The sequence below is a fragment of the Ruegeria sp. HKCCD7559 genome (assembly GCF_013110575.1).
In the GTDB taxonomy this organism is placed as follows: Bacteria; Pseudomonadota; Alphaproteobacteria; order Rhodobacterales; family Rhodobacteraceae; genus Ruegeria.
In genome coordinates this window covers 225,941-314,329 of record NZ_WVQU01000004.1, presented here as the reverse complement: position 1 = coordinate 314,329, position 88,389 = coordinate 225,941, and the positions used below count along the sequence as shown (strand labels likewise).

Annotated in this window: 92 protein-coding genes and 1 tRNA gene (1 of these 93 running past the window's edge); 55 read left to right on the top strand and 38 right to left on the bottom strand. The window is 58.2% G+C overall.

Annotation, left to right across the window (positions count from 1 at the left end; translation table 11 throughout):
- Positions 1-387 precede the first annotated feature (387 nt).
- Positions 388-891, bottom strand: coding sequence for a hypothetical protein (locus tag GS605_RS13890; protein ID WP_171724345.1), 504 nt, complete (start codon positions 889-891; stop codon positions 388-390).
- A 405-nt stretch (positions 892-1,296) separates the two neighbouring features.
- Between GS605_RS13890 and GS605_RS13885 the strand changes: the two genes are divergently transcribed.
- The 5 genes from GS605_RS13885 to GS605_RS13865 all read left to right on the top strand — a co-directional run bounded on the left by GS605_RS13885 (position 1,297) and on the right by GS605_RS13865 (position 4,912).
- A tRNA-Ser gene (locus GS605_RS13885) sits at positions 1,297-1,386 on the top strand.
- Between the two features lie 149 nt (positions 1,387-1,535).
- Complete coding sequence (locus GS605_RS13880; RefSeq protein ID WP_171724344.1) at positions 1,536-2,726, top strand: tyrosine-type recombinase/integrase; 1,191 nt, start codon at positions 1,536-1,538, stop codon at positions 2,724-2,726.
- 16 nt (positions 2,727-2,742) lie between these two features.
- Positions 2,743-3,651 carry a hypothetical protein gene (locus tag GS605_RS13875; protein WP_171724343.1) on the top strand — a complete coding sequence of 303 codons (909 nt, stop codon included), beginning with the start codon at positions 2,743-2,745 and terminating at the stop codon, positions 3,649-3,651.
- A gap of 137 nt (positions 3,652-3,788) precedes the next feature.
- Positions 3,789-3,998: a MerR family transcriptional regulator gene (locus GS605_RS13870; RefSeq protein WP_171724342.1), complete on the top strand. Its 210-nt coding sequence runs from the start codon at positions 3,789-3,791 to the stop codon at positions 3,996-3,998.
- 632 nt (positions 3,999-4,630) lie between these two features.
- The gene (locus tag GS605_RS13865) at positions 4,631-4,912 is read left to right on the top strand and encodes a hypothetical protein (RefSeq protein WP_171724341.1); all 282 of its coding nucleotides are present in this window, start codon (positions 4,631-4,633) and stop codon (positions 4,910-4,912) included.
- Here GS605_RS13865 and GS605_RS13860 read toward each other — a convergent pair.
- Positions 4,909-6,579, bottom strand: a complete 1,671-nt coding sequence (locus GS605_RS13860) for a hypothetical protein (protein WP_171724174.1) — start codon at positions 6,577-6,579, stop codon at positions 4,909-4,911. The genes GS605_RS13865 and GS605_RS13860 overlap by 4 nt on opposite strands.
- A 214-nt stretch (positions 6,580-6,793) precedes the next feature.
- Between GS605_RS13860 and GS605_RS13855 the strand changes: the two genes are divergently transcribed.
- Complete coding sequence (locus GS605_RS13855) at positions 6,794-7,363, top strand: hypothetical protein (RefSeq protein ID WP_253283310.1); 570 nt, start codon at positions 6,794-6,796, stop codon at positions 7,361-7,363.
- Positions 7,364-7,369: 6 nt separating this feature from the next.
- On the opposite strand, the gene GS605_RS13850 is transcribed toward GS605_RS13855, so the two are convergent.
- The 3 genes from GS605_RS13850 to GS605_RS20950 form a co-directional block, all read right to left on the bottom strand.
- Entirely contained in the window at positions 7,370-8,758 is a 1,389-nt protein-coding gene (locus GS605_RS13850; protein WP_216600184.1) for an FRG domain-containing protein, read from the bottom strand.
- 586 nt (positions 8,759-9,344) lie between these two features.
- Positions 9,345-9,878 (bottom strand): magnesium transporter, encoded by a 534-nt coding sequence (locus GS605_RS20955; RefSeq protein ID WP_216600183.1) that lies wholly within the window; start codon positions 9,876-9,878, stop codon positions 9,345-9,347.
- Between the two features lie 48 nt (positions 9,879-9,926).
- Positions 9,927-10,709, bottom strand: coding sequence for a magnesium transporter MgtE N-terminal domain-containing protein (locus GS605_RS20950; protein WP_216600182.1), 783 nt, complete (start codon positions 10,707-10,709; stop codon positions 9,927-9,929).
- Positions 10,710-10,804: 95 nt separating this feature from the next.
- Here GS605_RS20950 and GS605_RS13840 point away from each other — a divergent pair, with 95 nt between their 5' ends.
- From GS605_RS13840 to GS605_RS13825, 4 genes are read left to right on the top strand one after another with little or no spacing between them, the layout of a single operon-like run.
- On the top strand, positions 10,805-11,083 hold the full coding sequence (locus GS605_RS13840; protein WP_171724339.1) for a hypothetical protein: 279 nt from the start codon (positions 10,805-10,807) through the stop codon (positions 11,081-11,083).
- Positions 11,084-11,088: 5 nt separating this feature from the next.
- Positions 11,089-11,589: a RimK/LysX family protein gene (locus GS605_RS13835; protein ID WP_171724338.1), complete on the top strand. Its 501-nt coding sequence runs from the start codon at positions 11,089-11,091 to the stop codon at positions 11,587-11,589.
- Positions 11,586-12,491 (top strand): 30S ribosomal protein S6--L-glutamate ligase, encoded by a 906-nt coding sequence (gene rimK / locus GS605_RS13830; RefSeq protein ID WP_171638640.1) that lies wholly within the window; start codon positions 11,586-11,588, stop codon positions 12,489-12,491. Before GS605_RS13835 ends, rimK begins: the two co-directional genes overlap by 4 nt.
- 5 nt (positions 12,492-12,496) lie before the next feature.
- Positions 12,497-13,531 (top strand): succinylglutamate desuccinylase/aspartoacylase family protein, encoded by a 1,035-nt coding sequence (locus GS605_RS13825; RefSeq protein WP_171724337.1) that lies wholly within the window; start codon positions 12,497-12,499, stop codon positions 13,529-13,531.
- A 47-nt stretch (positions 13,532-13,578) separates the two neighbouring features.
- On the opposite strand, the gene GS605_RS13820 is transcribed toward GS605_RS13825, so the two are convergent.
- Together GS605_RS13820 and GS605_RS13815 are read right to left on the bottom strand one after the other, a co-directional pair.
- Entirely contained in the window at positions 13,579-13,944 is a 366-nt protein-coding gene (locus GS605_RS13820; protein ID WP_171724336.1) for a hypothetical protein, read from the bottom strand.
- Positions 13,945-13,962: 18 nt separating this feature from the next.
- Positions 13,963-14,211 (bottom strand): hypothetical protein, encoded by a 249-nt coding sequence (locus GS605_RS13815; RefSeq protein WP_171169366.1) that lies wholly within the window; start codon positions 14,209-14,211, stop codon positions 13,963-13,965.
- 255 nt (positions 14,212-14,466) lie between these two features.
- Between GS605_RS13815 and GS605_RS13810 the strand changes: the two genes are divergently transcribed.
- From GS605_RS13810 to GS605_RS13795, 4 genes are all read left to right on the top strand, one after another.
- Positions 14,467-15,318, top strand: coding sequence for a LysR family transcriptional regulator (locus GS605_RS13810; RefSeq protein ID WP_171638643.1), 852 nt, complete (start codon positions 14,467-14,469; stop codon positions 15,316-15,318).
- A 139-nt stretch (positions 15,319-15,457) separates the two neighbouring features.
- Positions 15,458-16,072 carry a methyltransferase domain-containing protein gene (locus GS605_RS13805; protein ID WP_171724335.1) on the top strand — a complete coding sequence of 205 codons (615 nt, stop codon included), beginning with the start codon at positions 15,458-15,460 and terminating at the stop codon, positions 16,070-16,072.
- Positions 16,073-16,619: 547 nt separating this feature from the next.
- Entirely contained in the window at positions 16,620-18,599 is a 1,980-nt protein-coding gene (locus GS605_RS13800) for a hypothetical protein (RefSeq protein WP_171724334.1), read from the top strand.
- A 148-nt stretch (positions 18,600-18,747) separates the two neighbouring features.
- Positions 18,748-19,995 carry a hypothetical protein gene (locus GS605_RS13795; RefSeq protein ID WP_171724333.1) on the top strand — a complete coding sequence of 416 codons (1,248 nt, stop codon included), beginning with the start codon at positions 18,748-18,750 and terminating at the stop codon, positions 19,993-19,995.
- Between the two features lie 7 nt (positions 19,996-20,002).
- Here the strand turns inward: GS605_RS13795 and GS605_RS13790 are convergent, their stop codons facing one another.
- Positions 20,003-20,944 (bottom strand): YcaO-like family protein, encoded by a 942-nt coding sequence (locus GS605_RS13790; RefSeq protein ID WP_171724332.1) that lies wholly within the window; start codon positions 20,942-20,944, stop codon positions 20,003-20,005.
- Positions 20,945-21,012: 68 nt separating this feature from the next.
- On the opposite strand from GS605_RS13790, the gene GS605_RS13785 reads away from it, so the two are divergent.
- Positions 21,013-21,324 (top strand): hypothetical protein, encoded by a 312-nt coding sequence (locus GS605_RS13785; protein WP_152456717.1) that lies wholly within the window; start codon positions 21,013-21,015, stop codon positions 21,322-21,324.
- 33 nt (positions 21,325-21,357) lie between these two features.
- On the top strand, positions 21,358-22,977 hold the full coding sequence (locus GS605_RS13780) for a hypothetical protein (RefSeq protein WP_171724331.1): 1,620 nt from the start codon (positions 21,358-21,360) through the stop codon (positions 22,975-22,977).
- A gap of 7 nt (positions 22,978-22,984) precedes the next feature.
- Here the strand turns inward: GS605_RS13780 and GS605_RS13775 are convergent, their stop codons facing one another.
- From GS605_RS13775 to GS605_RS13755, 5 genes are read right to left on the bottom strand one after another with little or no spacing between them, the layout of a single operon-like run.
- Positions 22,985-23,368 (bottom strand): carboxymuconolactone decarboxylase family protein, encoded by a 384-nt coding sequence (locus tag GS605_RS13775; protein WP_152456719.1) that lies wholly within the window; start codon positions 23,366-23,368, stop codon positions 22,985-22,987.
- Positions 23,369-23,385: 17 nt separating this feature from the next.
- Complete coding sequence (locus GS605_RS13770) at positions 23,386-24,132, bottom strand: sulfotransferase family protein (protein WP_253283308.1); 747 nt, start codon at positions 24,130-24,132, stop codon at positions 23,386-23,388.
- Complete coding sequence (locus tag GS605_RS13765; protein ID WP_171724330.1) at positions 24,129-24,965, bottom strand: hypothetical protein; 837 nt, start codon at positions 24,963-24,965, stop codon at positions 24,129-24,131. Before GS605_RS13765 ends, GS605_RS13770 begins: the two co-directional genes overlap by 4 nt.
- Positions 24,966-24,984: 19 nt before the next feature.
- Positions 24,985-26,073 carry an aromatic ring-hydroxylating dioxygenase subunit alpha gene (locus GS605_RS13760; protein ID WP_171724329.1) on the bottom strand — a complete coding sequence of 363 codons (1,089 nt, stop codon included), beginning with the start codon at positions 26,071-26,073 and terminating at the stop codon, positions 24,985-24,987.
- Positions 26,070-26,957 carry a MurR/RpiR family transcriptional regulator gene (locus GS605_RS13755; protein ID WP_171724328.1) on the bottom strand — a complete coding sequence of 296 codons (888 nt, stop codon included), beginning with the start codon at positions 26,955-26,957 and terminating at the stop codon, positions 26,070-26,072. The genes GS605_RS13760 and GS605_RS13755 overlap by 4 nt, the downstream gene beginning before the upstream one ends.
- Positions 26,958-27,025: 68 nt before the next feature.
- On the opposite strand from GS605_RS13755, the gene GS605_RS13750 reads away from it, so the two are divergent.
- The 7 genes from GS605_RS13750 to GS605_RS13720 are packed head-to-tail and all read left to right on the top strand — an operon-like array spanning position 27,026 to position 34,911.
- Positions 27,026-29,479 carry an FAD-dependent oxidoreductase gene (locus tag GS605_RS13750; RefSeq protein ID WP_171724327.1) on the top strand — a complete coding sequence of 818 codons (2,454 nt, stop codon included), beginning with the start codon at positions 27,026-27,028 and terminating at the stop codon, positions 29,477-29,479.
- Positions 29,479-30,561, top strand: a complete 1,083-nt coding sequence (locus tag GS605_RS13745) for an alcohol dehydrogenase family protein (RefSeq protein WP_253283307.1) — start codon at positions 29,479-29,481, stop codon at positions 30,559-30,561. The genes GS605_RS13750 and GS605_RS13745 overlap by 1 nt, the downstream gene beginning before the upstream one ends.
- Positions 30,558-31,136 (top strand): dimethylsulfonioproprionate lyase family protein, encoded by a 579-nt coding sequence (locus GS605_RS13740; RefSeq protein ID WP_171724326.1) that lies wholly within the window; start codon positions 30,558-30,560, stop codon positions 31,134-31,136. Before GS605_RS13745 ends, GS605_RS13740 begins: the two co-directional genes overlap by 4 nt.
- Positions 31,133-31,435 carry a hypothetical protein gene (locus tag GS605_RS13735; RefSeq protein ID WP_216600181.1) on the top strand — a complete coding sequence of 101 codons (303 nt, stop codon included), beginning with the start codon at positions 31,133-31,135 and terminating at the stop codon, positions 31,433-31,435. The genes GS605_RS13740 and GS605_RS13735 overlap by 4 nt, the downstream gene beginning before the upstream one ends.
- Positions 31,432-32,538, top strand: a complete 1,107-nt coding sequence (locus GS605_RS13730; protein ID WP_171724325.1) for a mandelate racemase/muconate lactonizing enzyme family protein — start codon at positions 31,432-31,434, stop codon at positions 32,536-32,538. Before GS605_RS13735 ends, GS605_RS13730 begins: the two co-directional genes overlap by 4 nt.
- Positions 32,535-33,638, top strand: coding sequence for a mandelate racemase/muconate lactonizing enzyme family protein (locus GS605_RS13725; RefSeq protein ID WP_171724324.1), 1,104 nt, complete (start codon positions 32,535-32,537; stop codon positions 33,636-33,638). The genes GS605_RS13730 and GS605_RS13725 overlap by 4 nt, the downstream gene beginning before the upstream one ends.
- A gap of 1 nt (position 33,639) precedes the next feature.
- The gene (locus GS605_RS13720; RefSeq protein WP_171724323.1) at positions 33,640-34,911 is read left to right on the top strand and encodes an aspartate aminotransferase family protein; all 1,272 of its coding nucleotides are present in this window, start codon (positions 33,640-33,642) and stop codon (positions 34,909-34,911) included.
- Between the two features lie 238 nt (positions 34,912-35,149).
- On the opposite strand, the gene hemC is transcribed toward GS605_RS13720, so the two are convergent.
- Entirely contained in the window at positions 35,150-36,115 is a 966-nt protein-coding gene (gene hemC / locus GS605_RS13715; protein ID WP_171724322.1) for a hydroxymethylbilane synthase, read from the bottom strand.
- A gap of 106 nt (positions 36,116-36,221) precedes the next feature.
- Here hemC and hemE point away from each other — a divergent pair, with 106 nt between their 5' ends.
- Entirely contained in the window at positions 36,222-37,256 is a 1,035-nt protein-coding gene (gene hemE, locus GS605_RS13710; protein ID WP_171635110.1) for a uroporphyrinogen decarboxylase, read from the top strand.
- An 80-nt stretch (positions 37,257-37,336) separates the two neighbouring features.
- On the opposite strand, the gene GS605_RS13705 is transcribed toward hemE, so the two are convergent.
- The gene (locus GS605_RS13705) at positions 37,337-38,431 is read right to left on the bottom strand and encodes a CaiB/BaiF CoA-transferase family protein (RefSeq protein ID WP_171724321.1); all 1,095 of its coding nucleotides are present in this window, start codon (positions 38,429-38,431) and stop codon (positions 37,337-37,339) included.
- Between the two features lie 165 nt (positions 38,432-38,596).
- Between GS605_RS13705 and GS605_RS13700 the strand changes: the two genes are divergently transcribed.
- From GS605_RS13700 to uvrC, 6 genes are all read left to right on the top strand, one after another.
- Positions 38,597-39,526, top strand: coding sequence for an ABC transporter ATP-binding protein (locus GS605_RS13700; protein WP_171724320.1), 930 nt, complete (start codon positions 38,597-38,599; stop codon positions 39,524-39,526).
- Positions 39,523-40,284 carry an ABC transporter permease gene (locus GS605_RS13695; protein WP_171635104.1) on the top strand — a complete coding sequence of 254 codons (762 nt, stop codon included), beginning with the start codon at positions 39,523-39,525 and terminating at the stop codon, positions 40,282-40,284. The genes GS605_RS13700 and GS605_RS13695 overlap by 4 nt, the downstream gene beginning before the upstream one ends.
- Before the next feature lie 114 nt (positions 40,285-40,398).
- On the top strand, positions 40,399-41,196 hold the full coding sequence (locus GS605_RS13690) for a S49 family peptidase (RefSeq protein ID WP_171724319.1): 798 nt from the start codon (positions 40,399-40,401) through the stop codon (positions 41,194-41,196).
- 171 nt (positions 41,197-41,367) lie between these two features.
- Positions 41,368-42,330: a calcium/sodium antiporter gene (locus tag GS605_RS13685; RefSeq protein ID WP_171635180.1), complete on the top strand. Its 963-nt coding sequence runs from the start codon at positions 41,368-41,370 to the stop codon at positions 42,328-42,330.
- A gap of 21 nt (positions 42,331-42,351) precedes the next feature.
- Complete coding sequence (locus GS605_RS13680; protein WP_171724318.1) at positions 42,352-43,131, top strand: SDR family oxidoreductase; 780 nt, start codon at positions 42,352-42,354, stop codon at positions 43,129-43,131.
- A 290-nt stretch (positions 43,132-43,421) separates the two neighbouring features.
- Positions 43,422-45,284: an excinuclease ABC subunit UvrC gene (gene uvrC / locus GS605_RS13675; RefSeq protein WP_171635096.1), complete on the top strand. Its 1,863-nt coding sequence runs from the start codon at positions 43,422-43,424 to the stop codon at positions 45,282-45,284.
- Here uvrC and GS605_RS13670 read toward each other — a convergent pair.
- A complete protein-coding gene (locus tag GS605_RS13670; RefSeq protein ID WP_171724317.1) occupies positions 45,281-46,165 on the bottom strand; it encodes a DMT family transporter in 885 nt (294 codons plus the stop codon). The two genes, uvrC and GS605_RS13670, sit on opposite strands and share 4 nt — an antisense overlap.
- Positions 46,166-46,338: 173 nt before the next feature.
- Between GS605_RS13670 and pgsA the strand changes: the two genes are divergently transcribed.
- From pgsA to GS605_RS13655, 3 genes are read left to right on the top strand one after another with little or no spacing between them, the layout of a single operon-like run.
- Positions 46,339-47,007 (top strand): CDP-diacylglycerol--glycerol-3-phosphate 3-phosphatidyltransferase, encoded by a 669-nt coding sequence (gene pgsA / locus GS605_RS13665; protein ID WP_117872882.1) that lies wholly within the window; start codon positions 46,339-46,341, stop codon positions 47,005-47,007.
- Positions 47,008-47,010: 3 nt separating this feature from the next.
- Positions 47,011-47,256, top strand: a complete 246-nt coding sequence (gene moaD, locus GS605_RS13660) for a molybdopterin converting factor subunit 1 (protein ID WP_171724316.1) — start codon at positions 47,011-47,013, stop codon at positions 47,254-47,256.
- A gap of 3 nt (positions 47,257-47,259) precedes the next feature.
- Positions 47,260-47,703 carry a molybdenum cofactor biosynthesis protein MoaE gene (locus GS605_RS13655; protein WP_171635087.1) on the top strand — a complete coding sequence of 148 codons (444 nt, stop codon included), beginning with the start codon at positions 47,260-47,262 and terminating at the stop codon, positions 47,701-47,703.
- 35 nt (positions 47,704-47,738) lie between these two features.
- Here the strand turns inward: GS605_RS13655 and GS605_RS13650 are convergent, their stop codons facing one another.
- The gene (locus GS605_RS13650; RefSeq protein ID WP_171724315.1) at positions 47,739-48,458 is read right to left on the bottom strand and encodes a YafY family protein; all 720 of its coding nucleotides are present in this window, start codon (positions 48,456-48,458) and stop codon (positions 47,739-47,741) included.
- Between the two features lie 84 nt (positions 48,459-48,542).
- Here GS605_RS13650 and GS605_RS13645 point away from each other — a divergent pair, with 84 nt between their 5' ends.
- Complete coding sequence (locus tag GS605_RS13645; RefSeq protein WP_171724314.1) at positions 48,543-48,974, top strand: RidA family protein; 432 nt, start codon at positions 48,543-48,545, stop codon at positions 48,972-48,974.
- A gap of 11 nt (positions 48,975-48,985) precedes the next feature.
- Here the strand turns inward: GS605_RS13645 and GS605_RS13640 are convergent, their stop codons facing one another.
- The 3 genes from GS605_RS13640 to ubiA form a co-directional block, all read right to left on the bottom strand.
- Positions 48,986-49,306, bottom strand: a complete 321-nt coding sequence (locus tag GS605_RS13640; RefSeq protein ID WP_117870533.1) for a hypothetical protein — start codon at positions 49,304-49,306, stop codon at positions 48,986-48,988.
- A gap of 1 nt (position 49,307) precedes the next feature.
- Positions 49,308-51,245: an OmpA family protein gene (locus GS605_RS13635; protein WP_171724313.1), complete on the bottom strand. Its 1,938-nt coding sequence runs from the start codon at positions 51,243-51,245 to the stop codon at positions 49,308-49,310.
- 64 nt (positions 51,246-51,309) lie between these two features.
- Complete coding sequence (ubiA, locus tag GS605_RS13630; protein WP_171724312.1) at positions 51,310-52,272, bottom strand: 4-hydroxybenzoate octaprenyltransferase; 963 nt, start codon at positions 52,270-52,272, stop codon at positions 51,310-51,312.
- Positions 52,273-52,284: 12 nt separating this feature from the next.
- Here ubiA and GS605_RS13625 point away from each other — a divergent pair, with 12 nt between their 5' ends.
- The 8 genes from GS605_RS13625 (at position 52,285) to GS605_RS13590 (ending at position 61,177) form a co-directional block, all read left to right on the top strand.
- Positions 52,285-53,010, top strand: coding sequence for a 16S rRNA (uracil(1498)-N(3))-methyltransferase (locus GS605_RS13625; protein ID WP_171724311.1), 726 nt, complete (start codon positions 52,285-52,287; stop codon positions 53,008-53,010).
- Between the two features lie 9 nt (positions 53,011-53,019).
- Positions 53,020-53,745 (top strand): endonuclease NucS domain-containing protein, encoded by a 726-nt coding sequence (locus tag GS605_RS13620; RefSeq protein WP_171724310.1) that lies wholly within the window; start codon positions 53,020-53,022, stop codon positions 53,743-53,745.
- Positions 53,742-54,269 carry a hypothetical protein gene (locus GS605_RS13615; RefSeq protein ID WP_171724309.1) on the top strand — a complete coding sequence of 176 codons (528 nt, stop codon included), beginning with the start codon at positions 53,742-53,744 and terminating at the stop codon, positions 54,267-54,269. Before GS605_RS13620 ends, GS605_RS13615 begins: the two co-directional genes overlap by 4 nt.
- Before the next feature lie 66 nt (positions 54,270-54,335).
- Positions 54,336-55,706, top strand: a complete 1,371-nt coding sequence (locus GS605_RS13610) for a glutamate--cysteine ligase (protein WP_152456747.1) — start codon at positions 54,336-54,338, stop codon at positions 55,704-55,706.
- Positions 55,707-55,776: 70 nt separating this feature from the next.
- Positions 55,777-56,850, top strand: a complete 1,074-nt coding sequence (gene pheS / locus GS605_RS13605) for a phenylalanine--tRNA ligase subunit alpha (RefSeq protein ID WP_171635078.1) — start codon at positions 55,777-55,779, stop codon at positions 56,848-56,850.
- A gap of 529 nt (positions 56,851-57,379) precedes the next feature.
- Entirely contained in the window at positions 57,380-58,174 is a 795-nt protein-coding gene (locus GS605_RS13600; protein ID WP_171724308.1) for a PHB depolymerase family esterase, read from the top strand.
- A 78-nt stretch (positions 58,175-58,252) separates the two neighbouring features.
- Complete coding sequence (gene pheT, locus GS605_RS13595) at positions 58,253-60,649, top strand: phenylalanine--tRNA ligase subunit beta (RefSeq protein WP_171724307.1); 2,397 nt, start codon at positions 58,253-58,255, stop codon at positions 60,647-60,649.
- 81 nt (positions 60,650-60,730) lie between these two features.
- Entirely contained in the window at positions 60,731-61,177 is a 447-nt protein-coding gene (locus GS605_RS13590; RefSeq protein WP_171119768.1) for a YtoQ family protein, read from the top strand.
- 50 nt (positions 61,178-61,227) lie between these two features.
- Here GS605_RS13590 and GS605_RS13585 read toward each other — a convergent pair whose 3' ends face one another.
- Complete coding sequence (locus GS605_RS13585) at positions 61,228-61,926, bottom strand: glutathione S-transferase family protein (RefSeq protein ID WP_171635067.1); 699 nt, start codon at positions 61,924-61,926, stop codon at positions 61,228-61,230.
- Between the two features lie 261 nt (positions 61,927-62,187).
- Between GS605_RS13585 and GS605_RS13580 the strand changes: the two genes are divergently transcribed.
- Positions 62,188-62,949, top strand: coding sequence for a mechanosensitive ion channel family protein (locus GS605_RS13580; protein ID WP_245218130.1), 762 nt, complete (start codon positions 62,188-62,190; stop codon positions 62,947-62,949).
- Positions 62,950-63,138: 189 nt separating this feature from the next.
- Here the strand turns inward: GS605_RS13580 and ald are convergent, their stop codons facing one another.
- Positions 63,139-64,257, bottom strand: a complete 1,119-nt coding sequence (ald, locus tag GS605_RS13575) for an alanine dehydrogenase (RefSeq protein WP_152456755.1) — start codon at positions 64,255-64,257, stop codon at positions 63,139-63,141.
- A 135-nt stretch (positions 64,258-64,392) separates the two neighbouring features.
- Between ald and GS605_RS13570 the strand changes: the two genes are divergently transcribed.
- Positions 64,393-64,851 (top strand): Lrp/AsnC family transcriptional regulator, encoded by a 459-nt coding sequence (locus tag GS605_RS13570; RefSeq protein ID WP_152456756.1) that lies wholly within the window; start codon positions 64,393-64,395, stop codon positions 64,849-64,851.
- Positions 64,852-64,854: 3 nt separating this feature from the next.
- Here GS605_RS13570 and GS605_RS21270 read toward each other — a convergent pair whose 3' ends face one another.
- A complete protein-coding gene (locus GS605_RS21270; protein WP_171724306.1) occupies positions 64,855-65,694 on the bottom strand; it encodes a CPBP family intramembrane glutamic endopeptidase in 840 nt (279 codons plus the stop codon).
- Positions 65,695-65,974: 280 nt separating this feature from the next.
- Here GS605_RS21270 and ppk2 point away from each other — a divergent pair, with 280 nt between their 5' ends.
- Positions 65,975-66,892 (top strand): polyphosphate kinase 2, encoded by a 918-nt coding sequence (gene ppk2 / locus GS605_RS13560; RefSeq protein WP_371419726.1) that lies wholly within the window; start codon positions 65,975-65,977, stop codon positions 66,890-66,892.
- A gap of 67 nt (positions 66,893-66,959) precedes the next feature.
- Here the strand turns inward: ppk2 and GS605_RS13555 are convergent, their stop codons facing one another.
- Both GS605_RS13555 and rpsU read right to left on the bottom strand, forming a co-directional pair.
- Positions 66,960-68,117 (bottom strand): CAP domain-containing protein, encoded by a 1,158-nt coding sequence (locus tag GS605_RS13555; RefSeq protein ID WP_253283306.1) that lies wholly within the window; start codon positions 68,115-68,117, stop codon positions 66,960-66,962.
- A gap of 297 nt (positions 68,118-68,414) precedes the next feature.
- Positions 68,415-68,621 (bottom strand): 30S ribosomal protein S21, encoded by a 207-nt coding sequence (rpsU, locus tag GS605_RS13550; protein ID WP_005614280.1) that lies wholly within the window; start codon positions 68,619-68,621, stop codon positions 68,415-68,417.
- A 111-nt stretch (positions 68,622-68,732) separates the two neighbouring features.
- On the opposite strand from rpsU, the gene GS605_RS13545 reads away from it, so the two are divergent.
- Together GS605_RS13545 and GS605_RS13540 are read left to right on the top strand one after the other, a co-directional pair.
- Complete coding sequence (locus GS605_RS13545) at positions 68,733-69,425, top strand: COQ9 family protein (protein ID WP_171635060.1); 693 nt, start codon at positions 68,733-68,735, stop codon at positions 69,423-69,425.
- Positions 69,426-69,486: 61 nt separating this feature from the next.
- Positions 69,487-70,473, top strand: a complete 987-nt coding sequence (locus GS605_RS13540; RefSeq protein ID WP_171724305.1) for an NAD(P)H-quinone oxidoreductase — start codon at positions 69,487-69,489, stop codon at positions 70,471-70,473.
- Positions 70,474-70,503: 30 nt separating this feature from the next.
- Here GS605_RS13540 and GS605_RS13535 read toward each other — a convergent pair whose 3' ends face one another.
- A complete protein-coding gene (locus GS605_RS13535; protein ID WP_171724304.1) occupies positions 70,504-71,361 on the bottom strand; it encodes a DUF2189 domain-containing protein in 858 nt (285 codons plus the stop codon).
- 192 nt (positions 71,362-71,553) lie between these two features.
- On the opposite strand from GS605_RS13535, the gene GS605_RS13530 reads away from it, so the two are divergent.
- A complete protein-coding gene (locus GS605_RS13530; protein WP_171635052.1) occupies positions 71,554-72,537 on the top strand; it encodes a quinone oxidoreductase in 984 nt (327 codons plus the stop codon).
- 39 nt (positions 72,538-72,576) lie between these two features.
- On the opposite strand, the gene GS605_RS13525 is transcribed toward GS605_RS13530, so the two are convergent.
- The 9 genes from GS605_RS13525 to GS605_RS13485 all read right to left on the bottom strand — a co-directional run bounded on the left by GS605_RS13525 (position 72,577) and on the right by GS605_RS13485 (position 78,674).
- On the bottom strand, positions 72,577-73,110 hold the full coding sequence (locus GS605_RS13525) for an outer membrane protein (RefSeq protein WP_171635050.1): 534 nt from the start codon (positions 73,108-73,110) through the stop codon (positions 72,577-72,579).
- Positions 73,111-73,370: 260 nt separating this feature from the next.
- Complete coding sequence (locus GS605_RS13520; protein ID WP_171724303.1) at positions 73,371-73,847, bottom strand: YHS domain-containing (seleno)protein; 477 nt, start codon at positions 73,845-73,847, stop codon at positions 73,371-73,373.
- 183 nt (positions 73,848-74,030) lie between these two features.
- Positions 74,031-74,300: a hypothetical protein gene (locus GS605_RS13515; protein ID WP_171635045.1), complete on the bottom strand. Its 270-nt coding sequence runs from the start codon at positions 74,298-74,300 to the stop codon at positions 74,031-74,033.
- A complete protein-coding gene (plsY, locus tag GS605_RS13510; RefSeq protein WP_171635042.1) occupies positions 74,297-74,902 on the bottom strand; it encodes a glycerol-3-phosphate 1-O-acyltransferase PlsY in 606 nt (201 codons plus the stop codon). Before plsY ends, GS605_RS13515 begins: the two co-directional genes overlap by 4 nt.
- Complete coding sequence (pyrC, locus tag GS605_RS13505) at positions 74,902-76,182, bottom strand: dihydroorotase (RefSeq protein WP_171724302.1); 1,281 nt, start codon at positions 76,180-76,182, stop codon at positions 74,902-74,904. The genes plsY and pyrC overlap by 1 nt, the downstream gene beginning before the upstream one ends.
- A complete protein-coding gene (locus tag GS605_RS13500; protein ID WP_171635036.1) occupies positions 76,179-76,565 on the bottom strand; it encodes a hypothetical protein in 387 nt (128 codons plus the stop codon). The genes pyrC and GS605_RS13500 overlap by 4 nt, the downstream gene beginning before the upstream one ends.
- Positions 76,550-77,068, bottom strand: coding sequence for a hypothetical protein (locus GS605_RS13495; RefSeq protein WP_171724301.1), 519 nt, complete (start codon positions 77,066-77,068; stop codon positions 76,550-76,552). Before GS605_RS13495 ends, GS605_RS13500 begins: the two co-directional genes overlap by 16 nt.
- Positions 77,065-78,000, bottom strand: coding sequence for an aspartate carbamoyltransferase catalytic subunit (locus GS605_RS13490; RefSeq protein WP_171724300.1), 936 nt, complete (start codon positions 77,998-78,000; stop codon positions 77,065-77,067). The genes GS605_RS13495 and GS605_RS13490 overlap by 4 nt, the downstream gene beginning before the upstream one ends.
- A gap of 59 nt (positions 78,001-78,059) precedes the next feature.
- Complete coding sequence (locus GS605_RS13485; RefSeq protein ID WP_171724299.1) at positions 78,060-78,674, bottom strand: scavenger receptor class F, member 2; 615 nt, start codon at positions 78,672-78,674, stop codon at positions 78,060-78,062.
- A gap of 83 nt (positions 78,675-78,757) precedes the next feature.
- Here GS605_RS13485 and GS605_RS13480 point away from each other — a divergent pair, with 83 nt between their 5' ends.
- From GS605_RS13480 to GS605_RS13455, 6 genes are all read left to right on the top strand, one after another.
- On the top strand, positions 78,758-79,525 hold the full coding sequence (locus GS605_RS13480; RefSeq protein WP_171724298.1) for a uracil-DNA glycosylase family protein: 768 nt from the start codon (positions 78,758-78,760) through the stop codon (positions 79,523-79,525).
- On the top strand, positions 79,522-80,121 hold the full coding sequence (locus tag GS605_RS13475; protein ID WP_171635026.1) for a metallophosphoesterase: 600 nt from the start codon (positions 79,522-79,524) through the stop codon (positions 80,119-80,121). The genes GS605_RS13480 and GS605_RS13475 overlap by 4 nt, the downstream gene beginning before the upstream one ends.
- Complete coding sequence (locus GS605_RS13470) at positions 80,118-80,738, top strand: LysE family translocator (RefSeq protein WP_171724297.1); 621 nt, start codon at positions 80,118-80,120, stop codon at positions 80,736-80,738. The genes GS605_RS13475 and GS605_RS13470 overlap by 4 nt, the downstream gene beginning before the upstream one ends.
- A gap of 6 nt (positions 80,739-80,744) precedes the next feature.
- Positions 80,745-81,287 carry a molybdenum cofactor biosynthesis protein B gene (gene moaB, locus GS605_RS13465; protein WP_171724296.1) on the top strand — a complete coding sequence of 181 codons (543 nt, stop codon included), beginning with the start codon at positions 80,745-80,747 and terminating at the stop codon, positions 81,285-81,287.
- Positions 81,288-81,393: 106 nt separating this feature from the next.
- Entirely contained in the window at positions 81,394-82,842 is a 1,449-nt protein-coding gene (locus tag GS605_RS13460) for an efflux RND transporter periplasmic adaptor subunit (protein ID WP_171724295.1), read from the top strand.
- A 5-nt stretch (positions 82,843-82,847) separates the two neighbouring features.
- Positions 82,848-86,249, top strand: coding sequence for an efflux RND transporter permease subunit (locus GS605_RS13455; protein WP_171724294.1), 3,402 nt, complete (start codon positions 82,848-82,850; stop codon positions 86,247-86,249).
- Here the strand turns inward: GS605_RS13455 and GS605_RS13450 are convergent.
- Positions 86,216-86,665, bottom strand: coding sequence for an NUDIX hydrolase (locus GS605_RS13450; RefSeq protein WP_171724293.1), 450 nt, complete (start codon positions 86,663-86,665; stop codon positions 86,216-86,218). The genes GS605_RS13455 and GS605_RS13450 overlap by 34 nt on opposite strands.
- Positions 86,666-86,669: 4 nt before the next feature.
- Positions 86,670-87,482: a protein-disulfide reductase DsbD domain-containing protein gene (locus tag GS605_RS13445; protein ID WP_371732240.1), complete on the bottom strand. Its 813-nt coding sequence runs from the start codon at positions 87,480-87,482 to the stop codon at positions 86,670-86,672.
- 145 nt (positions 87,483-87,627) lie between these two features.
- On the opposite strand from GS605_RS13445, the gene GS605_RS13440 reads away from it, so the two are divergent.
- Positions 87,628-88,182 (top strand): YqgE/AlgH family protein, encoded by a 555-nt coding sequence (locus GS605_RS13440; protein WP_171724292.1) that lies wholly within the window; start codon positions 87,628-87,630, stop codon positions 88,180-88,182.
- Here the strand turns inward: GS605_RS13440 and GS605_RS13435 are convergent, their stop codons facing one another.
- Positions 88,183-88,389, bottom strand: partial view of an L-threonylcarbamoyladenylate synthase gene (locus GS605_RS13435; RefSeq protein WP_171724291.1) — the 3' end only. Its footprint extends 744 nt past the window's final position; only the last 207 of its 951 coding nucleotides appear in the window; the start codon falls outside the window, past its right edge — the gene reads right to left on this strand; the stop codon is at positions 88,183-88,185.

Here is an 88,389-nt window from a genome sequence, read left to right as displayed (position 1 = left end):
GAAGGTCGTAGGTTCAAATCCTACTCCCGCAACCAAAATAAATCACTTGATTACAGCTTTTTACCCGCCGCCCCAAGGCGGTGTTTCTATTTGTGCCGATACCGCTGGAAGCACTGTGGAAGAAAGCGGGCGTACTTAAGGTTGTGCTTTCGGGGTGCGCTGTAACCGTCGCGTCATAGGGACCATCGGAGCTGTGCCAGAGCTCTTTCACCAGACGGTCACGTTCTTATTGATGGATTGCGCCAAACATAATCGAGACCCCGATCACATAACGAGGCGTTCTGAGGAGCCCGCTCCGACCGGTTTTGAGATCAAAAAGCAGTTCATAGCAGAGGCGGAAGAGGTCAGGTCAGCCGGTCTAGTATGCCAGCTGACTTTGAGAACAAATCAATCAACTTCCGGCAGCCAGAACCCACCACGTTCCCAACGGTAGACGCGGTCAACCAATTTCGACGGGCAACAATTTGGATCACCGTCAGCGAAGTCTTTTCCGACGATATGCATTCGGTTAGACGCGAGCGCTTCTATTGATATCAATCCGCGCGCAGGCATACCTACAAATTCAATTTCCGCCGTTGCCCACATGTCGACATGGGCCGCCGAAGGCCGGTATTCCGGAACACGTACTACGACCGGCGTGAATGCGCTTGTTCCAGCCCCACCTGCGCATCCGACATCTACAACCGGAAACGCAATATATGTAGTGACGTCAAAGTCGTCAGTGCCAAGTTCCGCAAGCAAAGATTGTGCGGCTTCTGGATCCGCGCAGCCTACAGCGTCAACAAAACTACCTACTTTCTCGTTAATAATAGCCTCTCTGTCAGCATCCATTGCCATCGCATTCGACATGACCAATGCCATCGCTCCAGCGGATGCGAGAAATTTCTTCATTCTGTGCCCTTCTTGGATTTATTAACCACACCGCTCTTAATAAAGGCGAGGGTAGTCGTAAAGTGAGCCATTATTCGTTTGCGTTGCCCTGCGCTGCCGCCGCTGCCCCGGAGGAAATGTAATCTAATCGAAACAAGAGAGCTTCTTCGCTTTCAGAATGCGATCTCTCAATCGACGCAGCAATGCAGAATGGGGATTCGATGTGCCCTGTCGTTTCGAACCAGGCGGTTCGGTGGTTTCATGTTGGAGAACGCCCCGGAAAAATTCTCCAATTCTGGCCGATGATTCATTTAAGTTGGCGCCTTTTACCGTGATTTCAACGGGTTCAGCAATTTTGTCAGAGAGAGGCACAAATCATATTTTTCGCCTTGTATTCCCGTCGCTTGCAAGGATATACCCATCGGCGGAGACGTGGCCGAGTGGTCGAAGGCGCTCCCCTGCTAAGGGAGTAGGCGGGAAACCGTCTCGAGGGTTCGAATCCCTTCGTCTCCGCCACCCACACATTTGAGTGGATTGCTTTGGACGGCCCAAACTGTCCCAATCCTCAGAAAACCCAAAACAATCTGTTTAGTCTAGATTTCACTAGGTTTCGTTCGGTTGCCACTGTACGCTTTCATTGTGTGGTACATAAGGTGGTATGTCGAGTGGCGGCGCTAGGCGGGAAGCTAACCAAAAAGCTAGTCGAGAATCTTGGGCCAGGGCGTCATGGCGACGGGGCGGGGCTTTATCTGGTCGTTGACCCATCCGGTGCACGGCGCTGGATTGTGCGCGTCACAGTCAAAGGTCAAAAGAACGCCAAGGGCGCACCGCTGCGGACTGACTTTGGTTTGGGTGGGGCTGATGTGGTTACGCTCAACCAAGCCCGTGAGCGGGCTTTGGAATATCGACGCATGGCGAAATCGGGGCTTAACCCGCGATACAACACCAAACGCGAAGTGCCAACTTTCGAAGAACTCAGCCGCCAAGTACATATTGACCGCCTACCTACTTGGAAGAATGCGAAACACGGGCAACAGTGGCTGAACACTTTACGCGATTACGCCTTCCCCAAGATTGGGCGGATGCCTGTTGATGCTATTGGCCAGCCAGAAGTATTGATGTGCCTTTCCCCAATCTGGACGATAAAGCACGAAACAGCCAAACGGCTCGCCCAGCGCATCAAGGCGGTTTTGGATGTCGCAAAGGCTTCAGGCTTTCGTGAGGGGGAGAACCCCATAACAGCGGTGAAAGAAGCAGGCGTTTTGCCCAAGGTGAAAGCCAAGGTGCATCATCATGACGCGATGCCCTGGCAGGATGCGCCAGCCTTCTACGCAGAGTTGGACAAGCGTACGGCCACTGCTGCCAAAGCTCTGCAGTTCACAATTTTAACCGCCTGTCGCACCTCCGAAGTGCTGGATATGACATGGGATGAAATTGATTGGGACTCGCGGCTTTGGGTCATTCCCGAAGAACGAATGAAAGGTGGCAATCCACACCGCGTACCGCTGACCGAAGAAATGATGCGGATATTGGAGCCAATGAGAGACTTCGCATCAACTTATGTTTTTGAAGGGCAGAAACGGCAGCACCCACTGTCCAACATGTCAATGCTGATGCTTTTGCGTCGCATGGGACGCGGAGAGTTTACCGTGCATGGGTTTCGCAGCACTTTCCGAGTTTGGGCCGCAGAAGCAGTGGATTTCCCTCGTGAGGTGGCGGAGGCGGCTCTAGCGCATCAAACAGGTTCAGAAGTGGAGCGGGCCTATGCGAGGTCAGACTTTTTGGAGAAGAGGGGCGAACTAATGAGTGTATGGGCCACTTTTCTTTTGAAACAGACATTTTCGGCAAATTCTTAAGTTTGGAGGTTTCGTAATGTCAGGCAATGAATTCCAGAACTGGAATTCTGGTGAGAACCCAGAAAACCTTGAGTTAGTCCATTGGATGGACTTGGATGAATGGGAGGCTCGAAAAAAACAGCCGATAGAGAACATGTATCAGACTTTTGCCGATGCTGCAGATGCTATCGACGAATTCGGGCCTATCGAGATTCATACATCTCGCGCGAATGCCTATTTTTGGCGAACTTCGGGTCAGTTTGAAGATGATATTATTGCTGTTCGGCAATCTGGCCTGAACGTTAGAAGAATTTTGATCCGCGCGGACAGTTTCGAAGATACTTACGGGAATTTTGCTAATTGCATCGACCATGTCCTAAGTGACAACGCAATTGGTCCTGAAGTTGAATATGCGCACTTAATGGGGTGGGCTAAAGGGCTGTCGCTTGATGTCGAAGAGTTCGACCCAGAGCGAGACTATTCCCGCACTGAAATAGAGGCTGTGGCTGCGCTTCAGTTACTAAAGATTCGGGATCAAATGCTGGAAGCAGAGCCCGAAGAAGAAGGCTACATCAATTTTATTTTTGACTTGGGATTCACAGCAGGCAGGGCGTTTTCAGCTCTGCAGAGTACTGTTTATTTGGAACCAAATGCTCGGGCCGCAATCGAAACAAAGCAAAAGTACATCGAAAAGGGACTAAAAAGCGGCTCGGCCGAACGTCGAAGAAAGAGGCTGGAACAATTTATACAAGAAGTTGAGCACGTCTTCTCCGCGAATGAAGCCGTGAGAGACTATGAAGACATAGTGTTGAGGTTGGCTTTTGACCGCGTAGTGCCTCCAGGCGCTTATGGGCACGGACAATTCGACAACTACTGTTCCGCCCTTCGTTCCGAAAGCCCTTACAAAGAACGTTTTGACGACCTTTTTCGTAAGTCACTTAAGTAAAGTACGACATTTACGTGATTTTGACAGGTGACTACGTCATTTTGCTTGAGTTACTCAAGAGGGAGAAATTTCGAATTAAAACAATGAGTTGATCGTGCTAGGTGTCATTGAGGACAATCCAAAAGAGGGTATCATCAATGGCCGACATCTTTGACCAAGACCGAATTTTCTTTCCAGAGGACCCAGAGCTTCGCGTTTTTGGCACCGTAGAGAAGCTTGCCCAATGGCGGCACCGCAATCGCGGGCCTGCCTTTATCCGCATCGGGCGGCGGATTGGGTATCATGGCACTGACCTAAACGCCTATCTCGCGGCTCAGCGCATCGCTCCCGATGGGGAAGCCGCGTAATGAAAAACCCCAACTCCGCATGCGGAATCAGGGCCTTTCCAGTGACATCAACTGCCACCCTAGCAAGTCCAGTTGATGCCATGGCGGGCCGCGACCCTGCAACAAAAATCGAACGGCGGTTTCGCTGGTGTGACCAAAGCAACTCCGTTCAATCTCTCAAAATCCGAAAAGGAAAAATTGAGCATGGCTAATCACTGGTACAGCAATCGGACACAAATCTACTGGACCTGTGAGGCTCTAGTTCTAGGGCGCACAATTAACCACATGGATGAAATCGGTGAGGTGCGGGGATGGCGACTTGGCGCAATCATACACAATCTGCGGCGCAATTATCATTGGCCAATTCAGACGGAATATAAGGGACCGGAACGCATCGCTCACTATCGCTTGTCTGGACGGTGTGATTGGCGTGCGCTTGACTTTCCGAGGTCCGCAAAAGCACTGCGTCAGGAACTCAAGTGTTCGGAGAGTGTTGCTGCAGATATCGGAGAACCACACGCAGACACTCCGGATGCCGGCTGAACATGGGGCGGAGTAAGCGAAAGTCGGAGGGGCAGTATGTGCATCTCCCCTACGCTCAGTTGCGCAGCGATGCTTGGCGCAGTCTATCGGGCGCGGCAGTACGACTGTGATTGGAGCTTCACACACGCTATAACGGCGGCAACAATGGCACTTTGACGCTATCTTATGCCGAGGCCGGAGAGCTGCTGGGGATGGGCAAGGCAACCGTTCAGCGGGCCTACAAAGAGCTGGTGCAGCACGGCTTCTTGGTACTGGAAAAGGAAGGCAACTGGTATCACCGCAAAGCGCACGAATGGCGGCTCACTACGAAGCCAATGCAGCGGACAAAAGGGCGTGAAATCGCATCGAATGACTGGCGGCATTTCCGAGGTAAGAAACGTCGAGCGGCTTAAACTATCAGTTCCGTTATTCCGGCGATGAGGCCCGCCTGCATACTTCGCTTCACAGCAGTTTTGCGGGCCTCTTCGCTGAGAACACTACCGTCCAAAAGCAGCCGCACGTTTCGGGCCAAAGACACGATTCCGGCAAATGCGATTGTGTCCAGAATTTCCGGCTCTGCGTCCGAGGCGAGTTTCTCCGTTGTGCTGTCGAAGTCGCGAGAAAGTTGCTCGTTAGAAATGCCAGTGGATGTAAAACCATATTCCTCGGCAACTTCAGACGTGGTCATTGCTGGGGTGTCTTCGTATTTTTCAAAATGAGCTTCAACATAGGCCCCATATGAGGTTGCCTTAAGTTGGAATTCTCGGATTTCTCCTGTTTCCACGTTAATGATTTGAACATCGGCACCTGGGTGATTGGTGGCCTCAAACAACTCGACACGAAACTCGTCCCCATCGCTGTTTTCCGCTCGAGCAAATTGCAACTCGTGCGCGATGCCTTTCACGTTGTTTTTGAAGCCCTGCAATTCAGCAGGTGAAAATGCCTGTACGTGTTCTGCAATCTCTTCATTCGCCATGTCAGACAAATCATTGGATGACCGTCTAATGGCATCCAGCATGTCTTGCTCAGCAAGCGTGAATTCGTGTGGGCCGTCTGAAAGAAGGTTGAAGATAAGCGCTGAACCAACGCCAACGACAAGCGGTTCAGTGAGCGTAGATTTGTGTTTGGCGAACCCGCGAACAAAACTCAATTCAGTGAATGCGTTCCTGTACCAACGCCGCTGCATGATTGGCCACTCTTGGGAAGTTAGAAGTACCTCAGAGGCTTTATCGACAAGGGGGGCGAACGCGTCTTCATTCAGCGCTGACGCCTCTTTATGCGTGAGCGTTAGTCCTCCCTTTTCTGCTTGGCGAAGCCCGATGGCCAACGCACTACACGCATCAACCAACTGCTTTTCAGGTTCGGACAAATGTTCCAGTTTTCGTGTTTGGCCCAAAAGGTACTTATTGGCCAGTGGTTTTACGGCAAATGGTGCAGCAACTGCACCTGCGACCGCTGCCCCGCCGACAACAAGAGTTCCCATTGCGACAGAACCACCAATCCAAGCCAAAGCACTAGATGTAAAAGCTGCACCACTCAGACTGCCTATCGCAGTACCGGTCGATGCTGTACCCGCCAAAGCCGCTACGGAGAAAAAGGAAACGGGAACTGCAGCGCCTGCCAATTTGCCTGAAGCAACAGATACCGCTTTGCTGGTCCACCCGCTCTCATTCACGACGCAGTCAGAAAGCTGTTCACATGCGTACGCTGCGCGGCCAAACCAATTGGCTTCATCCAGCGGTTTCTGAGAGTCCAGGTATTCTTCGAATTGAACTTTCGACCAATCAGCAAGGGCGTAGGAGTTTTCTTGAACTTTAGAAAGGGCGTTTGATGAGACATCCCAAGCTTTGTCCGTAAGCCATTTAAGCCGATAGTTTGATGCCATTTGTGGTTCTTTCTCAGAAGTGCTGGGGTTAACGTGGTCAGGTGCAGTATCAGATGCAACCCCGTGTAAATTTTTTTGCGGTTCTAGTTTGAAACTAAAGAGCGCACTGACAGTTCCGTTTTGAAACCCGAAACGTCGGTATCGCCCCAATCTGAAACCCGTCCAAGAAGGGTTAGCATCTTCTTTGGGTTTCATCTCGGAACACTAATAGTAACCACTCGATTGGAGGAAAAGTAATGCCGAGACCAGACAAGTCGGATAACCGGCCAAGGGTCAATAACGAGCGGAACTGTTACTTGCCTAGTGATTTCGGAAAAAATCTGGGGTCGCTCTGATGGGTGGGTATGGTTCAGGGCGACCAAGTTACAAGCAGAAAGCTGAGGAGTGCCGTTCTTTGGATGTGGGTTTGATGAACCGCAAAGGCTGCTTGAATGCTGGCATCGCAGGGAATTGGGCTTGGCGACGTGATGATAAGGTGGTTGCGCAAATTGAGTTCCGCGCCGAAAAGCACCGTGTCGTCTTTGACTATCGCGTCAGGCAAAATGGTGGCGACTGGGAGCCGATTACTCAGTGTGTGCCCCTGACTTATGTTGATTGCTTCTACGGTGGTCAACGGCCCTATTTCATCTGTCCTGGCGTCGTAGATGGAAAGTTCTGCGGGCGGCGCGTGGGCAAACTGTTCTTAGGTGGACGCTACTTCTTGTGCCGCCATTGCCATTTCATATCATATACAAGCCAGTCAGAAGAACGACATTACCGCCTGATGCGACGTGCTAACAAATTGCGTATGGCGCTTGGTGGCGAGCCAGGAGCAGCACATCTCATTGCAAAGAAACCTAAAGGCATGTGGCAACGAACCTATGAGCGAAAGAGACATGAAATAAACTGGTGCGAGAACGAAGCGGATCGCCATTTCGTTGAGAAATTTGCGCACCTACTCAGCAAGGAGGACCGGGAGATGTTTTTTGGGCAACGATAAATGCTCTTACGAATTCTCAGGCTCTTCCGCTCGACGGTAACTCTCTCGAAGGTGGTGAGTTGTCCTATCAATGCTGGGGTAAACTGTAGTTGCATTGATGTTAATGCTGTTGAGCTGTTCAAGGATTTTTCGCTTATTATTTATTCTTATCCGCGTAACCTCGATATCCGGTTGCCCTGCTTCCGCCAATGTAGCTTCATGCCCAAAAAGTAAGAACGCTCCTGATTGGGATTTAATTCGACTGTTGGTTTGTTTTGCCTTGACGCAAATAACTGACCCTAAGTGGTCAGGTTCAATCCTGCCTTCAAAGTATCCCTTCTCCGATTTAATGTGATGGAGGAGCTTTTTCACCACATCCGTTTTGTTGAACTCGTCTCTGGTTTTGAGGAGATCAATTTTGTTTTTTTGTGCAAAGGTCAGGTTTGATAGGTTTGATATGCAGCTAACCGTGTCAGAGTCGTAGTATTTAATACTGTCTGACAAAACGCGAAAAATGATGACCTCACCTTCGACGTCGCTCAGCTTTTCATCCCCAAAACATGCAAAAAATAGCGCGACAAGGGGGTTTCCAGAGATGTCGAGAAGTCTTGTCGGTAGCCCGTAGTGCTGCATGCGGACAAGCCTATCAAAGCAATACTGGTCATCCTGGAACTCGTCATAGTGGGCAATAAGCAGTTCTTTGTTTAGTCGCTCTTCTTTTTCCAAATACTGCCAACCTCCATCAGGCCATTTGCGCAGCAAGGACGGTGTTAGTTCAAAACTCGCATCCTCGTGTCCACGATAGAAGGTCTCAGTCGAAGCGATAGGTGAATGATCGAACAGCATCTTAAGGAAGGATTCGACACTATCTGCGGCCGCAATAGTCTTCTTTTTTCGTGTTGGTGGTTCTGCTTGAGTACCGGCTTGGCCTAAGTCCACCAAGGCTTTTAAGCCATCTTCAACACCGTCTTCAAAATGCGCCTCGCTCTGGTACAGCCTCTCCAGTACATCAATTGCCCCGCCTTTCCTAACTGCCCAATGCGTTCGATGAATTTGAAATTTATCAGTTCCGAATATGTTGTGAATTTCGGCCACGTGGTTGAACGAAATCTCGCCAAAGTCCAGTGCTGTATCAAATTCCGCTGAAATTTGCTTTTCGGTAACTTCAATATTTTTGACCCGCCCAAACTTCACAAGCATATTCGGTTCGCCATTGGCGTAATCAACTTCGCTGCAAAGAAATGTTGGAATGCGTTCCAAATATCTTATCGACCCTTGCTCTAACTCCGTGAGGGCATCGCTGACATCTTTTGGGGTGTATTCAAACATCCTCCCAATGCTCAAAGAAAACTTGGTGTCGTAACCAGCTAAATTGTCGCGATTGCCAAAGCTTATGTAGTTGAATAATTTTGCCATTTTGTAGTTCTACTTTAAATTTAGCATTCTGTTCTTCACTAGATAGACAACTTGTTCTGAAGTCGAGGGGGGGGCGTTGAATGTCTCGCGAAAAACTCCCAACCTCAGTCAAAAAAGAAGGCGGCCACAAAATTTTCGTGCGCGACCTGTGTTTCTACAGCGGGTGGACGAAAAGCAATACCGTGTGTGGTATTTTTTGTGGTGCATCTTCCCAAGTTATAAAATGATGATTTTAAAATCATATACTTATGTAAAAATTTAGGCGGACTTCGTCTCCGCCATCAACCTATTTTAGACAATTGACGTGGTGCGTATAACGTTCCATTTAGTTTTTATTAATAGGCGTTTACCGACTCACAGCATCATCGTGAATTTTACTGGTTACACCTAGTGTTATTCAATAAGTGGCATTTAAATGTCTGCGCTAAGCGCAAAGCTGACAAAGAAGCTGGTAGAGAATCTGGGTCCGGGTCGGCATAGCGACGGCTCTGGTTTGCACCTTGTTGTTGATCCATCGCGTGCGCGGCGTTGGATAGTACGCGTACCAGTCACCCGACCGAACTGATGGTTCGGGTGCGGGAAAGCGTCAAACCAGAAGTGGCATCATTGCGGTTGCAAGGCTCAGGACGAGGAAGAACCCCGCCATGTCGGTTATAGTCGTCAGTAAAGGGCCGCTGGCGACAGCAGGGTCCTGACCGATGCGCTTCAACAGCAATGGCAGAACACCGCCAATGGACACGGCGACGACGGTGTTGAGCGCAAGCGCTCCACCAATCACCAGCCCCAAAAACGGGTTGCCTTTCCACACCCAGGCAACGAGGCCGATCAGAAGCCCCAGAACGAACCCGTTGATCACCCCGACCGACACTTCTTTGAACCAGACACGCATGGCGTCGATGGGCCGGACAAGGCCGAGGGACAACTCGCGCATGCTGACGGCGACGGCCTGATTGCCCGAGCAGCCGCTCATGTCGGACACCATCGGCAAGAACACTGCAAGCGCGATCACCGCGGCAAGGGTTTGTTCATACGCGGCGATTACGCTGGCCGCGATCACATTGAGAACAATGTTGGCCGAAAGCCATTGAAGCCGTCGCCTCGCACGAAGCGGCAGTGGCATCGACCGAAGCTCATCGCCGAAGACACCCTGGCGTTTCAGGCTGGCCGATTACGCACGTTCCAAAAGGGCTTCATCAACGGCAGACCGCGAGACAACGCCCACCAGGTGCCCGTCTGCTTCCACGACCGGTAATCCAAGAAACGGGTGTTCATCGAACAAGTCTTCCAGTTTCTCCAGCGGCATGTTGGCTGGGACGGTAATTGGGGGCACCATGATATCGGTCAAACGCGCGCTTCGGCGTGTGGACACGAGGCTGCGCAATGAGACCACGCCAATTGGGGCACCATTCGAATCCAGCACATAGGGGTGCTGACCCCGATAGCGTTCAAGGTCGTATTCTTCGTTGGCGAACCGCCGTAGAACCTTCCCAACTGTATCGGTTTCGGAGAACGTGAAGGCTTCGGCAACCATGAGGCCGCCCGCGACATTATCCTCGTATTCCACCAGCCGACGAACATCTGCGGCGTCCTCAGGATCCATCCGGGTAAGGATTGCTTCCGCATCTGCGTCTTCAAGCTCTCCGATGACATCGGCCTGAACATCAGAAGCCAGCTCTTCGATGACTTCTGCGGCCTGCTCCGACTCCATGCGCTCGACAAGATCGACCGCCATCGCGTTCGGCGCCTCTTCGACAAGTTCGGCAGCCAGTTCCGGTGGCAGCAAAGACAGTACGGCACTCCGCTGCTCTACTGGCAGATTGAGCAGTTCACGCAGGGCATCGCTCAACGGAAGCGGATCAAGCAGCCGTGCGAGTTCAGCGCCGTCACGCTCTGCCAGGGCTTGCTGCAACTGCGTTTCCAGTTCCCTCGGGATAGTATCTGTGTCGCTCATATTCGATTCTTTGATGTGAATTCTGGAGAATGTAGGACTTTTAGCAGATTTTTTTTACCTATAGACAAATTTTAATTGCCAATATAGAAAAAGTCATGCTTGAAAATGACTGGATATCCATGACCGCCGTACGCCTCGCCGAGCTTTACGATCAGGACTTTGGCGGCAAGCCGAATGGACGTTATCGAATACCGGACAAGCTCGTGCGCCGGATTGCAGGGCGCAGGCGATTGTACGAAACAGACATCCGTGCACTTTCGGTTGCACTTTTTGAACTTGGGTACGTGTTAATCGACATGGATACGTTCTATGTCGTGATGGGCGCCAATTCGTTTGTGAACTACAGACGTGCCAACGATGACTGCATAGAGTAGATGCTATGGTGAAGCGTGTCTCATACCCAGAAATCATAGGTTGGCGTGAACGCATCAGCCTGCCCGACTTCGGAATAGAGAATATCCCGGCCAAGATAGACACTGGCGCAAGAACCGCTGCGCTCCATGCAGTGGACCAGACCGTATTTGAGATTGACGGCGAGCGATGGGTCGAGTTCATGATACCAGTCCAAAACCGCCGTTCACCAAACCGGGTTCGAACCAGGGTTGTCGACGAACGCGAGATCAAGAACACAGGTGGTGTCCCCGAACGTCGACTGATCGTGAGAACGCAGCTTTTGCTTGGGCGGCATCGCTGGCAGATCGACGTTTCGCTGGCCAACCGTGCGAAGATGGAATTTGATCTGATCCTTGGCCGCACCGCCATTCGCAGGCGGGGAATTCTTGTCGATCCGGGTCACTCCTATCTGCTGGGTTCCGGAAAAGCTCCAACTGGGATCAAAAGAAAAGCCACACGCAACGACCCGGAAGGACAACGCCAATGAAATTTGTCATGCTGGCCCGCAATCCAGAACTTTACTCCCATCGTCGTCTGAAAGAAGCCGCCGAGCAGCGCGGCCACGAGCTTGATATCGTGAACACGCTGCGCTGCTACATGAACATCGCTTCACGCCGACCCGAGGTCTACTATGACGGTAAGAAGCTTGGGCGTTATGACGCGGTAATCCCCCGGATCGGAGCATCGGTCACATTCTATGGGCTGGCTGTGCTGCGACAGTTCGAGATCATGGGGGTCTTTCCGCTCAACGAGTCAGTGGCGATTGGCAGATCTCGCGACAAGTTGCGTTCCATGCAACTCATGGCGCGGGACGGCATAGGCCTGCCTGTCACCACGTTCGCTCATGATCCTAAGCAAACCGACGAAGTTCTCAAACTCGCGGGGGACGCTCCTCTGGTGGTCAAGCTTCTGGAGGGTACGCAGGGCATCGGAGTGGTTCTTGCAGACTCAAACCGCTCGGCAAAATCCGTGGTCGAGGCATTTCGCGGCGCGAAAGTTAACATCATGGTACAGGAGTTCATCAAGGAAGCGGGCGGTACAGATATTCGTGCGCTTGTGGTTGGTGGCCGCGTTATCGCGGCGATGCAGCGGAAGGGAGCCGAAGGAGAGTTCCGATCCAACCTGCACCGGGGCGGAAGCGCCCAGCCCATCAAGATCTCACCCGAGGAACGCTCTACCGCTGTGCGTGCAGCCAAGACGATGGGGCTGAATGTCTGCGGCGTAGATATGCTGCGCGCCAATCATGGGGCGGTTGTCATGGAGGTGAATTCCTCACCCGGACTTGAAGGGGTGGAAAAGGCAACTGGCATTGATGTTGCAGGCAAGATCATCGAGTTTCTTGAAAAGAACGCCACTAAGGGAAATACCAAGACCAGAGGGCGCGGATAACAGCCATGCGCGAGCCATTTGAAATCGGCGGTTTCACCGTCCCGGCCGGCACGCGGATTACGCTGGACCTGCCGGTGAGCGTGATGTCCGATCATACGCCGGTCAGCATGTCAGTGCATGTGGTTCATGGCCGCCGCCCAGGGCCGGTCCTGTTTGTCAGCGCGGCAATTCATGGCGATGAGGTGATTGGCGTCGAAATCGCACGGCGATTGCTACGGGCCCCTCAACTCGACAAGATCGCGGGCACGTTGCTGGTTGTGCCAATCGTGAACGCGTTCGGCTTCATGACACAATCGAGATACCTTCCGGACAGGCGCGACCTGAACCGGTCGTTTCCCGGCAGCGAGGGCGGATCATTGGCGGGCCGCCTCGCACATATCTTTATGACCGAAATTGTTGCGCGTTCCGACCTCGGTATCGATCTTCATTCTGCCGCGATCCACCGCACCAACCTGCCTCAAATTCGAGTTTCCCCGGCCTCGGATGCGACGATTAGATACGCCGATGCGTTCGGTGCACCGGTCGTCATGATTTCCAAGCTGCGCGACGGGTCCCTGCGAAAAGCGGCACAAGAGCGAGGTGTCGATGTGCTGCTGTTCGAAGGGGGAGAAGGGCTGCGTTTCGACGAACTTTCGGCCCGGGCGGGTCTTGCAGGTATTCTTCGGGTTATGAACGCGATGGGCATGGTCGCCAGGCGTGGCATCGCTACCGTGCGTGAGGCGCCGGTTCACGCACGGACGAGTTCCTGGGTGCGCGCTCCGGTCGGCGGTTTGCTTAGAACGTTCAAGGCAGCGGGCGAATATGTGGAGGTCGGCGACTTGCTTGGCCGGATCTCGGACCCGTTTGGCGAAGTAAGAAAGGACGTTCTTGGAGAAACGGACGGCATCATTGTGGGCCGTACCAATTTGCCATTTGTGCACGAGGGCGACGCGTTGTTTCATATCGCCAAAACGACGAGCGCAGATGTTGAAATGCGGATCGACATGATCGCCAATCAGCTCGACGGTGATCCAATGTTCGATGAGGACGAGATCATTTAGGTGGCCTGAATGTGGGGGCGCGGGGCAGTTTCCCACCCCGCGCCGGTTTACGAGATTGTACGCAATCCGCGGCTTGCCATTACCTCCCATGCGGCGAGCGCGATCAGCGCCGATCCCGTTAGCCATGCATTGGCCGTTGCCACAATATGGCCGGTGAAATTCAGCGCTGTTGGTGCGACGATCAGCGAAATCCCCAGTGCCGATACCGGAGTCACCCGTGCGAGAAGGTGGCTCCGACCGTCAGCGCCGGACATGACCAGAACACCAATGCCAATTGCCATGAAGGCGAGAGCTTCAAGTACAGCCATGCCCTGCAAAAGAGTTTCCTCACGAAACAGGACAAAGGGGGACAAAACCAACCAGATACCCATCGCGGCAAGCAGCCATTTTTGAGGCAGGATTGGCTTCCTCATAACCGTGACAACCTTTGCTTACTGATCCCCTGTGGGACCAGGGAGAAGCTCTGCATCAACGGCGGCAACCAATTCGTCGTCATTGATGAAACCATCGGCATTTGCGTCGATCTCCAGGAAGAGATCATCCGAGACTTCAGGATACTTGGTCTGAAGCTCTGCCAGCGACGCCAGGCCATCCCCGTCCATGTCAAGATCAGCGGGCATGGCGAATGCCGGAACAGCAAACAGTGAAGAGAGCAGAGCAACAACAGAAACTCGACTCATTTTGTTATCTCCATGAGAAAATGGGCTTCTTGCCCATTGTGGGGTTGGTGCAGCGCTCCGGTGTCGGTGGCGTTTCTACAGGTTTCAGATTGCAACGGTTCCTCAGATCGAGATCTCCACTACAAACGAGAATTTTGATTGGCGTTCCGATCTGGCGGGGCACCTTCGCGCTACTTAGAGAATATGGCACACACGTATCTTATTGAATAACGAATTTTTTGCGCAGATAATATCGGATATTCGAATAGGTGACCGATGGATATTGAACTTGCTCGAACTTTCCTCGCCGTGGTGGAAACTGGAACCTTTCTCGACGCAGCCAACAAGGTTCACGTCACACAATCGACAGTGAGCATGAGAATCAGAACTCTCGAGCAACAGCTTGGTCAGCCGGTGTTCCAACGTGGTAAGTCGGGTGCAACCTTGACCATTGCCGGGCGACATTTCCTCAAACACGCTCAGGTTCTGGTGCGCACCTGGACACAGGCAAAGCTGGACGCTGGTCTTCCCGCTTCCATGGCCGCAGCGCTGGAAATCGGCGCGGCGCCGAGCCTTTGGGACGGGTATCTCATAAACGCCTTACCAGAGTTGATGGCAGCGTTGCCGAACGTTGCCGTCAGAGCCTCGGCGGCCTCCTCCGAAGCGATGGCTCGAGAGATCGAGGAGGGCAGCCTCGACCTCGCCGTCATGTACCGTCCGCGGAACGCCTCGGGCTTGTCCGCACTTCAACTTTTTGAGGATGAGTTTGTACTTGTCAGCAGCGGCCCTGACGCCGAACCCGCCGCACTGGGCAGCTCTTACATCCTGATAGATTGGGGCCCGGAGTTCCGCGCCGACCATTTGCTGAACTTTCCAGAGCTTGACGCACCGCGCCTTCAGCTGGGCATCGGAACCTTGGGCCTGCAGTATCTGAAATCTGTTCCCGCAGCTGGCTACTTCCCCAGGCGCGTGATCGAAACGGAACTTCAGGACGGGTGGCTCACGCTGATCGAGGCAGCACCAAGGTTTGCTTACGCGGCCTATGCGGTGTTTGATGAGAGCGAGGTGGATGGATTCCCGGGTCAGGCCGCGCGACGGCTTCGAAGCTTCGCGGACTCCATGGGTTGAATTGCCAACTGGTCAGAAACGACGTTTCACGAACTCGATTCCGGGAGAGATTTACTCAACAAACCAGTCCAGACTGAGATCACACATTGCAGGAGAGTTAGCAAGGAAGGGGCGGCAACTCGTCTCTAGTGGAAACCCTGTGGAGGAAATCGTCGGCTTCAGCCGGGCGGTTCGGGTTGGATCGTTCATCGCTGTCGGGGGCACCGCGCCAGTAGATGTGAACGGCAAGACGCTAGGCATCGGTGACTTCTATGCCCAGCCCAAGCAGTGTTTCGAGATCATCAAGGCCGCTCTCGAACATGTCGGGTCCGGCCTGCAGGACATCGAGCTAACCCGTGTTATCCTGACGGACATCAACAACTGGAAGGACGCGATCGAGGCCCGCAAACTGTACTGCCGCGACGCTCGACGCGATCTCGCTGCCAGCGCCCGCGCCCCGGGCATGCACTGCTATGAGTGGATCGAAGCGTCGGCGCAATCCATGCCCCTCGACGACGGCGAGTTCGATCTGGCTTTCTGCCATCACGGCCTGCAGTTCTTTCCGGACAAGACAGCGGCCCTCAGCGAAATCCGCAGAGCGCTGAAGCCCGGTGCATTGTTGGTTGTGACGTGCTGGAAAGCCATCACACCCCTTTTCGCGCCAAACCAGTTAGATCATGCTCATGCTGCGAAGGGAAAAGCAGATGAGAAACACCATCACAGGGTCGGTCGAAGAGAAAGATCCAGATTTGCGACCGAATGTCCGCTTCTGTAACGCTTGAGTGGTGACCCTGCGGTCGCATCGAACTTCCGCTTCCCGCCAAAAACGACAATTGTTGCGCTCGTTACCTAAGTCGTCTTTGGGGCTTGGAGCGGTCGTTTGCTGAACTCTGCTTGAGTGTCTGCTTTAGTGTTTTACCGACATCCTGTGATATGACACTGTGCGCGATGCTTGGCTCGAAATCGAACTTAGTGTGGTATATATCTCGGTATTATTTCTTTTTACCTAAATTTAACAGTAACTTGCAGGCTTAGTTATACTGACTTCGTCTCCGCCATCCAACTTTCTTTATCTTTCTGTCCGGTGGAATGCGGCTCGAAGCTGGCTGGGCCCGTGATATCCTGTCTTGCATTGGATTCCGAAATTTCTCGAAAGATCGGAATGCGGCGGCGGGGCCTGGTGTCCAGCGCGATCGAAGCCTTTTCTACCCTGGACATTCTCAAAGTGTTGCAGAACAGGGCAAAAAGCCTGTCGGAATGACCGGTCACGATCCGGTAACGGCTTCGTGCGAATCGTTGTCCCCGTCGATCGGGAGAGCAACATGCCGCAACATATCATTCCGTCTGAACCCTGGCAGGACCTGGAAAAGCCCAATCGTGGATTGAACCGGGATCAGTGTCTTTCGAACGCGCCGATTGGTGCCAGAGACGGGGCAGCCGCCGAACATAACGGCGAAGCAGACCTGTTTGCCGGGACTTGGCCCACGAGCTTTTCGAAGGGCTTGCGGCATGACGAAAATGGTATTGTCGACGCGCAGGTTTATACCGAGTTTCTGGAAGAAGTGGCTGACCCAACCGGCACCGACAATCATGGAAACAGGCTGACGCTGTTTGACACGCCAGCCTATTCCGGGCCCTTCCGCACCGCGCCATCAGAGGGTGGTGAATTTAGATGGCGTGCGTGGGAAGGGCCGATCCTGGGTCATCGGTTGGGGTTCAATGGATTGGACGCCGGCGGTTTGGGTATCGCTCCGGCGCCCAGGCTTGGGTCAGATGAACTGGCGGCAGAGATGGCCGAACTCTATGCGATGGCCTGTCTGCGGGATGTGCCCTTCGAAACCATTCGGGATGGTGCCGAGGGAACCGACAAGGTGCTTGGCGCCCTGGTCCGGTTGGAGTGGTTCCGCAAAGACGGTTGCCCAAAGGATGCCAGCGGTGCCGAGATCGGGAAAGTACCGGCGGCGCGCCGGGTTCGAGATGGCGAAGGTCTGTCTTCGCGAACTTTGTTCCGCGGCTCGAGCCAAGGCTGTTCGGAAGGGCCTTACATGTCGCAGTTCCTTTTGCAGGGGTACGGCCCGCTGACGTCAGACGCGGCGCATGTTCAAGGGCGGTGGTTGGAAAAAACAACAACACCAGGGACAATGCCGTTTGGTTCATTTCGGCTTGACCAAAGGGTTGTACCTCAGGCTGTTGGCGTGGACTATTTGCGGGACTGGGCCGAGTGGCTGGACGTTCAGAACGGGGCGGACGCGACCGGCGAACAAGCCTTTGAGGCCTGTGGCCCGAAGTTTATTGAAACACCTCGCGACCTTGCTACCTATGTGCATTTCGACTCGATCTATCAGGCTTTTTTCAATGCCTGCCTGTTGATGTTGGGCAGAGGGTTTCAAGCAGATGACGGTCTGCCCGATGTCTGGAATTCCCGTGCGGAGGATAGTGGGGCCCATTGGGGCGGATCACACGCGCTGTCAATGCTGGCAGAAACCGCGACCAGGGCAATGCGGGCCGTGCGACGCCAGACCTTTCAGGTGCACAACCGCGCCCGCCCTGAAAAGCTGGGCAGCGTTGCAACTTTGGTGGCGAATGGTCATGGCGCGGTGCTTGGGGCAGCGGAACCGTTTGCCGCAGCCCATCTTGAGAAATTGGAAAGCGCCGCCTGCGAAGATTTCAGTCTTGTGGAAGCCATTGCCGCCGCGCCGGCCACCAAGCGGTTCGCCCACAACGCGGTTTCTCATAAAGGGCTGCCACAAATCGATCGCAACCTGCTGTTGCCTGTTGCTTATCCCGAGGGCTCGCCAATGCAGCCGTCCTACGGGGCGGCGCATGGCGCAGTTGCCGGGGCGTGCGCGACGCTGCTCAAGGCGTTCTTCAGAACACATGCGCTGGACGGGTCACGGGTATCCTTGGCAGAGGCGGGTATGCCGCGCGTCTTTGTTCCGGCTCCGGGTGGCAGGACACTGGTTGAGTCCGTGCAGCCAGAGGACAACGCAGCGAAGCTTACGCTGAATGGCGAGCTGAACAAGTTGGCTGCGAATATCGCGATCGGGCGCAATTTTGCAGGGGTACATTTCTACAGCGACTATTTCGACAGTATCCGAATGGGTGAACGCGTTGCGGTGGGCATTCTGGCCGAACAGATGGCGAATTTCCGGGGGGCCGCGAAAATGTCGCTTGAAACATTTGATGGAGATCGCCTCAACATCGTTGGCGGTCGTTCTTGCGGTAGCGAAATCCACATTGTGAACAGTACGCCCGAATTGTGGTGGACCCGTCATTTGCCTGAACAGGCGGGGTGGGCATGATGAAGCTATCAGGCCCCATGACAGGTCGATTTCCATGATGCTTCCTTGTTCGTCACCGGTGGCGATCGCCCTGTCGGAATTGAAACCCCGCGGGCATCGACCTCTGACTTTCCATTCTAGTGTCTCTGAAGCCCAACGGTGTTCTTTGATGTCTGTATTCCAATCGCCGGGACTTGCTGATCAAGGCGTGAACGAAGCCACCCGGTCAGCGTGGAATTCAAGCATTCAGAACATATTCGACGTGCAAGGTGTCAGCCCGTTTCTGGTCATGGATCCGCGTGACATAGAGGCGGGCCAGCCTTCGAATGGGTTCAGATGGCGCGCCGATCCCCGGGAACCGCGGGACTGTCTGGGCGATGAGCTGGCGGCGCGCGTGTGTGACCAAGGCTGGCCCGGCAGGGTTGAGCTGCACAATGAATATCTTGAATACACGTTGGTAATGCGACCCGATGCCGGTGGCAGACTGCGCCCGAAGCGTTTTGTGGCCACTACCGAGTTTGTGGAGTGGTGGCAGTTCATGGCGGTGTTCGATCTCGATCACTTCCTGTCGGTGGTCGCATCGGTGACCGGGCGCTTCTACTCCTGCACGGACCTGCTTGAAGTCTCACGGTCGGTATGGACATCGATGGATGTGTCCGAGCGTGCGGCCCGCTTTCACAAAAGGCTGGTGGGCAATGATGACGCGCATCCGCCGGAACATCCGTTGAATATCCAGCACGCCCTGTTTCTGGCCAAGGGCACGAACCGTTTGACCGATCTGATCCAGACCATGCATTTTTCTTCCTTCCCGTATCTCGTGAAGGACGGCGAGGACAACCGGCGCGCCCGGCTTGAAGAAGTTCTTGATTTCGCGAACCGGCAGGATCTGTACTGCGGGCATGCAGGGATCCGCCTGGTGAGCGATACGCTTGAACTGGCCGCGGGGAACTGTGGCAAGTCACCTGCGGGCCGGGCGATGGCATTCTCAGATCCGCTGGGGCTGTATATTCAGGCATTCCATACATCAGAACTGTTTGTGGGTGCGGGCGGGGTGCCTCGGGGCTGGGTCCGGTTCAGGCGCGGTGCGCCGGGAATGCACATGCGACTTGAATTCGGACCTGCCGACGACGATCCCCGGTTTCTGGATGATATCACGCTGGGAACTGGCGCTTCGGCGCGCCCTGTCTCGGGCTATGCTCTGGCCAGCCTGATCGAGGTCGGACCGATGATCACAGTTGCCGCCAAGCCGCGCGTGATCACCCGTGTCGAATTTGTTGAAATTCCGCATGTTGATCCGGGGCGGGTTGTCCGCAGCCTGCCCGAGACCGAACGTTGCAGGCAGCTTTTGGAATTCGCGGACCGTTGCAAGGCAAAGACCAACGGCGACACGACACGCTTTCGCAGAGACGGATCCTGACAGGTGCTCAAACTGCTACGGCTTTGACCACCGGAAGGGGAATTTCAGGTGCCGTCATGTCAAAAACCGCAACCGGACGACCGAGGGCGCGGCTTGCCGCTGTCAATACCGTCGTCAGCGACGGGTTCGGGCTGTCCCACGCCTGCACGTCGTACAACCGCGTCAGAGCAACAGGCCGGTCATTCTGCGCGCCACGATAAAGCCGGAGCAGACGGGCCTGTTCGGCATCCATGCCGTGATCCGTTACACCGTTGTGTTCAAGCATCACCATGTTGCGCCAGGACACCACCGCCTCGGATGCTGCGTGCCAGACGCCCTGCGCCAGATTTGCGGAAAGCGCCGATCCGTAGGTCGGCCTGCCGCCATCCGCATCTGCGCAGACCGCGCGCAGCAGAAGGCCGATGCCCGGAACTTCGAGGATGTGAAGGCTCAGTTGCCGCAGCTGGACGTGCAGCCACTGCGTCAAATCACGGGGCAGGACCGTGTCCGGCGCCAGGTGGTCAAACCCCTGCGATCCAAGAGCGTGTTCCAAACACTCCAGCGCCGCCCACAGCGCAGCGGCTTCATGTGTCGGGCCAGCCGCGGCACCTTTCGAAGTGACCTTTCCGTCACTGCCCGGAACACCCAGTGCAAGCGCGTCGTTTGGCATCACATGGGATGCGCCATCCGACGCAATCAGGCTTTTGCGGGTTTGTGGTGCTTCGGCACTGTATTGCAAGGCATAGCGCTCAATCGCTTCGAACCCGGCCAGCCGCGCCGCCTCTTCCGGTGTGCGGCCGGTGCCGAAAGACACGCGATGGCCCATCCCGCCCTTGGGCGGCAGAGTTCCGTCGCGCAGCTCGATCAAGCGAAAAGCCGCGTGGATCGGCGCAGCTTTGGGGAATTCGGCAAACGAGGGTTTGGAAATTAGCCGAGCAGTTTCAGCGCGTTCAATCAACGTGTCGGTCATTTTCATTTCCGGATAAGCATATAACGGGGTATACAAGCGGGCATTGTTGTTTGAGAAGGAGATTTTACATGGCTCGTTTGGCAATCAACCCGAATTACTCGTTGAAAGACTTGGGGTGCGAAGTTCTGAATGCCGCGCGCGGCCGTGCGCTGGGGTCGCAAGATGATCAGGACGCGGCGGAACGCAAAATTCAAGAAATCCTCGCGGACAGTGGTAACCCTGAGGTCAGGTTTGTCTATGATACCAAGGATCTGGTTCATATCGTTGTTCCGGACCTGAGTGACAAAAAGCCGGATCCGAACCCCGATCACGAGTCATGGTGCTGCAAACTGGCCTATGAAGCGATGGGTGGTATCGTCATATTTGGATGCAGCGGTTAACGACAACCCCCGAACGTTTCTTGAGGGCTGTAAGTGACTGAGGCAATAACCAAGGTTTTTTTGACCGGACCGTTTCAGATTATCCGTGACGACGGTCAGGATGTGACGCCTCGGGGCACCAAAGCGAAAGCTCTTCTTGCTTTGGTGCTTCTGTCAAAAAACGCGATACGCAGCAGGGCTTGGTTGCAGGACAAGCTCTGGAGCGAGAGTTCGCCCGCACAAGGCGCGGCGTCGCTGCGCAAAGAGCTGAGTGTTCTCAGCAAGCACTTTTCCAAGCACAAACTTGATTTTCTTGAAGTCACACGTGAAACGGTGTCGATCAATCTGACAGCTGTCGAGGTTGATCTGTTTGACGAGCAGCTTAGTTCCGATCGGGCTGAATTGCTTGAAGGGTTGGACGTTGCCGACCCCGAGTTCGAGGCGTGGCTGACGGTTGAACGGCAGGCCTATTGGGACATCGATACAGACTCAGACGGACCGGTTCTGGTTGGCCGCGGTTTGCCGGTGCATTGGGGGCGCTTGCGTCCAGCGGTTGTGGTTGAGCCTTTTGAGGTTGTCGGGGAAACGCCGGATATCAGCATTGCTGCCTCCTCAATACGAGACGAACTCATGTTTCTTCTGGGCACAATGTCCGACGTGATCGAACTGCGTGACGCGCGCAGGCAGGAAGGCGCGGTTGAAGGTTATGTTCTCAGCGGCAGCGTGGTTGGCGCGGAAGGTCTGCGGGTGGCCGCTCAATTGACGTCAACCGCGGATCAGGTGTGCCTTTGGACACAGCGGTTCCGCTTTCGTGCGAAGGAAACATTCGACGCGGTCGAAGAAATCGCCATCAAGGTTGTCGAGGCGCTCCAACTGCGATTGCGTGACGGGTATTGGTCAGAAATCTGGTCTGGTCGTGCCACTTCGACCGAGGCCTGGTCTGCGTTCCAGAAAGCGCGCATATTGGAAAGTCAGGCAACGGAAGACGGGTTGCAGGATGCCATCCGTCAATACCGCGCCTGTCTCGAGTTTGACCCCGGATACCTGCCGGCCCGTGTGGCGATCGGTTTCTGTCATTTGGACATGATCCGCCTGGGCATGGATGCAAACCCGGCCGAGACGCTGGCAATGGTCGAGGCCGAATGCAAACAGTTGCGCACTCTGAACCCGACTGACCCGTATTGCTCGGCCCTCCATGCTTTTACCCACAGTGTTGCCGGCAACACGTCAGAGGCTTGCAGCTTGATGCTTGCCGTCGTGGAACGTTTCAGCGGAAGCCCGGAACTGTTGGGATATTACGGCATCCTGTTGGTGTATGATGACCGGGCCGAAGAAGGCGTTTTGGTCTGCAAGAAAGCGTTGGCGTTGACGCCGCATCCGCCCATTTGGATCGAAGCAAATCTGGCAATCGCAATGATGATAACCGGGGACAAGGCCGCGTGGCAGCATGCCCATAACGTGTTGCGGGTTGACCCCGGACGCGTTCGCCCCAGGGTCGTACTGTGCATGCTGTCCGTCGCCGCCGGGAACCATTCCCTGGCGCGTCGACATGCCCGGCAGATTCTGGAATTGCAGCCGGGCTTTACGGCCGAACGCTGGGCCTGGCCCGGCTGTTTCAAGAACCGGCAACACTACGAGAAAGGCGTGCGGCTGTTGTCGGCGGCTGGTCTGTGACGGGTCGTCAGGTTTCTTCCAGCACCTTGCGGGCCACGCGAAAACACTCCAGCGCCTGAGGAACACCGCAATATATCCCGACCACGTGGATGATGGCGCGGATTTCTTCCTTTGAAACCCCGTTGTTGATAGCGCCCCGGCAGTGGATTTCCCATTCATGCATCTTGCCCAGCGCACCGATCATCGACAGGTTCATCATCGACCGGGTCTTGGCGTCGATCACGTCGTCGCCCCAGCCAAACCCCCAGCACCAGGCCGTCATGGCTTCTTGAAACGGGCGGGTGAAGTCGTCGGCGGCAGCAAGGTTTTTTTCCACATACTCTGCGCCCAGCGTGTTCTTCCTTTGCTCGAGTCCTTTCAGAAACAGGTCTTCGTCGAAAATGTCGGCCATTGCGGGTCTCCGGTGTGTCAGTGTGTCAGGCGATGTCTGTAAAGGTGATCGTAATGCGGTTTCATCCTGCGGTGCACCTGTTTCACACGGACTGGCGCGTCCGCGATGTCGATATGCGTGCGTGTCTGCGGGGCAAGCCCGGTCGATTTCGCCAGGTTGCCATGGAACGACCCGCCGTCCCACCAGCTGAGGGCGGACGGATCACCGCCCGGTTCCCATGTCAGCGCCTCCTGGATGAATGGGATTCCCACCGCGTCACAGAAGGCCCGGGTCATGCCATGTGGGTCTTCCAGCAGGTCATCGCTGTCAATGACTGGCGGCGGAGTTCCGTTCAACGCCGTCAACAGATCGAACAGCGCGCGCTGTTCGGGAAAGCCAACCTCGCCTTCGGCAAAGTCCGGCCATTGTTTGTACATCGAAGTGATGGTCTTGGCCGGGTCCCGGATCAGGAAGGCGTGGGTGAAATGCGACAGAAACTCGGCATCCCACATGTGGTTGATGTAATGCGGAAAATCCTTGAGAAAGACCGGCCCCCGTTTCGCCCGCTGCTGAATGTCCAGCCACACGCTGTCCAGTGTCAGGCCCGGCGTTGTCACATCACCCGGTTGGAACCGATGCCAAAGCGGGTCTTCACCCTGATACCACGCCTCGCCAAAGGGCTCGTGCAGGCAGTCGAGATCACCGCGTTGCCGCATCATCCACTCGAACGCGGTTGACGTGGACCTGGGCACGGCCCAGAGCGCGAGGATTTTGTGCATGGTCATGGCCTCTCGAACAACTCAAGACGTTTCAGCAATTTCCCGTGCGGTTTGTCGGGTGCGATACCGAGGGATTTGAAGATGCGCCAGTAAAGCGCGATGTCGTGGCCGATCACCGGTTTGCCCAGCGTGTCTTCAAGCGTATCGGCCAGATGCAGCGGGCGCTGGGGCAAGCCACCGGGACCGGTGCGGAAATTGCACATGCCATTGATCAGGATCGCTTCGGCCCGAGGTGCCTTGTCGGCCACATATTCAAAGCTTTTCAGTGCCAGACCGCCGTCAAAGACCCAGCGACAGGAATTGACGTCTTCCTGACTGTCGAACCAGCCCTGATCGTGGAAATTCCCGGCCCAGACCACATCAAACCCGGCTTCTTTCAAGAAGCCGACCGTGCCCTGCCACCATTCCGGCCAATGATAGGCGGCGTTCAGGGCAACCTTTTCGACATTCAGGTCACGCAATGCCTCGACCATGGCATATCCCGCCATGTGAAAGCGGGTGCCATATTTGTCTGACAGGCCTTCGCAGTGTTGCCGAACGCCTTCCACGCCCAGCCCGCAGGCATGGACCCAATTCGAACCGACCTGACCGCAGACATCCACACCGTTGCGAGACATACAGTGCACGAAGTCTTCGAGCATGCCAAAGTTCTGTCTCCGCTGATCCAACCCGTGCACGTAGTCTGGCACATGCAGCATCCACCCGTGAACGCCCACCGTTTCGGGGCACATGCGCAGGAAATCCGAGGGCGCGGCGTCAAAATCGAACGGCGGGCAGGTGAACCCGACCTGATGGGGGAACAGTTTGTGTTCCGGGCGCCAGACTTCAGGCATCAGCATCAGCGTGCTACCTCGGCCACTAATCCACAGCCTCGCGCATCCATTGCTGAAGCCGCGCGATGGAATGTTCCGACATCACCCCGCAGCCCGGATCCAGAACAAGCGGTCCGGGGCGATAGCCCCGCGACTTGAGCCCGCGATGAACGGATTCCACAAGGCGGATGTCTTCCTCGACCGTCGTTTCGCGGTCTTGGACCGCCAGTTGCCGGATAACCGCACTGTCCGAGCCTCCCTCGGTGTACCAGCCGCGCCAGACGGTGCAGTGATCGGCATCAACCGCGCGCCAGTGATAGGTGTTCAGCACGTTGCCGGGATAACACTGAAACGAGAACATCGGCCACAGGAACCACGATTGGTAATCGCCCGCGTGCGGTACCGACAGGTCGATGGGATAGGTCATCTTGTCGAGGCTCTGGCATTCCGTTGTGTGACGCAGGACGTAGCCGCCGCCCGCGTCCGGCTGAATGTCATAGGTTTCGGGCTTGACCACACCTTCGGCAAAGGTCGGGTGGTTGGTCGGGCAATGGTAGCATTCCGAGTAGTTCTCGACACTGACCTTCCAGTTGCAGTTTTCGGGGATCTCGACCCATTCCAGCGGTTCCAGATCGTCGATATGCGGGACGAATGCGCGGATTTCCTCGCGCACACCGGGGTACCATTCATCCATTGGCGCGGCGTTGTCGTCGAGGTTGACGAAAATGAAACCGTTGAACACTTCGGTGCGCACCGAGGTCAGGCAAATAGCGCTGCGGTCGAACCCGGGGACGGATTTGATGTTGGGTCCGGCGCGCAAGTGACCGGACAGCTCATAAGTCCAGGCGTGGTAGGGGCAGACGACGACACGCGTGTTGCCCGCGCCGGTGACCATTTCATGCGCGCGGTGCTGGCAGACGTTATAGAAGGTGCGGATTTCGCCGTCGCGGCCGCGAATGCAGAACAGGTTCTGGCCGGCGATCTCAAACGCAAAGTAATCCCCCGTTTCCCGGACCTGCGCGACATGGCCCGCAAACTGCCACGTTCGGGCCAGAAGCCCCTGCATTTCCTGCTCGAAAATCGCAGGGTCGGTATAGTATCGCGCGTCCAGTGAGTGGGTCAGGGGTGCGTTCATTCGGGCTCCTCCGCGTAGAGGCCAAGTTGGTGTCTGCGTTGGTGAAACCGTTCCACCCGCTCGACGATCTCATCGCTGGACACTGCGATCACGAAGGACAGCAGCGTTTCCAGCAAGGCAATCGTCGAAACGGATGACGGAAAGAACTGCGGCGTGTCGGCGGCGACGACAAAGCCGTGGTGGGCGTTCAGGATCACCGGGCTGGCCGGGCTGTCGGAAATACCGATGACGGTCAGACCCTGTTGCCGAGCCAGCTTGATCGCCTCGATGACTTCGGTGCGATAGGGGTGGCAGGTGATCGCGATCAGTACGTCCTGCTCATCGGCCCAGGCCAGATCATCGACCGGGGTCGAGCCGGGGCGGGGAATGGCGTGAAACTGCTTCATCCCGGTCGACGCAAGATAGGTGAAATTGCGCGCGTTCGCGTTGTTGACGCCAACGCCCAGCGTGAATATCTGGCGGCAGTTCCAGATAACCTCGGCGGCGGCCTTCAGGGTCGCAGCGTCGATTCCGGCAAAGGTTTCTTCGATATTGCGGATCGCCGCGCCCACCATATCGGCATAAAGCCCACCCAGTTCCCCTGACTTGCCAATGTCCTGCAACCAACGCGCGCGGTCGGGAAACGACACGTTGCCCCGTCGAATCGATTCGCGGAAGGGGGCCCGGAAATCTTCGTACCCTTCGAAGCCCACCTGCCGGGCCATGCGCACGAAAGTATTGGGTTTGACCTTGGCCGCCTCGGCAATCTCGCGCACGGTTGAAACCCCAACATCCGTTGGGTTTTCCAGAACGTAACGCGCGGCTTTCTGCGCCTCGGGGGTAAGGGCGTCCCACTCCTGGCTCAGGCGGTCCAGAACGGTTGATGATACATTTGTGTCATTCATGATTGACGATGGTACATTTGTGGAATTAGCCTGTCGAGCAGAAACGCGACTCGGGAAGAGGAAAAATCATGTCCGGGAACGAACTGCCGTCACACGCCCGTGTGGTCATTGTCGGAGGCGGCGTGATGGGGGTCGGTCTGGCCTATCATCTGGCACATGAAGGCTGGGGCGCTGATACCGTCCTGCTGGAGAAGGCCGAGCTGACCAGCGGCAGCACTTGGCATGCAGCGGGTCAGATCACGCATTCGACGTCCAGCTTTGGACTGGGCAAATGCGTGGATTACAATATTGGCCTGTACTCTGGTCAGTTGGAGGCCGAAACCGGCCAGCCCGTCACATGGCATGGCTGCGGTTCGTTCCGTCTGGCCTATACCGAGGATGAGATGGACTGGCTGCGCCACACCCTGTCGGTTGGTCGGTCGCTGGGTTTCAATATCGAGCTTGTTGGTCCCGAAAACGTGGCCGAACTGCACCCGTTCTACAATCTCGAAGGTGTTTTAGGCGCGTTGCACACACCAGATGACGGACATGTCGATCCAACCAACGTGACCATGGCGATGGCGACCGGTGCGCGTCAGAAAGGCGTACGTATCTTCCGCAACTGCCGCGCGACCAACATCACGCAGGCCGAGAATGGCGAGTGGGCGGTTGAGACCGAGCAGGGCACCATCACCTGCGAACATGTGGTGAACGCAGGCGGCACTTATGCCCGTCAGATGGGCGAATGGTCCGGGTTACAACTGCCGATGACCTCGATGACGCACCATTACTTCGTGACCGAGCCGGTGCCTGAATTCCAGAACCTGGACACCGAACTGCCGGTGATCCGTGATGACCGCAAGGTCTCGGGCTATATCCGGATGGAGCAGCAGCGCGGTCTGATCGGGATTTACGAAAAAGAGAACCCGAACTCGGTCTGGCATGATCACTGCCCGTGGGAATACGAAAACTGGTTGTTCGACGCGGATTACGACCGGGTGATGCCGTGGCTTGAGGAAAGCCTGAACCGGATGCCGATCTTTGCCGAACTCGGTATTCAGCGCGACGTGCACGGGGCGATCTCGCACCCACCGGATGGCAATCCGCTGATCGGACCAGCGCCGGGGGTTCGGAACTATTGGTGCTGTTGCGGGACCCAGATCGGCATCGGCTGGGGGCCGGGTCTGACCCGCGAACTGGCGCGGTGGATGGTGCATGGTGCCGCCGATATCTCGATGCGCGAATTCGATCCGCGCCGGTTCGGCAGCTATGCGACCAAGGATTGGCAGGTGATCAAGGCCGAAGAAGACTACTGCCTGCGCCATGAAATCCCCTTTCCACATTTCAACCGTCTGGCCGGGCGACCGATCAAGCCGTCACCGCTGCATGAGCTGCTGAAATCCAAGGGCGCGGTGCATGAAGAAGTGTATGGTTTCGAACGCCCCCGCTGGTTTGCGCGGGAAGGTGTGGAACAGCGCGATCACTACTCCTTCCGCCGCACCCCCGCCGACGACATGGTCGCGGCCGAGGTCAAAGCCGTTCGTGAAAGCGTCGGCATCATGGACGTCACCGCCTTCACCAAGGTCGAGGTTTCGGGGCCGGGGGCTTATGCCCTGCTTGACCGGCTGACCGCAAACCGGATGCCGCAGAAGGTCGGCTCGATCACGCTGACCCATATGCTGAACCGTCGCGGCCGTATCGAATTGGAGACCACGATTGTCCGCATGGCCGCTGACCGCTTCTATCTGGTCTGTGCGGCCTTCTTCGAACAGCGCCTGCTGGATCATCTGGCGCAGCAGCGCGCGGAAGAGGATGTGCAGATCACCGCGCTGTCCGCGGACTGGTCGGCCCTGTCGCTGAACGGTCCTCGATCGCGGGATGTGCTGGCGCGCTGTACCGATGCCGATCTGACCAATGCCGGGTTCCGCTGGCTTTCCGCGCAGGAAATCACCATCGCCGGTCACAAGGTCTGGGCCTTCCGCATGTCCTATGCCGGAGAGCTGGGCTGGGAAGTGCACATGCCCAACGCTGCCTGCCTCGACGTCTACAACGCGCTTTGGGCGGCAGGTGAGGCGTATGGCATCACCGACTACGGCAGCTTTGCCATGAACGTGATGCGAATGGAGAAGGGCTTCAAAGGCGCGGGCGAGTTGACCAACGAGGTCACTCTGGCCGAGGCCGACGTGCAGCGTTTTGCGCGCACCGACAAGGATTATCTGGGCAAGGACAAGACGCTCAACACCGATCTGCCCTGGATCTGTGCCTATCTTTCAATTGAACCGGATGGAGAGATTGATGGGCATGGCGGAGAGGCGGTGCTGCTGGACGGGCGCGTCGTCGGGTCCACGGCGTCGGTCGCGTATGGCCACACCGTCGGCAAGATTCTGGCCTTTGCATACCTCAAGCCCGAAGCGGCCAAGGCCGGGACACAGCTGGAGGTCGTGATCCATGGCCAACCCCGTACCGCCCGTGTTCTGGACAAACCTGCCTACGACCCCGACAGTTTGCTGCCCCGCAGTGACGCCATACTGGAGACCGCTTGATGAGCCTGCCCGATACGATGAGAGCCATGGTCACAATGGGCCATGGTGGTCTGGAACAGATGGTGATGCAGGAAGACTGGCCGCGTCCAGAACCCGCGGCTGGTGAAGTTCTGATCAGGGTCGCAGCCTGCGGCCTGAACAATACCGACGTCAATACGCGGTCCGGCTGGTATTCCAAGACCGTAACGGATGCGACCACCGGTGGCGCATTCGAGGAAGTCGGTGAAGAAGACCCGACATGGGGCGGCAACCCGATCACCTTCCCGCGCATTCAGGGCGCAGATGTCTGCGGCCGTATCGTGGCCGTTGGCGAGGGCGTGGACAGCGCTCGTATAGGCGAGCGTGTCATCACGGATGGCTGGCTGCGAGATCCGGCTGATCCCGGCAACATGAACAAGACAGGGTACTTCGGTTCGGAACGCGATGGCGGGTTCGCCGAATATACCACGACTCTGGCGGTCAATGCGGTGCCGATCACTTCGGATCTGTCGGATGCCGAACTGGCCACATTCTCCTGTTCCTATTCTACCGCTGAAGGGATGCTGTCCCGTGCCAACGTGACGGAAAAAGACACCGTTCTTGTACCCGGTGCCTCTGGCGGGGTGGGTGGTGCTTTGGTTCAATTGGCCAAACGCCGTGGCGCGCGTGTGATTGCGATGGCATCCGAATCCAAACACGCCGACGTGGCCGATCTTGGCCCAGATGTGATATTGCCCCGCACACCTGAAGATCTGCGGTCGGCGCTGGGCGACGAGAAGATCACCGTGGTCGCCGATGTGGTAGGTGGCCCTTACTGGCCGAACCTGATCGACGTACTGGAGCGCGGCGGGCGCTACACCTGTTCGGGGGCCATTGCAGGTCCGATGGTCGAACTTGACCTGCGGACGTTCTATCTGCGCGATCTGACCTTCACCGGTTCAACCGTGATCGGACCCGAGGTCATGAAGAACCTCGTGACATATATTGAAGCCGGTGAAATCAAGCCGGCTCTGGCCGCAACCTATCCTTTGGAGGAGTTGCGGGACGCGCAAGCGGTGTTCATCGCCAAACAGCATACCGGCAACATCGTGGTGGTACCATGACGTTGGAAGATGTTCTCGAGGCGGCCCGCCAATTGCATCAGGCGCATCGTGACCTTGCCGCGTTTGCATCATGGCCGGACGATCTGACACCGACGGGTTTGCAGCCTGCTCACATTCCGGCGACCGATCTGGTGGGCGATTTTGGCCTTGATGGCGTGGCGCCAACCCGTGATCTGGTCGCGGCGATCAAGGCCAGCGCGCATCTGGCGCAATGGAAACACACATACACCGAAGAGGAAGTCGGTGCGGATTTCCTGAATCGGTACGGGTATTACGAACTGTTCGGACCGACCGGGCATTTCCACTCGACCCAATTGCGCGGCTACGTTGGATATTGGGACGCTGGTCTGGACTATGACTGGCACAGCCATCAGGCGGAAGAGTTGTATCTGACCCTTGCGGGCGGAGCAGTTTTTCGCAGCAACGAGGATGAAACCTTCGTCGGCCCGCACCAGACACGACAGCACAAAAGCTGGCAAAGCCACGCCATGACAACGACGGACCAACCGATCCTGACCTTTGTCCTGTGGCGAGGCGAAGGGATGGGCGACCTGCCCAGAATGGACGCCGCATGAAAATCACCCGCATCCGAGTTTACCAGACCGGGCTTCCCTATGTCGGCGGCACCTATGCCTGGGGTGCGGGAAACGCGATTGAAACGGCCATCGCATCGGTTGTCGCCCATTTTCCGGCGTCGACCCCGCCTGAATACCTGCAGAACACCACGGATCTGATGAACTACAACACGCGATCTACGGGCGTCGGCGGTCCTGTCGTGAAAGACGGAAAGCTATATGCAACAAATACGCCGGGATTGGGTGTAACCCCCGATTTTGAAAGCCTCGGCGCACCTGTGGCGGAGTATGCTCTATGAAGATTGAAACCATTACCGTTTTTCAGGTCGATTTGCCGCTCGAGCATCCCTATTGGCTTTCCGGGGGGCGCCTGAAGTTTGAAACGCTTGATGCGACGCTGGTCAGGCTCGAAACCGATACCGGTCTGGTTGGCTGGGGCGAGGGCACGCCCTGGGGGCACACCTATGTACCCGCGCACGGGCCGGGCATCCGGGCCGGGATCGAAACGATGGCCCCCTTCATCCTGGGGCTTGATCCGCGGCGCGTGCTGGACGTGGAACGGGCCATGGATCTAGCCTTGCCCGGACATCTCTATGCTAAAAGCCCCATAGACATGGCCTGCTGGGATATTACCGGTCAGGCGGCGGGCTTGCCGATTGCCGATCTGATGGGCGGCGGATCGCGTACACCGCGCCCGATTGCGTCCTCGGTCGGGGCAAAAACCGTCGAGGAAACACGCGAGGTCATGGAGCGATATCGCGAGCGCGGCTATATCGCGCATTCGGTGAAGATCGGCGGTGACGTCGAGCGGGACATTGCGCGTGTGCGGGATGTGGAAAGCATCCGGCAGCCCGGAGAGATTGTTCTGTATGATGTCAACCGTGGCTGGACGCGCCAGCAGGCCTTGCGGGTGATGAGCACCTGCGAAGACCTGAACGTGATGTTCGAGCAACCCTGTGAAACACTGAATGATATCGCGGCGATCTCAAGGCTTCATGCATCCCCAGTATCTGTGGACGAGTCCCTTGTGACCTTGCAGGATGCCGTCCGGATTGCCCACGATGGTCTGGCCCAGATATTCGGGATCAAGCTGAATCGCGTGGGTGGCCTGACCAAGGCCGCGCGGATGCGCGATATCGCGCTGGCCCATGGGATAGACATGTTTGTGATGGCTACCGGTGGAACGGTTCTGGCCGATACCGAAGCGCTGCATCTGGCCGCCACGATCCCGGATGACCATTGCCACGCGGTTTGGGCCTGTCAGGACATGATCACGGTTGATGTTGCAGGTGGTCGAGGGCCCCGTAACGTCGATGGCCATCTGCATCTGCCCGAAGCGCCGGGGCTGGGCGTGCATCCGGACGAAGCTGCATTGGGTGATCCAGTAGGAGAATATGCTTGAGAATTGACAAGATAACACTCTGGTCCGTCGATCTGACCAGCCATGAAACCTATCACATGGCCGGCGGCAAGACCTGCGCGACCGTGACGTCTCATATCCTGCGTCTTGAGACGGATACAGGTCTGACAGGTTGGGGCGAGGTCTGCCCGATCCCGCATTATCTGCCCGCCTATGCAAATGGAGTACCGGGGGCCATCGCTGAAATGGGTCCCGAGATTCTCGGGATTTCGCCAATTGGGGTTGACGCACCGATGCGAAAGTTGGACGGATTTCTGCAAGGCCACAGCTACGCGAAATCGATCGTCGACATTGCGTTGTGGGATCTGTTCGGCCGCGCGGCGGGGGTGCCGGTTTACGCGTTGCTGGGCGGGCGGACGCGGGCAGATATGCCACTTTATCATTCGATCACATGTATCGCGCCGGACGAAATGGCGCGCATCGCCAAGGCAGCCTTTCAGACGGGCATTCGGCAATTCCAGGTCAAGCTGGGTGTCGAGGGTGATTGGCAAGCCGATACCGAGCGGCTGATCAAAGTGCGCGAAGCCGTGGGAACCGGACCGCTTGTGTATGGCGACTGGAACTGCGGCGCATCGCGCCTTCAGGCAACGCGAACCGGGCGCGCGGTGGCGCATCTGGATGTGATGCTGGAACAGCCCTGCAAAACACTGGAAGACTGCGCCGCTGTTCGTCAGTCGACGGGTCTGCCAATGAAGATCGACGAAAGCGCCTTTGATCTTGCATCGCTGATGCGGGCGCATGAGTTGGGTTGCATGGACGCGGTGGCGCTGAAACTGTCGAAATTCGGCGGTCTTTCGGCAATGCGCCGTGCACGCGATCTGACCGTGCAGCTGGGTGCCGAGATTTGTGCAGAATGCACCTGGGGATCGGATATCGTAACGGCGGCCTCGCTGCATTTTGCGGCTTCGACCCCGCATGGATCGCTGATGAACACTTGCGACTTGTCCTCTTACGTTGCTCCGCGCCTGTGCCCCGACGCACCAAACCGTGAAAACGGCCGGATTGCACCGCCCGAAGGCCCGGGTTTAGGTGTGACACCTGACCTCGAAATTCTTGGCGCCCCGATTTTGGAGATTGATTGAGATGCTGAAGATCCAGACACAGTCCGAGTGGATAGCACGCGCAAAAGAGGTTCTGCCAGCTGGCGGTTTCGGCAACTTCGATCCGGGCATCATCATCGCCCGTGGCGAGGGCAGCCATGTCTGGGACGAGGACGGGAACGAATATATCGACTATTTGATCGGGTCCGGCCCGATGCTGCTGGGCCATGGTCACCCCGAGGTTATGGAAGCGGTGCTGGAGCAACTGCCCAAAGGAATGACCTTCTTTGCCAACAACAGCAAGGGCATAGAACTGGCCGAGGCCATTATCGAAGCCGTCCCCTGTTGCGGGCAGGTGCGTTTCGTGGCCTCTGGTGGCGAAGCTGACATGTACGCCATGCGGCTGGCGCGTGCCTATACCGGGCGCGACAAGATCCTCAAGTTCGAAGGGGGGTATCACGGAATGAGCGCCGAGGCGCAGATGAGCCTGGCCCCCAGCCGCCGGGTCAATTTCCCGCTGGCCGTTCCCGACAGTGCCGGCATCCCCCAAAGCGTGGCCGAGCAGATGCTGATCGCGCCTTTCAATGATCTTGACGCGGTGGCGGCGCTGCTGGACGAACATGACGATGTCGCTGCGATCATGGTCGAACCCTTGCAGCGGATCATCCCGCCCGAGCCGGGGTTTTTGCAGGGCTTGCGGACCTTGTGCGACAAATTTGGTGTGCTGCTGATTTTTGATGAGATTGTCACCGGGTTCCGTCTGGCTTACGGCGGCGCGCAAGAGCGATATGGCGTGACCCCGGATATCTGTACGCTTGGCAAGATCACCGGTGGTGGCTTCCCTCTGGCGGCATTGGGTGCCAGCACCGAGATCATGAAGCATTTCGACAAATCGAAGGTCGGAGAACAGGGCTGGCTTATGCAGTTGGGCACTTTGTCCGGCAACCCCGTCGCCTCAGTGGCGGGGCTGAAGACGATGGAGGTTTTGCGGCGCGACGGCACCTATGAAAACCTGCGCTCGATTGGGAGGCAGTTGCAGCAGATGCAATCGGACGCTTTGAATGAGGCGGGCATCGCCCATCGCATCTGCGGTGACGAGACCTTGTTCGACATTTATTTCACCAAGGCCGAATGTCGGGACTATCGCAGCGCAAACCATGATGATCCGCAACGCAACGCCACGTACAATGCAACGTTGCGGGCGCATGGGGTCTTCAAGGCTCCGGGCAAACTGTACCCGTCTCTGGCGGTTACCGAAGCGGATCTGGAACAGACCAGAGAGGCCGTACGTCACGCCGTTGAAGCGATTTCCTGAACGCGGGTCTGGCACAACGCAATCCGGCACAACGTAAACGGGTCGCCGTTGAACTCAACAGCGACCCGCTACCTTTGGAAGCCGGGGGTCAGCCTCGCCCCCTCGAATACTGATTAAAACACCGGCAATCTAAAAACTTTTCGATACTTTCGAGACTGACCCGACTTCCTCTTCGGTATGTCACATTAATGCCTGATCGCGCCGCCTTCTACAGTGATCAAGTTCACACTAGGAAAACTTATTGTGAATTTTTCCAATCGAATAGATCAGGTCCCGCCTGTTCAAGCAGTTCAGCCGCCATCGCGCGGGCCATCTCAGGCCCATCCTCGACGGGGCCGGTCATATCCCTGCTGGCGGTTTCCGTTCCGTCCGGGCGCAGCACTTCGCCTCGCAGCCTGAGTTTGTCGCCGTCCAGTTCGGCAAGACCGGCGATCGGGGTTTCGCAGGACCCGTCCAGCGCGGCCAGCAATGTGCGTTCTGCCGCCAGGCGCCATCCCGTTTCGGTGTGATGAATCGCGTCCAGCATTTCGGCTGCGCGCATGTCGTCGCAGCGCCGTTCGATGCCGATGGTGCCCTGCGCGATCGCTGGCAGCATGTCGTCAGGGGAAATGGCGCTGGCCGGAACCTCTTCCATTCCCAAACGGCGAATGCCTGCCATTGCCAGAAACGTGCAATCGGCAACCCCGTCTTCAAGCTTTTTCAGCCGTGTCTGCACGTTTCCGCGAAACTCGACCACTTTCAGATCCGGCCTCCGATTCAGCAGCTGCGCCCGCCGCCGCAAAGACGAGGTGCCCACAACGGCGCCTTCGGGCAGATCGTGGATCGAGCCCAATCGCGGAGATATGAAGGCGTCGCGCACATCCTCGCGCGGCAGGAACGTATCCAGGACCAGCCCTTCGGGTTGTTCAACGGGCATGTCCTTTGTTGAATGCACGGCGATGTCGATCTCGGCGCGCAGCATCGCCTCTTCGATTTCCTTGGTGAACAGGCCCTTGTTGCCGATTTCCTTCAGCGGTCGATCCGCGTCGATCATGGCGCGATTGTCACCGGTCGTCTTGATCACTACGATTTCGAACGCATCCTGTGGCAGATCAAAGGCATCGCTCAGGCGTTGGCGCGTTTCATAGGCCTGAGCCAGAGCCAGCGGCGAGCCACGAGTGCCGATTCTGAGGGGCGATGCGGGGGTGGGCAGGGTCAAAGTCATGTGCACAGCTTTAGTCGCGTCACATTGCCCTGACAATGGGGGCTGAGCTTGACAAATTGCCGCCGAAGGACGACCCGTTGCCAAAACCTGAATGCTGGGGACAAACATGGCCGAGACAAAGAAGCTGCTGCGGGCGCTGGCGGGCGAAGTACAGGATGTGCCGCCGATCTGGATGATGCGTCAGGCGGGTCGGTATTTGCCGGAATACCGGGCCACACGTGCTCAGGCCGGGGATTTCCTGTCACTGTGCTACAATCCTGAATTGGCAGCAGAAGTTACCTTGCAGCCAATTCGGCGATATGGGTTCGATGCGGCGATCCTGTTTGCCGACATCCTTCTTGTGCCACAGGCGCTGGGGGCTGACCTTTGGTTCGTGACAGGTGAAGGGCCGCGTTTGTCCACCATCACGCAGCAGGCCGAGTTTGATGCGTTGAAGCCTGTTGACGCGATTCACGAGACACTGTCACCGGTTTACGAGACGGTGCGCATTCTTTCGCGGGAATTGCCGTCGGAAACCACCTTGATCGGATTTGCAGGTGCGCCGTGGACTGTGGCCACCTACATGATTGCAGGGCGCGGCACGCCGGATCAGGGTCCCGCGCATGCGTTGCGCGAAGGTGATACCGCTTTGTTCGAGGCGCTGTTGGACCGCATCACCGCGGCAACGATTGAATATCTGTCCGCTCAGATCGACGCCGGAGCCGAGGTGGTCAAGATATTTGACAGTTGGGCGGGGTCTTTGACGGGCGAAGCTTTCCGCAAATACGCGGTGGAGCCGTGCCGGGTGATTACGCAGGCCATCAAGGAACGTCATCCTGGCATCCCCGTGATTGGATTTCCGCGGGAAGCAGGCGACGGGTATGTCAGGTTTGCAAGGTCGACCGGCGTGGATTGCGTGGCGCTGGACAATTCCGTGTCGCCCGAATGGGCGGCTAAGAACGTGCAGATTGATGGCTGTGTGCAAGGCAATCTGGCATCGTCGCACATGGTTACTGGCGGTCAGGCGCTGGTGGATGAGACTCGGCGCATCGTGCGCGCCTTTTCCAAGGGGCCGCATATTTTCAACCTCGGCCATGGGATCACTCCGGATGCCGACCCGGACAATGTTCAGCTGATGATCGACACGGTGCGCGGCGGGTAGAACGCATGGGAGGGGGCCAGCCCCCTCTTGGCCGCTGGCCAATTCACCCCCGGGATATTTCTGGCCAGATGAAGAGTGTGTCAGGTGCTTTCTGGGGCTTGGAGTTCATTCAGGATCTCGGTTGTGTGCTGGCCGCGGGCAGGGCTGGGCTTTGGTTGCCACTGGTGTGTGGAGAAGCGTGGGGCGGCGGCGGCCTGTAGGGTGCCGTCTGTCTGGCGCCAGGATTGACGGGCTGCATTCATCGGATGGGCTGTGGCCTCGTCGGGGCTGAGTACCGGGGCGACGCAGGCATCTGATCCGTCGAACAGTTTGGCCCAGTGGTCGCGCGGCCTGGATGAGAAGATCTCGGCCAGGCGCCGGGTCAGGTCGGGCCAGAGCTTGCGGGTGTACTGTTGTTGGAACGCCGGGTCCCGGGACAGGCCCAGGATTTCAAGAAATCGGGCGTAGAATTTTGGTTCGAGGCATTGGACCGAAACAAATCCGCCGTCCGCGCAGGTGTAGGTTCGGCTCCAATGCGGGCCGTCCAACAGGCTTTGGCCGCGGGTTTCAGACAGGTTTCCGGTTTGGCGCATGGTCATCAGAAGGTTCATCATATGGGCCGAGCCGTCGTAGATGGCGGCGTCGACCACGGTGCCTTTCCCGGTTCTTTGCGCGTTGATCAAACCTGCCAGGATGCCCGCGACAAGGTACATGGCGCCTCCGCCGATATCGCCGACCAAGGTTGCAGGGGTTTGAGGCGGCTGATCCGGGAGAGAGGCGTACCAGAGCGCACCGGACAAGGCGATGTAATTCAGGTCATGTCCTGCCGTGTCGGCCAGCGGACCATCCTGCCCCCAGCCGGTCATGCGGCCATATATCAGTTTTGGGTTGCGGGTCAGGCAAAGATCCGGGCCAAGACCCAGCTTCTCCATTACGCCGGGGCGAAAGCCTTCGATCAGCGCATCTGCCGTGTCAATCAGGCGACGGGCGGTCGCCAGATCTTCGGGATCCTTCAGATCAAGCGCAATCGATCGTTTGCCGCGGTCCAGAAGCGAGCGGTCGGGCATGCCCGGTGTTACTGCCTGGCCTTTGCGGTGGATCGTGATGACGTCGGCGCCCAGATCAGCTAGCTGCATGGCGGCAAACGGGCCGGGGCCCAGCCCTTCGATTTCGACTATGCGTATTCCATTCAGCATCGGCGCCCTCCGTTGTGGCAGAGTTTGCGGGTGGGTTGACGGATTGCAAGTTGGAATTGAGCATGGTTCTGACAACCATTACAGAATGCGCGGCACGTTGTGCGAAATTGACCTGTTACAGGCTGGTTCGGCGCGATAGGGTCTCGGTCGGAACGGGGAACGGATATGACGACCATTTTGTCCATCAAAGAACTTCGCAAGTCTTACGCGGATGGGTTCGAGGCGCTGAAAGGTGTGTCTCTGGATATTGAAGAGGGTGAGATACTTGCGCTTCTGGGGCCAAATGGGGCCGGAAAGACGACCCTGATTTCGACGATTTGTGGAATAACGACTCCGACCTCGGGGGTGGTCACGGTTGGCGGACATGACACCCAGTCCGATTATCGCGCAGCGCGCAGGATGATAGGGCTTGTACCGCAAGAGATCGCGTTGGAACCGTTTGAAAAGGTCTGGAACACGGTTCGACTGTCACGCGGGCTGTTCGGACTTGGCAAGGACAACGCGCGGATCGAAGAGATTCTGCGCAAGCTGTCCCTGTGGGACAAGCGCAACAACGCGATCAAGGAATTGTCCGGCGGCATGAAGCGGAGGGTGCTGATCGCCAAGGCCCTGGCCCATGAACCCCGTGTGCTTTTTCTGGACGAGCCGACTGCCGGAGTGGATGTCGAGTTGCGCAAGGACATGTGGGAGCTTGTGGCGGAACTGAAACGGGACGGTGTCACCATCATTCTGACCACCCATTACATTGAAGAAGCAGAAGCGATTGCGGATCGTGTCGGCGTCATCGACAAGGGTGAGCTTTTGCTGGTGCAGGACAAAGACATACTCATGTCGCAGATGGGAAAAAAGCAGATCGAAGTCATGCTGACCGAGCCCATCGATCGGATTCCCGATAATCTGGTCAGCCACAATCTGGCCCTCAACGGCGCGGGTGATTGTCTGATCTATACCTACGATACCCATGCGGATCGTACCGGCATAACGACCTTGCTGAATGACGTGTCCGAGGCCGGGTTGGTGTTGCGCGACGTGCAGACCAGACAATCAAGCCTGGAAGAGATTTTTGTCAATCTGGTATCGGGAGAGGCCGCATGAACTGGACCGCGATCGCTGCCATCTACCGGTTCGAGATGGCCCGTTTCTTTCGCACTCTGGCACAGAGCTTTCTGTCGCCGGTTCTGTCCACGTCGCTTTACTTCGTGGTGTTTGGCACCGCCATCGGCAGCCGTATCCAAGAGGTCGAGGGCGTTTCATACGGTGCGTTCATCGTGCCGGGGCTGATCATGTTGTCGGTGGTGATGCTGTCGATTTCGAACGCGTCGTTCGGAATTTACTTCCCCAAGTTTCTGGGCACCATCTACGAGCTGTTATCCGCTCCGGTCAATTTCATCGAGATCGTGATCGGATATGTCGGTGCCGCCGCAACCAAGGCGTTGTTCGTGGGGTTGGTGATATTGTTCACCGCGACGTTTTTCGTCGATATTCGGATCGAGCATCCATTCGCCATGGCCGCGTTTCTGATCCTGTCCTGTCTCAGCTTTTCGTTGCTCGGATTCATCATCGGCATCTGGGCCAGTAACTTCGAGCAGATGTCGCTGGTGCCGCAGTTGGTGGTGACGCCACTGATCTTTCTGGGGGGCACGTTTTATTCAATCTCGATGCTGCCGCCATTGTGGCAGACCATCACGCTGTTCAATCCCGTGGTCTATCTGATTTCGGGTTTCCGCTGGTCCTTTTACGGGCTGGCAGATGTGCCGATTGTTTTCAGTCTTCTTGCCATTGTCGCTTTTACAGGGCTGTGCCTGGCCGTCATAGGCTGGATATTCAAAACCGGCTGGCGCATTCGCAGTTGACCCTCGCCAAGGCGTTGCATTTTTGCCCATCGGGTGTGTGAATTTGGTTCACGTCGCGTTTTACGCCGGCAGAGTCCCTTGTTTACGGGTTGGGGGCACTCTACATCGGCACCCATGAAGCTCAGCCTGCCGTTTGTAAAAAAGCACCCTTGCGTGGCCGTTGTCCGTTTGTCCGGTTCCATTGGAATGGCCGGTCGCGGGTCCTTGAACGATACCACCCTGGCCCCGGTTCTCGACAAGGCGTTTCGAAAGGGGAAACCTGCGGCTGTCGCGCTCGAGATCAACTCTCCGGGCGGGTCGCCTGTACAAAGCTCTTTGATTGGCGCCCGAATTCGGCGTTTGTCGCAAGAGCTGGACGTGCCCGTGATCGGGTTTGTCGAAGATGTTGCGGCATCCGGAGGGTATTGGCTGGCGGCCGCTGCGGATGAGATCTGGGCCGACGACAGTTCGGTTCTTGGCTCAATCGGAGTCATTTCGGCAGGTTTTGGCGCGCATGTCTTCCTGGCGCGGCAGGGGTTCGAGCGGCGCGTTCATACAGCGGGCAAATCGAAATCGATGCTGGATCCCTTTTCGCCGGAAAAGAAAGAGGATGTGGCACGCTTGCAAGGGCTGCTGGGCGACATCCACGAAAACTTCATCGCGCATGTCAAAGCCCGCCGGGGTGACAAGCTGGATCACAGTGCCGACCTGTTCACGGGTGAAGTCTGGCTGGCGCGTCGGGCGCATGAACTGGGTTTGATCGACGGTATCGCCCATCTGAAACCCAAGATGCAGGAACGGTTTGGCGACAAGGTCAAGTTCCGCCGTTATGGCGTGCGCAAACCGATCTGGTCTCGGTTCGGGGCCAGCCTGGCACAGGATGCCATTGCCGGATTAGAGGAGCGTGCGGCCTACGCGCGTTTTGGTTTGTGACGTGATCATCAAGGCTGTCACACTTTTTCTGATCGGCATGGGTGTCTTGGCGATGTTCGGTAAACTGCGCTTTCCGGGGCAGAAGAAACTGAGTTCGGCCAAGTGTCCGCGCTGCGGACGGTTTCGCATAGGCAAAGGCCCTTGTGCCTGCGAAAAAGGAGGTCGGACTTGATCACCACTTGGCTGCTGTCTGGTCTTGGGCTGTTGATTCTGCTGCTTGCAGGCGATGCGCTTGTGCGCGGTGCTGTGAACCTGAGCTTGCGTCTGGGTGTTCCGGCGTTGATTGTCAGCCTGACGATAGTGGCCTTCGGAACGTCTGCACCCGAGTTGCTGATCGCCATCAGCGCATTGAAAGAGAACGCTCCCGGTATTGCGCTGGGCAACGTTGTCGGATCGAACACGGCCAACATCCTGTTGGTTCTTGGACTGCCCGCATTGCTGGCTACGATTCACACCAGTGAATGTGACAGCCGCAGGAATTACGTCTTCATGCTGCTGGCGACGGTTCTGTTCATCGGGCTGGCTTTTAGCGGAACATTCACATTCTTCAGCGGTCTGATCCTGCTGGCGGCGTTGAGTCTTGTCCTGATGACTGCCTTTCGTGAGGCGAAAGCACATCGCAAGGCCTGTGGTGAGGCTTGCGCGGATGATGACGAGCTTGAAGGCTTGGAGGAAGCCGACCCTGACATGCCCTACTGGAAGGTATCGATTTACCTGATCCTGGGGTTGGTGGGGCTTCCGATGGGTGCGCACTTGCTTGTCGACAACGCGACCGTCATCGCAAGAACCTATGGGGTCAGTGAAACGGTCATCGGCCTGACCCTGATCGCGGTTGGAACCTCTTTGCCCGAACTGGCGACGACGCTTATGGCCGCATTGCGCAGACAGGCCGATGTCGCGCTGGGCAACGTGATCGGTTCGAACATGTTCAACCTTCTGGCCATCATCGGGATCGCAACCTGGTTCGGGCGCATTCCGGTCGATCCGGAATTCCTTCGGTTCGATCTGTGGGTCATGCTGGGCGCATCGCTGCTGCTGGTTCCGTTTGTATTCCTCAAACGCGACATCTCGCGCGTCTGGGGGATGGTGTTGACTTTCCTTTATGTGCTTTACGTCATCGTATTGCTGGTGTGATCTGACCAAACGAGGTGAAGAATGACCCGAGCCCTAGTCACCGGCGCCGGTATTCGTCTGGGCCGGGCCATGGCACTGTATCTGGCAGATCGAGGTTTCGATGTGGCCGTGCATTACGCCTCATCCGAAGGTCCGGCGCAGGAGACGGCGGCAGAGGTACAGGCCCTGGGCCGAAAATCCGTGACCCTGAAGGCCGATCTGCTGGATGAAGCTCAGGTTCAGGCGCTGCTGCCCAAAGCGGCCGAGGCGCTGGGCGGGCCGATCACGTGTCTGGTGAACAACGCTTCGATCTTCGAATACGACAACATCCGCACGGCAACCCGGCAAAGCTGGGATCGACATCTCGACAGCAATCTGCGCGCGCCCTTTGTGCTGACGCAGGCCATGGCCGGTCAGGGGCTGAGCGCCGGAACAGATGAAAATGGCGAACCGCTTGCAACCGGCCTCATCGTCAACATGGTGGACATGCGTGTGCGTAAACTGACGCCCGAGTTCATGTCATACACCATCGCAAAAATGGGTTTGTGGACGCTGACCCGAACGGCGGCGCAGGCGTTGTCTCCGACGATCCGTGTCAATGCGATCGGGCCGGGCCCAACGATGCAGGGCCACCGCCAAAGCGAAGAACATTTCCAGGCACAGCGTTCAAATACCGTTTTGGAGCGGGGATCCAACCCGTCTGACATAACCGCTGCGCTTGGGTACTTTCTGGATGCACACGCGGTCACCGGACAGCTTTTATGTGTGGACGGCGGTCAGCATCTGGGTTGGAAAACTCCGGATGTTCTGGGTGTAGAATAAGTAATTCTGCTGCAAGTTTTGCACCGCTCTCAATCGTGTTACATGTGCGTTACAAAAATGTCTTTTTTTTCATACACTTGCTAAGTATGCAAAAAAATAATGTTTAAAAACAAATACTTGATAAGTTGCCTATTTTTTGTGCAAGTAAAGGAAAAGGCAAGGAAACAAGGGGATTTCTGATCTTCCGGAATTTTATCTTCACACTTATCCACAGAAACCGTGGATTTGTTTTCTCTTGATCTGACAAGCGTGAGATTGCAGCCATTGCCAGAGAATCATATCTCAGGATCATGACCACCGACAGCGAATCATCCCCCACCGGCTATGCCTGCATTCAGCGCTATGTAAAAACGCTGGACAGTTCTCCGGGCGTTTACCGCATGCTCGATACAGACAGCCGGGTTCTGTATGTCGGCAAAGCCCGAAATCTCAGGGCACGGGTGTCGAATTACACACGACCGGGTCATTCGGGGCGGATCGAAAAGATGATCGCCGCGACGGCCTCGATGATGTTCCTGACCACGCGAACCGAGACCGAGGCCCTGCTGCTTGAGCAGAACCTGATCAAGCAGCTCAAGCCGAAATACAATGTATTGTTGCGGGATGACAAAAGCTTTCCGAACATACTAGTCGCCAAGGATCATGATTTTCCGCAGATCAAGAAACACCGAGGGGCGAAGAAGGAAAAAGGTGCTTATTTCGGCCCTTTCGCCAGTGCCGGTGCGGTGAACCGGACGTTGAACCAGTTGCAAAAAGCGTTCCTGCTGCGCAACTGCTCGGATTCGATGTTCGACAGCCGAACGCGGCCATGCCTTCTGTATCAGATCAAACGGTGTTCCGGGCCGTGTGTCGGCCTGATCTCAGAGCAGGATTACCGTGAAAGCGTGAAGGACGCCGAACGCTTCCTGTCGGGCCGCTCGACCAAGGTGCAAGAGGAACTGGCCGAGCAGATGATGGCCGCATCCGAGGCGATGGAGTTCGAACGCGCCGCAGGTCTGCGTGACCGCATCCGGGCTCTGACGCAGGTGCAGACCTCTCAGGGCATCAACCCGCGCGGTGTGGCCGAGGCGGACGTGATCGGCCTGTATATGGACAGCGGTCAGGCCTGCGTGCAGGTGTTTTTCATCCGTGCGAACCAGAACTGGGGCAACAAGGATTTCTATCCCCGCGTCGGCCCGGATGTTTCACCTGCCGAGGTGATGGAGGCCTTTCTGGGCCAGTTCTATGACAACAAGGAGCCGCCGCGTCAGCTGATCCTGTCGGACGGAATCGAAAATGTGGATCTGATGCAGGACGCGCTGACTGAGAAAGCCGGGCGCAAGGTCGAAATCCTTGTGCCGCAGCGTGGCGAAAAACAGGAACTTGTTGCCGGTGCCTTGCGCAACGCGCGCGAGGCTTTGGCCCGCCGCATGTCGGAAAGTGCCACGCAGGCCAAGTTGCTGCGCGGGCTGGCCGAGGCGTTCGATCTGGATGGTCCGCCTGGACGGATTGAGGTCTATGACAACTCTCATATTCAGGGCACCAATGCTGTCGGCGGCATGATCGTGGCCGGCCCCGAGGGGTTCATGAAGAACGCTTACCGCAAGTTCAACATTCGCGGTGATGACCTGACACCGGGTGACGACTTCGGCATGATGAAAGAGGTGCTGAACCGCCGCTTCACCAGACTGCAAAAGGAAGACCCGGACCGCGACAAAGGGCTGTGGCCCGATCTGTTGCTGATCGATGGCGGTGCCGGGCAGGTAAGTGCGGTGCATCAGATCATGGTCGAACATGGGGTCGAAGACATTCCCATGGTCGGCGTCGCCAAGGGGGTCGACCGCGACCACGGCAAGGAAGAGTTTCACCGGATCGGCCAGCGCCCCTTTGCGCTGAAACGCAACGACCCTGTGTTGTATTTCATTCAACGCCTCAGGGACGAAGCGCACCGGTTCGCCATCGGCACCCATCGTGCGAAACGCGCCAAGGCCGTGGGTGCAACGCCGTTGGATGAAATCCCAGGGGTAGGGGCTGCGCGCAAGCGTGCTCTGTTGACCCATTTCGGCAGCGCCAAAGCCGTCAGCCGGGCCAATCTGGCCGATCTGAAAGCGGTCGAAGGAATCTCGGCCGGGTTGGCGCAAAAGGTTTACGATTTCTTCCACGACAAGGGCTAGGCCTGCCGGCCCCGCCACAGGATATAAAGACCCGACGCGACGATCAGCGCGCTGCCGATCCACATGTTGGGATCCAGCCTCTCGCCAAACATGGCTACGCCAAGCCCGATGCCAAACAACAGCCGGGTGTATCTGAACGGGGTCACGGCGGACACTTCGCCGGTGCGCATCGCCTTCATCAGCGACGCATAGGCCATTACGCCCATCAGCACCGCACCGATCAGATGCAGGCTGGTGTGAAGGCCAACCGGTGCAATCGGCGCGCCCTCCCAGAACCGATAGGCCACGCCGGCCACGATGATGCTGAGGAAGCCGTAGAACCCCAGGACTTCGGTTCCAAGCGTGGCAGGTGCTGCGCGGCTGGCCAGATCACGTCCGGCAAATCCCAGCATTCCCAGCACCGCCAGTATCGACAGCAGCGAAAAGCTGTCTCCGGTGGGTTGCAGGATGACGACAACGCCGATCATGCCGACAAAGATAGCGCTCCAACGCCGCCAACCGACTGTCTCGCCGAAGAACAACGCGGCGCCTGCTACAACGACCAGAGGCGTGGCTTGCAGAATCACCGTGGCCGAGGACAACGGCGTTAGTGCGATGGCCAGAACATAGAACAACCGACCAAAGACCTCGAACAGCACCCGAATTTTCATCGGGCGGGACAGAACGTCAGGTTGCAGCAGCCGCTGCCCGCGGGCCCGGGCCACCGCAGCGAAAATCACCGACCCGCCCGCGCCGAAAAAAACCAGGACCTGCCAGATCGGCAGCGCGGCTGAGGCTGCCTTCAGCAACGCATCCTCCAGCGCAAACCCGGCCATCGCGGCAACCATCCAGAGGCTGCCAATCATGTTTGACCGTGTGTCGGTTTGAATATGCGCTGTCATCTGGTACTTTCCGGCTGGGCTTGCGCGGCAATCTGACCGCAAAGCCGGGAAAGGCCAAGAGGTACTGTTCTGAGACGTCGGGCCTGCGGCGCTTTGACCAAGCGTTTGTGAGTGATGCAGTTTTTTGTCTGATTGGCTTTTCTGTCCCGGACCGGCGATATAGGGTCCAAGCCATGAAGTGGAATTTACCTAATCTCCTGACCGTCCTGCGCCTGCTGGCCGCGCCCGGGCTGGCAGTCATGTTTCTGTATTTCACCCGTCCCTATGCGGACTGGTTTGCACTGATCCTATTCCTGTCAGCGGCGATTACCGATTGGTTCGATGGGTATCTGGCCCGCGCATGGAAGCAGGAGACCAAGATCGGAGCGATGCTGGATCCGATCGCCGACAAGGCCATGGTGGTGATCGCGCTTATGATCCTTGTGGGCTATTCGACCGAGCACTGGACGCCGTGGCTTGTCCTTCCTGCAACCGTGATCCTGTTTCGCGAAGTCTTTGTCTCGGGCCTGCGGGAATATCTGGGCGATGTGGCCGGGACGCTCAAAGTCACCAAACTGGCCAAATGGAAGACCACGGCCCAGATGGTCGCCATCGCGGTTCTGTTTTCGCAGGGTATCTTCGAGCACTATGCCGTGATGGCAAGTTTTGGCATGGATGCCGAGCTGGTCGAGCAGATCATTGCGGGTCAGGTCGAAGACGTGAACCACCTGCGTCTGAATGTCGATGGTATGTATTGGGCGGGTCAGGTCGGGCTGTGGCTGTTGTGGATTGCGGCAACGCTTACATTGATCACCGGCTATGACTATCTACGTAAGGCCATGCCTCATCTGAAGGAGAGCTAACCGATGGATGTTCTGTATTTCGCCTGGGTGCGCGAACGCATCGGCTTGCCAAAGGAAAAGGTCGAAACGCAAGCGGCGACGGTCAGCGAATTGGTGGCAGAACTGAGCGCTCGGGAAGAGCGCTATGCCGCGGCATTTGCCGATCTGTCCGCGCTACGCGTTGCGTTGGATCAGGAGTTGTCGGATTTCGATGCGTCGCTGGCAGGTGTTCGGGAAGTTGCGTTTTTCCCACCGATGACGGGCGGTTGACCGATGCGGATCGCGGTTCAGGAAGAGGCATTTGATCTGGGGGCCGAGGCCAATGCCTTTGCCGCCGGGGATGATTCCAACGGCGCCATCGTCACTTTCACCGGCGTTGTGCGTGACCTGGCGAGCGGTGATCTGGATGTGATGGAGATCGAGCACTATCCCGGTATGACCGAACGCGCCCTGACCAAGATCGCCGAAGAGGCGCAGGCGCGTTGGGCATTGGGTGACGTGCTGGTGATTCACCGCCATGGACGTCTGGCCCCGGGCGACAAGATCATGATGGTGGCCACCGCTGCACGGCATCGCAAGGATGCGTTCGAGGCGGCGGAGTACCTGATGGATTACCTGAAATCCCGTGCTCCCTTCTGGAAGAAAGAAATCACCCGGTCGGGTGCGGAATGGGTTGCCGCCAAGGATGAGGATGAAGACGCGCTGACCCGGTGGTGAGGATGCGTCGAGCGGGCGGATCGGCTGACGCGGCCTTATTTCGGCAGATCATTGAACGGGCAAACATCGTCTTCGAACGGAACTCTCTTGCGGCGGAACATGGCACCCTCAACGCATTCCAGGTCGCTGATCCTGTCCATGCGGAAATGCCGAAAATCATCTCGCTGCGGATCCCAGGCAACCAGGTACCAGAGCGGTGGCAGGATCAGCATAGCTTGCGGTTCAACTTCGCGAAAACTCTGGACCCCTTTGGCGTCGCGATAACCAAAGCGCAGGTAAAGCCGGTTCAGAAACGCCTGTTCGAAGGCGGGCAGAAGGGCCGCATCCATGGGTCCGAGGTCTGACAGGTTCTGCTGAGGCGACAATTGTCCAACGTAGAGGCAATCGAGAAAGCGACGCAGATCGCGCACCCGGTCCGCTGGCAGGGATTTTTCGATCTTGGCCAGACCTGCATCCGCCAGATCCGAGAACGGCAATGCACGTGCCGCCCGCATTGACGCCACGCCGAGCAGCAGGGCAAAAACCTCGGTTGCCGACAACCGGGCGGTTGTTAGGACGGATTGCGGATCAAGTTGCAGCCCGCCACCCCGGCCACATTCGGAATAGATTACAAATCCCTGATCACGCAGTGCAGCGATGTCGCGCAGGATGGTGCGGTGCGAGACGCCGAACTCTGCGGCCAGCGCATCTACGGTGGAACTGCTGTTGCGTCGTAGGATACGGGCGATGGCGTCTTGTCTGGTCGCGGCTTTCATTAGCCCAACCTAGCATATTCAGTGACAAAATTTGGCACTAATACCGTCTAGACCTGTCCTTGCACCTCAGCAAGGATTTCGAACATGACACTTGAAAAACAAAATCTCGAAACGACCCAGCGTCCTCAGATCGTCAATCCCGGACACCTCCACGACCCATCCCCGAACGGCTATAGCACCGCCGTTGTAACCCCGGGCGCCGGTCGGTTGGCCTTTGTCTCGGGTCAGGGTGGGCAGGATCAAACCGGAGCGTTGTCGCCGGATTTCGGCGCGCAGGTCGAACAGGCCTATACCAATCTCAAGGCGGTGATCCACGCGCTTGGGGCGCAGTGCGATCAGGTTGTGAAGTTGACGGTTTACGTGGTGGACCACGACTTGTCGAAACTCGGCCTGCTGACTGACGCCGTCAAACGCGTGTTTGGAGATACTCTGCCAGCGCAAACCCTGGTTCCGGTGCCAAAGCTGGCAATCGAACCGATGCTGTTCGAAGTTGAGGCTGTCGTTTACCTGAACTGATACTGTAGCGTCTAGTCGGCGTTGTTGATCCGACCGCGCATTTCCTCGGCCTCTTGCCGCGCGGCGCGCAGACCGTCCATGGCTGCGGCCAGTTCTGCCTCTGTCTGGGTCAGCTGGTTGGTCAGCTCGGCTTCACGTTGCTGAAGATAGGTTATGGCCTGATCGCGGGTTTCTTCCGCTTCGTGCAGTTCCTGGCTCATGCGATCCAGATCGGCAACGTCGCTTTGGCGGACGCGGGACAGGCGGTGTGCCAGCCAGTTGGCAAACCAGCCCATGCAGAAGGCCGCAAACAGGATGACGGCTGTGGCAATGATGAATTCGGTTCTGTTCAACTTACTGGTCCTCTGCGTCCGTGTCTGGTGCGGTCGATTCGGTCTGATCCGTTTCAGGCGCGTCAGCCTCAGCCCCAGCCTCGGCCTCAGCCTCGAGCGCTTCGAGACCTGTTTCGGAGGCTTCGACCGGCTCGGGACGGATCAGCCGGAACTCGATCCGCCGGTTGGCTTCGCGGCCTTCTTCGGTGTCGTTGTCCGCGATGGGCTGTGTTTCACCATATCCAACGGCAGTGTAGCTGCTGGTGGGAATGCGCCGCCCGCGCAGCTCGTTCAGAATCGATTGCGCCCGTGCCTGGCTGAGCTGCTGGTTCATCTCTTCGCGGCCCTGGCTGTCGGTATGGCCCTGGATCTCCAGCCGGATCGGCCCGCAGTCGCGCAGGATGTCGGCGATCTGGTTCACCGTATCGCGCGAGTCGGATGCGATCGTCGCTGATCCGGGTTCGAACGCAATTTTGCTGACGGTCTGGATTTCGGCGATCTGCGCTTCGCAGACTTCAGGATCCGGCAGCGCGTCTTCGGGCTCTGGCGGAGGCTGATAGGTGATCGTCAGGGTGAATTCCTGCCCTTCGCCCAGCTTGTCCGACAACTGACCTGCGATACGGGCCTTGGCATCCTCTTCATGGCTGAGGCCGGTCAGTTCGACCGAGCCTGGTGTTACGGTCAGGGCCCCGTTGTGAAGCTGGGCCAACGCCTCGAGGCCGGCCAGAACACGCACCGGCCAATCTGCCGGAAGCCCCGGTGCGATGCGGGTCGCGGTATAGACCTGATCCGAGCCGAAGGCCGCGCGGGCATAGCTGTCGACCATGTCCCGCAACGTTTCATCCCCCAGGCGCCCTCGTAGTTGCACAAGCCCTTCGGGGCTGCGGGTCGCCGAGAACTCGACGGGTCCGGTCTGTTCGCTGGTTTCAGGTTCCGGCAGCACGGCATGCAGGGCAAAGACCTGAGGCAACGCTGTTTCAAGTTCACCTACAACCCGGTCGAACAAGGCTGGATCCGTGCCTTGCGCCGCAACCAGGGTGATGTCCGCATCCGACATCGTGACCGAGCCTTTGCCGATTCTGGCCAGTGCCTGAATGCTCTTCTCGGCGGCTTCGGGCCAGCGTGGCGAGGGCTCGCCCAGACCGATGGTGCAGGAATATGTTCCCGACAAGCCGGCATCGCGCGCAGCGGTCACGATCCGGTCGCGTGCTTTTGCATCTTGTGCCGAGCAGGCGTCAAATTGCCCACCGTTTTCGTTGATCAGAAAACGCAGCGTAAAGGGCGTTATGACGGGACGAGGTGCCGAGATCGCCAGCCCGATCCGCAGGCTGGGCGGCGCGGCGCGGGTCAGATCGCGTTCGAGACGTTGTTTTTCCTGTTGGCTGTCCGCAATGGCAGTGATTTTGACCAAATCGGCGTTTGCGGAAATTTTGGCACGTGGCAGGCTGGCCAGCGCCTCGATGGCATATGATATCGCGGCATCCCAACCGTCGGGCTTGGGGTAATCCGCGGTTTCCATCAGGTCCGAAACTGCGATGTTGCGGTCGAGGTTGCCCAGCCTTCTGATCAGGGCATCTCTGTCTTCGCTGGCCGGGATCAGGCCGATGATCGAGATGCCGTGATCGTTGCGCAGAATTTCCGCCGAAAAGCGCGGCGGCGCCAGGGCAGAGGTCGCTTCAACCTCCATTTCATCGATTACGCGGGACGCATCGACCTCGGTTCCGGCTGCGGTCAGTGCGTTGAACCGTGTCGCCTCATCGGGTGCAATCCCGGTCAGGACCACGCGCAAGCCGTCCGACTCGACCTCGGCCCAGTCGTGCCCTTTGAGGTCAAGCGCCCGGCGCACGGCGAATTCCGATGTCTCTTCGATCTTTGTGACGGCATAGCTGGCTGCCAAAAGCGACAGCCCGGCTGATACAAGAAAGATCAGGGAAACAACGATAAAATACGGCAGACGCATATTTGGGTTTGACACTCCTCAGGCGGTTGGGCCGATCTTTACAGGCCACGTTCAGCAGGTGCAATCAGAGCAACAGGGCGACGCAGAGGAAGATCAGCGGAATCAAGCCAGTGTCGCGGTTGACCCTGAACAATTGCAACAGCCTGGCATTGTCTTCGATGTCCAGCGCGCGGAGTTGCCACATCATGTGCCAGCCCATTGCCCAAGGCCCACAGAGCGCAACACCCAATGCCAGCATCGAGGTCTCCGGCACCCCTGCATCGACGATGGCCAGCCCCATCAGCGACACGGTCGCCACCAAAAAGTACTTCAGCCACCGCGCTGTATCGGCTCCGAACAGACGAGCGGTTGATTTGATGCCGATCAGTTCGTCATCCTCGGCATCCTGATGCGCATAGATGGTATCGTAGAACAGGGTCCACGCGATTCCAGACAGGTAAAGCGTCACCGCAGGCCACCCCACGGAACCGCTATGCGCCGCCCAGGCCAGAAGGGCACCCCAGTTGAAGGCCAGCCCCAGAAACACCTGAGGCCACCAGGTAAATCGTTTGGCAAACGGATAGATCGTCACGGGCAGCAGGGACAGAACACCCATTGCGATTGCCGCCTGATTGAAGCTGAGAAGGATACCAAGCGCCAGAATGCATTGCAGGATCATCCAGACCACGGCCTGCCGGACACTGACCTGACCCGACGGAATCGGGCGCGAGCGTGTGCGTTCGACCTGCCCGTCGAATTCCCGGTCCGTAATGTCATTCCACGTGCAACCGGCGCCCCGCATCAGAAAGGCCCCAAATGCGCATCCCACGGCGATCCACAGATCTTCCCAACGCGGCTGACCATCATGCAGGATCGCCAGCGCCAGCCCCCACCAACAGGGAATCAGCAGCAGCCATGTCCCGATGGGCCGGTCCGCGCGGCTGAGGCGCAGATAGGGGCGGGCAAAGGCCGGGGCGTGGGTGTCGACCCAGTTGCCGCTGACGGCATCGGCGACTTGACCATCTGGTGTTGGGGCATTGCCTTGCATATGTAGGGTCTCATGAGTGCGAAGATCAGACTGTATGTAGAGCAGCCCTTGGGTCAGGGGCAATCGGTTCCTTTGACGCGCGGCCAGGCGCACTACCTCTTTGGTGTCATGCGCCTTGCGGTCAAAGGGCAGGTCGCCCTGTTCAACGGACAGGACGGAGAGTGGTTGGCCGAAGTCTCCGAGGCGGGAAAACGCGGCGGGACGCTGACTTGCCTTGAACAGACGAAACCGTTGCAGTTGCCGCCCGATCTGTGGTTCCTGTTCGCGCCCATCAAAAAGGCCCGCACCGATTTCATCGTGGAAAAAGCCGCCGAAATGGGTGCGGCGCGTATCCTGCCTGTTCAGACCGAGTTCACCAATTCCGAACGCATCCGTCAGGACCGCTTGCAGGCCCATGCCGTCGAGGCGGCCGAGCAGTGCGGCGGAACCTTCGTGCCCGAGGTTGCCGATTTGCAGCGGTTGGGTCGGCTGCTGGATGCATGGCCCGAAGATCGGCAACTGATGTTCTGCAACGAAGCCGAGGTTGGATCGGCCCTGCGACTGGCCGCCAATGAAAAAGGACGGCCCTGGGCGATTCTCATCGGCCCGGAAGGCGGGTTTTCGGACAGGGAACGCGCGCGTCTGACAGGGTTGCCATTCGCGCATGTGGTCAGCCTTGGCCCTCGTATCCTGCGGGCCGACACGGCAGCGGTGGCTGCATTGACCATGTGGCAGCAGGCGCTGGGGGATTGGGGTTAGGTTGGAACAATGAAAGCGCAATATCGGGATTGGCTTGTTGCCGAGGGCTATGCAGAAAACACCTGTGTCGCTCAAATTCACCGGGTCCAGAAAGTCGAAGCGCATTATGGCTCATTGGACGAAGCCTTTGACCTTGGGAAACTGGAAGACGTTCTGGCAAGTCTGAGCTATTCGACTTCGGACGAGCGCAGCGACAAAGAGAACCCCTCACGGATTCCGATCAATGGAAATCTGCGAAACGGGTTGCAATCCTACAAGAACGCAGTTCAGCGCTACGCACGGTTCTTGCGTGAAATCCAAGCTGGAACCAGTTTGACAGCCGCGAACGAAAGACTTGAAACTACAGGACAGACGAAGCCTGAAAGGCAGCGGTTTACGCTTGAGCGAGATATGCAAACCGCAATTCGGCAAAATATCTCTTTGTTGGATACCGGATTCGAAATCGTGGATGACGGTGCTGAACGGGCAGTGGCCTCGGGCTTTATCGATATTCTGTGCCGCGGCGCGGATGGCAGCCTGGTCGTTGTGGAGTTGAAAGCCGGCAAAACCGATTCGAAGGTTGTCGCCCAGATATTGGGGTACATGGGTGATTTGGTCGAGGAAGGCGAAGAAGCCGTCAGAGGGATTATCGTCGCTCATGAGTTTGACCGGCGCACGATCTCGGCCTCAAAGGCAGTCCCCAACCTAACGTTGGTTCGTTACTCGGTTTCGTTTGCGTTCGAGGCTTTGTCATGAGTTTCATCCGACCCGAGGCAAAACTGGCCCTGTGGCGCTGGCGCGAAGTGCTGGTTGCCGGGTTTGTCCTGATCCTCGGTCTCAGCTGGATCAACGGGCCCGGTGGTCTGCTGGGGTGGATCGGCTGGCTGCTTGTCGCTGTCGCAATCGCCCTGGCGGTGATCGGGGTGCAGCGCGCAAGGTTCAGAACCGGCACTGGCGGACAGGGTGTCGTGACCGTCGATGAAGGTCAGATCACCTATTTCGGCCCACTGGATGGCGGCACCATCGCCACGCGCGAGATTGAGCGGCTGGCGCTTGATCCGACCTCGACGCCGGCGCATTGGGTGTTGGAACAACCGGGTCAGGCGGTGCTTCACATTCCTGTGAATGCGGAAGGGGCCGAGGCGCTGTTCGATGTCTTCTCGGCGCTGCCGGGTCTGAAAACCGAGCATATGCTGGCCGAACTGAACGGTGGATCGGCCCATCCGGTCGTGATTTGGGAGCGTACGCCCTCGCGCCCTCCACACCTTCGGCTGCATTGACACTGGCGCGGTTTGCCCCCACGACTGGCCAAAAGACAGACACATCAGGATCGGAGCACGGGTCTCATGTCCATCCCCCAGTCCGGCGGCGGACCAATCGAACGCCACGAGCAATTGGCCGAATATCTGGAGTCGGGCTGCAAGCCCAAGGCAGACTGGCGCATCGGCACCGAGCATGAGAAATTCGGCTACTGCAAAGACACGCTGAAACCGTTGCCGTTTGAGGGTGCGCGATCCATCGTGGCGGTGTTGGAGGGCCTGCGCGACCGGCACGGTTGGGCCGAAGTCCGTGAAGCGGGTCATCTGATCGGTCTGGAAAAGGATGGCGCCAATGTCAGCCTGGAGCCGGGCGGCGCGCTGGAGCTGTCGGGTGCTCCGCTCGAGACCATCCACGAAACCTGTGATGAGGTGAACACCCACCTGCGCGAGGTGAAGGACATCGCTGATGAGATCGGCGTGGGTTTCATCGGTCTGGGCGCGGCACCGACCTGGACACATGAGGAAATGCCGCTGATGCCCAAGGGGCGGTATCGGCTGATGAATGACTATATGGAAAAGGTCGGCACCATGGGCCGCGCCATGATGCGACGGACCTGCACGGTTCAGGTCAACATCGATTTCGGGTCCGAGGCCGACATGGTGCAGAAACTGCGCGTGGCGTTGGCCTTGCAGCCGGTGGCAACGGCGTTGTTTGCGAACTCGCCCTTTTTCGAAGGCAAGGTAAATGGCCAGAAAAGCTGGCGCAGTTACATCTGGCGGCATCTGGACGATGCGCGTACGGGCATGCTGCCTTTCGTGTTCGAAGACGGCTTCGGGTTCGAGCGCTACGTGCAATACGCGCTCGATGTTCCGATGTATTTCGTCTATCGCGATGGCCAGTACATCAATGCGCTGGGCATGTCGTTCCGCGACTTCCTGAAAGGCGAACTGCCCGCTCTGCCGGGTGAAACGCCCACGCTCAGCGATTGGGCCGACCACCTGACCACCGCCTTCCCCGAGGCGCGGATCAAGAAATTCATGGAAATGCGCGGGGCCGATGGCGGCCCATGGCGTCGTCTGTGTGCCTTGCCCGCCTTCTGGGTTGGCCTGACTTACGATCAAACGGCCCTGGACGCGGCCTGGGATCTGGTCAAAGGCTGGGATACCGAGACCCGCGAGGCGCTGCGTGTCGCGGCTGCCAAAGACGGTCTGCAAGCGAAGGTCGGCACCATCAACATGCACGATCTGGCGCGTGAGGTTGTGGCGATCTCCGAAGCCGGCCTGAAAGCCCGCGCCTATCCCGGTGCCGGTGGCCTGGTTCCGGACGAGACCCATTTCCTCAACGCGCTCAAGGACAGCATCCAAAGCGGGAAAGTGCCTGCGGATGAGTTGCTGGAACACTACAACGGCGACTGGAACGGTGATCTGACCCGGATTTTCCCCGAATACAGCTATTGATCCGCCCGGTCCCGCTTGCATTCGCGGGGCTGGCCCGATAGCAGGTTGGCGACCAAATTCAGAGGGCGTCATGGACGATCTTAAGGCAAAATATCTGGGCCAAATCGCCGAGGCAGGCGACGAGAACGCGCTTGAGGCGATCCGTGTCGCCGCCGTGGGCAAAAAAGGCGAGGTCGCGCTGAAGATGCGCGAGTTGGGCAAAATGACGCCCGAGGAACGCCAGGTGGCAGGCCCCGCGCTGAATGCCCTGAAGGATGAGATCAACTCGGCCCTGTCCGCCAAAAAGGCCGCTCTGGCCGATGCCGCGCTGGATGAACGTCTGCGCACCGAATGGCTGGACGTCACCCTGCCGACCCGCGCGCGTCGTCAGGGCTCGATCCACCCGGTCAGCCAGGCGACCGAGGAACTGACCGCGATCTTTGCCGAACTGGGCTTTTCGGTGGCCGAAGGGCCGCGGATCGAAACCGACTGGCACAACTTCGACGCCCTGAACATCCCCGGCCACCACCCCGCGCGGGCCGAGATGGACACGTTCTACATGCACCGTGCCGAAGGCGACAATCGCCCGCCGCATGTGCTGCGGACGCACACATCCCCTGTGCAGATCCGGTCGATGGAGAAACAGGGCGCGCCGATCCGCGTCATCTGTCCGGGCGGTGTGTATCGCGCCGATTATGATCAGACTCACACGCCGATGTTCCATCAGGTCGAAGGGCTGGCCATCGATAAGGACATCTCGATGGCGAACCTGAAATGGGTTCTGGAAGAATTCGTGAAGGCGTTCTTCGAGGTCGACGATGTCGAACTGCGCTTCCGCGCCTCGCACTTCCCCTTCACCGAGCCGTCGGCCGAGGTCGATATCCGCTGTTCCTGGGACAATGGTCAGCTGAAGATCGGTGAGGGCGACGACTGGATGGAGATTCTGGGCTCGGGCATGGTCCACCCCAAGGTGATCGCCGCCGGTGGCATCGACCCCGAGGTCTATCAGGGCTTTGCCTTTGGCATCGGCATCGACCGTCTGGCGATGCTGAAATACGGTATTCCCGATCTGCGGGCGTTCTTTGATTCCGACCTGCGCTGGCTGCGCCACTACGGGTTCGCAGCGCTGGATATGCCGAACCTGCATGGTGGTTTGAGCCGGTAAGTGTACCCGTTGGGTTTATTTCTGGCGCGTTATGTCGATTGGTGCAAAAGGCGCGCCAAAGGTATTCGGTTGTGGCAAATATTTGGATTGTTCACGCTCTCATTTGTCGCAATGCTCTTGGTTTTCGGGTTTGGCGGGGAGTTGTTCGGCTACTTGTTCACAGTCGTAGTTGTTCTTCCTGTAATGCACTTTTTGCAAATCGCCGGGGACGTTTGGTTAAAGGACAAAACTCGCCGCCAAGACGAGAATGAGCAGCTTCAGAAGACTAGAAAGCTCTTGAAAGAATTCCGGAAGTAGAATGCGCGGAGCAAAGGCCGATAGGCCGCCGCGCTATCGCCAGACCGCCCGTACGGGCTGGCGATTTGTCTCCGCAAGTACAACGCTCGAACAGCGCGCGGATTTGGCAATCATAAACCGCCCAACTCAAACCACGGATCGCCACCCCGCGGTCTGGCGACAGCGCGGCTTGTCACAATCTCGCACGGGGTTGTGACGTGACAGCGGGCGCAGGCTCGTTAGGGTTCGGCAGATGATTTACCGACTGCTCTGCCTTCTCCTGCTGACCGCCACCCAAGCCGTTGCCGTGGATACCTGCCACGGTGATACCGCCTGTCAGGTCGGGGACCGCTCGTATCATGTGTTAGAGCCGGATGGGTGGGACGGCGAAACGCCTCTGCCGGTGTTGCTACATTTCCACGGTTGGGCACGGCAGGGGACCGTGGTGGTGAACCACGAGCGCATCGCCGGAGCCACAAAGCTGCGCGGTGTGCTGCTGGTGGCTCCGAACGGGTTGGGCAAAAGCTGGGATTTCTGGACCTCGGACACGGGCGACGTGCCTTTTGCTGATCGGGTGCTTGAGGATGTAGCCCAACGCTATCCGATTGACCCGGATCGCATCTATGTCTCGGGCTATTCCTTTGGCGGCGCGATGGCGTGGCGTTATGTCTGCCAGTCGGGCAATGACACTGCCGCGCTCTTGGGCATTGCAGGCACCATTCGTCAGACTGAGCACTGCCCGCAGGCCCCGGCCGAGGTGCGCCATGTGCACGGAACCAGCGATACCGTAATGGACTTCCCCTTTGGCCCGGGAGGGGACACGACCTATCCGGTGGCGCTGTGGCGGCAGAAATTCGGCTGCGAAACAGCGACGCCGCGTGGCGATTGGAGCGTGGTGCCGATCCTGACGCTCAGCCGGGTGGAGTGGACCGATTGCACGCAGGGGCAGGTTTCACTGGACACGCATCCGGGTGGGCATTTCATCCCACACGGCTGGATCGGACGGCAGCTGGACGAGCTTTTGGGCCGCACCCCTACCTATCCGTGACGCAGGGCGCTTGCACCCCGGCCCATTCTTTGTCATTGCCTGTGCCGACTGGATATCTGCCAAAAAAGGCCCCGAGCAATGAAATTCACTCTGTCCTGGCTGAAAGACCACCTCGACACCGATGCGTCGGTTGATGAGATCACTGAGGCGCTGACCGACCTTGGCCTTGAGGTCGAAGAGGTCATCAACCCGGCTGACAAGCTCAAGGACTTTACGCTGGGCTATGTGAAACACGCGGAAAAACACCCTGACGCCGACAAGCTGCGTGTCTGCAAGGTGGACACGGATGAAGGCGAGTTGCAGATCATCTGCGGCGCGCCAAACGCCCGCGAAGGGATCACTGTCGTCGTCTGTAAACCGGGCATGTATATCCCCGGTCTGGACCTGACGATCAGCGTTGGCAAGATCCGCGGCGTCGAAAGCTTTGGGATGATGGCTTCCGAGCGCGAGCTGGAATTGTCGGACGAACATGACGGCATCATCGAATTGCCCTCGGGCGAGGTCGGTGACAGGTTCGTTGATTGGCTTGCCGAGAATGACCCGTCGAAAGTCGATCCCGTGATCGAGATCGCAATCACTCCCAACCGGCCCGATGCGCTGGGCGTGGAAGGCATCGCGCGTGATCTGGCGGCGCGTGGGATCGGCACTTTGAAACAGCGCGACTACGTGCCGGTGCCCGGAGATTTCGAAAGCCCGATCAAGGTGACGATTGACGACGACACGCTGGACGGCGCGCCGCATTTCACCGGCCGTCTGATCCGTGGTGTGAAGAATGGCCCCAGCCCGCAATGGTTGCAGGATCAGTTGAAGGCGATTGGTCTGCGTCCGATTTCGGCGCTGGTGGATATCACCAACTATATGACCTTTGACCATAACCGCCCGCTGCATGTGTTTGACGCGGACAAGGTGCAGGGCAACCTTCGCGTTCACCGCGCCAAAGGCGGTGAAACCCTGGTGGCGCTGGACGAGAAGGAATACACGCTACAGCCCGGCATGATGGTTATTTCCGATGACAAAGGCCCGGAATCCATCGCAGGCATCATGGGCGGTCAGGAAACTGGCTGCACCGAGGATACTGTGAACGTCTTCCTGGAAAGCGCGTTCTGGGATCATGTGCAGATCGCGCTGACGGGTCGGGCGCTGAAAATCAATTCGGACGCGCGGTATCGGTTCGAACGCGGCGTGGACCCTGAATACACGCTGGAAGGGCTCGAGCACGCAACCCAGTTGATTCTGGACATCTGCGGCGGCGAAGCGTCCAAAGTGGTCGAGGCGGGCAAAGCGCCGAACCACGCGCGTGCGTACAAGCTGGATGCCGAACGGGTGCAGTCTCTGGTCGGGATGGACATTCCCGAAAGCGAGCAGCGTCAAACGCTGACCCGTCTGGGTTTCCGTCTGGAGGGCGAGATGGCCCACGTGCCCAGCTGGCGCCCCGATATCATGGGTGAGGCCGATCTGGTGGAAGAGGTCGCACGGACCGCCTCGTTGACCAAGTTGCAGGGCAAACCCTTGCCGCGTGTCACCGATGGTATTCCCAAGCCGGTGATGACACCGACGCAGCGCCGCCAGTCCATGGCGCGCCGCACCTGCGCCGCGCTGGGTTACAACGAATGCGTCACCTATACGTTCATCGATCAGGCTTCGGCTGCTTTGTTCGGTGGCGGGGATGACGCGACCATGCTTGAAAACCCGATCTCGTCCGAGATGAGTCACATGCGCCCCGATCTGCTGCCCGGATTGTTGCAGGCCGCAGCCCGCAATCAGGCACGCGGATACGCCGACGTCGCCCTGTTCGAGGTTGGCCCCGTTTTCCATGATGGCGAACCCGGCGAGCAGAAAACCCAGATCGCCGGCCTGCTGGTTGGCCGCAACGGCCCCAAGGATGTGCACGGGGCCTCGCGCCCGGTGGATGTCTTTGATGCCAAGGCGGATGCCGAGGCCGTTCTTGCGGCGATCGGAGCACCGGCCAAGGTGCAGATTCTGCGCGACGGCGATGCCTGGTGGCATCCGGGTCGTCACGGCAAGATCTGTCTGGGTCCCAAAAAGGTGCTGGGTGTTTTTGGTGAGCTGCACCCGCGCGTGTTGCAGGCGATGGATATCAAGGGTCCGGCAATGGCCTTTACGATCTGGCCTGACGAGGTTCCCTTGCCCCGCAAGTCCGGCGCCACACGTGCCGCATTGGAATTGCGTGACTTGCAAGCGGTTGAACGTGACTTTGCCTTTGTCGTTGATGACAACGTCGAGGCGCTGACATTGGTGAACGCGGCGGCAGGTGCCGACAAGGCGCTGATCGAAGATGTACGTGTCTTTGACGAATTCATCGGCGGCAGCCTGGGTGAAGGTAAAAAATCGTTGGCCATAACGGTACGTTTGCAGCCGACAGAGCAGACGCTGAAGGAAAAGGACATCGAAGCGGTGGCCGAAAAGATCATCGCCAAGGTCACCAAGGCAACCGGCGGTGTTCTGCGGGGCTGATGCAGGACCGCCTCCGGCGGTAGTATTTCAGAAAAGATGAAGGGGCGGTGGCGCCCTTTCCGTGTTTACGGAGGACGAAAGATGCTGAACGTGTACCTCTCTGGCGAAATCCACACCGATTGGCGCGAACAGATCATCGACGGCGCGCAGGGGTTGGACATCACATTCAACAGCCCGGTGACGGACCACGCGGCAAGCGACGATTGCGGCGTTGCCATTCTGGGGGAAGAGCCGAACAAATACTGGCATGACCACAAGGGGGCGATGGTCAACGCGATCCGGACCCGAAAGGGCATTTCGGATGCCGACGTGGTGGTTGTCCGGTTTGGCGACAAGTACAAACAGTGGAACGCAGCTTTTGATGCGGGCTATGCCGCAGCGCTGGGTAAATCCATTATCGTGCTGCACGGTCCCGAGCATCAGCACGCGTTGAAAGAAGTGGATGCAGCCGCGCTGGCCGTGGCGGAAAAGCCCGCGCAGGTTGTCGAAATCCTGCGGTATGTGCTGACGGGTGCACTGCCGGGCTGAGCTTTGCGAAGAGGGTGCCAATTTTGGCACCCTTCCAATCGTGAAACAGATTAAGCGCGTGCGGGTATGGTCTTGCCGCGCTGCACCGCCGGGCGTTGCATGAAACGGTCGACATAGGCGACGACATTGGCGTAGCCGTCCCAGCCAACAACCTCTTTCGCGCCGTAGAAGTCCAGAGCATTCAACCAGGGGGCAAGAGCGATATCGGCGATGGAGTAATCGCCGGCGATCCAGTCTTTCCCTTCCAGTTGCGTGTTGACCACGTTCAAAAGGCGTTTGGCCTCGTTGATATAGCGTTCGCGCGGTCGGGGGTCTTCGATTTCGCTGCCCGCGAATTTGTAGAAAAAGCCAAGCTGGCCAAACATTGGCCCCACGCCCCCCATTTGGAACATCAGCCATTGGGTAATGCGATGCTTGTCTGCTGCGCTTTGTCCCAGCAACATGCCTGATTTCTCGGCCAGATACAGCAGGATTGCCCCGCTTTCGAACAGGGCCAGCGGCTCACCGTCCGGCCCGTTGGGATCGATTATGGCTGGGATTTTGTTGTTTGGGTTCAGCGACAGAAACTCGGGGCTTTTGACATCCGCATCCGACAGCGTCACCAGATGGGGCTCATAGGGCAGGCCGGTTTCCTCCAGCATGATCGACGCCTTCACGCCGTTTGGAGTCGGATAGGAATACAGTTGAATCCTGTCCGGGGATTGCGCGGGCCAGCGCGCCATGATCGGATGCGGTTCGTTGTCCAGCATTGGGGGCTCCTGTTTGGCTGTCCCTGTAAAAGCTAGGGGCCACGCCTGATTTATTTAAGCCCTTGGCGATGTGCATTTCCGGTCAGGCCGTGTTTTCTGACGAACAAAGGGGAAATCCCACGAAACTCGCACCTAGACCGGAAGCCAAACTTGGCTCACAATCTGGTGACCCCCGCGAAAACCTCGCGGGTTTCTTGCTGTTGAAAGGAGATGGGCGTGGATGAGGTCGTAACACAGGTGGGTGCATTTGCCCCGCTGATCATGAGTGCCGTCAAGGCGCTTGTCGTTCTGATCCTGGGCTGGATCGTGGCTGGTGCAATCGGGGGCATGGTTCGCCGCCGGATCAATTCGACGCCGCATATTGATCCGACGCTTGGGAACTTTATGGCAAGCCTGGTCAAATGGGCCATTCTGGCCATGGTTCTGGTTGCGGTTCTAGGCATCTTCGGAATTGAAGCCACCAGCATCGTCGCCATTCTGGGTGCTGCGTCCTTGGCTATCGGCCTGGCGCTTCAAGGCACGCTCAGCGATCTGGCGGCCGGTGTGATGCTGGTTGTCTTCCGGCCCTACAAGCTGGGTCAATTTGTTGATATCGGCGGCACGTCGGGCACCGTAAAGGACCTGAACCTGTTCACCACCGAACTGGTGACGCCGGACAACGTGCAGATCATCGTTCCGAACGGTCAGGCATGGGGCTCGATCATCACGAACTACTCTGCCCATGACACGCGTCGTGTCGATCTGGTATTCGGAATCGACTATGGTGACAGCGCTGACAAAGCCATGCAGATCATTCTGGATGTGGCCAAAGCGGACAGCCGCATTCACAGCGACCCGGAACCCTGGGTTCGGGTAACGAACCTGGGTGACAGTTCGGTGGATCTGACAGCACGGCTGTGGTGCTCGGCGCCAGACTATTGGGATGTCAAATTCGAGCTGACGAAAACGATCAAGGAAGCCTTTGACGACAAGGGTATTTCGATCCCTTACCCTCATTCTGTGGAGATCCAGAAACAGGGGTGACGGCTCCCGCCCGTCGATCGGGCATTCGAAAATGCCCTCCTCCCGTTGGGCCGGGCACCGCGCAAGGGCGCGGTGCCCTTTTCTTTGTTCAAACCATCGCTTTGAGTCCAACCGCGCCACGCCTGTGGCGTGGCGCTATGCCCAACGCTGGAAACCGCTTTTCAAAAACGATTTCAGGGGCAGGAGTGGTTACGACTTGACGATCACGTTGGGCGAGACGACGTCAATACCAAGGGCCTTGCCGACCGCATAGTAGGTCAGCTTGCCAGCGTGGACGTTCAGACCTTCCAGCAGATGCGGATCGTCCTGACACGCCTGTTTCCAGCCTTTGTCCGCCAGAGACAGCATGAACGGCATTGTTGCGTTGCCCAGGGCGATGGTCGAGGTGCGCGCCACCGCGCCCGGCATGTTGGCAACGCAGTAGTGCATGATGCCGTCGACGTCGTAGATCGGGTCGGCATGGGTGGTGGCTTTCGACGTTTCGAAGCACCCGCCCTGATCGATGGCAACATCGACAAGAACGGCACCGGGTTTCATCGTCGACAGCTGGGCGCGCGAGACAAGTTTTGGGGCCGCAGCGCCGGGGATCAGAACGGCACCGATGACCATATCGGCATCCTGGATCAGCTCGGCCGTGGCACCTGCGGTCGAATACTGGTTCTTGAAGGTGCCGCCAAAGACGTCGTCCAGATAGCGCAGCCGCGGCAAAGAGCGATCCAGAACGGTGACATCCGCGCCCATACCGGCGGCGATCTTCGCCGCATGGGTTCCTACGACGCCGCCGCCGATTACGACCACTTTGGCAGGGCCGACACCGGGTACGCCACCCATCAGCACGCCGCGCCCGCCATTGGCCTTTTGCAGGGTCCACGATCCGACCTGAGGGGCCAGACGACCGGCGACTTCGGACATCGGTGCCAGCAGGGGCAGGCCGCCGTTCGCATCGGTCACAGTTTCATAGGCGATGGCAGTACAACCCGATTCCAGCAGGTCATGCGTCTGATCCGGGTCCGGAGCCAGGTGCAGATAGGTGAACAGCAGCTGCCCTTCGCGCAGCATCTTGCGTTCCACGGCCTGGGGTTCTTTGACCTTGACGATCATGTCGGCGGTGGCAAACACCTCTTCCGCAGTGTCGATGATACGTGCGCCAGCCGCGACATAGGCGTCGTTGTCAAATCCCGCGCCGATGCCTGCGCCGGATTCGATCAGGACTTCGTGACCACGTGCAACTGCTTCCTGAGCAGCATTGGGCGTCATCCCGACGCGGAATTCCTGAGGTTTGATTTCCTTGGGGCAACCGATTTTCATTGGGCTCTCCGTTCATAAGCTGCTTAAATTATGTGCATTTTGTCGCGCAATTTCTGTGAAAGAAAACGTGTCAATGCGTTTTTCTTTGGAAGAATTTCGCGCAATGTGTAAAAATATCGCAAAGGACTTGCGCAAATGAGCTTGGATACGACTGATCGAAAGATTCTGGCGGCACTGCAAAAAAACGGCAGGATGTCGAATTCGGAATTGTCTGAACAGGTCAACCTGTCTCCGTCGGCTTGCCACCGGCGTGTTCAGCGGCTGGAGGTTGAAGGCTACATTCGCAACTACGTGGCGCTGCTGGATGCGCGGAAGATGAACGTGCCGACAACGGTCTTTGTCGAGATCACGCTACAGGGTCAGGCCGAAGAGGTTCTGGATGCGTTTGAAAAGGCGGTAGCCCGGATACCGGATGTGCTGGAATGCCATCTGATGGCCGGTACGGCGGATTACATTCTGAAAGTTGTGGCGGAAAACACCGAAGATTTCGCCCGCATCCATCGGCAATACCTGTCGCGCCTGCCCGGGGTGGCGCAAATGCAAAGCTCGTTTGCCTTGCGTACCGTGTTCAAGACCACTGCCTTGCCCGTCTGATTGTCATAAAGACCCGGGATAGGTGAACAGAAAAAGGTGGGTCAGGTTGAACCCAAAATGCATCATCACAGGCACCCACAGGCGTCTGGTTGCATAGTATCCCAATCCGCAGGCCAGCCCGAGAATGGAAGCAAAAACCACCAGCGCCGTACCCCCGGCGACATGGGCCAGTCCGAACAGCAGGCTGGCTGCGATCACGCTGCAAGCGGCCCCGAAGCGCGAGGAGATGGCCGATTGCAGATAGCCACGAAAGAAGGCTTCTTCCGTCAGGCAGGTCAGAAACAGGTTGGACAGGGTAAATACCAGCCACCAGGGCGGGACCGAAAATTCCGGCTGCACCGCGCCAAAGGCAAGCCCCAACAGAAACAGCCCCGGCAAGAGCAGCAACCCTGCCAGCAAAGCCGTGCGTTTGATCTGCGTTTTGCCGCGCAGCATCCGGGGCCAGGCCAGAAGAACGGCAAAGAAGACCATCGGTTTGTCCAGGTTCAGATGCAGGGTGAAACTGGCGCTTCCCGCACCTGCCTGTACCTGATCCAGAATTTTCAAATTTTCGAATCCCGGCAGCAGATGGGCACCCATGACCAGGCACCACAGGTTCAACAACAGGTGTCCGGCGACAGCAGGCCATCCTTTCAGATGGGGCAGCAACGAAGCTCCGACCAGACCAAAGGCCACCGCGGCGATCGCCATGGGTGACATCAATCCTGTCGCCGAGGCAATGCTGATGAACAAAGCCAGCAACGAAAAGCCGATGCCTGTCCGCCGGGTCAGCACCATCAATTGCGCTGATATCAGAACAAGCCAGGGCCAGATCGCTGGCATCACGGAAAGAAGGAATGTCACAATCGCCTCGTCTTTGTCATGCGCACCGTGATGCCGCACCAAAACGAGGCAATGCAAGCAGCCATGGCCAAGCGCCGTGCATTGCGTCAATTCAGACGCTTGTATCCCGCGGGCCAGATGTACAAATTCAGGGGAAAGACCGTATACCCGCGCTGGACCTGATTTGTAGGCGTGACAACAGCCGCAGGACTCGTGACCCTCGCATCAATTCATCTGGTGACATCAGACGGTAACACGGGCTCGATATGGTCCGAACCCGAAGACCGAGAAGGAGCTGACCTTGGACAACGAAAACACTGGCGCCCCCAAAGACTGGCTGGAAGCCGAGCTGGAGGACACGCTGGACGAAGATTTCGAGATAGAATTCAGTGAGCCGATGCTGTCGATGGAAGTCCGCAAAATCTATCGGGAACAGCATCCGGACATGTTGGATCGCAAGGTTTACTTCCGCAACCTGCTGCGCCTGCAAGCCGAACTGATCAAGGTTCAGGACTGGGTACAGCATACCGGAGCCAAGGTCTGTATCCTGTTTGAAGGCCGTGACAGTGCCGGTAAAGGGGGCGTGATCAAGCGGATCACCCAGCGTCTGAACCCGCGCGTCGCGCGCGTGGTGGCATTGCCGGCACCCAGCCGCCGAGAGCAAAGCCAGTGGTATTTCCAGCGCTACGTACCGCATCTGCCGGCGGCGGGTGAAATCGTTCTGTTCGACCGCTCCTGGTACAACCGGGCCGGCGTCGAGCGAGTGATGGGTTTTGCGTCCGAGGACCAGGTTGAACAATTCTTTCAGGACGTTCCGGAATTCGAACGGATGCTGGTGCGGTCAGGGATCATTCTGCTGAAGTACTGGTTCTCGATCACGGATGAGGAACAGCAGTTGCGATTCCTCATGCGTATTCACGATCCGATGAAGCAATGGAAGCTGTCACCGATGGATCTGGAATCCCGCATCCGCTGGGAATCCTACACAAAGGCCAAAGAGGATATGCTTTTCCGAACCAATATTCCCGAGGCCCCGTGGTACATCGTCGAAGGCAATGACAAAAAACGCGAAAGGCTGAACTGTATCGAGCATCTTTTGACAAAAATCCCTTACGAGGACGTGCCTCAGGAAAAGGTCAATCTGCCCGATCGCAAGTACAACCCGGAATACGAACGCCGCGTTTTGCCGGATGAACTTTATGTACCAAAGATCTACTGAAGCAAAATCAGGCTCTGAGCCGGAATATGCGAGGCCGACACGGCCGGCCTCGCACAGGGTCAACTGATCAGGCTGCATCCATCATGCAGTCAAAGTGGAAGAAGTTGACCATTGTGATGTCACAGTCATCGACGTCGGCTGTTTCGGTACCCGCAGGCTCGGATTCCGTTTCCGGCGTGACGTCGACGGTCGGCATCATGTCGATATCATCGGTGTCCGCCACGTCCGTGTCGCCGTTCATATCGTCACCCCAGTTGAACTCGTCAAACTGCGCTTGCAGGTTTTCGAGGAAACTGGCGATTTCATCCAGGAAGGCCTGAACGTCAAAGCAGAACGTCTCGGCCTCACCGCCGTCAACCACGTCCACGTCCGGCGTTTCGGGCTCCGGTTCCTCGGTCTCGGTGACGTCGGTATCGGGTGTTTCGGGCTCCGGTTCTTCGGTTTCGGTGACGTCGGTGTCAGGTGTTTCGGGTTCCGGCTCTTCGGTCTCGGTGACGTCGGTGTCGGGTGTTTCGGGCTCCGGTTCCTCGGTCTCGGTGACGTCGGTGTCGGGTGTTTCGGGCTCCGGTTCGTCGGTCTCGGTGACGTCGGTGTCGGGTGTTTCGGGCTCCGGTTCCTCGGTCTCGGTGACGTCGGTGTCAGGTGTTTCGGGTTCCGGCTCTTCTGTCTCGGTGACGTCGGTGTCAGGTGTTTCAGGTTCCGGCTCTTCCGGAACGGCAACTTCGTCCGGCGTGGTTGGCGGAACGGGCGGTGTGTTCGTATTGCCGTTGTCCAGCATGACTGCCGCGTCGGTTGCGGCAAAGTTCTGGGTGACCATCACCGCATCAAAACCCTGCATATCGCCGGTTTCGATACCGATCCCGATATATTTGAAATCCGGGTTCAGAATATTGGCGCGGTGGCCCGGGCTGTTCATCAGGTTCTGGTGCAACTGAGCCACGTCATCGCTGATGCCGGGCTGCCCGCGTTCGGACTGCCATGCGATGTTTTCGCCGGTTCGCCAGTTGCCCTCAAGATCGAACCCGGCGTTTTGCATCCGCTGGGTCGCACTGGAACCGCCCGAACCGGTGTGGCTGAACGTGTCTGTGTCCAGCATCCAGGTGCTGTGATCTTCGGATGAATCGTTCAGCTGCGTCTCAAGCTGAAGCGGGTTGAGCCCGCGGGATGTGCGTTCCTGGTTGATCAGCTCCAGCATCTCGCGTTCGAATGTACTTGCAGTCGACATTTTTGCCTCCGTTTGTGTTTGTGTCCTTCCGGACGGGCTCACTTAGAGGTCGGGATATCGATGGTGGTAGGGGGTGGTTTACTTCAGGCGAGTTTTGGCGGCGCGATGCTACCGGTGCGGGATTCGCTGCGCTGCAAAATGCCGGGCAAAATGTTGCTGGTGAGGAAATGGCGGCTTGCCGCACAGCCGGTACCACGAGTCGGCGGATTGAAACCGATCCCCGAAACGACAAACCCCCGGGCGATGCCTCGGGGGTCGTCAAATAGTGTCATCCAAAGCTGGACGAGACCAAAGGTCTTAGAGCAAACCTTCGCGCTGTGCTTTCTTACGTGCCAGTTTACGGGCACGACGGATCGCTTCAGCCTTCTCGCGCGCTTTTTTCTCGGACGGTTTCTCGAAATGTTGCTTAAGCTTCATTTCACGGAACACGCCTTCGCGCTGCAGCTTTTTCTTCAGGGCACGAAGCGCCTGATCGACGTTGTTGTCGCGAACACTAACCTGCATGTGGTTGTCACCACCTTTCTAGATAGAGTTGCAAGGAAATTGCAGGAGTTGGCCGTATAGCAAAGCCGCTCTAACTTGTCTAGTACTGGGCCCGACAACCGGAGAACCGCCATGACGACCACATATGAAGATGCAAAACAGCGGCTTTTGGATGCGATGCTGATCCATGTTCCCTTCGATGGGTGGTCGGAATCCAGTTTCCGCGCCTCCATTTCCGACTGTGGTCTGGATGACGGTCTGGCACGCGCGATTTGTCCGCGCGGCGCGGTGGATCTGGCGCTGGCCTACCACGCGCGCGGGGATCAGGCGATGCTGGACCGCATCAGGTCCGAGGACCTGAGCGAACTGAAATTCCGCGACAGGATTGCAGCTGCGGTTCGGTTCCGGTTGCAGGCCGTCGAGGACAAAGAACTGGTGCGCCGGGGCATGACGCTGTTTTCCCTGCCAACCCATGCGGCCGACGGTGCCAAGGCGGTTTGGCAGACCTGCGATCTGATCTGGGATGCGCTGGGCGACAGCTCGGATGATGTGAACTGGTACACGAAGCGGGCCACTTTGTCGGGTGTCTATTCCTCGACCCTGCTGTTTTGGCTGGGCGATGACAGCCCGGATCATCAGAACACGTGGGAGTTTCTGGATCGCCGGATCGCAAATGTCATGGAGTTTGAAAAGCTCAAGGCGCAGTTGCGCGACAACCCGGTGTTGAAACCGTTCCTGGCGGTTCCGAACTGGCTGGCGGGTCAGGTGAAGGCTCCGGTAAAAATGCGGGCCGATCTTCCGGGAATGCTGAACCCCCGAAAGTAGCGCGTCTTGGTGCTGGGCCTTGGCCCTGATGCCTGCTAGGCATTGGGCAAAGGAGGTGCCTATGACCCAGATGATGCGCGCTGTTGAGATCACCGAACCGGGTGGTCCCGATGTTTTGCAACTGACCGAGCGACCGATTCCCGAACCGGGTGCGGGGCAGGTCGTTCTGAAAGTGGCCTATGCCGGTGTGAACCGTCCGGATGCGTTGCAGCGCGCGGGCGCTTACGATCCGCCGCCCGGCGCCAGCGACTTGCCGGGGCTTGAGGCTTCGGGCGAAGTGGTCTCGATCGGGGCCGGGGTCGAAGGACTGTCCGTCGGGGATCAGGTCTGCGCGTTGCTGCCGGGCGGCGGCTATGCCGAATATGTCGCCACCCCTGCTGCCCATTGCCTGCCGGTTCCTGCCGGCATGGGAATGAAAGAGGCGGCCTGCCTGCCCGAGACCTTTTTCACCGTCTGGTCCAACGTGTTTACGCGGGGCGGGCTGAAGGCCGGTGAACGATTTCTGGTCCATGGCGGCTCGAGCGGGATTGGCACGACGGCCATCCAGTTGGCCAATGCCTTTGGCGCCCGCGTTTTTGCCACCGCAGGGTCGGATGAAAAATGTCAGGCTTGCGTCAAGCTGGGTGCGGAAAGGGCGATCAACTACCGCGATGAGGATTTTGTGGCCGTCATGCGGGCCGAAGGTGGGGCAAACTTGATCCTCGACATGGTCGGAGGCGACTATATCCAGCGCAACGTCAAAGCTCTGGCCGAGGATGGGCGGCTGGTCCAGATCGCGTTTCTGCAAGGCCCGGTGGTCGAGCTGAACTTTGCGCTGATGATGGTCAAGCGCCTGACCCTGACCGGCAGCACCCTGCGCCCGCAAAGCGATCTGGCCAAGGCCCGGATTGCGCAGGACCTGCGCGAAGCTGTCTGGCCTCTGCTTGAGGCTGGCAAGGTTGCGCCTGTCATGGACAGCGAATATGATCTGGCCGAGGCTGCGGCCGCCCATGCACGCATGGAAAGCTCGGGCCATATTGGCAAGATCGTCCTGAACGTGGCAGGCTGAACTCTGCGCGCGCGGGGCAGACCCGCGCGTTCACGCAACCGCGCGGCGGTACAGGTGCCATGTGGCATGGCCCAGAACCGGCATCACTATGATCAGGCCCAACAGCATCGGCAGGGCACCCACAAACAGAAGGGCCGCCACGATGAACCCCCAGGTCAAGATGACGCCGGGGTTGTGACGCAACACGCGAAACGACGTCACGACCGCCACCGGCAATCCGACTTGCCGGTCCAGAAGCAACGGAAAGCTGACGACGCTGATCGCCAGAGCGCAAAGAGCGAACACGAACCCAACGGCGAGTCCGACAACCATCATGGTCCAGCCTGCAACCGTAGTGACGACCTGCTTGGCAAAAGTGCCAAGTGACGCGGGGGCTTCTGGCCCCATTGTATGCGTGTAAATGCTCTGCGCCACCATCAGCCAGATCAGCAGAAGCATCACCAGATAGAAGCCCAAAACCAGAATTGCGCCGAAAGCCGGAGAGCGGAATACACCGAACGCATCCAGCCAATGCACCGTGCTGCCTTGTTCTCGTTTGCGGCTGATCTCATACAGCCCCACAGCTGCGACTGGACCGATCAAGGCAAAACCGGCGATCAGAGGCGCCAGAAGTGGCACCATGTTGACGTTCAGGGCAAAGCCGAACATCAAAAGTCCCGCGATCGGGTAGATCAGCACAATGAATATGGCATCCGCCCGTGTTTCGACAAAGTCGTGATACCCCGCCTTCAGACAGGCGCGCAGATCTTGCATCGTCAATGTCTGCACCATCGGCAAATGCTTGGTATCTGCGCTTCCGAGTTTTGAAACGCTATCCGAGACATGATCACTGGCCGCCCCCAGATTCTGGGCTGCCCAACTGATCGGATTTCCGATTGTTTTAGCCATTTTCATCCCCTTTCCTAGCGAGATTTGCGCCGCGGAATGGATCCGGCATAAAGTTGTCCGTGGCCGGACCAGCCGACAACGCCTGATCGCAGTATAGCACAGTTTGGCGGAATCCTGATCAACACTCTGATATCGGACGATTGCTCCGCATCGCAGTCATGTTAGCTTGATGTCAGGCAAGAGGAGGTCAGGATGCAGACAACAGCGAAAACGGTGGTATTGCACGAATTCGGCGGGCCCGAGGTTCTGCGGATCGAAGACAGGCCATTGGGCGACCCCGGACCGGGTGAAATACGTATCCGTCATCATGCCTGCGGTCTTAATTTCATCGATGTTTATCAACGCACTGGATTGTATCCCCTGGAACTCCCCCATGCGTTGGGGATGGAAGCGGCGGGTGTCGTCGAGGCCGTTGGGGAAGGGGTAACGCACCTGCAACCCGGTCAGCGGGCCGCGTATGCGGCAGCCCCACCCGGCGCGTATTGCGAGGCCCGCGTAATGCCTGCGGCACAGGTGTGCCCTTTGCCGGATGGCATCTCTTTCGACGCTGCTGCGGCAATGATGTTGAAGGGTTTGACAGTTGAATACCTGTTTCACCGAACCACTCCGCTGAAACGCGGGGATACGGTGCTGTTCCACGCAGCGGCGGGTGGGGTCGGACTGATCGCCTGCCAATGGGCGAAGTCAGAAGGGATTACTCTGATTGGCACGGCGGGAACCGACGAGAAATGCAGCCTCGCCCGGTTCAACGGGGCCGCGCATTGCATCAACTACCGCTCTGAGAATTTCGCCGAACGGGTGGCCGAGATCACCAAAGGCAAGGGTGTGGATGTGGTTATGGATTCCGTGGGGGCGGACACGTTCGAAGGATCGTTGAACTGCCTGAAACCCTTGGGAATGATGATTTCCTTCGGCAACGCCTCGGGGCCGGTGCCGCCATTCGATATTGGTGTTCTGGGCCAGAAAGGATCGCTCAAGATCACCCGCCCCACTTTGTTCACCCATATTGCGGACCACTCCGTCTGTCAGGCAATGGCGCGCCGCTTGTTCGGCAAGGTCGAGGGCAGAGAAGTCAAGATCCACATCGATCAGCGCTTTGCACTTGACCAGATCGCCGATGCACATCGCGCGTTAGAAGCGCGGCAGACGACCGGCAGCACAATTCTGGACCTTTGAACTGAGACCCGGCTTGAAAAGCCGGGTCCAATAAGCAGGTCAGAACCGGTAAGAGACACGAACCTGCAATGTGGTTGCGTCGACATCCACATTGTTTCCGTTGAAGTTATCGAATTCGTGGTACAGCAACTCTCCACCGACGCTCACGTTCGGTGCTACGATCTGTTCATAGCCTGCGCCGATGAACCACCCGTCATCACTGCCCAAGGTGTCGGTGCTCGCTTCGGCGTAGCCTGCCGTGCCGTACAGCAGACCTTGCGGGTTTACCTTGTAGCCGGCGCGCGCTTTCAGCCGCCAGACATCTTCGACAGTTGCGGCGCCGGACAGACCCACGTCAGTCCAGTCATAGTCAAATCCGCCGCCAACGACCCAGTCGCCCAGATCATAATCATAGCCCAGGATGATACCACCGATCACGCCATCGCCATCGACACCCGACAGGCTGGTGTCTACATCGGCATAACCCAGTTGCAGACCGCCATAAAACCCGGTCCAGTTGCCCGAGGATTGTGCCATTGCCGATCCCGCGACCACGGTTGCGACAGTAGTGATGAGAGCCAATTTCAAAGTCATCTCATTTCCTTTCGATTGTCACTCTGCTCCAGTGAAATTCGGTTCACTTATGCAGACAGTTACGATCCGCGAACGTCATCGGATCAGTGATACCTACGAACCCCTGCCCGAATTCTGCCTCTGAAACGTGAAAAGACACGCCGGGGACCTTTGAAGTCGGGCACTTCTGATACTGATGAGATAGGTAGAGATGAGAGGTCTTCAAACGATATACGGCGGCGGAACATTCCGCCGCCGACACATCTGAAGATTTAGGCGGATTATTGCTTTTGCAATTCAGCAGGGGTCTTGTCCGCGATGTTTTCCCAGTTTGCGCTTGCGCTTTCGATAAAGCCCGGGATGTCGCCTTCCCAGCGTTCCTGGATGTCTTCCGACAAGTTCAGGTACAGTTTGTTGTCGACGATTTTCCAGTGGTTCGGGTCACCGTCGAATTTGAAGCCCATGGCTGTACCAAAAGCACAATAGCCGCCATAGGCAGGCAGGTAAGCTTCCGGGTTGGCTTCGAAGGCGGCTTTGTTCTCCTCGGACGAGAAACGGTACAGCGCATCGTCGTGCAGCGTGGTGATGCGGTAGTCACCCTTGGTCGCTTCACCGACGGTGAAATAGGCAACCGGGTCATAACCCTGCATGGCCAGACCGGTCGAGCTTGCGTTGATGTCCACTCCAGCGGCCAGAGCGGATGTTGCCAGTGCAACGGACAGAGCGACGCCACCGATCAGAGATTTAACCTTGTTCATTGTTCCACCTTTCGTGAAAGGAGCCTCGTCTGTGTGCCGATCGAAGGCTCCGGATTGTTGTCCTGTGTGGCCCGTAATTGACCGTCACGACAGCGATCTGGGAAGCAGACGGATCACGTTCAAAACAATGAATCGTGATTGTGCGTCAGAGAGGAACGTCTGTTCAAAAATGCAGGCCTGACATTACGCGTCCGGTTCAAAATCCAGAACAAACGCGATGACTTTGCACGCCGCCATTTCACAAGGCCTCAGCAGCGTGCCGCTGATGCGTGTCTGATACAGGTTCATGCTGATATAGTCGGTGCCGCCCAGTTCGTGCGCAACCAGCTTGTGGGATTTCCCCTTTGCCAAATGTTGGCGCACGACGACATAGCGCCGATCCCCCGATGTACCGGTAAAACTGCCTTCGGGCAGTGCGAAAAACGCGGAAACGAAAGCGTCCGGCGGTGTCACGACTTTCCGATTTTCGGTTCAGTTCCTGCCTTGATCCGTGCGACATTGGTGCTGTGACGCCAGTAGATCATAAGGGTCAGGATAATCCCAAGGATAAAGGAGTGTCCGTTTGTCAGAACCAGTACCCAGGTCGTTGAAAGCGCGGCCGCAGCCAGCGCGCCGACCGAAGATATCCGCCAGATCGCCGCCGCCACCAGCCAGCTGAGACAGCACGCAACTCCGACGCGCCAGTCCAGCGCCAGCCAGAGGCCCAGAAAGGTGGCCACGCCTTTTCCGCCCTTGAAACCCAGCCAGATGGGAAAGCAATGACCCAGAAAGGCAAAAAGGGCTGCGATCTGCGCGGCGTCTTCTCCGGCATAAGCACGGGCAATCAGAACCGCGACCGCGCCCTTGGCCGCGTCGAACAGCAAGGTCAGCGCCGCGGCGGCTTTGTTGCCGGTGCGCAGGACGTTGGTCGCGCCGATATTTCCGGATCCGATTTCGCGCAGATTTCCCAGCCCCATGACCTTTGCAAGCAGCAGGCCGAAGGGAATGGAGCCCAAGAGATATCCAACCACCGCCCACTGGAGCAGTTCGCTAGTCGAGTTGTCGATCGGGGGCATCAGGAACTCCGGAACACTTCTTTACCTGCAACATAGGTCGAAATGACCTTACCTTGCATCCGCTGGCCGTCAAATGGCGTGTTCTGAGATTTGGATTTTAAGGCAAAGCGATCAAGCACAAAAGGCACATCCGGGTCGAACAGAACCAGATCCGCCGGGGCGCCTTCCGACAATCGGCCGCTTTCCAGACCAAGCCGTTTGGCCGGGTTCAATGCCATCGCCCGGAACAGGGTCGGCAGGTCCAACTGGTCGGCATGATACAGGCGCAATGCCGCCGGCAAGAGCGTTTCCAGCGCCACCGCGCCCGAGGCGGCCTCTTCGAACGGCAGGCGTTTGCTTTCTTCGTCCTGCGGCGTGTGCATCGAACTGATCGTGTCGATCAGGCCGGTGCGCACCGCCTCGATCACCGCCTGCCGGTCATCCTCGGACCGCAGCGGAGGCTTGACCTTGAAGAAGGTGCGATAGTCGGCCACGTCCAGCTCGTTCAGCGTCAGGTGATGGATCGAGGTGCCGGCGGTTATATCCAGCCCGTTACGCTTGGCCCGTTCCAGCGCGGGCAGGGCGCGGGCGGTGGTGATCTGGTCGGCGTGATAGGCCGCGCCCGTCATTTCCAACAGCGCGATGTCACGGTCCAGTCCCATGCGCTCGGCCATGGGCGAGACCGCAGGCAACCCGCGCAGGGCGGCGAATTTGCCGCTGGTGGCCGCGGCGCCATGGCTCAGGCCCGGATCCTGTGGGTGGGCAATCACCAGCGCTCCGCAGGATTTTGCATAGGTCAGGGCGCGGGAAAACACCTTGGTATTGGTGATGACGTGATCGCAATCGGTAAAGGCCACGGCGCCTGCGTCCTGCAAAAACCCGATTTCCGTCATCTCTCGCCCGTCGCGCCCTTTGGTCAGCGCGGCCATCGGCAGAACATTGACCGGCGCATCCGCCTGAGCACGCCGGGTCGCGAATTCCAGCGTTTCCGGCGTATCGACCGCGGGCAGTGTATCCGGGCGGGTGACAATGGTGGTGACACCACCGGCTGCGGCAGCGAGGCCTGCGGATTTGTAGCTTTCCTTGTGCCGTTCGCCCGGCTCACACACCTTGACGCCGATATCGACGATGCCGGGGGCGAGGCACTTGCCGCCGCAGTCGATGACCTGGGCGTCAGCGACGGGCACGTCCCCGTTGCCCTTGCCCTGAATGAGGCCGTCGGCAATGTGCAGCCAGCCGGGACTGTCCGTGCCGCTATCAGGGTCGATCAGGCGGGCATTGGTGAAGATCAAGGTGGTCATGGAATGGCCCTTTCAATCGCGGCTTTGGTGGCGGCCGGGTCTGACTGGTACTTGATCAGATGCTTGTCGCCGGTTTTGGTGACAACCTGGACGAAGCTGCCCATGATATTCACGGCGGTGATCTGGTTCAGCGGCATGCTGCGTCCGCCGGGACCGGTCAGTGCGGTGTCTGACAATTGCCAATTGGCGACCATCTCTTCCGAGGCCAGATACCAAGCGCGTATGCCAATGGCGGCAAGGCCAGCAGGCGCTCCGGTCCAGACGTAAGGATTGCCGATCAGCCACAAAACGATCATCGCACCGGCCATAGCAACAGCAGCCAGCCATGCATTTGTGCGGATATAGGCCCCTTTGTCCGGGGTGAAGATCACAGGATCAGCCATAAGATGCCTCCGATGACCAAAAGCGCGACCAGTGCCAGAATGGCCGATCCTACGCGGCGGGGGGTGTCACCCGCTGTGACGGTTTGCGGGGCGGAAAAGGGTTTGGCGCTTTCGGTTTCGATGATCCCCCCGGTCCAGTTCGTGGCTTCTTCCGTGAACAGGCCGATCAGGCGCAGGCGCGGATCGGGGTTCAGCGTCGCCGGGTGTCCGTTGAAAGCCGCGCTGCGAAGGACCATGACCCAACCGTCGACAGAGGCCAGAGCGTTCCGGTCCAACTGATCCGCAGACACGCCGCAGCCCTCGGTCAGATAGCCGTATAGCCCGAGATCTTCGAGGTCGGAGACCGGGAAAATATCGATATGGCTGGAATCCAGCCCGTCGACCCCAAGCACCTGATCGGCGGCACCCGGTTCGCGCAGGAACTTCGCCTCTTCCGGGCGCATGTCCAGCGTGAACAGGCGCAAGACGCCGCGTTCGTGGGGGGCGACGATCAGATCGCTCATGCGGCCTCGCGCAGGTTGCGGGCCAACAGATCCATCGCCGCCATGCGGACGGCGACACCCATTTCCACCTGTTCCTGAATGACGGATCGGTTGATATCATCGGCCAGCGTACCGTCGATCTCGACCCCGCGGTTCATCGGGCCGGGATGCATCACGATCGCGTCTGGCTTGGCCTGCGCCAGCTTCGCGGCGTCCAGGCCGTAGCGGTGGTAGTATTCGCGTTCCGAAGGGATGAACCCGCCATCCATCCGTTCTTTCTGAAGGCGCAGCATCATGACGACGTCAACATCCTTCAGGCCCTCGTTCATGTCGTCATAGATCTCGGCCCCGAACTCGGCGAACTGGCTGGGCACCAGCGTCGGCGGGCCAATCAAGCGGATGCGGTTTTCCATCTTGCCCAGCAGGATCAGGTTCGAGCGGGCCACGCGGGAATGGGCCACGTCCCCGCAGATCGCGATGTTCAGCCGGTGCAGGCGACCCTTGGCGCGACGGATGGTCAGGGCGTCCAGCAGGGCTTGCGTGGGGTGTTCATGTTTGCCGTCACCGGCGTTCAGAACGGCGCAATTGACCTTCTGCGCCAGCAGATCGACCGCGCCGGAATGCGGGTGCCGCACCACCAGAAGATCCGGGTGCATCGCGTTCAGCGTCATCGCGGTGTCGATCAGGGTTTCGCCCTTTTTGATCGAGCTGGCCTGCATCGCCATGTTCATCACATCCGCACCCAGACGCTTGCCCGCCAGTTCGAAACTGGCCTGTGTGCGGGTCGAGTTTTCAAAGAACATGTTGATCTGGGTCAGCCCCGACAGAACGTCGGAATGCTTGGTCGACTGGCGGTTCATGTCGACATAGGTCTCGGCCAGATTCAGAATGTCGGTGATATCGGATTGCGACAGATGCTCGATGCCAAGAAGGTGACGATGGGCGAAACGCATGGGCGGGCTCCTGTCTGACAATCGCGCCGCTTATAGGAAGCCGGGCGGCGCAAGGCAACCTAAGGTTCCGTACCCTCAGGCAGTTTTTCGCAGCCGCCGTCGGGCAGGCATTGCTCGCCCGGCTTGCACCACTTGCCATAACCACAGTCGATGGCCTTGATCGGTACGCAGCCTTGATGCGCCGAGCATTTGAAACCGGGGCGGCATTGTGATCCGGTTTCCTCGCACAGGAACCACCCCGGACGAGAGCAACCCCCGCCGGGCAGGCAGGCCGAACCGCGTGTGCAGGTTCTGCCATCAGCGCATGTGGTCGGTGGCGTCGTATCCAGTTCGGGTGCGCTTCGTTCACACTCGCCACGGCCATTGCAGAAACTGTCGCCGGGACAATCCAGCCGTGATGCGCATTTGTTCAGGCCAGCGGGCGCACATCTGAGTCCACCGGCAACGCAGCGTTCGAACGGACCGCAACTGCGCCCGCCGCCGCAATAGGTGCCGCCCAGTGGAATGCAATGGCCATCAAAACTGCATCTTTGCCCGCCCGAACAACATGTGCTGCCACATTTGAACTGACCCGCACGGCACTGCCCGTGTTTGTCATGAAACGTGGCCAATGCCGGATCATCGGTGACAACCAGCACTAATCCAATGATGAGGAATCGCAGAAATCTGAGCATCGCATGCCGATGGTCGGCGCGACAGAGCGACCGATCAAGCCCTATTCGCTTTCCCTCAGCCCTCAGGCGGGTAAGTTATCCCTATGGAATCGGGCTTGGACTATTATTCTGCGCGGGCGCTGCTGGAATGGCAGATAGAACTGGGTGTGTCCGAGGCAATCGGTGATGCGCCGGTTGACCGGTACGCGTTGCCCGACACCTCAGCCAAACCCAGGAAACCGGAAACGCCCCCCGCCGCCCCGGCAAAGCCAAGGGATGTGGACCCGGTAGAAATCGCTGGATCCGCAGCACGGGGCGCGGGATCGCTGGATCAGCTGCGCGCAGCGATGGACGCGTTCGAACATTGCGAGCTCAAGCGCGGTGCGCGGCAATTGGTCTTTGCCGACGGGACCCCCGGCGCGCGCGTGATGATCATCGGCGAGGCGCCGGGTCGCGATGAGGACCGCGAGGGCAAACCCTTTGTCGGCCGTGCGGGTCAGTTGCTGGACCGGATGCTGGCGGCAATTGATCTGGATCGTCGCGAAAACGTCTATATCACCAATGTGCTGCCATGGCGGCCCCCGCAGAACCGCGACCCCAAACCCGAAGAGATCGGGATGATGAAGCCGTTTCTGGAACGCCACGTGGCCCTGGCCAGACCCGAGGTTCTGGTTGTGATGGGGAATATCAGCTGTCAGGCGGTGCTGGGCAAACGCGGCATCACCCGCCTGCGCGGCAAATGGGATCAGGCAATGGATCTGCCGGTGATTCCGATGTTCCACCCGGCTTATCTGCTACGACAACCGCAGATGAAACGGCAGGCCTGGGCGGATCTGCTGGAACTGAAAGCGCGGCTGCGAGGTGCAACATGAAGGTTCTGGCATTCTCTGATCTGCACATGGCGCGCAACCGGGCAGCCGATCTTGTTTCCGCCAGCGCCGAGGCTGATCTTGTCATCGGTGCCGGTGATTATTGCAATTCGCGTCAGGGGCTGGACGAGGCGATGCAGATGCTGTCCGGCATTTCGACGCCGCTGGTCCTGATCCCTGGGAACGCGGAAAGTGCAGAAGAGCTGGGCAATGCGGCCCCGAACGGTGTCCATGTCCTGCATGGGTCTGGCATGACCATAGACGGCTTGCGCTTGTTTGGTCTTGGCTATGGCGTACCACCGACCCCGTTCGGAGACTGGTCCTGTGACCTGACAGAAGGTGAGGCGACCGAGATGCTCGACCGGTGTGAAACGGCGGATGTCCTGATCGTTCATTCTCCGCCCAAAGGGTATGGGGATCAGACATCGCAAGGCCTTTCGGTCGGATCGACTGCCATACGGGATGCGGTGGAACGCCTTCAGCCGGGATTTGCGTTCTTCGGTCATGTGCATGAAAGCTGGGGCTATCGCGGTTCCCTGGGGCGAACGCATTTGGCCAATCTGGGCCCGATGCCAAGTTGGTTCGAGGTGGATGCGTGATCGAATTCCAGACCTTGCTGGTCTTTGTTCCAGCGGCACTGGCACTGAACCTGACGCCCGGTGCTGATATGATGTTCTGCTTTGGCCAAGGGCTGCGATCCGGGGCGTGGCCTTCGGTATCGGCAAGCGCCGGCGTGTCCGTGGGTTCGATGATTCACGTGCTGCTGGCAGGGCTTGGACTGGGCGCTGCGGTGTCGGCGCTGCCCTGGCTTTTTGAAGTGATCCGCTGGATGGGTGCCGCTTACCTGATGTATCTGGCTTGGGGTGCGGTCCGGCATGGCGCTTCGACGGGGGATACGCCTGTGCGGTCGACGCGCATGGCCTTTCGGGATGGGATGTTGGTCAACCTGACCAATCCCAAGGTCATTCTGTTCGTGCTGGCGTTCATACCGCAATTCGTCGACCCGACGGCGGGATCGGTTCTGGTGCAGTTCCTGATCTTCGGGCTGATCATCGCGTTTGGCGGGTTCTTGGTGAACGGGCTGGTCGGGGTTTTTGCCGGCGGGGCAGGCAAGGTGCTAATCGGCAACCCGCGCGCCGCGCGTATTATTGGTTGGATCACGGGGGGTATTTTTTCCGCCCTTGCGATCCGGCTTGTCATGATGGAAAGGGCCTGACGCAAGATGTCGCGCATTGACGAAACCAAGGAGTTCATCCCCGTCAGAATTGCCGTTCTGACCGTTTCGGACACCCGATCGATGGACGAAGATCGCTCGGGGCAGACATTGGTGGACCGGATCGAAAAAGCGGGCCATGTGGTTGCGGACCGCCAGATCATCCGGGATGAGCGCGACCAGATCGCCGATCAGTTGCGGGCATGGGTGGCTGATGAGCAGATCGATGTCGTGATCTCGACCGGTGGAACGGGTCTGACCGGGCGGGACGTGACGGTCGAAGCGCATCGGGACGTGTACGAAAAAGAGATCGACGCATTCGGTACTGTCTTTACCGTCATTTCGATGGAGAAAATCGGCACTTCGGCGGTGCAGTCCCGCGCAACCGGGGGGGTTGCGGGGGGAACATACCTTTTTGCATTGCCCGGCAGCCCGGGGGCCTGCAAGGATGCGTGGGATGGGATTTTGGAAAAACAGTTCGATTACCGGCATCGCCCCTGCAATTTTGTGGAAATAATGCCCAGATTGGACGAACATCTGCGACGGAAGTAGACTGGTCGTACGTTCAATTCCGTATAACCGCTTTGTGGCTTGGCATAATTCGTGATCCGGCTACATGTTGTGGACGGCAGCTTGGTGCAACCGGGGTAACTGTTTGATGCGATTTCTACGGCAGAGTCTTGTCGGTATCTTTCTGGCGTTCCTGACGCTTGCTCTGCTGTTTGTTGCCGCGCAGATCATCATGGGTGCCGTTCAGGACGTCCTGACGCGTGAGGACCAGGCGCCCGCGGCCCGCGAACGGGTCTTCGCGGTTGCCGTACGTCAGGCCGAGGCGGAAACCGTAATCCCATATCTCGAAGCATTCGGAGAGGTCCAGAGCCGGCGCAGGCTGGAATTGCGCGCGGCACTGGGTGGCCGCGTTGTCGCCCTGGCAGAGGATTTCGTGGATGGCGGAACGGTAACTGCCGGGGAAGTTCTGGTTGAACTGGATCCGGCGGATGCCCAATCCGCGCTGGATCGGGCCAAGTCCGATCTTTTGGACGCACAATTTGAAGAACGTGATGCCGAACGGTCTTTGCTGCTGGCGCAGGACGAATTGAAATCGGCCGAGGCGCAAGCCGAACTGCGGGAACGGGCGCTGCAACGGCAACGCGATCTGGAGTCCCGAGGGGTAGGCGCGGCTGCCAGCGTGGAAGAGGCGGAACTGGCGGCTGCTTCGGCACAACAGGCCGTGCTGGCGCGTCGTATCGCGCTTGCACAGGCTGAATCTCGCGTCGATCAGGCAACGACGTTGTTGGCGCGCGCGGTGATTGCCTTGGAGGCAGCGGAACGCGATCTTGACGATATGACCATTCGGGCCGGATTCAGCGGTACGCTGACCGATGTGACGCTTGTGGAAGGGCGGTTGGTGTCGGCGAATGAAAAACTGGCTGAACTGGTTGATCCAAACGCTCTTGAAGTGGCGTTCCGGGTGTCGACGGCACAATATGTACGTCTGTTGGACGAGAATGACAGGCTGATCAACGCACCGGTCACGGTTTCGCTTGAGGTGACGGGCACCGATCTGACCGCGACTGGTCATATCAGCCGCGACAGCGGTTCTGCGGGCGAGGGTCAGACCGGACGTTTGATCTATGCGCGTCTGCAAGAGGCGTCCGGTTTCAAGCCCGAAGATTTCGTCACCGTCTCGGTTCAGGAACAACCGCTTGCCAATGTGTTCCGCTTGCCGTCTTCGGCATTGGATGCATCGGGAACGGTTCTGGTGCTGGGTGCGGATGACCGCCTGGAAAGTTTGCCGGTGCAGCTTGTCCGCAGACAGGGTGACGAGGTTTTGCTGCGGGGCGAAGGGTTGGAAGGGCGCGAGGTTGTGATCGGACGCACGCCGTTGCTTGGATCTGGCGTGCGGGTGCGCCCCTTGCGGCTTGAGGCCGGGGCAGACCCGGGCATGGTCGAACTGTCAGATGCGAAACGCGCTGAACTCGTGGCCCGGGTCGAGGCCAGCGAATTCATGCCTCAGGATGAGAAAACTCAGGTTCTCGGTCAGTTGCGCGAAGCGCGCGTCCCTTCATCTCTGGTGCGGCGCATTGAAACCAAGGCCGGGGGCTGAGCGTCATGATGCGCGAGATACCTGGCGCAGCGGGTGGCCTTCTCAGCTATTTCACACGGCACCGGACGGTGGCCAATTTGCTGTTGCTGGTGATGCTGGTTCTGGGTGCGGCAGCTATCCCGAACATGCGGGCGCAGTTCTTTCCGGATGTCATTCTGGAACGCGTTGATGTGACCGTCTCGTGGGAAGGTGCAGGCCCCGAGGACATGGATGCCGGTATCGTGCAGTTGTTGGAACCTGCGCTGCTGGCCGTTGAAGGGGTAACCAGTACCGAGGCCAGTTCCCACCCAGGTTGGACCCGCGTCAGACTGGAGTTTGAACCGAACTGGGACATGTCCCGCGCGGTCGAAGACGTCCGGACCGCGATAGACGGTGTGACGGATCTGCCCGAAGGCTCGGAAGAACCTGAAATTCGACGCGGCGCTTGGCGGGATCGGGTAACGGATGTCGTTATCAGTGGTCCCACCGACACCAATCAACTGGCGAAGCTGACGGATGAGTTCATCAACCGTTTGTTTTCGGCAGGGGTTACGCGAACCGAAATCAGGGGCATTGCCGCGCCTCAGATCATTGTCGAGATCACAACGGCGCAATTGATCGCCAATGACATCACCATGGAAGAGATCGCGTCCGCGATTGCGGCCGAGGTCAGCACCGATCCCGCTGGTGAGGTTGAGGGCGCAGGTGCGCGTATCCGGGCCGGAACCGAAAAGAGGACCCCGGAGCAGATCGAAGACATCGCGCTGCGGACCTTTGCCAACGGGTCGAAGCTGAAGGTCGGTGATATTGCCAGGATTCGGGTCGAAGGTGTCACACGGTATCGCAGTTATTTCGTCGGCGACGATCCGGCCATGTCCATCCGGGTTGATCGGTCAAATCTGGGCGATGCGATAGACATCCAGCACACGGTCGAAGATGTTGCCCGTGAAATGCAGGCCAGCTTGCCCGAAGGTGTGAAGATTGAGCTGATCCGCACCCGCGCCCAGGCCATAACCGACCGATTGAACATCCTGGTCAACAACGGGTTGATGGGTCTTGGCCTTGTCGTCTGCCTGCTGTTCTTGTTCCTCAACGCGCGCATCGCCTTCTGGGTTGCGGCGGGTATCCCCGTGGCGATGTCGGCCGCAATCGCATTGATGTATCTGGGGGGCTTGTCGCTGAACATGGTCTCGCTGTTCGGCCTGATCATCACGCTGGGCATCGTGGTTGATGACGCCATCGTGGTGGGGGAACACGCGGATTTCCGCGCCCGGCGTTTGGGTGAGCCGCCTGTTGTGGCTGCGGAACGTGCGGCGCGGCGGATGGCCATGCCGGTGCTGGCTGCGACTGTCACGACGGTAATCGCGTTTTTCGGTCTGACCCTGGTGGGCGGACGATTCGGAGAATTGATCCGCGACATTCCCTTTACGGTGATCGCCGTTTTGATCGCTTCGCTGGTCGAATGCTTTCTGATCCTTCCCAATCACATGGCGCACGCCATCGCGCATTCGGCCAAGGAACACTGGTATGATCTGCCCAACCGGGTCGTCAACCGTGGTTTCCGTTGGGTTCGGGATCACCTGTTCCGCCCCTTGATCGCCTGGGTGATATGGGCACGCTACGTCGTCGTGGCGCTGATGATCGCGGTACTGGCCAGCCAGGTTGCACTGTTCATTCGCGGCGACGTGAACTGGCGTTTCTTCAATGCACCAGAGCGAAGTTCCGTGACCGGCGGCTTTATCATGCGCGAAGGTTCGGCGCGATCGGATACGCTGGAAATGATGCGCCTTCTGCAAAAGGCGGTCAATGACCTGGGCCAGATCTATGAAGAGCGTCATGGGCGCAATCCGATCGACTATGTCCTGGCCGAGGTTGGCGGCAATGCAGGCCGACAGCTGGCTGCTGCGGATGGCAAGGATGGCAGTTTGTTGGGTGGTATCTCGATCGAACTCATCGATGCCGATCTGCGCCCTTATTCGAGTTTCGAATTCGTCGGAGAGTTGCAGGAATTCGCGCCGCGCCATCCCAAGCTCGAAGTGATCAGCTTCCGGGGGTGGCGCTCTGGACCGGGTGGCGACGCCATCGACGTGCAGTTTTTTGGCTCGGACGTGAGCGTTCTCAAGGCGGCGTCCGAAGACTTGCAGGCCGAGCTGTCGAAATTTCCCGAAGTCTCGGCGCTGGAAGACAACCTGGCTTATGACAAGGAAGAGTTCATCCTGGACCTGACTGCACAGGGAGAGGCGCTGGGATTCCGGATTGAAACGCTTGGTCGCGCCCTGCGCAATCGCCTGAACGGTATCGAAGCGGCAACTTTCCCGGACGGGCCGCGCAGTGCCGAGATCCGTGTGGAACTGCCTGAAGGCGAACTGACGGCAGATTTCCTCGAGCGTACACTCATGCGGTCTCCTGACGGGGTTTACGTACCGCTGGCCGACATCGTTTCGGTCGAGCGTGAATCCGGTTTCTCGACGGTTCGGCGCGAAAACGGCCTCAGGGTTGTTTCGGTCTATGGCGACATCTCCGAGGATGATCCGGCCCGCGCGGCTGAAATCGAACGGGCGATGCAGGAAGAAATCCTGCCGAATATCGCTGCCGAACGGCAAGTCGAGTGGCGCATGTCGGGCCTGAGTGAACAGGAAAATGAATTCCTTGCCGAAGCCCGCACCGGTTTGATCCTGTGCCTGACAGGTATCTACCTTGTTCTGGCCTGGGTGTTCGCCAGCTGGACACGGCCAGTGGTTGTCATGGCAATCATACCCTTTGGCCTCGTTGGTGCGATCTGGGGCCACTACATCTGGGATGTGCCGCTCAGCATGTTCACGGTGGTCGGGTTGCTGGGCATGACGGGGATTATCATCAACGACTCGATCGTTCTGGTGACGACGATAGATGCGTATCAAAAAGACCGTGGTCTGGTTCCGTCCATTGTCGAAGGTACCGCAGACAGGTTGCGTCCCGTGATGCTGACCACTTTGACCACGGTTCTTGGACTTGCACCGTTGCTTTATGAAGGTTCGCAACAAGCGCAATTCCTCAAGCCGACCGTGATCACGCTGGTTTACGGGCTTGGGTTCGGGATGTTGCTGGTTCTGATTCTGGTGCCTGCCCTGCTGGCGATCCTCAATGACGTGGCGCGTCCGATGACAGCCATGCGCCGTGCCGCGCGGGCACCCGACCGGGTGGTTCGCGGGGCGCTGGCGGCAACCGGGGCCGCATTGGCTGTTTGGTTCGGCCTGACGATGATTTGGCCCGCGGTTTCCGGCGCGCCGCTTGGTGTGCTGCAAGGCCTCTACGCGGGTGGAGATGGCATTTCGGTGCTGCGAATGGGGTTGGGTGCATTCCTGGCCGGGGCGATTCTGATCGTGGTCTTGAGCGTGGTCCTGTCAGGTTTGCTTTATGGGCGGCTGACAAGATCGGCCGATGCCTGATCCGCGCGGATCGCGTGTTCCAAAAGGTCGATGACCCGCGCGCTCATCGGCAGGTCGCCCCGGCGTATCTGCTCGATGGCAAACCAGTGGGCATCCAGCGCGTCATCACCAGCCTGTGGTGTGCCGGACTGATAGCGGCAGGCAACGCCGACCAACAGGTAATGGGACAAAACCTGCCCCGCCTTGTCGTGACGCAGCAGATCCAGATTTCTCAGGTAATGAGACGGTTCCGCAATCACCGAGGTTTCTTCCAGCAACTCACGCTGCGCCGCCTGCAGAACGGTTTCACCCCACTCTACGTGGCCGCCGGGGAACCCCCACAGCCCTTTGTCCGGCTGTTTGCTGCGCTGAACCAGAAGAACCTTGTCCTGATGCAGAACAACCGCCAATGCACCGATCTTGGGGGATTGGCTCATGCATTCAGCCCGCGCTACAGCCCAGAATATCCACCGCGTGGTCAGACCCCAGAACAGTGATCCGGATCTCGGACCGGTCCAGCGCAAAAGGTGCACCCGATGCGTGAATGATTTCCGCTTCGGCCACCAATGTATCCCCCTGCCTTAGAGATACGGGTTGCGAGGCCCAAAGCGAAGGATTGCCGGGTTCGATCACGGCGACTTCTCGACCGCCCGCGGACGGCATCGTCATCCGCGCCTCGATCCGCATCCCATCTTTCGTGGGCGTCAGGTTGCAGGTGGTCTTGGTGACACGGGCTTCGCGCGCGGAATAGGGCCTTTGCGCCATCGCTGCGGCAATCGCCGGGTTGCGATCAGCTTCGGCGTCCAGCGTGTGGTCGAAATCCAGGCGTTCCGGTATGCAAACGTCTTTGCAGACCCCCAGATCCATCTTGCCTTTCAGACGGACCGGTTTTGCCGGGTTGCGCGGAGTGACCTTGATGGGCAAGACCAGCTGATTTTCATAGCCAATCGATTGCAGGCCATTCTGATCAAAGATTTCGGGCGAGGGCCAGATGATTTCCACCTGGCCGACATTTCTGGATCGCTTCCAGTCGAACTCGGGCGGGATGCCGGAATCTCCTGGCGCGCGCCAGTAGGTTTTCCAGCCATCCTTGAGCGTTAGTTTCAACGCGGACATATAGGTGCCGTTGGCCGTCCGACCACCATCCAGAACATCCAGCCGAACCACGTTGTCCAAATCTTGCGCGGCAACTGGAACGGACAGGCTCAGACACGCGAGCGCGGCGACGGCGGTGGGTTTGATCGGCATCTTCATACCCCATAAATGCGCGTCGATGGCGCGGATTCCAAGTCACGATCCGGTCACCGCGCTGAAATCTGTCGAAATACGGGTTGGTCTCTTGCAAACTGGGGTGCGGCAGGGCCATTGTTGACGTGAACGGACAAAGAGATGAAGGCCCATGGACCTGACCGGAAAACTGTTGATTGCGATGCCCGGAATGGGCGATCCGCGATTCGACCATTCGGTGGTGTATATGTGCAGCCATGGCGACGATGGCGCCATGGGATTGATCGTGAACAAGCCTTCGGATCTGCGAATCAAGACGTTGCTGGGGCAACTGAACATCGCCTGCAGTATCCCGGTGATCGGAGAGCGCCTTGTGCATTTCGGTGGCCCGGTCGAGATGTCGCGCGGATTTGTCCTGCACAGCGCCGATTATGAGGCCAATCTGCATTCGATGCATATTTCCGCGGATTTCAGCATGACGGCGACGCTGGATGTGCTTGAAGATCTGGCCTCTGGCAGCGGACCACTGAATTCGATGCTGACGCTGGGCTATTCCGGCTGGGGCCCGGGTCAGCTTGAGGACGAAATCGCGATGAACGGCTGGCTGACCACCGAAGCGACGACGAAACTTGTCTTCGACGTGCCTGATGACGAAAAATGGGAAGCTGCCTTGGCGACGCTAGGGGTGGACCCTCTGACGTTGTCCGCCAGCGCAGGCCGGGCCTGATCAGCTGTCGCGTGGCGCAGCGGCGCGGCGCAGCCGGTCGTTTATTGCAGCCCCCAATCCGGTGTTCGGGATCGGAGATACGGCAATTGGTCGGCCGGTCTCGTTCAATCTGTGAAGGGCTGCAAAGAGGTTCGCGGCCGCCTCGGTCAGACGTCCTTCAACAGACAGGTTCAGGTCGCAATCCACCGCTCCAAAGCCCAGCAGAAC

Excerpts from the sequence above, each read along its gene's own strand:
- GS605_RS13525 (WP_171635050.1), bottom strand. The coding sequence starts at position 73,110 with ATGACTTTGAAATTGGCTCTCATCACTACTGTCGCAACCGTGGTCGCG.
- GS605_RS13840 (WP_171724339.1), top strand. The coding sequence starts at position 10,805 with ATGCTTGAAAATGACTGGATATCCATGACCGCCGTACGCCTCGCCGAG.
- GS605_RS13755 (WP_171724328.1), bottom strand. The coding sequence starts at position 26,957 with ATGAATGACACAAATGTATCATCAACCGTTCTGGACCGCCTGAGCCAG.
- GS605_RS13500 (WP_171635036.1), bottom strand. The coding sequence starts at position 76,565 with ATGGCTGATCCTGTGATCTTCACCCCGGACAAAGGGGCCTATATCCGC.
- GS605_RS13460 (WP_171724295.1), top strand. The coding sequence starts at position 81,394 with ATGCGATTTCTACGGCAGAGTCTTGTCGGTATCTTTCTGGCGTTCCTG.
- GS605_RS13835 (WP_171724338.1), top strand. The coding sequence starts at position 11,089 with ATGGTGAAGCGTGTCTCATACCCAGAAATCATAGGTTGGCGTGAACGC.
- GS605_RS13760 (WP_171724329.1), bottom strand. The coding sequence starts at position 26,073 with ATGAACGCACCCCTGACCCACTCACTGGACGCGCGATACTATACCGAC.
- ald (WP_152456755.1), bottom strand. The coding sequence starts at position 64,257 with ATGAAAATCGGTTGCCCCAAGGAAATCAAACCTCAGGAATTCCGCGTC.
- GS605_RS13535 (WP_171724304.1), bottom strand. The coding sequence starts at position 71,361 with ATGGCTAAAACAATCGGAAATCCGATCAGTTGGGCAGCCCAGAATCTG.
- GS605_RS13750 (WP_171724327.1), top strand. The coding sequence starts at position 27,026 with ATGTCCGGGAACGAACTGCCGTCACACGCCCGTGTGGTCATTGTCGGA.
- hemC (WP_171724322.1), bottom strand. The coding sequence starts at position 36,115 with ATGACTTTGACCCTGCCCACCCCCGCATCGCCCCTCAGAATCGGCACT.
- rimK (WP_171638640.1), top strand. The coding sequence starts at position 11,586 with ATGAAATTTGTCATGCTGGCCCGCAATCCAGAACTTTACTCCCATCGT.
- GS605_RS13620 (WP_171724310.1), top strand. The coding sequence starts at position 53,020 with ATGAAAGCGCAATATCGGGATTGGCTTGTTGCCGAGGGCTATGCAGAA.
- GS605_RS13700 (WP_171724320.1), top strand. The coding sequence starts at position 38,597 with ATGACGACCATTTTGTCCATCAAAGAACTTCGCAAGTCTTACGCGGAT.
- moaB (WP_171724296.1), top strand. The coding sequence starts at position 80,745 with ATGTCGCGCATTGACGAAACCAAGGAGTTCATCCCCGTCAGAATTGCC.
- GS605_RS13480 (WP_171724298.1), top strand. The coding sequence starts at position 78,758 with ATGGAATCGGGCTTGGACTATTATTCTGCGCGGGCGCTGCTGGAATGG.
- GS605_RS13570 (WP_152456756.1), top strand. The coding sequence starts at position 64,393 with ATGAGCTTGGATACGACTGATCGAAAGATTCTGGCGGCACTGCAAAAA.
- GS605_RS13815 (WP_171169366.1), bottom strand. The coding sequence starts at position 14,211 with ATGAGTCGAGTTTCTGTTGTTGCTCTGCTCTCTTCACTGTTTGCTGTT.
- GS605_RS13455 (WP_171724294.1), top strand. The coding sequence starts at position 82,848 with ATGATGCGCGAGATACCTGGCGCAGCGGGTGGCCTTCTCAGCTATTTC.
- GS605_RS20950 (WP_216600182.1), bottom strand. The coding sequence starts at position 10,709 with ATGAGCGACACAGATACTATCCCGAGGGAACTGGAAACGCAGTTGCAG.
- GS605_RS13670 (WP_171724317.1), bottom strand. The coding sequence starts at position 46,165 with ATGACAGCGCATATTCAAACCGACACACGGTCAAACATGATTGGCAGC.
- GS605_RS13720 (WP_171724323.1), top strand. The coding sequence starts at position 33,640 with ATGCTGAAGATCCAGACACAGTCCGAGTGGATAGCACGCGCAAAAGAG.
- GS605_RS13645 (WP_171724314.1), top strand. The coding sequence starts at position 48,543 with ATGACACTTGAAAAACAAAATCTCGAAACGACCCAGCGTCCTCAGATC.
- GS605_RS13800 (WP_171724334.1), top strand. The coding sequence starts at position 16,620 with ATGCCGCAACATATCATTCCGTCTGAACCCTGGCAGGACCTGGAAAAG.
- GS605_RS13860 (WP_171724174.1), bottom strand. The coding sequence starts at position 6,579 with ATGAAACCCAAAGAAGATGCTAACCCTTCTTGGACGGGTTTCAGATTG.
- GS605_RS13650 (WP_171724315.1), bottom strand. The coding sequence starts at position 48,458 with ATGAAAGCCGCGACCAGACAAGACGCCATCGCCCGTATCCTACGACGC.
- GS605_RS13730 (WP_171724325.1), top strand. The coding sequence starts at position 31,432 with ATGAAGATTGAAACCATTACCGTTTTTCAGGTCGATTTGCCGCTCGAG.
- GS605_RS13490 (WP_171724300.1), bottom strand. The coding sequence starts at position 78,000 with ATGCGTTTCGCCCATCGTCACCTTCTTGGCATCGAGCATCTGTCGCAA.
- GS605_RS13825 (WP_171724337.1), top strand. The coding sequence starts at position 12,497 with ATGCGCGAGCCATTTGAAATCGGCGGTTTCACCGTCCCGGCCGGCACG.
- rpsU (WP_005614280.1), bottom strand. The coding sequence starts at position 68,621 with ATGCAGGTTAGTGTTCGCGACAACAACGTCGATCAGGCGCTTCGTGCC.
- plsY (WP_171635042.1), bottom strand. The coding sequence starts at position 74,902 with ATGCCCCCGATCGACAACTCGACTAGCGAACTGCTCCAGTGGGCGGTG.
- GS605_RS13655 (WP_171635087.1), top strand. The coding sequence starts at position 47,260 with ATGCGGATCGCGGTTCAGGAAGAGGCATTTGATCTGGGGGCCGAGGCC.
- GS605_RS13795 (WP_171724333.1), top strand. The coding sequence starts at position 18,748 with ATGTCTGTATTCCAATCGCCGGGACTTGCTGATCAAGGCGTGAACGAA.
- GS605_RS13735 (WP_216600181.1), top strand. The coding sequence starts at position 31,133 with ATGAAAATCACCCGCATCCGAGTTTACCAGACCGGGCTTCCCTATGTC.
- GS605_RS13635 (WP_171724313.1), bottom strand. The coding sequence starts at position 51,245 with ATGCGTCTGCCGTATTTTATCGTTGTTTCCCTGATCTTTCTTGTATCA.
- GS605_RS13680 (WP_171724318.1), top strand. The coding sequence starts at position 42,352 with ATGACCCGAGCCCTAGTCACCGGCGCCGGTATTCGTCTGGGCCGGGCC.
- GS605_RS13775 (WP_152456719.1), bottom strand. The coding sequence starts at position 23,368 with ATGGCCGACATTTTCGACGAAGACCTGTTTCTGAAAGGACTCGAGCAA.
- GS605_RS13600 (WP_171724308.1), top strand. The coding sequence starts at position 57,380 with ATGATTTACCGACTGCTCTGCCTTCTCCTGCTGACCGCCACCCAAGCC.
- GS605_RS13615 (WP_171724309.1), top strand. The coding sequence starts at position 53,742 with ATGAGTTTCATCCGACCCGAGGCAAAACTGGCCCTGTGGCGCTGGCGC.
- uvrC (WP_171635096.1), top strand. The coding sequence starts at position 43,422 with ATGACCACCGACAGCGAATCATCCCCCACCGGCTATGCCTGCATTCAG.
- GS605_RS20955 (WP_216600183.1), bottom strand. The coding sequence starts at position 9,878 with ATGCCACTGCCGCTTCGTGCGAGGCGACGGCTTCAATGGCTTTCGGCC.
- GS605_RS13445 (WP_371732240.1), bottom strand. The coding sequence starts at position 87,482 with ATGAAGATGCCGATCAAACCCACCGCCGTCGCCGCGCTCGCGTGTCTG.
- GS605_RS13540 (WP_171724305.1), top strand. The coding sequence starts at position 69,487 with ATGACCCAGATGATGCGCGCTGTTGAGATCACCGAACCGGGTGGTCCC.
- GS605_RS13585 (WP_171635067.1), bottom strand. The coding sequence starts at position 61,926 with ATGCTGGACAACGAACCGCATCCGATCATGGCGCGCTGGCCCGCGCAA.
- GS605_RS13580 (WP_245218130.1), top strand. The coding sequence starts at position 62,188 with ATGAGTGCCGTCAAGGCGCTTGTCGTTCTGATCCTGGGCTGGATCGTG.
- GS605_RS13850 (WP_216600184.1), bottom strand. The coding sequence starts at position 8,758 with ATGGCAAAATTATTCAACTACATAAGCTTTGGCAATCGCGACAATTTA.
- GS605_RS13625 (WP_171724311.1), top strand. The coding sequence starts at position 52,285 with ATGAGTGCGAAGATCAGACTGTATGTAGAGCAGCCCTTGGGTCAGGGG.
- GS605_RS13765 (WP_171724330.1), bottom strand. The coding sequence starts at position 24,965 with ATGCTGATGCCTGAAGTCTGGCGCCCGGAACACAAACTGTTCCCCCAT.
- GS605_RS13785 (WP_152456717.1), top strand. The coding sequence starts at position 21,013 with ATGGCTCGTTTGGCAATCAACCCGAATTACTCGTTGAAAGACTTGGGG.
- GS605_RS13890 (WP_171724345.1), bottom strand. The coding sequence starts at position 891 with ATGAAGAAATTTCTCGCATCCGCTGGAGCGATGGCATTGGTCATGTCG.
- GS605_RS13610 (WP_152456747.1), top strand. The coding sequence starts at position 54,336 with ATGTCCATCCCCCAGTCCGGCGGCGGACCAATCGAACGCCACGAGCAA.
- GS605_RS13745 (WP_253283307.1), top strand. The coding sequence starts at position 29,479 with ATGAGCCTGCCCGATACGATGAGAGCCATGGTCACAATGGGCCATGGT.
- GS605_RS13855 (WP_253283310.1), top strand. The coding sequence starts at position 6,794 with ATGAACCGCAAAGGCTGCTTGAATGCTGGCATCGCAGGGAATTGGGCT.
- pheT (WP_171724307.1), top strand. The coding sequence starts at position 58,253 with ATGAAATTCACTCTGTCCTGGCTGAAAGACCACCTCGACACCGATGCG.
- GS605_RS13705 (WP_171724321.1), bottom strand. The coding sequence starts at position 38,431 with ATGCTGAATGGAATACGCATAGTCGAAATCGAAGGGCTGGGCCCCGGC.
- GS605_RS13590 (WP_171119768.1), top strand. The coding sequence starts at position 60,731 with ATGCTGAACGTGTACCTCTCTGGCGAAATCCACACCGATTGGCGCGAA.
- GS605_RS13690 (WP_171724319.1), top strand. The coding sequence starts at position 40,399 with ATGAAGCTCAGCCTGCCGTTTGTAAAAAAGCACCCTTGCGTGGCCGTT.
- GS605_RS13870 (WP_171724342.1), top strand. The coding sequence starts at position 3,789 with ATGGCCGACATCTTTGACCAAGACCGAATTTTCTTTCCAGAGGACCCA.
- pyrC (WP_171724302.1), bottom strand. The coding sequence starts at position 76,182 with ATGACCACCTTGATCTTCACCAATGCCCGCCTGATCGACCCTGATAGC.
- GS605_RS13820 (WP_171724336.1), bottom strand. The coding sequence starts at position 13,944 with ATGAGGAAGCCAATCCTGCCTCAAAAATGGCTGCTTGCCGCGATGGGT.
- GS605_RS13475 (WP_171635026.1), top strand. The coding sequence starts at position 79,522 with ATGAAGGTTCTGGCATTCTCTGATCTGCACATGGCGCGCAACCGGGCA.
- GS605_RS13875 (WP_171724343.1), top strand. The coding sequence starts at position 2,743 with ATGTCAGGCAATGAATTCCAGAACTGGAATTCTGGTGAGAACCCAGAA.
- GS605_RS13770 (WP_253283308.1), bottom strand. The coding sequence starts at position 24,132 with ATGACCATGCACAAAATCCTCGCGCTCTGGGCCGTGCCCAGGTCCACG.
- GS605_RS13790 (WP_171724332.1), bottom strand. The coding sequence starts at position 20,944 with ATGACCGACACGTTGATTGAACGCGCTGAAACTGCTCGGCTAATTTCC.
- GS605_RS13495 (WP_171724301.1), bottom strand. The coding sequence starts at position 77,068 with ATGAGCGATCTGATCGTCGCCCCCCACGAACGCGGCGTCTTGCGCCTG.
- GS605_RS13555 (WP_253283306.1), bottom strand. The coding sequence starts at position 68,117 with ATGTCGACTGCAAGTACATTCGAACGCGAGATGCTGGAGCTGATCAAC.
- GS605_RS13530 (WP_171635052.1), top strand. The coding sequence starts at position 71,554 with ATGCAGACAACAGCGAAAACGGTGGTATTGCACGAATTCGGCGGGCCC.
- GS605_RS13450 (WP_171724293.1), bottom strand. The coding sequence starts at position 86,665 with ATGAGCCAATCCCCCAAGATCGGTGCATTGGCGGTTGTTCTGCATCAG.
- GS605_RS13485 (WP_171724299.1), bottom strand. The coding sequence starts at position 78,674 with ATGCTCAGATTTCTGCGATTCCTCATCATTGGATTAGTGCTGGTTGTC.
- ubiA (WP_171724312.1), bottom strand. The coding sequence starts at position 52,272 with ATGCAAGGCAATGCCCCAACACCAGATGGTCAAGTCGCCGATGCCGTC.
- GS605_RS13810 (WP_171638643.1), top strand. The coding sequence starts at position 14,467 with ATGGATATTGAACTTGCTCGAACTTTCCTCGCCGTGGTGGAAACTGGA.
- GS605_RS13695 (WP_171635104.1), top strand. The coding sequence starts at position 39,523 with ATGAACTGGACCGCGATCGCTGCCATCTACCGGTTCGAGATGGCCCGT.
- GS605_RS13545 (WP_171635060.1), top strand. The coding sequence starts at position 68,733 with ATGACGACCACATATGAAGATGCAAAACAGCGGCTTTTGGATGCGATG.
- GS605_RS13520 (WP_171724303.1), bottom strand. The coding sequence starts at position 73,847 with ATGAACAAGGTTAAATCTCTGATCGGTGGCGTCGCTCTGTCCGTTGCA.
- pheS (WP_171635078.1), top strand. The coding sequence starts at position 55,777 with ATGGACGATCTTAAGGCAAAATATCTGGGCCAAATCGCCGAGGCAGGC.
- pgsA (WP_117872882.1), top strand. The coding sequence starts at position 46,339 with ATGAAGTGGAATTTACCTAATCTCCTGACCGTCCTGCGCCTGCTGGCC.
- moaD (WP_171724316.1), top strand. The coding sequence starts at position 47,011 with ATGGATGTTCTGTATTTCGCCTGGGTGCGCGAACGCATCGGCTTGCCA.
- GS605_RS13740 (WP_171724326.1), top strand. The coding sequence starts at position 30,558 with ATGACGTTGGAAGATGTTCTCGAGGCGGCCCGCCAATTGCATCAGGCG.
- hemE (WP_171635110.1), top strand. The coding sequence starts at position 36,222 with ATGGCCGAGACAAAGAAGCTGCTGCGGGCGCTGGCGGGCGAAGTACAG.
- GS605_RS13440 (WP_171724292.1), top strand. The coding sequence starts at position 87,628 with ATGGACCTGACCGGAAAACTGTTGATTGCGATGCCCGGAATGGGCGAT.